The sequence below is a fragment of the Pseudoalteromonas sp. CO342X genome, assembly GCF_004208915.1.
Lineage (GTDB): Bacteria > Pseudomonadota > Gammaproteobacteria > Enterobacterales > Alteromonadaceae > Pseudoalteromonas > Pseudoalteromonas maricaloris.
Map to the genome: position 1 here is coordinate 57672 of NZ_SGPH01000016.1, position 115343 is coordinate 173014.

Below are 115343 nucleotides of genomic sequence, written 5' to 3' on the forward strand. Positions count from 1 at the left end.
AACTTTACGCATAACCAGACACCAACATGACAGCAATAAATCCTGTATCGACCCTCCTTAATCATCTGCAAACCCAAGCCGTACCAAACGAGCTAAGGCGTCTATTTCATGGACGTGGTCGTTGCTATGAAGGGCTTGAACAAATCACAGTAGATTGGTTACAAGGTCAGCTCTTAGTCTCTTTATTCAAGGAGCACGACGTTGACTTGATAGCGTCGTTAAAGCAGGCATTATTATCACTTGTGGAGACTGAAGCGTTTAACGGAAAACTCTCTGCTATTTTACTACAGCATCGTTATTTGCCTGACTCAGATCTCGAGGTTTTGTATGGTGAATTAACCGCTATGCCTATCGTTGAAGAAAATGGACTTAAATATGGCTTAAAGCTTGGCGTAAAGCAGAATATGGGACTGTTTTTAGATATGCGTTTGGGTCGTGAGTTTGTTAAAGCTCAGTCTACGGGGGCTCGGGTACTTAATCTGTTCTCTTATACTTGCGGGTTTTCCGTCGCGGCGATTGCGGGCGGTGCTGCCCATGTTGTGAATCTAGATATGGCAAAAGCGGCGCTCAAGCAAGGCCGAGTCAACCATCAACTCAATGAACACGACCTCAGTAAGGTGTCTTTTTTAGGCCATGATTTATTCAAATCTTGGGGAAAAGTGCGTAAATATGGGCCGTACGACCTTATCGTAATTGATCCGCCAAGCTTTCAAAAAGGCAGCTTTGCATTGACCAAAGACTATCAACGTATTTTAAGAAAGCTTCCTGAGTTACTTACGCCAAATGCCCAAGTGTTGGCGTGTGTGAATTCTCCCGATGTTTCAAGCCAATTTCTGATTGATGAAATGACCAGAGAGGCACCAACGCTCACATTTGTTGAACGTTTACAAAACCCACCTGAATTTAAAGACATTGATGAGCAAAGCAGCCTCAAGTGTTTAAGATTTAAAGCAAGTTAATCTATTTTTTAGCACTTTAACTTGGATGTAAAAGTATGGACTAATACAGATAACCATTTAGCATTGAAAAGCGACCATTCAGCAATATTCAGAGTGCTTTTCGACGCTAAATGCGTACCATGAACGTATTCAGTCACTATTTGTATTGATTATGGTCAATCTCACATTGCAGCGAAATGAACAATTCGCAATTTTAGCCATCGTTGCCGCAATAAGTTTTGCTATCAGTCTTACCGATTGGGTGCAGCGGGGCATGTTGTTGTCGGCAAATATCGCGCTTTCTTCTATTTTGGCGGTTGTGTTCCTCTACTGGTTACCTATGGTGATAAGTTACGTACTCATTATCCGTTTCAAGATAGGCAATTGGCCGCTGCAATATATCGGCTTTTATGGACTGATGGTAATGGGCTGTTTATGTTGGGGTGTACTCAGAAGTGGAATGTTAAATACCCATGCATTTTCACTGTTTGAGGCGCTAACCATCGCACTGCCTTGGTCTAGCGGTATTTTTGTGGTGATTAAGTTCTACCTTTCCCAAAAGTTGTTAAAACAAGAAAAACAGCTTCGCCAACTTGCTGAAATTAAGTTATTACACAGTCAGTTAAACCCGCATTTTATGTTCAACAGCCTCAACACAATTGCAGCCTTTGTACCAAATCAACCAGAAGCAGCACGGTCTTTGGTTCATAATCTCGCTGCGGTATTAAGATATTCATTAACGCATTCTGTGACAAGCGGAAAAATACCGAGCAAAGTGTCCGTTGCTGATGAGCTAATTGCACTAAATCAATGGTGCGAGATAGAGCAAAGCCGGTTTGGGGATGCGCTTATCATCGACTTTGATATCGACGATGCATTATTGAGCGAAGTAATACCGCCAATGATTTTACAGCCGCTTTTGGAAAATGCAGTAAAACATGGCAACAGTAGGCCGCTTCACATTGATGTATTAATCAAAAAGTTAGCGAACCAGTTAGTGTTTAAAATCAGTGACAACGGGGTGGGCTTTAAGGAGCGGGACATATTGAGTTCGTCAGATGCGGGACTCGGTCTTTCGATCACGCGCTCACGGTTAAAGTTAGAAGAAAATGCTGAACTTAGGCTTGGTAACGACATGCACACAGGTGGTGCGGTTGTCAGCTTTTCACTCACACGAGGAGCAAAGGAATGTTGAACATTGCTATTGTGGAAGATGAGCAACCAGCCATTGATAAATTAACGGAACAACTTAGCCAGATCACCAAGTACAATCTGGTACTGACTTGTAACACGCCATTAGTATTTCTTGATACATATCGAGAACTTGCGATAGATATTGTCTTTGTCGATATTAACTTGCCAGAATGCAATGGTGTTACTCTGGTCGAGAAACTTCAAGGGGCGGGGTTTTCAGGTGCGATAATTTTTACCACGGCCTACAGTGAGTTTGCGGTTGAGGCTTTTACGCTCGGCGCGGTTGATTACTTGCTCAAACCGTATAGTACTGAACGCTTAGCCCTGGCGTTATCAAGAGTTAATCGTGTTATCGCTACAGGATTCGCCGCTACTTTAACGAGTAAGGTGGCGGGGAAAACATCACTAATTGATGTCAGCAGTATCGAACTTATAAAGCTAGAATACGGTCAAGCCATTGCGTTTAGTAATGGACAGCAATATCCCATTGATGGCTCCCTTGAGGAGATCCAACAGCAATTGCCAACACATTTCTTAAGAGTTCACCGTAATGCCATTGTAAACCAAAGCGCGATAACTGCGTTTGAACGCTGGGTTACTGGGGGTTACCTTGTCAAGTTGCGAGATAGCAATTTACAAGTTGTGACTAGCCGAGGTGGTGCAAAACTACTCAAACAACAACTGAGCAACATAGGGCTCAGCTAACTCAAAAAGGTAATAAAATGATGAAAACTATAATGCCATTTTCTTTGGTAGGGCTTCTTGCGGCCTGTTCAAACACGACTATACCAGATGTTAAACGTCAGTTTATCGATGATGGTCAGACTCATCCATTGGTTGTGGTGTTAGGTGGCAGCGAAGGGGGGAATACACTCGCTAATCCTCAGTGGAAACCATTTTTAGATGGATTTAATGATATTGGTGTCTCAGTAGCGGCACTTGGTTATTATGGCACTGAAAATACATCGAGCAGTGCAGCTGAATTATCTTTGAATGATATAGCCAAACGGATAAAAGCATTGAGTGCAGACCCAAAGATAAACCCAAATTGCGTAGCGGTGTATGGTTTTTCTAAAGGAGCGGAGCTTGCGTTATTACTCGGGGCGCACTTTGATGAGATAAACCATGTAGTGTCCGTTATGCCTAGTCACGTAAGCTGGAATGCTGTTAAGACCTTGTCTTCTCGCTCGAGTTGGACGCTTAGCGGCAATGCTCTGGACTACATTGATGCCCCCCTGTTGTCATGGAAAATGCAAAAGGGGAACGTAACGGGAGAGTTTACACCTGCCTTTGAGGCTGCATTGGCAGAGGCAACGCCTGAAGCAATTGCAGCCGCTCGCATCCCGGTTGAAAACACCAATGGGCCAGTGCTGCTGGTCTCTGCCAAACACGATGAAATTTGGCCATCGTACAAAATGGCCGGATATATTGAAGCTGATTTACGCGAAGCTAGTTTTTCTCATCCATTTAAACATATCGCACTTAACTCGGGTCACTACAGCTTTAACAAAAAAGTGCAAACTGAGGTAAATCAATTTTTAAGCGAAACCTTGGTAGCACGTTGCACGAATAAATAGTAATAAATTCACCTTGCTTTTGTATTGCTGGTCGTTGAAAAATTTACCGAGCTGCAGGTAACGTTGTGTCTGCAGCTTTTAGTCGCTTTGTGTATTTCGCCGGTGTGATCTGAAAGATAGTTTTAAACTCGCGAATAAGATGAGATTGATCAGCGTAGCCGCAATCTAGCGCGAGTTGAGCGATGTTAATGTCAGGCGTTTCTCTCAGTTTTTGTTTAGCCAATCGAACTCTATAAATGCGAGCTAAATGTTTAGGGGTGATCCCACAATGTGTTTTAACTTGTCTCTCTAATTGCCGTTTTCCGATCGGAGTTTGAGCATATGCTTGCTCTAAAGGGGTCATTGAAACAATATGCTCAAGGAGTATTTGGGTATGTAGAATAGAATTCTGTCGAGGAATTGGCATATTCAATATCGGCTCTAGAAGTCGAAGTAATGCTGTCAGGTTGGCACTAGTTTGCAGCGTGTTCAACAAGGGCAATATATTATTGGGATTTGCTATAGGGTGTTGCAGCGTTTTCAGAAATGCCAGTCCCGCGGGTTTAAAGCGGATCCCGAAAAAACATGCCTGTTCAGAATAGTTGACTTTGCTAGACTGAATGGCAATTGGTTGCAGATAAAAGGGGGCTGTGAGCGGATTGTCATTGAAGCTAACGAGTCCACGAAGAGGGAAAATAAATCCAGTTGCCCCGTCGCTTGGAAGCCAAGTTTCTCCGCGCTTATGTGATTGTGCAAACCAGATAGCTTGCACATAGTTAGCGATTTCACCTGTTGGATTTATTAATTCAAGCGTTAGATCTGTGCTCATTGAACTCTACATTCGGCTTAAACATTTTCACGATCCGATTCCAGCTGTTGATGGCATTAATAGCGATAGTTAACGTGGTCAATTCTTTATCATCAAATTCTACATTAAGTGTTTGATAAAAAGCATCATCAATCACTTGTGCGTTTGTCAGCTTTTCACAAAGCGCTAATGCCAGTTTTTCTTTATTGGTGTATAACGGCATGTCTTGCCATGCACTTAATCCAATAATTCGATTAGTGGTTTCACCATACTCTAGTGCCTGTTTAGTGTGCATTGCAATACAAAAAGCGCATTGATTGATTTGTGATGCTCTAAGTTTAACGAGCTCCCAGATTGTGATCCCAAAAGTTGCGTGGGCTTGCTGTTTTAATAATTCCTCTTGTCCCAATAAGTGCTGAATAAGTTCAGGTGCCTGATTGAAGTAGTCTGCTCTTTTCATTTCTGGATCCTCATGTTTAGTGATACGTATAGTGTAATGAGGTGTAAGCGGTAAAAATTGAAAAAAAACGTCTTTGTAATAAAATTTTAAGGAGGAAACACACAACTTTAATTTAAAGGATGGTTGTAAAATAATGTGCGATGTAAACGTTGCTCTAGCGCTTTATCATTTATCCACACTCAAAAAAATCTGGCTTCAGGCCAACGGCACTTTTACAAATAAACAGCAGCAGGTAGAGCCAGTTAGTTTCGAATTATATAAAGCGACTTTTGACATACTGGGCCTAAGTTTATCTCAAGCACATCAATTACAGTTTCAATATGCTCATGATTACGATAGCTTTATTGATGCAATTGTAACAATTGCTCAGCCGAGTGGTGAAAAAATAGCATTGTTAAAACATGTCACCTGCCACTTACCTTGCCCCGACAGTTATCAAGAAAAAATAGCTGCTGTTCAGAATATGCCGGATGTACTCACTGAGGACGACCTGAAATGCTGGCAGGACAACGGCTATGTCATCGTTAAGAATGCAGTGAGTGCTGAAGGCTGTGCCAATGCGAGAAATGCCATCCAAGACTATTTGGAGATTGAGTTAGCAGACCCAAAGACTTGGTATAAGGTTAACCAAGAAAAAATGAGTCGCAGTATGGTGCATTTAGTACAACATAAAGCACTGGAAGACAATCGGAATTCAATGAGAATTCATAAGGCCTTTAGCCAGTTATGGCAAAGCGAACAACTGATAGTTTCAGCCGATCAGTGTGGGTTCAACCCGCCTGAAACTGCGCAATCTAGTTTTCAAGGTCCTGATCTACATTGGGATTTAGATTTCTCTAAGCAACTCAAGTTTGGCACGCAAGGGATTTTGTATCTATCAGACACTGAAGAAAAACAGGGTGCAACAACGGTTGTGCCAGGATTTCATACAAAGCTAGAGTCATGGCTTGTAACAGCTCAATGGGATCCATGTGTTCCAAACACAGAATACTTACATCAACTGGGTTCCAAAGCAATTGCAGCCAATGCCGGAGATATGGTGATTTGGCACCAGTTTTTACCTCATGGTGGTAGCGCGAATACAGCAAACGCACCTCGTATAGTGCAATACATTAATATGCATCCATTCCCCGAAATGTAGAAGGTGAAAAAATCTCTATTTGGTTAAATTTTGTCTTAACTTGGCGGCGAGTAAACAGTAGTATGATTGTGAAGTTTGGGAGAATGTAGCAACTCACCACAAGGAAAAGCCGTCGATGCAATTAGCACAACTCAATATAGCCACCGCTAAATACCAAATGGATGCGCCAGAAATTCAATACTTTGTCGAAAGTCTAGACCGCATTAATTTACTCGCAGAGCAAAGCCCTGGCTTTATTTGGCGCTTAAAAGATGAAACCGGTAATGCAACAGAGATTAAGGCGTTTGATGATCCAAATATTATCGTGAATATGTCTGTATGGCAGTCGGAGCAAGCGCTCAAAGATTTTATGTTTAAAACCGCGCATAAGGAATTTTTGGCGCGTAAAAAGGAATGGTTTCACCGCGCTGAACAGGAAACCTACGTGTTATGGTGGGTTGAAGAGGGCCATATTCCGACGCTAGATGAGGCCAAAGAAAGACTCGATTACCTGCGTCGTTTTGGAGATTCGGCTTATGCCTTTACGTTTAGGAATAGTTTCACCGAACTAGACCTAAGGGAGAGGGAAGCTTGTGAAGAAGATTAATCTTGTGCACCGATGAAATGATAATCAACCCTAAGGGGGGAAAGCCGCGTGGAGTGGTGAATACTGATGATGTTGGTGGTACACTTATCGCAGACATGATGTATGGATTTAACGAAAAATGCGCTCAGCACTAAGAAGCAAGATAATAGAAGTATGTGATAAAAAAATCGCACAAAAAGGGGATAACGTTGGCGTATCATTTTACGCTTTTTTTGCCAATAAAAACACAGACTCTGCACTACTTATGGAAGCGGCAACTTGGTGGATACAAACTCACGAACTAGACCACTTCGAAAAGGCGTTAAAGATAAAAGCAATGGTTGAAAGTGGGAAATAGGCCTTAAAGGGCATGCTCTTGGGCAATCAATCGAGATGACCCAACTGGCAGTTACAGCGTGTAAAACGAGACAAAAAATACTGCAACAGATGCAAGTGCAAACATAGTGTACTCGGTGATGGTTTGTTTGCGTTTCTCATCATCAGTTTTAGGGGCTGTCGCTATCATTAGCAGGCTGGTGACAAACATTGCTAATGAATATAAGCATAAGATTGATAAAGTAGCATCTGTAAACATATAAGCCTCGACTTGGTTCTACTCATTTTAACTACGTGCATCATGGTCATACAGATTAACCTCTATACACGTTTATTTAAGTTGTATTCGCTTCTAATTACAGTAAATTATACTGTGTTTTTAGGTGTTTCTGAAAGGAGTAAAAGATGCAAGTTGAGTATTTTGTGGTTGACGCATTTACGCGTAAACGTTTTGGTGGTAACAACGCTGCAATCGTTGAGGTTGAAAACTGGCTTAGCGACGCCCTAATGCAGCAGATAGCCATCGAAAATAACCTTTCCGAAACCGCCTTTTTGAAGCCAATTGATAACAATCATTATGAGATCCGGTGGTTTTCTCCAATTACTGAAATTGACTTTTGTGGTCATGCCACGCTCGCCGCGGCGTATGTGCTTTTTAATCACAAGGGAAAATCAGGTGAGATAAAATTTCAAACCCAAGAAGTCGGGACACTCACTGTTAAACAAGTGGCTGATGGTCGCATTGTGATGGAATTTCCGAACTTAGCCCCTGAGTTAACTAAAGCCCCCGACGCATTGCTGGAAGGGCTGAACGTAACACCGACGCGGGTACTTAAAAATCGCCAAGCGTACTTTGTGATTGTTGAGACTGAGCAGCAAGTACGCAGCTGTGAGTACGACAGCGATAAACTGAAAACCCTTGCGCCTTTTGATGTTGTGGTGACAGCAAAAGGCGATGACGTTGATTTTGTGTCGCGCTACTTTTGGCCTGCAAATGGGGGCGATGAAGATCCGGTTACCGGCTCAATTCATGCCGGGTTAGCGCCATATTGGGCAAAGGCGCTAAACAAACAAAAACTTCATGCACATCAGGCTTCAAAACGTGGCGGTGAGCTATTTTGTGAAGTGACTGATACGAATGTCATCGTATCTGGGTTTGGTGTACTTTACGCAAAAGGAATATTCGAAATTGAGGACGAATAAGATTCACTTCATAGAATATGAGTTTCATTTTAGGCGTGAACCTAATCCCCAAATTTAGTATTCTCTAGCCAATTTAAATTTAAAAGAGTTGTTATGGCAAAACAAATATGGGTAGATGCCGATGCCTGTCCCGTGGTGATAAAAGAAATGCTGTTTCGCGCTGCAGTGCGTACTTCTACCACGGTTACATTGGTTGCAAATCAATATCTAAAAACGCCTCCGTCTCCTTTTATTCAAAAGCTTCAAGTCCCAAAGGGATTTGATATTGCGGATAACGAAATCGTGAAGCGCGTTAATGAAGGTGATTTGGTTATTACCGGCGATATTCCACTCGCAGACGAAGTTATTGAGAAAAAGTGCACCGCACTTAATACGCGCGGTGAATTGCTGACAAAAGAAAACATAAAATCTCGCTTAAATATTCGTGACTTTATGGACACGATGCGTGCCAGCGGCGTACAAACTCAAGGGCCACCACCTTTGTCTCAAGCTGATAAGCAAAATTTCGCCAATCAATTGGATACTTGGATCACCAGAAACACAAAGGGGTAGGTATGGCTTACAAGGCGAGTTGTTTGTGTAAAGCGGTTCAAGTTGAGATCCGTGGACCAATCAGTGATATCATTCACTGTCATTGCTCCTTGTGTCGTAAGTCTACAGGCACAGCTTATGCAACTAATGGCTTTGTGCTGTGGAGTGATTTTGTGATTCTATGTGGCGAAGAGGCACTAAACATCTTCGAGTTTAAACCTGGAAGAAAGCGCCATTTTTGCAAATATTGTGCAAGTCCAATTTTTAGTTCGAACGAAAGTGAGCCAAAGCGGGTGAGGTTAAGACTTGGCATTTTGGACTCGGATATCAAAGAGCGGCCGATATCACATAACTTTGTCTCTTCAAAAGCCAATTGGGAGGACTTGGACGTGCCGCTTCCTCGTTATGATGCATTTGAACCTAGCCGCGATTTATCAACAACATCGGGAGGTAACTTGTGACGGGTATTAGCGATTTATCTCAATTATTAAAAGACATTTCCCCGACGCTTGATGAAACACCTTTTGTATTTTGTACAGCGCAAAAAAGCCTCGCTGAGTGCGTGATTTTCAATCCAATTGCGACCTTTATGGAGCGCGAGGGGTTAACGCTGGTAGTCACCAAGCAAATGGCAGACGAGCATGGATTGGATTACAGCTGTGTGATGAATAAAATTACCTTGCAAGTGCATTCGAGCCTAGAAGCCGTGGGATTAACGGCTGCATTTTCCAATGCGCTAAAAGATGTTGATATTAGCGCGAATGTAATTGCGGGCTTCTATCATGATCATATTTTCGTACCTGTAAATGATGCTAAGCGGGCGGTACTCGCGATACAAACGTTGGCAAAATGACATTGATAAATCTCGAAGGTTATTAGGTAGCATGAAAGTTTACTTTAAAAGAATGGCCTCCAAAGGTGTGTGTCCTCCGAGAAAACCGCTTAAGAAAATCCTTTGGTCATGGGTTGGTGCAATGGTGGGGATCTTGTTGATTACGGTGATTTCTAACCTCGCTTTACCATATGGTGTTGGCAGCGCATTGCTCATAGGCTCTTTTGGTGCAACTGCTGTTTTACTCTATGGCGCTCCTATGGCAGAGTTCTCTCAACCGAGAAATTTACTGGGCGGGCATTTCTTTTCAGCTTTACTCGGTGTCAGCATTTTTATTTTGCTTGGAGAAGAGAGTCTGTTTGCAGCACCGCTTGCGGTATCGCTCTCAATTGTTGTAATGCACTTTACTCGAACCTTGCATCCACCCGGTGGAGCGACCGCGCTAATCGCCATTATTGGTGGTGAGTCTGTTCATAACTTGGGATATATGTATGCATTTTATCCTGTGTTGATGGGGGCTCTGCTGATGTTATTGGTCGCGCTGTCTGTGAACAATATGTCGCGCAACCCCAAGCGGCATTACCCAGTTTATTGGTTCTAACTATTTTATATAAAAATTTAAAAGGACAGGCATGTCAAAAATTGAATTCGTCCCTTACCAATTAGTCCCAGCTAGCTTTAATCCATGGCGTGAAATATTTGTTGAAGTGGCAGAAGAAGTGATGGTGGCATTAGCACACCCTGAACTTGAATTTCTACACTTTGGTTCTAGCTCTTTTAAGGTTGCTGGCAAAGGGATCGTCGATATCTCTGTGTTATACAAACCCGGGCAATTAACGCAAGCAGTTGAACATCTTAAAAATTTAGGCTTTAAAGATCAGCACAGCGATAATCCATTTCCTGATACTCGTCCTAGAAAAGACATCGCGGTGATGTATCAAGGTGAGTTGTTTCAAGTGCATGCTCATGCTATTGAAAAAGGGAGTGAAGAACATATCAAGCAAGAAAAGTTTAAAGCTTATATGCTCAGTAATCCTGACGCGCGTGCGGAGTATGAAACTCAGAAGCAATTAGTAATAGCGCAAGGTATAGCCTCCCAAGATGAGTATGGAAAAGCTAAAGCGCCATTTGTAAAGCGCACTTTAAAGGACATCCACTTTAATTAACTAAAGCCTGATTAATCATATCTTTATAGCTGTTAGTGTTAGGACAACGACTAAGACCTAACGCTAACAGCTTGCCATTTACTTTATTTAGATACCGTAGTCATTGCAGGATGCGAAATTGGTGTTTATCTAGTTATAAGTTTTAAGGGACAGGGACTTAAGCTTAATCTATGTCGTTTTAGATAATTGCATAATCTTTCGTCGTTTGATTCTAGATATCTGTTTTTATATACAGTGTTATTTTGTTTTGCTTGTACACCAACATTAAACCGTAAAATAAAGGAATAGCAGATATGATCCCAACGATTGAAACGAATCGATTAAGATTGGTCGCACCCAATAAAGACGCTTTTGAAACCTATAAAAAATTTTATACAGACGGATCTGCTTCGAAAATGTATGGTGGTCCAATAGGCATAGAGCAAACTTGGGCTAGGCTTAAAGCTGATGTAGGCTCTTGGTATTTACTTGGTTTTGGTGTGTGGGTAATTCAACTAAAGTCGAATGATAGCTATGTTGGTACATGTGGTTTTTGGCAAGGCAAAGAATGGCCAAAAGAATTAACATGGTGGGTGCTACCCGAGGCGAGAGGCCAAGGAGTTGCAACGGAAGCTTTGCTCGCTGTATTAAAACATGCTTACAATGTATTTAATTGGGAAACTGTCGAGACTTACATGAATGATGATAATGGCGCTGCTCGAGCTTTGGTTGAAAAGCTAGGTGGCGTTAAGGTAAGACGGCAACAATTTAACGATGACCTGAGCCGAGATATTTATTTTCTTCCAAAACCTTAGCGGTAAATCGTGGTGTTGAGCACAGCTCTGAAAGTTGCAGGTTTAGTCCACTTTTCGGAATAGGAGGTAAATAATGGTGTGTGACAAAGGACAGGCACATTTATGTTGATGTTTACAAATTTAAGGCATGTGTCTAAGCTTTAATTTCTTCAATTAGCATTTGCATGTTCAAGGAGTGAACAATGGGATTAGCAAGGAAGTATCAAATCAACTTGTCAAATACACATTATTATCATTGTGTGTCACGTTGCGTCCGCCGCGCCTTTTTGTGCGGTGAAGACATGCTGACTGGCAAATCTTATGAGCATCGACGAGCCTGGGTTGAAATGCGATTGCTTTTTCTATCCAAAATATTTTGCTTGGATGTTTGCGCTTACGCGGTAATGCCTAATCACACCCATGTGGTGTTGTATATCGATGATAAAAAAGCACAAAAGCTCAATGATAAAGCTATTTTGCTACGCTGGAGCAAGCTTTATAAGATATCTTCGCACGCTCATCAGTTCCTCCAAGGTAAATGCTTAAATGAGGGGCAAAAAGGTGTGTTGAGCAAAGAAATAAATGAATATAGAAGCCGCTTAGCGAGTATTAGCTGGTTTATGAGAGGGCTCAATGAGCACATCGCTCGACGTGCTAATCAAGAGGATGAATGTACCGGACACTTTTGGGAAGGGAGATTTAAATCTCAGGCCTTGCTTGATGCTTCAGCCTTGTTGGCATGTATGGCTTACGTAGACTTAAACCCCATTCGTGCAAAATTAGCTAGTAACCCCGAAGATTCAGAACACACTAGTATAAAACTTAGGTGTGAGTTTGCAAAAAGATGCAAACAGCCAAAGTATCTAGCGCGGTTTTTAGGAAATACCAAAAAACATATGCACAAAGGTATACCCTTTGAATTACGTTCATATCTAGACTTAGTTGATTCTACAGGAAGATGCATTCGTGCTGATAAACCCGGGCTTATCGATCCGCGTCAAGAACCTATTTTGGAGCAATTAGGTCTAGAAGCACGTAATTGGTTTAAACTTACTACCCAGCTTGAGCAAACTTTTCACGGTGCGATTGGTAGCGCAGATTCGATAGAGGCTTATTGTGAGCATCGCAATTTAAGGCGACGAAGTAATATTTCGCAAAGCCAACGACTTTTTACGTAATATGAACTTACGTAGACGGCCAATTTAATCCGGTTGTAAGTGTTTAACTGCTCGCTCAGGTTGAGGGAGCAGTTAGTCGTGCACGTTGTATGAAACACTCAATCTTATTTGCACAAAACCATCGGTCTTACTTTATTTGGCTTTTCAGACTTCCAATTAATTGTTTCTACAAATTGATTATTTTAACCAGCCTAATCGGTTCACCATCAACGTCAAACTCACTCGTGATCTCAAGTAATCCATTTTTCAATCCTTGTAACTTATCTACTTCAATTACTTGTGTTTGATAAGGTAAGAAAGTAACAGGCTGCCGCCAAAGTGAATCTTCATTTTGAAATGATTGAAATGGGGTAAAATCGACGCGTAATATACCACTCGATGCACCTGAATAGGGACCGGTTAGCGTAATGGTTATATTGTCTCGAATAGTTACTTCCATTTTTACCCCATCAAAAGGTTTCTCTGGCGTTCGAAGAGGCTTTTGTTGTGTTAATCCGTGCCAACTAATCACTAAGTTCTGAAAGGTATGTTTTGGCAATAGAACACGGTGTTCACCTGAAGCTAGAATTTTTTTGTAGTTACCGTAAGTTAGCGCAATATCATGGATACTGGGATTGTTGACGTAAAGATAGTGCAATCCATCAGAAAAGTAGTTCTGGATGTTGATACCACTTAGCGTAAAGAGCGCATCGTCGCCAAGGGTTGATTGCCATTGCTGCATCAAGCGCTTGAGGGTTTTATTCTCAGTTTGAGTGACTGTCCTTGATTTCTGTTTGCTAAATATTTCGCGAAGTGGGGTCATACAGTCACTTAACTGAGCGCTATATTCCACACAGGTATTAAAGGCTCTGCGCAGTAGCGATGCATCTTTAAAGTGCCAGGGATTAGTGGTTTGTTCATTCGTGATCAAGTAATCATGGGCGGCAAAGTAGGGCGCTATTCTATGATTATTATTTCGGCCAAGAAGACTGATTTTTTGCAAGCTAAGCGCTGAAATGTCGATTTGGCTCAATTGTAACCTAGCCAGTTGCTCATGATGTTGTGTTTTCATTTTAATAACTAGCGCATCGTCCTGCTTTGAAAACGTGAGCGCAAGTTGATGATATTGCTTGATATCCATGCGTAATTGCGGCAGCAATGCGATAGATTTTGCGGAAAACAATGCTTGATTGCTTGAGACCGTTAACTTTACTCCTTCTTGAAGGGTAAATTGCAGTAAGTTGTCTTTACTAAAATCAACTTCTTCAACTTCAGAGCGTCCAAGACGCGCATCTAAGCTTTGGTTTGTTAAATCAGCGATTAACGCAAAGCCAATTTCCCCACGTCTGATCTGCTCCGGCTCGAAGTCGATTAGTGCTGCAACACTATTCTCATCAAGTGAGTTGATTAGAGGTGTTTTATCTGGTGTAGGAAAATCCATCACGGCATGTGTAGAAGAGAAGTTTGGATGAATGTCGAGACGATTAAGTGTTTTGCTTTCGGTATTTCTGAGCCAATATGTGGCACCGTTTTGCTCCCAAGGCCCATCAACAATATAAAAACTTGGCGTGGCAGAGCGCACAAACGCTGCAAACTGCTGTTCAAGCTGGGGCCAATTGGGGAAGGTCCGTTTTAAGAGAGCATTTGCAGTTGGCAAGGTGTTTTCAGAGTGAGGGTTTGCGTCCATTAATTTGCCGATAAAGCGTTTAAAATATTGATATCGCTCAGGGTCGCTCAATAAAAAATGTACGATAAAAAAGTTGAGCCCGCGTTTGAGTGATGGATCATCATTGATTGCTTCGAAAGATGGCTGTCCATTTTGGTGATACTGCTGTAAACCTAAGTGCAGATAATTCATTGGAGCACGGTCGAAAACCATCACAGTTAACTGCTTTTTATTTGGATCATATACGTGGCTTGCAATGGCATCTGCCATCCCCTCAGTGATCCAATTGGGTGCCCAAGTTGAGTGACCGTTCAGTGCCATATGAAACGCATGCATGGTTTCATGGATCACGATGTAGCGCTGGTGATGCTGGCGATGACTCGGAAAGTTGTACCCTGCGCGGTTATAAAACATGGTTTCGCCACCAGCCGTTTTATGTACGCCTCGCAAAAAACCGTCGTCCAGCATGGCTTCTTTTGTACGTTGGCGTGAACTGCCATAGACGACAGCAATTCTCTTTTTATCAATCGCTGCAGGCGCCATACCAAACAATTCAACATAGTGAGGGTAAGACATTTCTAGTAATTCTAAATAGAGTTTTACTTTGTCCTCAGGAAAATCACTTTTTAGCGCAAAATGTTTACTCACCCACCAGTCATAGTCCCGCGAGTTGGCTATTTTTCCATCGCTATAAGTCAGCGGAATTTGTTTACCAACATGTTGGATATCAATGTGTCTCAACGTGCTGACTCGACCATTAACGCTTATTTCAGAGCGCATATCAGCGGGGCTTGGAATAGCGGCAATATCGCTTCTCGTAGTTTTACATCCGCTGAGTAAAGCAAGTATTGCAATTAGAGGAGCAAATACTAGCCGGGGCTTTTGGATAGAGGGTATTCGCCAATAAAAGGTATGGAATAGATAAAATAAAGACATGATACTTTTCTCTCGTTATTATTTGTGTATATTGTATGCAATATAAAATAACAAAGATAACAGGTATTGTCATTATGCAAAATCAGCAGCAGTGGTGTGAACCAGATCTCAATGAGGCAAATCGGTCAACGTCGCCGTCTGGGTTTGGTCGAACTTTTTACATTGCGAATATCATGGAAATATTTGAGCGGCTCGCTTGGTATGGCTTCTTCGCCGTGTCATCAATTTACATGACAACACCGAAGTCGCAAGGTGGTATTGGCTTTACTGATATAGAGCGTGGCGCGGTACAGGGGATTATTCCCTTCTTTTTATATCTTTTGCCTGTTGTAACTGGTGCGCTAGGAGATCGCGTTGGGTATAAAAAGATGTTCTTTTTTGCATTTTTGATCATGACGCCAAGCTATTATTTATTGGGACAGGCACAGAGTTTTTGGCCGTTTTTTGCTGCGCTGAGCTTTGTTGCCCTGGGTGCCGCTTGCTTTAAACCTGTGGTCGTTGGCACCGTAAGCCACAGTACAAACGATGGTAATCGTGGCCTTGGATTTGGGATCTTTTATACCATGGTGAATATTGGTGGGTTTTTAGGCCCATTGGTTGCGGGATATATGCGCGCCATAAGCTGGGATGCGGTATTTATGATGTCGGCGATTTGGATTGCCATAAACTTTATTCCCTTGATGTTATTTTACAAAGATCCGCAAACATTACCTAAAACCAAGCAATCTTTTACTCAAGTATTAAAAACCGCGCAGTCGGTGCTGGGTAATACACGTTTAGCACTTACGCTGTTTGTCGCACTGGCGCTATTGATGTCAGCAGGAGTTGGGTTTTCTAACTACAGTCAGGCGTTTACTTGGATTGCAATATGGTTAGTAGCTAACTGGGTGTGGGACAGGGTGCTCATAAATCGAGCACCGACTAAAGCATGGTGGCAACAACCGATGAAGGTGAGTAACCTGCCGTTTGCGTTATATTTGCTGATCCTTGCAGGCTTTTGGACTGTTTATAATCAGCTTTTTTATACTTTACCTGTGTATATCCGTGATTATGCAGATACCCGAGATATATTGGCGTGGTTTGGCGATTCTGGCGTCGCGTTTTTAGCACATGTTGATATTGATAAGTTAACTGCTGCCATTTTTGCGCTGTTCAACGAGCTTAAGGAAAGCGGCGCAGTATCCATTGAAACCATTAGGCTTGAATGGGTTCATCTCAAAGTGAATGTCCCGCATGAGCAAATACAGTTGATACTACAAACGCTAAATGCGCTTCACGATAATGGACAGGCACTTTCACAGCACCAAGCGCAAGCCCTTGCTGAACAACTCGTACAATATCGTCAAATCAACCCTGAGTATCTCATTAATTTAGACTTTGCAGCGATCGTAGTCGCACAAATTTTGGTGAGCTTTCTCTGTCAGCGATTTAGACCATTTTATGTGTTAGTTACAGGCTTACTGGTGATGGCGGCTGCGTTTATCGCATTACTTAGCGATAGCGACTGGTTAAGCGGTCAGCTCATTGTCACTGTTATATTGCTTATCGCGCTTGGTGAAATGCTTGCCTCTCCTAAAAGCCAAGAGTATGTCGCGAGTATCGCGCCCCAATCTCAAGCTGCGTTGTATATGGGGTACTACTTTGTTTCTATGGCGCTGGGCTTCTTATTTGCTGGATTTTTATCTGGTTGGAGCTATAAAGTGTTGGTGCAAGACATGTCGGCACCAGAGTTAATGTGGGGGCTATTTGCCGCTATCGCAGCTATAACCGCCATTGCATTATTCTGGTTTAACAAAGTGATAATAGACAGAAAAACATAGTTTTTTTGAAATAGGAACAGTTATTGGTCGCGATCGGTTTGTTTGCAAGCCATATTCTTTCTACACTCAAGCAAAAAATGAGGAAGTAACATGAATAAAAAAATATGGATGAGCACGGCACTCTTTGTTTCAAGCAGTGTGTACGCGCAAACGTATGTTTTAAATGCTGACTCTGCGATTGATGTGGTGTCAGGCAAGCTTATCTCACCTGCAACTGTGGTCGTTGAAGACAATAAGATTATCTCAGTCGGAAAATCAAATCGTAAAGCCTATCCAAAAGGTGCTGAGGTGATAGACCTAAGTGGCCACACATTATTACCCGGTCTATTTGATATGCATGTCCACTTAACTTCAGACGCACATGTTCATGGCTACAAAAGGTTGCAACGCACTGCACCTCGTGCGGCAATTACTGGTGTTAGAAACGCCAAGCGCACACTAGATGCGGGCTTTACGTCAGTTCGTAACCTTGGTGCTGCTGGCTATGCTGACATCGCGCTGCGCGATGCCATTATTGATGGTGACGTATCAGGCCCACGTGTAAACGCAGCAGGTCCTTCACTTGGGATCACTGGCGGCCATTGTGACAACAACCTCCTAACCCATGAGCATAAAGTATTTTCAGAAGGGGTGGCTGATGGACCTTGGGCAGTAAGGCAAAAGGTACGTGAAAATATTAAATATGGCGCTAACTTAATCAAGTTCTGTGCAACGGGTGGCGTACTATCTAAAGGCACTAAAGTGGGTGCTCAGCAATATTCCCAAGAGGAAATGACGGCGATTGTGACCGAAGCACACTTACGCGGTTTAACGGTTGCTGCCCACGCGCACGGTACGGATGGTATCAAGTCTGCAATTAAAGCAGGTGTGAATTCAGTAGAGCATGTAAGTTTTGTTGATGATGAAGCCATTCAGCTAGCCAAAGACAAAGGCACGTACTTTTCTATGGACATCTACAATACGGAATATATCCTTGGCGAGGGCGAAAAGGCAGGTATTTTGCCTGAAAGCTTGGATAAAGAACGTAAGGTGGGTGCAACTCAGCGTGCTAGTTTTACAAAAGCGGTAAAAGCAGGCGTGAATATGGTGTTTGGCTCTGACGCTGGTGTTTATCCTCACGGTGACAATGGTAAGCAGTTTAGCCGCATGGTGAAATTTGGCATGACTGAGCTACAAGCCATACAGGCTGCCACTATTAACTCGGCGATGTTACTCAAGCAAAACACACAATTAGGCTCACTTGAGGCGGGGAAACTTGCTGATATAATCGCGGTTAAAGGCAACCCACTAAAAGACATTAGTGTGATGGAAAACGTCATCTTTGTGATGAAAGATGGCCGAGTAGAAAAGCAATAATTTAGCGTCTACGCAGAACTTGTTCTAAGTTCTGCGTAGACGCTATGAGAAGCTGGTTGGAATTCTTTTTTAGCCTCACTCTTGCTTGCTAGGCTGCCTTAGAGGTTATGAGGAAGCTTTCCTGCACTGCCCATAGTTTTACCTTACATTGACTCGGGGAATAGGGGGAGGGGGTCTTACTATCTATAAATTTTCATAACAACCATTGATGCTGCGGTATCCACATTCATTAGGGTATTCACTCCCTGTGTCAAAGCCGCTTGAGCAGTGACATTGTTATTTTGTTGCGCATTGATAGCGTTATATGCAGCGTTTGACAATGCTTGGCTCACGGCAAGCATGAGCTTACTTGTTGCTAATGCAGGTGAGTCTCCAAGCACTTTAGCGTTTGTTTGAGACACTGAATCGGTAACTTGACTATTTACTGCAGTTGGAAATGCCATGTTTATCTCCTTTAAATAGCTAATACAAAAAGACACATAACCCTGTGGAATGCAGAGGTACTATTCTCGGCTCAGAGTATGCTTACATTCAGTCTAGTCTCTATATTAGAAAGTGCATTCAACCTTAAAGGTTAGTACAACAATTATCTAGAACTGAATGTAAAATTGACCGGCTGGGGGGTGACCTTAGCCGTTATACGAACCGCATTTGTTGGCTCTGAGCGTCCTTGGACTTGGGAAAACTGTTGAATAATTTTGACGTTATCCGCTGACAAATGAACTAAAAAGGCGCACAATAGTAGGCGTTGCCAGACAAGGTATTTCATGATGGATTTGAAATACCTAAGTGCTTTTCTAAGACCCTAGAGTACTTAAGTATTATACTTTTAAGGGCAACATGATGAATACGCAACTTCCTAAAATCGTGATAGTCGGTGGTGGTGCTGGTGGCTTAGAGTTGGCAACACAGTTAGGACATAAACTCGGGAAAAAACGCCAAGCAGAAATCTTATTAATTGATAAAAATCGCAGTCATATTTGGAAACCGCTGCTTCATGAAGTCGCGACAGGGTCTATTGACGCAGACTTAGATGGAGTGGTTTATTCTGCTCATGCAGCAAAGCATTATTATCAGTTTCAACTCGGCAGTTTTAGCCACGTAGATTCAACCAATAACACCATCACGCTGAGCGAGCTAAAAGACGAACTCGGTCATCGTATTCTCCCAAAGCGACAAGTCAGCTATGACTATTTAGTGCTTGCCATTGGTAGTATTAGCAATGATTTTAATACGCCGGGGGTCAAGGATCATTGCTTCTTTCTCGATTCAAATCAGCAAGCTGAGCGATTTCAGCATGCACTCCTCGATAACTTTACACGCTTACACCAAGACGATGACCCGAAGCACTCGTTAACCATTGGCATTGTTGGTGGTGGCGCTACTGGCGTTGAGCTTTCTGCTGAGCTGTATCATGTATCAGACATGTTGAAAATGTACGGGCTGAGTAAAATGACAGCCAAACGCCTTCGTATTGATTTAATAGAAGCTGGTCCTCGAATATTACCTGCATTACCAGAGCGTATTGCTAATTCAGCTAAACGGGAGCTTGTGAAGCTCGGTGTCACGGTGCGAGAAGGCACCCAGGTAAAGCAGGCAACTGAAGACAGCTTTATTACTAAAGAAGATGAACAGCTAAAGGCAGACATCAAGGTGTGGGCTGCGGGGGTAAAAGCACCTGACTTTATTAAAGAGATTGGGCTGTTCGAGCTTACTCGCAATAATCAAATTAAGGTAAATCAATACTTACAAAGCAGTGTAGATGAGCATATTTATGTCATTGGTGATTGCTGCGCGTTTACCCAAGCAGATGGCACTCAAGTGCCGCCGCGTGCTCAGTCGGCCCATCAAATGGCGCAATGTGTAGAGAAAAATCTAATCGCGACACTAAAAAATCTACCTTTACAAGAGTTTACCTATAGTGACCACGGCTCTTTAGTGAATTTATCTCGTTATAGCACCGTTGGTAGTTTAATGGGAAACCTAACCAGCAATAGCTTTTTTATTGAAGGCAAGATAGCGCGATTCATGTACATCTCATTGTATAGAATGCATCAGCGCGCAATTCATGGTATCGCAAAAACCTTTGCACTATGGATAAGCGAAAAGGTGCTAAGAGTGGTGCGGCCAAAAATGAAACTGCACTAAGTTAACCTGAACTTCAGATAATTAATGCCTTTCTAGCAGCTAGCTATAGCGCTAGCTGCGTTGGATTCACGTCCAATAACCAGCTATTGGTGCGTAAATGCGCCTTGCCTAAAGGATGTAGGTACCAGCGTGATAACAGGGCGCGAGAGCAGAGTTATCCCCAAAACTCTCTGGCTAAGTGAAGCAATTTTTAGCATTTTAAAAGCCGATGAAATTCGGCTTTTTGCTTTGTTGGCTTTGCTGTTTGAATATCAACTATTAAGTGACTGTCCACGATAACGGCCATGTAATCACGTCATAACTTACTCAATTTGTGTGCCTGTCCACGAAAAGGCCAGATAACCAATGAAAGCTTGATGTAGATTAGTGATTAATCATTTCCTCTTTTTTGATTAACGAAAGCTGTCGTGAAGCTTGCACATTTATCCTAGTATATTAATCAAGTGATTAATGGAGTTGAAACATGACAAATAAGCTAACGGAAGCCGCTGTTACCCCGAGAGAAAAGCTCATCACCGCTGGTAAATGTTTGTTTATTAACCGCGGATATAATCGAGTCACGACTAGAGCAATTGCGGATCTTGCAGAGGTCAACATTGCTTTGATTAAGTACTACTTCGGCGATAAAGCGGGGCTGTTTGAAGCGGTATTTCGCGAAGTTGCAGCACCTCTACTGAGCTTGCTTGAAGGGATTAAAAAATCACAGTTACGCGAACTCTCACCGCTCATTTTAACTCAGTTTATAGAGCGCTACTTTCAGGTGATGAGCCAATACCCAACGCTACCTAAGATCATTTTTATGGCACTACATGATACGCACTCTAAAGAGCATGAAATCATAAAAAAGATTTTCTTTGAGCATGTAGAGAACGGTGTCAGTACTTTAAATTCGACCTTTCAAACGCTTTCGCCTGCAGAGCCCATTCGAGCTGAATGGTTACTTTTAACCTGTCTTGGCTTGTCGGCATTTCCTTTTTTGGTGCCACCTGTGATGCAGCCGCTACTTGGTATCGAAAACTCGGATACTGAGCAGTGGCGCTCCCTTGGCAAACATCAGCAAGCTATTTTTAACGTGTTTCTATCCCAGCATATTGAACGGAAAACATTATGAAAACACCGTTTTACATCATTAGTTTTGTGTTATTGACGCTTTTGGTTGGTTGCTCTAAACCCGAGCGTAAAATCTTCGGCATTATCGAACGACCGCAGGTGCAGATCAGCAGCCCAACCGGAGAGTTATTAGTTGAGTTGCTGGTCGAGCGCGGCGATAAAGTAGTAAAAGGACAGCCACTGGCGAAGATCGATGACGTGGTGCAGCAACAACAGGTTAATGCTATTGAACAACAAATCGCGCGCTTGCAAGCGCAATATAGATTGTTACTCTCAGGCACCCGAGTTGAGCAAGTTAAACAAGCCAAAGCAAGGGTGCATGCAGCACAGGCCGCTTGGGAAGAAGCTCAACGGCAACTTGTTCGGCAGAGGCAGTTAATCAAAGACAAGTTGACCTCTCAAGATAGGGTCGATGCCGCCTCAGCCAATGTCGAGTCGACACTTGGTATTTTGCAAGAGGCCCAAGCGCGTTTGAAAGAGCTTGAAAATGGCACGAGAGAGGAGACAATCGAACAAGCAAAAATCGCAATTACAGAAGCACAAACACAGTTAATTATCGCCAACAAACAGCTCGCTGATCTTACCCTTAAAGCACCGACTTCCGGCATTGTCGAAGATTTACCTTGGCTTGTTGGTGAGCGTCCCATTAAAGGCGCACCGATTATTTTGCTGGCTGCTGACGACAAAACATTCGCACGGCTTTATCTGCCGCAAACCCAGCTTGCTAAAGTCTCTTTGGGAAGTGTGCTAAATGTGCATTTCGATGGCAGTGATACAAGTCTACAAGGCACCGTCAACTACATTAGCCAAAGCGCGAGCTTCACACCTTATTTTGCACTTTCACAAGAGGAAAGAGCACGTTTAATGTATGTGGTGGAAGTGCTGCTCACTGATAAAGTGACTGTCCCGTCAGGCACGCCGGTATGGGTGGAGCTGCAAGAATGACCAAGGAAATCGTGATCCAAAGTGAAGGGTTGGGTAAGCAGTTTAACGACTATTGGGCGGTTTCAGACTTAGACCTTACCGTAAAGCAAGGCGAAATTTACGGTTTTCTGGGGCCAAATGGCTGCGGAAAATCAACCACAATCCGGATGTTGACTGGACTGTTAACGCCAACCACAGGTCATGTCAGTATTATGGGAAAGGATGTGCAGGCACATGGTGAAAGCTTACGTAATCGATTAGGCTACATGACGCAAAAATTCTCCCTATACGAGTCGCTAAGCGTGCTGGAGAATCTCGAGTTTGTGGCGAAAATTTATGGTTTATCACGCAATGATGTTAAGCGTAGAGTGGCTGAGCTGCTACAGGAATACCAATTAGAAGATAAAAAATCGGTGCAGTCCGGTGCATTGAGTGGTGGACAAAAACAACGCCTAGCGCTTGCCGCCGCTGTTATTCATAAACCAGAGTTGCTCTTTTTAGATGAGCCGACGTCAGCGGTTGACCCGGAAAATCGTCGTGCATTTTGGGAGCAGTTATTTAGTTTAAGTGCGCAGGGCACGACCATTTTAGTGTCTACCCATTATATGGACGAGGCAGAGCGTTGTCACCGGCTTGCTATCTTAGAGCAAGGTGTAAAGCGTGCGGATGATAGTCCCATCGCACTGATGGAACAGTTAAAGGTTTCGGTGTGCGAAGTTGTGGGTGACGACGTTGCGGCATTAAAAACACGTTTAGCTTCATTACCGAGTGTGATTTCCGTCTCCCAAATAGGTGCTCGCCTAAGGGTGTTGATAAACAAAAAAGAATCACAACCTCTGGCATTATTGCGAGCTGAATCTGGAGGTGGTTACGAAGTGGATTTCACTCGCGCTAACCTCGAGGATGTGTTTGTAACGAGTACAGGGAGGGGCTATGCTGAGCTTGCGTAGGTTAAATGCCATCGTCAGTAAAGAGTTTATGCAGCTGGCACGTGACCGTATTACCTTTGCGATGATTGTGATGTTGCCATTGGCGCAGCTGTTGCTATTTGGTTATGCAATTAATACTGATGTCAGACATGTTTCCGCAGGTATTGTTGATTTTAGTCAGACTTATCAATCCAGACAGTTGATCCAAACCGCAGCCAACACTCAAGTGGTTGACTTTATCGGCTATTACGATTCAATTGCGGCGGCTGAGCAGGCCATTACCAGAGGAAAGGTGAATACCGTGTTGGTTATTCCTGCTGATTTTGTGCGTCGGCAGCTCAATCGTGATTATCAACTAAGTGGCTATAAAGTGGGTAATAGTACAGCGCAACATAGCGTTGCGCAGTGGTTGATTGATGGTTCCGATCCGTTATTAAGTGGTGCCGTGGCAGGGCTCAGTAAGTTGCCTATTAGCATCAAAAGGTTACTTATGCCTGCACTGCCAGATCCAGCTTTTGCGCTGCAAAATTACTTTAATCCAGAGAAACGTTCGTCGGTTAATATTATTCCCGGTTTGATTGCTATTATATTAACGATGACGATGATCCTATTTACCTCATCAGCGCTGGTTAGAGAGCGTGAGCAGGGTAATATGGAATTTCTTATCACCACACCGGTTCGGCCAACCGAACTAATGTTAGGTAAAATTCTACCTTACATTCTTGTTGGCTTTATTCAAATGGCGATAATACTATTTTTAGGACATTGGCTATTTGATGTACCGCTCAATTTTGATATGCCAAGTCTACTTATCGTGACGTTGTTGTTTATCACCGCGAGCCTTACCTTAGGGCTGCTTATCTCCACTAAAGCCAAAAACCAATTGCAGGCAATGCAAATGACGGTTTTTGTGTTACTGCCTGCAATATTGCTATCTGGGTTTATGTTCCCATTTGCCGCGATGCCAAGAGCGGCGCAATACCTTGCAGAGATCTTACCTGCCACACATTACGTAAGGTCGATCCGAGCTGTAGTGCTTCGCGGCGCGCACTTTAGCGATTTGTATTTTGATTTACTCTGTTTGGTCGCCTTTAGTGTGATTGGCTTTATGATTGCGACGATGCGCTTTAAAAAGCGATTAGATTAGTTGTGTAAATATGTAGGTACTGATAACTTACAGCGAAGTGTTGTTTTAAAAGGAAAATTTTGATGGACTTGCAATCTCTCGCCGTGTTTGCGGTAGCGTGTCTCGCGATTAACCTCATCCCTGGTCCCGATGTGATCTATATTGTGTCCAACACAATGAAAGGCAAAATGTCAGCAGGGCTAAAGGCTGCGCTGGGTTTAGGCACCGGTTATTTCGTTCATACTATTGCCGCTTGTTTAGGATTATCAGCGATTATTTTGAGCTCAGCTTTCGCGTTTAGTGTGGTGAAATGGCTCGGCGCTGCTTACCTAGTTTATTTGGGTGTTCAGTCGTTATTATCAATGTGGCGTGGCGATAGCCAACTGCAGGTAAAGCAAACCGAGGTTGCAGCAGGCAACGTCTTTATGCAGGGGGTATTAGTGAGTGTTTTAAACCCTAAAGTGGCGCTGTTTTTCCTATCTTTTTTACCACAATTTGTTGACCTTTCAGCACAGTCCACCTCGCTGCAAATTTTAATGCTCGGCATGTTGTTTAGTGCCTTGGCGACAGTTTGTAACTTGATCTACGCGGTAGCCGGAAGCTGGCTATTCAATCGTCCTAATGCTAAGCGGTACTCTCGTGCACTTGAAGGTGTCTCGGGCGTATTGCTGCTGGGATTGGCTGGAAAAGTTATCGCGAGCGAGAAGTAGAGTAGTCAAGGGTGACCAAACAAGGTAAAGCAATGTAGTAGAGTTACACGTGGAAAAGTCTAAAATCTGGAAAGACAAGTCTGTTGAGGGTGTCGAGCTTTTATCAGCGCAATATACTAAGTTTGAGTTTGCCAAACATTGGCATGATGAATTGGCTATTGGCGTGATAGAAGAAGGTGCGGAAGGTATTCTCTATGGCGGGCAAAAGTTGATTGTGCCTAAACATCATGTTGTTGCTATCAACCCCTCTGAAGTGCACACCGGATTCCCGGGTGTGCCAAGTGGCTGGCGCTATCGAATGTTTTATTTTGATCTCGCATTTCTACAGCGACTTTTTGATAATATGAGTGTGCACTTAGCGCCCGTTGTTAATCGCACCATCATTGATGATAATCGTCTATTTTTAGGTTTATTGCAGCTTCATCAAGCCATGGAGCAAGCCAGTTTCACACTGACAAAAGAGTCATTGTTGCTGATGACTTTAGAAAAGGTGTTTACTCAGTATGGCTCAGTGACAAACCCTGAAAACACTGCTTTTATTGATACTCACAGCGTGTTTCGTGCAAGAGATTATCTTTTTGATAACTGGCAAGAAAATATTTCACTCGATGAGTTAGAGTGTTTAACGGACAGCACTCGGTTTCAATTAATTAAAGGTTTCAATTCTGCATTTGGCCTGACTCCACACCAATTCCTCCTGCAAATTAAAATCCAAAAGGCCAAGCTGCTGCTTGCTAAGGGCATGACGTGTGTGGACACGGCGCTAACCTGTGGCTTTTATGATCAAAGCCATTTTAGTCGCAACTTTAAGCGGGCATATGGGGTATCACCGTCTAATTACAGGTGCTGATATCTAGGCCTTTGGCTTATTTCAATTTTGTACAAGAACATGCCTTGCGATTTCTGTACTTTGTGTGCTTTCACATAAGGAGAAGTTTCAACCATGAGTTTGTTTATCATTTGGTTTAGTGCCATGTTCCCGTTAGTTTTTAGTCCAGGACCTGCAAATATCGTATTTGCTGCATCAGGTGCCAATGTCGGAGTGAGGCGATCATTAGGACTCTTGGCCGGAGTTGACGTTGTGTATATTCTAAAGTCGCTGCTGGTGGGGTATGGTCTTGGCAAAGTCGTTGAGTCTCACCCCATGGCTTTGAATATTATGCAATTAATAGGTGCAATTTACCTGATATATCTGGCAACGAAGTTTTTTGCCGCGACTAAGAACATCTCAGCAAATGATAGTAAAAAGTTAGGCTTTATAGATGGGGCGTTGCTGCAAATATTGAATAGCAAAGGATGGGTATTAGTCTTTATTATGTTTACGCTTTTTAGTGAGCAAGCAAATGATACCTTCGGCGCGTTGGGCAATTTAATTCTGGTGTTATGGCTTGCGATACTCAACATTTTGGTGCATTTGGTGTGGATTAAAGCTGGCGATTTGTTGGCACGAGTGTCGAATAACCCAAATTATAATAAATGGTTGAATCGGTTTTACGGCGGCTGTTTGTATCTGGTCGCGGCTTGGTTAATTTTCGATAATGAAATTTGGCGCGAAGGTTTGATCTGAGCAAAACTAAAGGCTTCTAAATCGAAGCCTTTATTTGTATACAAGTAATAGGATGATTACATCACTCGCATGCCAGGCTGTGAACCTTCGTCTGGGTTCAAGATGTAAATTTCTTTACCACCAGGGCCTGCAGCCAAGACCATGCCTTCTGACATACCAAAACGCATCTTGCGAGGTTTTAGGTTTGCAACCATTACTGTTAACTTGCCAATAAGATCTTCAGGTGAATAAGCAGACTTAATGCCAGCAAACACCTGGCGCGTTTCACCACCTAAATCAAGCGTAAGTTTAAGAAGTTTATCTGCACCTTCAACATGCTCTGCGTTGGCAATTTTTGCGACACGCAGATCTACTTTGGCAAAATCATCGAATTCGATTTCCGCAGCGATTGGTTCCTTGGCAAGCGGGCTATTCGGATCTGCTGCTACAGATTGACCACCTACTTTCTTTTCAAGGCTTTCTTTAGACGACTCGATCATCGCATTCACTTTATCAAGTTCAACACGCTGCATAAGTGCCTTAAACTTATTGATTTCATGATCAACAAGGGCGTTGTCAACGCTTTCCCAACTTAGCTCAGTGTTTAAGAAAGCTTCTACATTTTTCGCCATACCTGGAAGGATAGGCTTTAAATAAGTCAGTAGTACGCGGAATAGGTTAAGACCCATAGAGCACACTTGATGTGCACGCTCAAGTGTCTCTTCATTCTTTGCAAGCACCCAAGGCGCTTCGGCATCAATAAACTGGTTTGCTTTGTCAGCAAGGGTCATGATCTCACGTACTGCGCGGCTGTATTCGCGGTTTTCAAAATGTGTCGCGATTGAATCCTTTGCAGCAACAAAGCTAGTTAGTAGCGCTTCGTCCATAACAGAGCCGCTTAGCTTGCCGTCAAATTTCTTAGTAATAAAGCCCGCGCAGCGACTCGCGATGTTTACCACTTTGCCCACTAAGTCTGAGTTTACGCGTGCCGCAAAATCTTCTAGGTTGAGGTCTAAATCCGTAACGCCGCTGTTTAGTTTAGCTGCGTAGTAATAACGTAAATATTCAGGATCTAAGTGTTCAAGGTAGGTACGAGCCTTTACAAAAGTGCCTTTTGACTTAGACATCTTAGCGCCATTCACGGTGACAAAACCGTGAGCGAATACGTTATTTGGTTTACGGAAATTAGCACCATCAAGCATTGCAGGCCAGAATAGGCTGTGGAAGTAGATGATGTCTTTACCGATAAAGTGATAAAGCTCGGCATCAGAGCCTTCACCCCAAAACTCGTCAAAGTTTAGGCCTTGTTTCTCGCAAAGGTTTTTGAAGCTTGCCATGTAACCGATTGGTGCATCCAACCAAACATAGAAATATTTGCCAGGCGCGCCTGGGATTTCAAAACCAAAATAGGGGGCGTCACGGCTGATATCCCACTGCTGCAAGCCGTCTGCAAACCATTCGTCTAGCTTGTTCGCCATTTCAGATTGCAGACTACCTGAGCGTAGCCATGTTTTTAGCATGTCTTCGAATGCAGGTAAGTCAAAGAAGTAATGCTCTGAATCTTTCAAGATGGGTGTCGCACCAGACATCACTGATTTTGGCTCAATCAACTCTGTTGGGCTGTAGGTTGCACCGCAGGCATCACAGCTATCGCCATTTTGATCTTCAGACTTACAAGTCGGGCAAGTACCAGTAACAAAACGATCTGGTAGGAAAATGCCTTTCTCTGGATCAAATAACTGTGAAATCGTGCGCTTTTTGATATAGCCTTTTTCGTCTAAACGAGTGTAGATAAGCTCGCTTAGTTCACGGTTTTCGTCACTGTGTGTGCTGTGATAGTTATCAAACTCGATATTGAAGTCTGCAAAGTCACGCTGACGCTCAATACTCACCTGCTTAACCATTTCTTCAGGCGTGATACCTTGCTTCTGTGCATTTAGCATGATTGGCGTGCCGTGCGCATCGTCCGCACATACATAATAGGCTTCATGGCCTTGTAGCTTTTGGAAGCGAGCCCAAATATCGGTTTGAATATATTCCAGCAAGTGGCCTAAGTGTGTGGGGCCATTTGCGTATGGTAATGCACTGGTAATGAGAATTTTTCTCTTCGTCATAACGATTCCATGAATTTAGCGCGATCTTTCTAATTGATGGTGTTGAATTGGTTGATTATTCACCGAGTTAACACTTGAATGGACAAGTGTGCTTAGTGACTCACCTTCGTTCAGACCATGAACCGCGAATTGACTGGTTTTAATGAGTTGAATGTTACATAATTCCGTGGCTATTTTCATCACCCAGAGGAGTTTAATTTGTATGTTTGGACTGGAAAAATGGTTTGCCAAGGGAAAAAACACCAAACAGGCAATCATTGAGCTTTTAAATGGCTATCGTAGTGCCGCATTACCAGTGGGCATTGATGCAAATTGGGTGATCAAAACACAAGAGTCAAAGGCGCAAATTCAAGTACAAATTAATTTTCCATTTGCCATCCAATGCGACCGAGATGTTGCTAATTATCTACAGCAACACTTAGGCAAGCCTGTTGAGGTGACATCGAAAGTCGTCGTTGTCGGCAGACCAAAATTTAAAGCCATTAAACATATTATTCTTGTTGCCTCAGGTAAGGGCGGGGTGGGTAAGTCTACCACTGCGATTAATCTGGCGTATGCGCTACGTGCTCAAGGCGCGAAAGTCGGTGTGCTAGACGCTGATATTTATGGCCCTTCACTACCTAGCTTATTGGCTCTTGAGGATGAAAAGCCTCAGGCGAAAGATGATAAAACCCTACTACCAATTGAAAAGTCGGGCATTAAAGCCATGTCTATCGGCTTTTTGGTCCCAGCAGAGGACGCCACTGTTTGGCGAGGACCAATGGCTTCTCAAGCGCTTACTCAATTGTTAAATGAAACGGATTGGGGTGAGCTGGATTATCTGATTGTTGATATGCCACCAGGCACAGGAGATATCCAACTGACCATGACGCAAAAAGTGCCAGCCAGTGGTGCGGTGATTGTCACTACACCGCAGACCTTGGCGCTAGCAGATGCACAGAAGGGCATCGCGATGTTTGAAAAAGTGCAGCTCCCCATTTTAGGTTTGGTCGAAAACATGAGTTACTTCAATTGTGAGCAATGTGGTAGCCGCAACCATATTTTTGGTCACTCTGGCGGCACCACGTTGGCGAGTCGCTATGGTGTGCCTCTGCTCGCGGAAGTACCGCTTAACGAACAGATCAGAGCAGCAACGGAGCTGGGCGAAGATATCATTGCCACAGACCGTGAGCCTAATTCAGAAAGTAAGACTGACAATCATGGTATAGCAGATCACTATGTTGATTGTGCCCAACTGGTTGCCAGTATGTTATATTACCAATCAGACTCAACATCGGGTGTTGAGATTGTGATGACGGAAGACTAAGAATGAGATTATCGGATACCCATATTCGAGAAGCGATTGAACAACAACGCATAATCATCGAACCTACACCTAAGCCAGATATGATTTCAGGCGTTACCGTGGATTTAAGACTGGGTAACAAGTTTAGAGTGTTTCAGGACCATGCCGCGCCTTACGTTGATCTCAGTGGTCCTAAAGATCAGATCAATGCCGCGATGGAATCCATCATGAGTGACGAAATTGTGTTAGAAGATGGCCAAGCGTTTTTCTTGCACCCCGGAGAGCTGGCGCTGGCAATGACGTATGAAAAGGTAACGCTACCTGCCGACCTTGTTGGTTGGTTAGATGGCCGCTCGTCGCTGGCGAGGTTAGGTTTAATGGTTCATGTTACTGCGCATCGTATCGATCCCGGTTGGTCTGGAAACATCGTATTAGAGTTCTATAACTCAGGTAAGTTGCCTTTGGCACTTAGGCCGAATATGAAAATAGGTGCGATGAGCTTTGAAACGATGACAAGTGCTGCGCAATTCCCTTATAACGAGCGTAAAGACGCTAAATATAAGGATCAAAATAGTGCGGTTGCTTCGCGTATTAGTGACGACAGTTAATTGAATAGGTAGGCGAGAGGATTTGTGTGTAAATGGTTGGCCTATTACAAACAAATCTGACGCTTAGCTTGGGAATAACAGCGTCTAGAGAACAAGTTGTTATTCCGAGTCTAGACTAGTCCCTCAACTTACCTAAACGGCATGCCATCTTTACATTTTTGCTCCCCCATCAAATAGCCATAACGATTTAAATTCAATAATATTTTTGCATTTGCTTTGATCCAAACCATACTTATTGTAATGCGTTTTTTATGTTGTCGGCGAAAGCGTCATGCGAATGACTGCAGTAGACAAAGTGAAATAGGTGTTATACCAATTGAATTAATTCTCTAATCAATTTGAAGGGTGAAATAGCATATTAGCTTGGTTAAAAATTTCTCATTTAGATCAACTGAATAGCAAAATTTTTGCCTTGCTACTAAAGCTATTTCCCTGCTTCAAAATAGATCATTTACTTAATACAACTGGTAATAGTGCGCGAATGACGTTGCTTCCTGATTTGCAAAGAGAAGCTCATAGCCAATGTATTCGAGTTGGTGTTTTTCTTGAACGTTAACGCTTGGTTCTTTGCATAATGAATAGGCTGATAAATCACCGTCAAAGTGACTCAAGGAGAACGGGTATGTGGCTTAGCGCTGCTAGGTATGCCACGCTGGTGTTTACGATAATTGTGTGTTGCATCTTTGCGATGTGGGCTACTGCTGAAACGCAGCTGGCCGCAGAAACTGTAGAAGCAAGACCTTTAATTTCAGTAGGCTATGGTGACTTTTCTGAGGCCCAGTTTAGTGTATCGCAAGAAACGGTAATTATTCCAAAGGGCGTTGCGGTTTGGCTTCGAATCACAAGCCTCGTTCGCGATGATCTGTCAGACCAAGTGCTAACAGTCGCACGTCCATCCATGGGTAGTGTGGAGTTTTTTACCACAGACCCTATTGGAAAATTAACTCAAATCCCCGCAAGTAACAATCATACATCGTTATCTCATTTTTCACCCCATCTGGTGATTGATGCAAATAGCCATATTGAGCCGATCATTGTTAAAGTTCAATCACCCTATGTTTCCTTGTCCAGAGTGAGTATTGATCCTTATGAAGTTTATATAGAAGATACCAATGCTCATCTGTTTTTAACTGGGTTGTTTCTGGGGGTAATGTTTTTATTGAGTATTTTCATGCTCAGTACCGGTATTATTTCGAAACGCGCAAGCCTGCTTTCGGTTGGTGGTTATTTGCTGTCATTAGCCTGCCTTTACGTCACCCATAAAGGACTCGCTGATATCTTTTTCAGCTACCAAAATAGCATTCATTTTTTACATTACAGTGGCAGCTTTGTGTGTTTTGCACTCGGCTTCAGCCTTTTGTTTTTTCATCATTTCCTTACTAAAAATAGGCTTGATAGAAAGATAAAGCTAACCATCAAGACGACCGCATATATCTACTTACTAATCGGTGTCGTTGTGGCGTTTGCGAAAGTGGATTTACCGTTTGCACTTCAGTCCATAATGGTTATTGGTGCAATTGTATTAAGTACGATGATTTTGGTAAGCCAAGATAAAGACAGTCGTAAAGAAGTCTATTTTTGCTGCGCAATTTGGTCTCCTATGGTGGCGGTACTAATTGGCTTTGCTGGGAGTCAATTAATACAGCCAAGTGAGCAGATATCAATTGTAAACCATGTGTTGATCAGCCTACATTTAATGCTCTTACTACTGTTTGTGGTTTGGCATGATGCGGAAAAGCGGCGTATGTATATTCATTATGCTGAGTTTGATAAAGAGACAGCACTGCCCAATAAATTCGCCCTGTTTGGTTCGCTCGCTAAGCTTGAGGAGCAAAATAAAGCGCATACATTGTTGCTTTTTAAACCACTGATCCTGCCATCAATAAGACTGAGTTTTGGCTTAACCTTTGCAAATCAGCACATCAATAAGTTATTCAAAGAGGTCTCTGAGCAAATCAATACTTATGGTAGCGCTGCCGTTGCAAATAAAGGAAACACACCTATTTACCGCCTAGAAGACCAAGTGTTTGCCATCGTGCTTGATGGTAAAATAGAGGTCAGTCAAGTTGAGCAATATGTATGTATTTTATCAGCTGTATTCGAAGAAGGGGTTGGCTATAAAGACACGCAGATTGTCGATAGTCTAGAGGTTGGGGTTGCGAATTATCCAATGCATGCAAAATCCACAGAGAAGCTTATCCAGCGTGCGCTGCAGGCTCTTAATACTAAGTCACACAATGGTCAACGTTGGCATCTATTTGATGTTGAAAGCTCTATTTCGACTGAGCGACAATTAAAGCTCACCTCGTTTCTTAAAAGTGCGATAGAACATGAACAGTTCAGTTTATTCTTTCAGCCGCAGGTAGATCTCAGGACTGGCAGGGTATTTGGCTCGGAAGTGCTACTGCGCTGGCTTCACCCTGAACTAGGTTACATACCACCTGATGAATTTATTCCGATTGCGGAGTCTTCAGGGCAAATTTACGAGATCACCGAATGGGTGATTGAACATGCGCTTCATTATCAAGCCGAGATAACTAAGTTATTGCCTGAGCACGTTATTTCAATCAACGTATCTGGTCGTGACTTGAGTAGAAGAGAGTTGTCGGTACAGCTCATTACGCTTATCAATGAATTATCACTCGCACCTTCTCAAATAATGATAGAGATCACGGAATCTGTAACGATAGGAAAAGAAGCAGAGCTTAAAGGGGTGTTAGATGATTATCGTTCAATCGGCGTAAAAGTGGCGATTGATGATTTTGGTACTGGATATTCGTCGCTTGCATATTTGAGTAAACTTGGATTTGATGAACTTAAAATTGATAAAAGTTTTGTGATGGATATTGAGACATCTAAGAGCAACCAAACAATATGTAAAGCGACGTGTGATATGGCGCACAGTTTAGGCTCAAGGGTGGTGGCTGAAGGGGTTGAGGATATCAATAGCTACATTCGTTTGCAGGCCTATGGCTGCGACTTTGCACAGGGCTATTTTATTTCACGTCCGTTGCCGTTCACGGAGTTTAAGAGTTGGCTTGGTAAAGTCACTTATGCCGGCGATATAAAATCTTTCCTAGTTCGCTGAAGTAGTGAAAAATGGGCTCAGCGCATCGTTCTCTCTGTTTGCACTTTGGGTAAATCCCCAGTTTTTCTTGCTCTGAACCTTTAATTCCCGCGGCCAAAAATGAATTTGATATATCGCTGTGGTAGGCAATAATGGCCTCGAACATCCGAGCTGTGAGTTCCTCGGGCAGTGCGTAATAAATCTGTTTGTTTGCGCTATCAGCAATCTTGGCGGTATGAAAATACCGATTTGGTTGTTGATGTTCTTCATCTAAAAAGGTATGCGCAAAAAACGTTGCTAAAGCATTGTTCAGAGGGTGTGATACGGTTTCGGTAGAAAGTAACCAAGCTGATGATGCAAAAGACTTTTTTGGCTGAGTTATTAAATGCTGGCAAATATAGTGATCAAATGCATGCCACCATTCGTGGGCAAGTGCGCCACCACCGGCATTTTTTGCCAAGGCGAGTGTTCTTGTATTTGCTGCGTAATGCGCTTGAACACCTTGTTGACCGCCTGTGCCAAAATCAAAATTAAGTGTTCCCCGAAGGCCAATGACCTGTGGCGGTACTTGTAGTATTTGGGCTAGATCTGCGAGGGCATCATAAATTAAATTGGCGGATAAACGGGTTTCTTCGGGCGTAACCCAATGACCAATGGTCATGGTTTTAAAGCCAAAGGTCTGTTTAATTTCACTGAAATCAACTTGATCGCCGAATCGATAATCGGGTCCTCGGCGAGTGTATCCGCGCTGTAGTCTCGAGCTTGGCATTTTCTTCCTTTAATACCGAGCCTTAACATCATCAGGCATTCGCTTCATCTGTTCTTTCACCATGCCTGCTTGAAGTTTATAGAGATCCGCAGTTTCGCATTGATCTACAATCTCGAGAAATTGAGCTGCCGCTTCAAGTGTTGATAAACTGTATTCATGTTTAGATTTACGAATAGTATATTCACTCGCATTTACCGAATCGAACTGGAAACTGGGCAACTTGCTTAGCCACGGATTGAGGTTATAAAGCTTAGTGGCTTTCTTCCAAGTCCCGTCCAATAAGATGATGGCATCAAGCTTTTGAGCGTGATTATACTCTGTAGTTAAGGCCTTAGCGTGGCTGTTTGGGTAGAGCAGTGCAACATGGTTTTCGTTGCAGAAGTTAATCAACTCTTCAAAGTCAGTGGTATTTTCTCCAACATACAGCGCAAAACTGCCTAACTGCAAGGCGAGGAGCTTTGCGGTATTCTTGGCGACTTTTACTTCGCTTGGGTGTTGCATGATAATAACTTGAGTCGCATTTGGTATCACGTTACCAATATAGGAGCATACGCAAGTTTTTGTGGGAAACTGACAGACTGGACAGGTATTACGTTTCATGTTTGATGAGGTGTTTATCAATATAAGTCATATTTTATCATATCTTGCCCGCATTTACTTTGCACAAGAAACCAGATTTGGCTAGCATAAGTAATAGAATATTAAATTTAAGGAAAATTATGAGCATCGTAATAGATGAAGGTGCCCTAGAAAACATGCAAATGTTACTGGGCGAGCAATTCGAAGATACGGTTCATTTTTGTTGTTCTGAATTCGAGCGGTTAGAATCGGAGTTGATGCTGAATTTGAATCAGGATCAAGAAGCTGCCATTCGTCATGCTCACAGTTTGAAATCTAATGCTGCTCAGTTTGGGGCTGCTAGTTTGAGCGATTTAGCAAAGATGATAGAGCATGCCCTTATTCAAGGGGAGCAGGATATTGTTGATGATTCTATTGAGAAGCTGGCAGCACAAGTTGCAGGTTCAAAAGCGAAACTGCAGCAGTGGGTGAGTGCACAGTCTTAAATCCAGCATAAGCCAAAGAGCGGAAATGAGGTCGTTTATACGGCCTTTTTTATTTTCTGAAACCTAATATTGCGCTTATTTATCCCACCCTAATCACTTCATTTTGTAAGTTGCTTTTTTGAAGCATAAAAAGTTATCACAAGCATAGAATTTAGACGGCATTGTGATATATGCTTGAGCAAAATGAGGGGGTTATAGATGCTACAAATAACAAAAAGTAATAAGCTCAACGGGGTGAGTTACGATATTCGTGGTCCGGTATTGGATCAAGCAAGAAAAATGGAAGACGAGGGCATGAAAGTCCTCAAATTAAATATTGGCAATCCGGCGGCATTTGGCTTTGATATGCCAGAAGATATGCACCGAGATATCATAAAAAACTTATATTCTGCACAGGGGTATTGCGACTCCAAAGGATTGTATTCTGCCAGAGTTGCCGTGTATCAATATTATCAGCAAAAAAGTTTTCCTAATATTAGTGTCGATAACATCTTCATTGGCAATGGCGTCAGTGAATTGATCCAAATGACCGCACAAGCCTTACTCAATGATGGTGACGAAGTGTTGATCCCCGCACCGGATTATCCGCTATGGACTGCCGCTGTTAAATTATCAGGCGGTAATCCAGTGCATTATCTTTGTGATGAAGAGCAAGACTGGTTTCCAGATATCGAAGATATCAAGCGTAAAATCACGAGTCGCACAAAGGCATTGGTGCTGATCAACCCAAATAATCCGACCGGTGCTGTATATGACAAAGCATTGCTCGAAGCATTAATTAACGTTGCCAGAGAACACAAGCTATTAATACTGAGTGATGAGATCTACGAAAAGATTTTATATGACGATGCGGAGCATTTTTCAATTGCGAGTCTTTGTGATGATATCCCGGTTATTACTTTTAATGGTTTAGCGAAAACCTATCGTGCGGCCGGGATCCGCATGGGCTGGATGGTGATCAGTGGTAAGCATTCAGTGATGCGGGATTTGATCACAGGCTTAGAAATGCTTGCGTCTATGCGATTATGCGCCAATGTTCCTGCACAGTTTGCCATTCAACAAGCGCTTGGAGGTATACAATCCATCGACCAACTCATTGAACCGGGTGGGCGTTTGTATGAGCAGCGTGATATTGCGTTTAAAGGTTTAAACGATATCGAAGGGATAAGCTGTGTAAAGCCAAAGGGTGCGCTTTATGCGTTTCCAAAAGTCGACGTAAAGCGGTTTAATATTAAGAATGATGAGCGCATGGTGCTGGATTTGCTCAAAGAAGAAAAAATTCTACTTGTCCACGGACGTGCTTTTAATTGGCCCAGTGCGGATCATTTTAGATTAGTGTTTTTACCACATAAAGATGATTTACAGCCTGCAATGGATAGAGTAAAGCGCTTTTTTGCGCATTACAGTCAGTAACATCTGTATTAAAAAATAAAAAAGCTCGGAAGTTTCCGAGCTTTTTTGTGGGCTAGTAATTTGTTACTTAGTGAGTATTAGAATTTAGCTCCGGTGTCGTTTGTTGGCTATCAGCTGAGCCTTTACCTTTAAACCATTTGCGGCCAACGCGTTTAACATCTTCAAGTGCCACATATTGACAAGGGATAAGTACTAGGGTGATCACCGTGGCAAACAACACACCAAACGCAAGCGATACCGCCATTGGAATGACAATTTTAGCTTGCAGGCTGGTTTCCATAATGATTGGTACAAGTCCGATAAAGGTGGTCAACGAAGTAAGCAAGATTGCTCTAAAGCGTTTACATCCTGCCTCGACGGCCGCGGCTTTTAAATCGATACCTTCTTCGCGTGCTTTATTGACAAAATCAACCATAACCAAAGAGTCGTTCACTACAACCCCTGCCACGGCAATAATACCAAAGAACGACAAACTACTCATTGTCATTCCCAATATCATATGACCGAATACCGCGCCGACCACACCAAATGGGATCACAGACATAATGATGACAGGCTGAGAATAAGAGCGTAGTGGAATTGCCAGTAGTGCGAAGATAATCATTAATGACAGGGCAAAGTCACGAATTTGCTCAGCAACACTGTCCATTTCTTCTTGTACGCGACCCGCCACTGCACTCTGAACGCTAGGGTAGTTCTTTAATAGACTAGGAAGATATTCGTCACGAACCTGTTTTGCTATCTCAAATGGTTGTGCGATTTCTGTATCAACTGATGCCCAAACATTAATCGTGCGTTTGGCGTTTTCGCGGCGAATTCGGTTCACACCATCAACCAATTTTACATCAGCCACTTCTACCAACGGCACTTCTGCACCTTGAGGCGTTAAAATACGCACGTCCTGAATGTCACTAATGGCATCACGGTGTTCTTTAGGATAACGGATCATCACTTTGATCTCTTCACCATCACGTAAAATACGCTGTGCTTCAAGGCCGTAATAACTGAAGTTTACTTGGGATGCAACATCCGCCAACGTCAGTCCAAGGCTATACGCTAATGGTTTAAGCTCAAGCTGCACTTCATCGGTTGCTGATTGCATAGAGTCATTGATATCACCAACACCTTCAATAGTTGCTAGCTTGTCTTTTAGTTTCTGTGCGACTTCGCGGAGCTCTTCTTTGTGTTTACCTTCTAATCTAAAGCTAATGTCTCCGTCATCACGACCACCATTCATGATGCTATCTTGAATGTTCAGCGATTTAACACCAGGCAGTGCAGGCATTGCATCACGCCAGCGGGCGCTGAGTGCAAAGGTATCGATTGGGCGTGCATCTGGTTCAACCAAGATCACCATAATATTTGCGCTTGTGCGGCCATTCATATTCACCATGTAATCACGGATCATTTTCTTGCCATACTCAGCCTCAATTTCTTTGTCGACATTCAGTACCATTTGCTCAATTTTTTGAATTGACTCAAGCGTCGCGTTTTCTGACGAAGATAAGTTCATATCAATCGAGATACGTGGAAAATCATGTGGGATTTTTGGGTTAGCAACAAACTTCACTAAGCCACCAGCAAACATCCCCGCGCTGACAATTAAAATGGTTAAAAAGCCAACGATCACGGTATAGCGGTAGTGAATACAGCGCACAATGAATGGGCGGTACGTGTTTTCAATGAAAGATTGAAGGCCGCTATCCATTTTTTCCCTGAGGCGGTGGAACGGATTTTTAGGGTTGCTTGGTTTATCTTTCATCGCTGCTAAATGCGCAGGTAAAACCAGCTTAGATTCAACCAAAGAGAATAGTAAGCAAAGAATTATTACGCCACCAATTGCTTTAGAAAATGCTGCCGTTGGGCCGGTTGCTAATGTTTGCGGCAAGAAAGCAGCAACAGTAGTAAGCACACCAAAAGTGGCTGGGATAGCAACACGTTTTACGCCACGAACGACATTATCTAGGCTATGACCATGTTTTTCTATTTCAGCATGGGCGGATTCACCGACGACTATCGCGTCATCAACGACAATCCCCAACACCAAAATAAAGGCAAACAGTGAGGCTAAGTTAATCGTTACGTCTAAATAGCCCATTGGCATCATTAAAAATGCACCTAAGAAGCTAACTGGCAACCCCATCATTACCCAAAATGCTAAACGCACACGTAAAAATAGAGCAAGCATTAGCATAACTAATACCCCACCTAACGCCATATTTTCTAGCATCATGTTAAGGCGGCCATTGAGGTAATAGGTCAAGTCAATAAAAGGTTCAAGTTCTACGCCTTGTGGCAGTGAGCCTTTCTTTGCCTCAAGATAGTTCTTAATGATATCAGCAACTTTGGTGATGTCTTGGTCTTTTGACGCGCTAACTTCATACACCAGTGAGTTCTTACCATTGTATTTAGAGTATTGCAGTCCTTCTTCAAAGCCATCGTTAATGGTGGCGACATCGCCTAAGCTAACCTGTGCGCCGTCTGGTAGTGTTAGTAAGGGGAGTTTTCTAAACTCGTCACCGCGATAGGCTTGGTTTTCAACTCGCATTGAAATATAGCCATTTTCGGAGCGAATTTGGCCAGCAGACATGTTCGCTGAGAAGCTCTTTACTGCATCCGAAATTGCTCTAAAACTTAGGCCGTATTCGCGCATTTTATCAGGGCTTATCTCAATAGAGATTTCGTAGTTCAGGCCACCATCAAAGCGTACAAGGTTAACGCCAGGTAACGACAGCATTTCTTCATGAATGCGATTACCAAGCTCTTTAAGATCATGGGGACTCAAGTCGCCATTGAGCGACAACCACATCACTTCTTGGGTTGCCTTGTCGTGACGTACAATAGGGCGTTCCATTCCTGATGGGAAAGTTGAGACGGAGTCTACTTGCATCTTGACTTCGTCGAGTACCTCTTTGGTGTTGTACTGCTCGTCTACTTCTATCCAAGTTTGCGAGTAACCGCGATTAGAGTAGGTGATCAAGCGTTTGATCCCTTCGAGACCTTCCATGGATTCCTCGATCTTAATCGTGATCCCTTCCTCGACCTCTTGAGGTGCCGCGCCCGGATACACAGCTTGAACACTTATCCAGTTACTATCGTATTGTGGAAACATTTGCTTGCGGATCGAAAACGCTGTAAGCAATCCGCCCACAATAATAAATATCATCAATAAGTTTGCTGCGACTGGGTTACGTGCAAACCAAGCAATTAAGCCTTTTTCTGTGCTTTGACTCTGCATAAACCTTACTCCTCTTTGAGCGCCAATTGGGTGTTAGCACTTTGCGAAGGAGTATCGTCTGTACGTAGTTGCATCCCTTCAGAAGGGTAGTCCAGTGCTGAAGTAATGAGCTGTTGGCCTGACTCAACGCCGTTATCAACGACGACCATGCCATTGTACTCTCTAATAATATTGACCTTTTTGTAGCTCAGCTTGTTATCATCATCCAATGTTGCAACACGACCTTCTTTCACTAAGTGATGAGGAAGCATAGTGGCATTTTGCACTAACAAACCTTGAATATCAGCATTGATATAAGCGCCAAAACGTAGTGGTTTTGCGTTGTTGTAATAAGGCTGTTCGACTTGAGCAACAAGGTAGGTCATGCGACTTTTGTTATCGATAACACCTTCACTGCGGACGATCTCGCCTTTCCAACTCATCGGTTGACCAGCGACTTCTGCTGTGATCACGACATCGGTGCCAACACCTTGTTGCGGTAAGTATTTCAATTCATTATCGGCAACAGGGAGGCGTACTTCCGCAACAGATGTCGCATTGAGTTTACCAAAGCCATTACCGGGATTGACTACACTACCAAGGCTTACCGTACGAGACTCTATAATCGCATCGTAGGGCGCTTTGATGTAAGTACGCTCCAAATTTCGGTTCGCTCTTTTCACTGCAGCCTGCGCCGCTTTAAAGCTTGCTAACTTTTCAGCGAGCTGAGGTTTTCTTAAATAGAGCTCGGAAGGTATTTTTTCGTTAGCGTTTGCTTTAATCCTTTGCCATTCTGCTTTTGCTACTTGCACCTGAGCTTGTTCTATTTCTAGCGCTGAGCTGGCTTGTGCTAAAGCCGCTTCAGCTTCAATCAGCGACGCTTCATAGTCATTCGGGTCGATGCGAGCAAGCACGTCGCCTTCTTTGACAAAGCCACCTTTGACAAACTTGTCAGACAATGAAATAACTTGACCACTGACCTGAGCAACAAGCTCAGTACTGTATTTTGGCATCACGATACCGTATGACGATACGTTAAGCTTAACTTGGTCAATATGAATAGGTTGAACCTGTACGAGAGGATGTACTATTTCTTCTTTCTTCTCTTCTGGAGGTTGTTTCATTGCAGACATGGCAACAGCCGCTGCAATTCCCACCGCAAGAACGGCAATTGGTAGAATTATTTGTTTTTTACTAGCCACGTTAAAATCCTTCCTGTTGAATGATTTTTAATGACCCAGATTAACGGCTCTAGATCATCGATAAGCTTAAGAATACGCGAATAATTATGTCGAGGTGTTTAAATCCAGACTGAATATGTAACAAAGCTTTGCGTACCTAAATTTATCGTTACATTCTTAAAAGCGATTGATGCTTTTACGTGTAGTCGATTTTTCGATAAAATGCACCACTTATTGTCAAAATTGCGAGAAACAGAATGGATTGTAGGCTTGGTTGTGGCGCTTGTTGTATAGCACCAAGTATTTCAACACCCATTCCCGGTATGCCAAATGGTAAAGCTGCGGGGGAGCGGTGTATTCAACTAGATGAAAATAATCTGTGTAAACTGTTTAACCAGCCAGAGCGCCCACAAGTGTGTTTGCAATTTAAGGCCATGGAAGATGTGTGCGGTGACAGTAATGAAGCAGCGATGCAGATCATCACAGAACTCGAAATGTTGACCTAATTAGCCTCTGGTTAACTGATAAAAAAACGCCCAGAAACTTACCTGCTAAGTTCTGGGCCTAGGGAAAGGCTCAAGATTGAGCCGTGCGCTAACTAAAAACACCTTCTAAGACTGTAGGGAGAAGTAGAAAGTACTGTTAAGTTTAGTTAACCTTTCATTCTTTTTACAAATAAATGAATGATTTATTAAGTTTATATAAAACAAAGAGTTGTTCTTTATATTCATAATTGGTCTTAAAAATATCAAAAGGGTATATTCAGGTTATACCCAAGTTATCAACAGGCCGTCTTTAATTAAATCCCGAGGCAAACTGTTTTTAACTTTATTCTTTTGCCATTTTCCTAACCCGATGGCACTGCCACATAGTGTGAGGATCACCTCTCCCGTTAGTTTGGTAACTTCATCTAGGCGTATATCCTTGCCATTAAAGTAATCTTTTGCTTGCTCTTTTGTTAGTGCTAAAGTGTTTTTAGACGCTAAGTGACCGAAAGTAGTGGCAAACTCATGCTCTAATCTTACCCCGTTTTTATGGGTAGTACCGATTAAAATCCCTATACGAGAATATTTGATCTTATCTTGGATTGCTTCAAAGTTGTCAGGAAATAGCCACACCTCTTTATCGCGCTGCATCAACTTACCGTCAAGTTGGGCAATACCAAACTGTTTTTTTAGGGCGGATAACAATAGTTGAGTGGTTTTCTTGTCTAGTTCTTCAAAAGGGAAAGCCCCTTTTTTCTGTTTTGGGTTTTTAACGGCAACAGAGTGTAACTTCTTAAATCGAGCAATGAAAAACCCTTCGCTATCATATAGCTGAGGCCACACATGCAAGTATCCTTCGGACGTTGTTGCTTTTTCAGCACCTTCAAATAAGGTCGACAGGTTTTCGACTGCTACTGCTTGAGGATAATTATCAATGAGGTGTTGGCATACTTGCTGATTTTCCAACGGTGTTAATGTGCAAGTTGAATACACTAAGGTACCACCTGGCTTTAAGGCTTGAAATGCGCTGTCTATCAGTTGCTTCTGCACTTGTGCAATTTCAACATTAGACTCAATTGACCAGTTTTTAAGGGCGTTTGGGTCCTTTCTAACAGTGCCTTCTCCAGAGCATGGCGCATCAAGCAAGATGTTATCAAAACATTCATGCATATAATCGCCAAAGATACAGCCGTCAAAGTGAGACAACGCAACATTCCGTATGCCCATACGTTTCATATTTGCTGCAAGCGCTTTGAGTCGAGATGACGATAGCTCATTAGCGATTAGTACGCCGCGTCCATCCATATAAGCTGCGAGTTGCGAAGTTTTCGAACCCGGTGCTGACGCCATATCCAAATTAATATCATCACTGCAGATAGTCGATTTCAGTGCTGTTGGCGGCAACATAGAACTTGCTTCTTGGACATAGATGCAGCCACTTAAATGGATATCTGTGTTGCCGATAGCAAGATTAGTTTCTTCTTGTTCACTTCTTGATATCCAAAACCCTTCCTCACACCAAGGGATCGGCTCTGCCTGCCAATCACTTTTTTCGCAGTAGGTTAAAAATTCCGTGATGGACATTTTTAGGGTATTGACTCTGACTGCTCGGCGTAAAGGAGACTGGCACTTATCTATAAAGTCTTCGATGCTAAGGTGATCTGGTAAGTAGGTTTTTATGTCGTCCAGAAACGCGCTGGGAATATAAGTTGATTTGTCCACGCAGTTACTCAAGTTATAAGCTTTCTCTCATTTTACACTTTCATGGGTGAAAAATGCATGTTTGTTGTGACGATGCTGATTATTAAGCAAAACTCATGGCTGACAATAAAAAGCTATGGTTATATAATGCTCGCGAAATATCGCGAGGATTGCTATGTCTATTATCAAACACTTTTTGGCGGACCCTAAATTATTATTGAATGCGGTTGGAGAGGGGATCTATGGTTTTGACCTTTCTGGTAACGCTGTTTTTGTAAACCCGGCCGCAGAGCGTATGACTGGGTGGCAAAGTGATGAGCTTTTGGGGAAAAAAATACATCAGTACCATCATCATAGTCATGCAGATGGGAGTGATTATCCAGCCGATGAATGTAACATCTACAAAACAATGTTTGATGGTAAAACACGACAGGTAACCAATGAGGTGTTCTGGCGTAAAGATGGAAGTTGCTTTCCCGTAGAATATACCTCAACCCCAATCTTTAAAGATCAGCAAATTATCGGTGCAGTCGCGATATTTCGCGATGTATCGCAACAGCACAAAACTGAAAATGCCCTAAGAGAGGCGCTAAATAAAGTTCAAGTACTTACTGAGCAACTTAAAGATGAAAATGCCTACCTTCTAGAAACATTAAATGAAAATTGGCAAGACTCGGGTTTGGTGGGCAGTAGCGCAATATTTCAGGCTATGTTGGCGCAGCTAGAGCTGGTTAGTCAGACCGACAGTACGGTATTGGTTTTAGGGGAAAATGGCACGGGTAAAGAGCTTGTTGCCAGAAATCTGCACCGCCTTAGTGAGCGTTCATCGCAACCTTTCGTTAAAGTAAATTGCGCTGCTTTTTCACCAACCTTGATTGAATCTGAATTGTTTGGACATGAAAAAGGTGCATTCACTGGAGCGAATGAAAAACGTAAAGGACGTTTTGAGTTGGCGGATAAAGGGACAATATTTTTAGATGAAATTGGTGAGTTACCGCTAGAAGCGCAAAGCAAGTTATTACGTGTATTACAAGAGCGAGAGTTTGAGCGTGTAGGGGGAAGTAAGTCGATTCAAGTAGATATACGGATAGTCGCGGCGACCAACAGAGATTTATGGAAAATGGTCGAAGAAGGAGGGTTTAGAATGGATTTATATTATCGTTTAAACGTTTTTCCTATTCGAGTGCCTGCACTGCGAGAGCGTATAGAGGATATACCAGTATTGGCCAACAACCTCATCGTGCAGCTCAACAAAAAGCTGGGTAAGCAACTACGCGGGATCTCAAAAAAGGCTATTCATGCGTTACAGCGTTATGATTGGCCAGGCAATATTCGAGAACTCCAAAACGTGTTGGAGCGCGAAGCGATATTATCTAAAGGTCGTTTACTTGATTTATCTCAAGCACTTAACGCTACTGAACAGCATAAATCTGAAGATGGTGAGCTGACTTTAGCGCAAGCGGAAGCTGAGCACATATTAAGAGTGCTAGAAATAAGTAACTGGAAGATCGCTGGCAGCAACGGGGCGGCTGATAAGTTAGGGCTACCCGAAAGTACGCTAAGGTCGAAAATGAAAAAACTAAAAATTGCTAAACTTTCGTGATATTTCGCGTCTATCCGTGATATTTCGCGATATTGAAAATGCCATAAAAACAAATGCAATAAAAATCAATGCGTTATAAACTTTCAGATTGGTCTGAAAGTTGCAATATCAAACTCGTGTATTACCAATGTAGCAAATAACATGAAGTTTGATATCAAAGAAGAAGACATGATCATTAAGCCCTATAAACAAGAAGGGCCTATTTACGTCAGAGAGCAAAAAGGTTTTTTCCAAAAAATAAGAAGAAACCTTGGCTGGTTTTTAATGTTAACTTTCGTTCTCATTCCTTGGATCCCGTACAACGAGCAGCAGGCCATCTTGCTTGATTTTGGTAAGCAGCAATTTAGGATATTTGGTGCCACCTTTCTCCCTCAAGACTTTATGATTCTAGCCTGGATTTTTATGGTGGGTGCCTTTGCTTTATTCTTTGTCACGACTTGGCTGGGTCGCGTGTGGTGTGGTTATACTTGCCCACAAACAATTTGGATGCTGATGTTCACTTGGGTTGAGCACCGAGTGGAGGGGACTCGCAACCAAAGAATAAAGTTGGACAAATCAAACTGGGATAGCAAAAAAGTCGCTAAGAAAACGGCCAAACACGCTATTTGGTTGATAATTTCGGTGTTTACTGCCACTTCATTTATGGCCTATTTTATACCTGCAAAAGAGCTGTATCTAGACATGTTTACGCTTGAGTGGACTGGCCTTACTTCCTTCTGGGTATTTTTGTTCGCACTTTGTACCTATGGAAACGCAGGCTTTCTACGAGAAAAAATGTGTACTGTGGCGTGTCCATATTCTCGTTTCCAATCGGTTATGTTTGACAAAGATACGTTAGTCGTCACCTATGATAGTGAACGAGGTGAAAATAGGGGTCGTCGTAAACGCAAAGAAGACCCAAAACAGCTGGGACTCGGCGACTGTGTAGACTGTAATTTATGTGTTGAAGTTTGCCCTGCTGGTATTGATATTCGTAATGGCTTGCAATACGAATGCATTAACTGTGGTTTATGTATCGATGCGTGTAACGAAACGATGAATAAATTCGGCTATCAGCCAGATTTGATTAAGTATCAAAGTGAGCATCAACAAGCGGGTAAAAAGTCGAATCCATTTAGGTTAAAAATAGTGGGTTATGGTGCTATCACTGTAATGATAGTAGTCACTATGGTGATTTGGGCATTTAATCGTACACCAATAGAAGCTTCTGTCATTCGCGACCGTAATGCGCTTTATCGTGTTAATTATGAGGGATTAGTCGAGAACCCATACACCTTAAGTGTCATAAACAAAACACAGCATGATTTAACTTACACCGTGAGCTTAAAGGGGCTACCAGATGCGAAATTAACAGCCCCAATGACAACGCATATTGCTGGCGGTGACATGGCATTAATCCCTGTAACGGTCACCGCTGATGGCTATGAGCTAAAAGGTAAACGGACTCCAATCCAATTCACGATAGAGTCGCAGCAAGATGCCAAGATTAGCATTACCAAGGACAGCTACTTCTATAAAAATTAGTTTACACTCCCCCCGACTCAAGGCGCTTGTATTATGAAGCGCCTTTTTTGTGTGCATATATGCACAATCTGACGCTAAATTTATGGCTTTCTCTCTGAACTTTTAGCGTATAAGCTTACTCTTATTGAGAATGAGTTTTATTAGCTGAATATTATGTTTAAAAATACATCACAAAACTATGGTTTGTTAGCCATCATCTTTCATTGGCTCAGTGCGCTTGTGGTATTTGGCATGTTTGGTCTTGGGTTGTACATGGTTGAACTCAGTTATTACGATCCTTTCTACCGTGACGGCTTACACATTCACAAAAGCATCGGGATACTGCTAGCAGCTTTGATAGTACTTAGGCTGGTTTGGAAGTTCACTAACTCTAAAGTGAAGCCCGAAAGCGAAGCCACTCCCATGGACAAATTGCAAAACATAATAGCGCATGTCGTTCACATCGTTTTGTATCTTGGCTTGTTTGGGCTGTTTGTCACAGGTTACTTAATCTCTACCTCGGATGGCAGAGCAATCGAGGTATTTAACTGGTTTTCTGTTCCGGGTATTGGAGAGCTGTTTGAAGAACAAAGTGATATTGCAGGCACTGTGCATTTTTACATTGCTTGGGGGCTCATTGGATTAGTAGCGCTACACATTGTGGGAGCGCTAAAACACCACTTTATTAATAGAGATCGTACCTTAGTTCGCATGCTCAAGGTACCAAACGCTACAAAAGTTGAGGATTAAAACATGAAAAAAACAATCATTGCATTAAGCATGGCGGCTATGACCTTATCGGCCGGAGTAAATGCTGCGGATTATGTAATTGATACTAAAGGTGCACATGCCTTTGTAAACTTTAAAATTAAACATTTAGGATACAGCTGGTTGCATGGTCGATTTAATAGCTTCGAAGGCGACTTCAGCTATGATGCAAAAAATCCAAATGCATCAAAAATCAATGTAGTGATCGATACTGCTTCTGTTGATTCGAACCATGCAGAGCGTGATAAGCATTTGCGCGGTAATGATTTCTTAAACGTTAAAGCAAATCCTAAGGCGACTTTTAAGAGTAACTCGATTACTTTTAGCGATGATACAAATGCGAAGGTAAAAGGAAGCTTTACACTCAATGGGGTAACAAAGAATATCGAGTTTGATATTCAAAAAGTGGGCGAAGGTAAAGATCCTTGGGGTGGATACCGAGTTGGCTTTGAAGGCGAAACCCAGTTAAAACTTGCTGATTATGACATTGATTATGATCTAGGTCCGGCATCAACGCACGTTACCATCGGTTTGCACTTGGAAGGTATTCGTAAGTAATCTCTACTAGCACCACGTGTTTCTACATACGTGGTGCTGCGCTTTATATTCTAGGTGGAGTCCACTTTTAAAACGCAATATCAGTTTCAGAAAGTTAGTTTTTAAAAATACTAGCTAGCTGTGGCTGAAATTGCTCTGGTAACCAACGAGACATAGCCAGTCTAAACTGCTCGTTTTTATGGGCTTGTTTTAACGCTTCGCTAATTGCAGCGATCTGTTCCTTACCAATCGCATTGTTATTACAGCCTGCATATCCAGCAGTTATTTGCGAGGCGATACTCAATCTGACTTGTGTCAATTCATCTTGCTTATCAACATGCAATTTGTGGTAGTGGTGTTCGCTTGGGTATCCGAGTATCACGTCGACTCTTTTTTTGAGCAGCATGATAGTCAAACTCTCTAATGTATCTCTTCCTGGTCTTACAAGCACTTGCTTGGTAGGCAAACTCGCCAATAACGCATCAATTTCATGACCAAACGACCGGTTTGCCGCCACACCTACGGTTAGCCCGTGCTCAGTTACGAGCTTTTCCAAATCAATTGCGCTGTTGGTAATGCCAAGCGACTGTGCGACATCTTTCCTTAGTGCGGCAGAGGTTGACAATCCAATGGTGGAATACTCATCACTAAAAGCGATATGTCTTTGCCGCTCGGGTGTTTTATAGAGGGAGATCATACAATATTGGTTGTTGAAATTAGAGAGCTCATGTATCGCCCTCGATGCGGGGAACACTTTATAATTGAAGGTGTAGTCGGGCATCTGTTGTTGGATGAGTTTTATCAATAACTCGTCCCGTCCTTGTCCCTCCAAATCATCAGAAAGGATATAATAAGGCGCGAAGTCTATCGCAATCCAAGTTATTTGTTTTGCAAATACGAAACTGGATTGGAAGGCAATGAAGAGGAGTAAGATGATTTTGATCAAATTGGGTCACTCTTGCTGAACTTACAATAAGCTTAGCATTGTTTGCGATATTGATGATTAAATTAATGTTTATTTAATTTGTATTTAATGTTTACAGAGGTTGGCGGTATGCTAGCTTTAAAAGAGGTTTTAGTTTTGGGTAAAAACGTGCTAGTTAAAGCTTTGTCAAGCGATTGAATATAGAGTTTGATTGCAGCGCGTTAATCCAATATAAGTAGATAAGGCCGTATGGCAAGGAAAGTCATACAAGTCAATAACTATAAATTATTAATAAGGAAAACCGATGGCTATATTAATCGTTACCGATATTTTCGGTTATACGGATCATATTGATCGTTTTGCTAAATCACTTGGAAGTGGCGTGCAGGTGCTTTCACCATTTATAGAAGAACCAAACAGTGTCTCTGAGTCGGATTGTTATGAGCTGTTTTTGGCGCAGTGTGGTCATCGTTTATATGCTGACAAAGTATCAGCAGCGATTTCTGAATACAAACCAAAACTTATTATTGGCTTTAGTGCAGGCGGAGCTGCAGCGTGGATTGCATTGTCTGAACAAGGTGCATCTCACTCTGTTGAGCAGCTTATCGCATTTTATCCCAGCCAAATACGTAATCATCTAAATATTAAGCCTAGTTGCGATGTGTCTATCTTCTTTGCTCAAGTTGAATCTCATTTTGACGTTGAGCCCGTTATAGAACAGTTAAAAGATAAAAAAGGGCTGGATTGTATCCGAACGCGATATTTACACGGTTTTATGAACAAGCTCTCGGGTAACTATGATGAGTACGCATACTCGCATTATCAGTATTTTTGCCAGCGAGAGGCACGCAACTATATCGAGGTTGTGCAACGAGAGGCGGAGTTTTCGTAACAACATACGCAAAAGCGGCTTGAGCGAACTACACTAAACACTAACTTATCATACTTTAAGGAGTGAAAGATGTATCCCGAGTTGCCTGATTATCAACATTTTTATAGTAATCCGATCGCCAAACCTCCATGTAGAATGCTAAATGCACAAATGTATGGCTTCTTTGTCAAAGGAAAGAAATCAACAATCCAAGCCTATGTTGATAAAACGCTGAATTCGGTTTCTAGTAGTGAATTTGTATTCAGGGCTTTAACGGATTGGTGCTTATTGACCTTTACGGATATTGAAAATATCGCATCAAAAGTGCCGCCATTTAGTAATTATGGATATATGCAAGAAACCGATGTCATTGTCTGGTTACCAATTCTGCAAGTCAATCTCGAAACGTTAAAAGCAGAGCATCTGTATTGGTATCCTGCGTTTATCTCTGTCAACAACATTAACGCGCTGATAAATGGTCGAGAAATATGGGGCTACAACAAATATTTATGTCGCTACGAAATGCCTGATAACTTTGGCGACCCACTGAGCTTTTCCCTCTCTCTGGAGACCTTTAAGGAATTTGATCCCAACGTCAAAATGGCATGGCATGAATTGTTATCCATTGAACCTGAGGATGACGGGGAGTCATGGCTAAAAGAAGTGTTGGAAGTGGGTGAAGAAATTGCTGAGCTTTTCAAAGATTCAGTGTCTGATTTAAACGTCGATAGCCAATTTCTTAAACAGTTCTTATCGGGTTTTACCCACCCACAAATGGATCAAATATTATTTAAGCAGTTCCCAGATGGCTATGCCGAGAAGTCTGTATATTCGGCAGTGGTACATTCCCCTTCTGAGGTGAAGAAAATCCACAAAATTGGTTTTATCAAAGATGACTTAAGCCTGAATCTACAACGAATAGATGCGTTTCCACTCGATAAAATGTTTGGCATTCCATTAGGCAAAAGCGAGGTCAAACTACCTTACTTTGTGAAAATGGACTTCGATCAGGCAGGTGTGGAAGAAATTGTTTCCAGTGCTCAGAGTATGGCTAATCTCCATCGTTAGTGTATTTGTGGCATAAAAAAACACGATTTTTACTAAAGCGATATTTGCATGTTTAGTTGTCTTCCTATGTGGCTTTAGGTGTTGCTCGTCAACACGTTTGAAAAAGGAAGGCTTATGAGTAAACAAAAAGTAGCAATACTTGGCGGCGGCGTTTCGGCGATGACAGCTGCGGTATACATGACTGAACAAGAAGATTGGCAAGAGCGCTATGATATTACCGTTTATCAGCAAGGTTGGCGTTTGGGAGGCAAAGGGGCGAGTGGTCGGAATGCTGAATACGGCAACCGTATTGAAGAGCATGGTCTTCACGTTTGGTTTGGTGCCTATGTCAATTCTTTTAGGGCTATTGAGACAGTTTATAATAAGCTTGAGCGCTCAAGTGATATCCCCATTCACACTTGGCAACAAGCACTAAAACCGCATAGTTTGGTCGTGTTGCAAGAATATATCGACCAGCAATGGCAAACTTGGTCAGTAGATTTCCCTGAGATCCCAGGTAATCCAGCAAATGGCACTCTCGATTTACATTTTTGGCAGATTTTAAAATTACTTGCGGCTTGGCTACACAAGTGGGTTGATGATTTGGAGTGTGAAGTTGAGAAAACCCACAAATCCACGCAACTCAAAACTAAAAAAGAAAGAGATAAAACGCTGCTTGCTCACTTGGGACAGGAAGTTAAAAGCTTTTTTGATAGTGTCGAAGATAAAGCCAAGACCTTATTTGATGACGCAGAAAACCATGTTCAAGAGGTTGTATCCACACCAAAGCTGTTAATAACGCAACTCAGTAATTTTTTGACGGTGCGTGAAGCTGATCATCGTTTAGAGAATAAGAAAGATCACTTAGTTGTTTGGTATATGGTTCGAAAAATTAGGCGTTGGTTGCAGTCTGAAGTAAACGACTTAATTGATGACAACCCTGTCATTAGACGTCTGTATATATGTATAGATTTAGGTGTTGCGATGACCATAGGCATGCTCCGTGACAAAGTCTATTCACGAGGGTTTGGTTATCTTGATCGATACGATTTTAAACAGTGGCTCAAGCGCAATGGCGCAAATGAATCGCTGTCTGTGGAGTCTGCGCCTGTCCGCGGCTTTTATGACCTCGTTTTTGGCTATGAGGACGGTGATTTTAAAAAGCCGAATGTCGAAGCGGGAGTTGCGGCTTTGGCTATGCTTCGGATTATGCTGTGTTATCGCGGTGGTGTGATGTGGAAAATGCAAGCCGGGATGGGAGATATTATTTTCTCTCCTATCTATGAGCTGCTCAAACATCGAGGCGTTAAGTTTGCGTTTTTTCATCAGGTTGAATCGTTACACTGTGCACAGGATGATGATGGCCATTATGTTGATAGTATTCAATTAATTCAACAGGTTAAACTAAAAGAGACGCAAAATTACGAGCCTCTAGAATTAGTCAAAGACTTGCCATGTTGGCCAAGCTCTCCATTGTGGCAACAAATTGACCCGCAGCAAGTAGCACTACTTAAAGAACATGAGATTAACCTAGAGTCTTACTGGTCTAATTGGGAGACGGTTTACCAACAAGCATTTGGACAGAGGTTGCCGAGAAAAACACTAAATAAAGGTACTGATTTCGATTTAGTGATTTTTGGGATCTCAGTGGCAGGTCTTGAGCCACTTTGTCAGCAATTATTGGCTAAAGATAACAACTTAAAGTTGCAAGCCGAAAAGGTCAAAACTGTTGCGACTCAAGCTTTACAGTTGTGGCTCACTAAAACTGACAATGAACTGGGTTTTCACGACCCTTCTGGCAGTAATGAGCCACCAATATTAAGCGCATTTTCTCAACCCTTTGATACTTGGGCTGCGATGTCTAATTTACTTGAGGTTGAAGATTGGCCAAATACTCAGCCTAAGAACATTGCCTACTTTTGTAGTGCTTTTACCTGCGCAGATTATCCACCTCCGAGCGATCATGAGTTTCCTGAACGCATGAAAGCTCAGGTAAAAGAAAACGCATTGCAAAAGCTTAGATTACAGATGCAGCCACTGTGGCCAGAGGCTTATCATGGTGACGACTTCGATTGGAACGTATTGTTTGATGTTGATAATAAGGAAGGCGAAGTTAGGTTCAATACTCAGTATTGGAGGGTGAATGTCGACCCCAGTGAGCGTTATGTGTTAAGTGTTGTTGATAGCAGTCAATTTCGACTGCCTACGGATGGCAGCATCTTCGAAAACCTCTACATTACCGGAGATTGGATTAAAACCGGTGTCAATGCAGGTTGTGTTGAAGCTGCTGTGATGGCTGGCATGCAAACGAGTAGAGCTATCACCGGATATCCTCAAAGCATTAGTGGAGAATCAGGATTTGAGCCGTTTAACGTTTGAGTAGTCATACTGACGGAGTAGCCCAACTACATTTCAAGCCTTGCAATTTGCAGGGCTTAAATCCCATCTGGGTATAATTTGTATGCGTTATGAACGATAACTTGAACCTTAAAAAGGTAATCGGGTTCATTTGTTTGGGGGTCTTTTTAATTCAGCTATACTGATAGTGCAATTGCATGATATAGCTCGGGATTCAAACTATGCCACATCCAAATGTGCTGTTAAATACGATAACACTAACATTACTCTCAGTAGTTTCGATGGAAACGTCAGCACAAGTCGAAGAAGAAATCGAAGTCATTGAGGTATACGCCCAAAAAAGAAAGCAATCTATCAATGATGTTGCTATCGCTGTTAAACCCATATCCGGACAAGTCATCACTGACGCGGCACTGAAAGATACGACCGAACTGGGTAGTTTAGTTGCGAATGTAAAAATCAGTCAAAATGCAGCTGAGGGCACGCCTCCAGCGGTCAGCATTCGAGGTGTCGGACTTGTCGATTACAATACGGCCAACACTTCTCCGGTTGGGGTGTATTTAGATGGTATATCTGTTGGGTCTGCGAATAATCAAATCATTAACTTGTTTGATGTTGAGCAAGTAGAAGTATTGAAAGGTCCACAAGGTACACTTTTTGGTAGAAATACCACTGGGGGGGCAATTTTAGTGCGCACGGCGCGCCCAACAGATGGTAATTTTGCTTCTGTCAGTGTGGGGGTCGGTTCGGATTCTTTAACAAGAGCACGTACGATGCTCAACTATAGCCTAGATCAAAATAGCGCGGTGCGACTTGCCGCAAGCCACAATAACTATGAGTACACAACTTATAACCTCCAGCCTGACGCTCCTGAGGCGTATATGGAACAAAATGATGTTCGACTAAGTTATTTTGGCGAGTTTGATAAGTTCAGTGTTTTTGTGAAATTAGATTATGGTCATTGGAATGGACTGGTTCAGCCGGTCGGGAATATCGGATTATTCTCAAACCCTTTGGATGGTTCATTATGTTCTCCAGCGCAAGCGGGCACTAGCAACTGCGTTGATGCGCTTGGTTTTAATATTGGCAGCGACGATTTTTGGGCTGTGCGGGTCAATAATTATCAAAAACATCACAGTATAAGCAAAGGTGTTACAACAGAGATCGCGTATGCACTGGATGACCGGTCTCAACTTATTTATCTTGGGGCTTTCAATCGCTTAGATAGGATACATGGATTTAATTGTGATGGAAGTCCATTTTCATTATGTGAAGGTGAGTTAGGGCTTAAAAATGAAAAGCTGGTGAATGAGCTTAGGTTTGAGCAAAGTATGGAAACCGGATTTCTGACGGTAGGCTTATTTCAACTAGAAGAGCGTATTTACCAAGATAATTTCAATGACCTATTACGTGATTTTAGGGGAACCCCTAATGGTGCAAGTGCGGCAACCTTTTTCTATGACAATGATATCAAAGTAAAATCAATGGCTTTGTTTGGCCAATATGAATATGAAATCAGTGAACATACAGATGTACTTGTAGGAGTAAGGTACAGTGATGAAAAGGTAAATTATGACTCTTTCTCATACCTCAATGTACCGTTTGGAGATAACCTCGCTGGCATTTTAGTCCCTGCCTACGACATTGAGGGAAAAGAGTCCGATAGTAATTTGTCTGGAAAGTTGTCAGTTATCCATAAAGTTAAACCAGATAAAAGTGTTTATTATAGTTTATCTAATGGTGCAAAAAGCGGCGGCTATAACGGTGGCTTCCTTATTTCGAAGGATGCCGCGATACAGGCAAGTTATGGCCCCGAAGAACTAATCGCCCATGAAATAGGAGCAAAGCTGTTATTTAATGAGCTTAAACTTCGTACAAATTTGGCCGCTTTTTACTATGATTATAAAGACCAACAGGTATTTATGAATCAGGCTTCAGAAGTACCTGGAGCACCGCCTTATCAGTTACTTGAAAACATAGGTAAGTCAAAAATCTATGGTGCTGAAATAGAAAACACTTGGTATCTATCGGAGCAAACTCAGATAGGCTTGGATATAGGGTATATACCTGAAGCTAACTTTGAGGAATTTATTGATCCAGTTGGCGTTGTATTGACCGACAATCGCTTACCGTTTACATCCGAATGGAATATCTCTGGACAAATAAATTATGCATTTAATTGGGATGAAGTTAGTATAAAAAGTAGAATAGCATTTGATTATCAAAGCGAATATTACTTTGACCAAAACGAATCTCCCTATGCTAAGCAGCCCAGTTATATGCTTTGGAATGCCAATCTACAGGTGGAGTATAGAGACTGGCAGTTAGGTATTTGGGGTAAAAATCTTCTAGATAAAGAGTATAGCCATCTTAAATTTGACCTAAGTAGCTTTTTGGGAATGTTGGAAGACTTTAAAGGTGAGGGGAGAAGGATAGGCATGGATGTAACATATCGCTTTTGATTTTTTTGAGCACTATATAGAGATAAGTCACCTGACTTGGGGGTAGAAAACTTGCAGATCAAATACCGAACCACAGGTAACTTTACTAAGGTAACTGGCTAGAATGCGTTTACTACTGATCATTTTCAGCATAATTCTGTTTTCTAGTTTCGCCTATGCAGATCAGGCTGTGTTGAAATTGACGCAGCCTTGGCAATATCAAAATTTACATCATGTTGGAAAGGCTTATGAGGCAAGTTCTAGTACAAGGTTTCCTCAAAGCTGGGATGAGTTGAGTGCATGGGAATCTATTCATGAGCCACTAAAGAAGAGAGCACTGTTTTCTGGTCGTTATTTCTTGGTGACTAAAGTCAGAAATGAAACGCCATTGAATGAATTTGTGCTCTATCCATACAATACGGTATTGAGCAAAATTGAGTCGAGGATATATACACCAGAAACGGTCTTGCGAGTTTTTTCTGGGGGCAAGGTCGAAAATGAATTTGCATTTCATTATGGTAATCAAGTCACGTTAGAACCGAACCAAGATTATTATATCGTTACGCTCTTCGAGAGTGATTTCTTTTACACTCCTGTAAAATTGACCATTGAGCCTCTGAGAGATTTTCAGCAGGAAGTGGTCTATGAAAACCTTATCATGACGCTTTGTTTTGGTGTCGGCATTGTTCTTGGGCTATATAACTTATTAATCTACATCGGCTCGAAAGATATCACTCATTTTTATTACGCATTATTCACTTGTGTGTGGGTATTTGCATGGAGCCATTTCTTTCATATTCCCGACGAGCTATTTGGATTTTACTCTGCAAACTTGCATTGGTTAGGTTTTGCGCTTGCGCCATTAACCAACGCGTTATTTTATATCCATCTTTTAAAACTCAAGGATGTTCATCCAAACTATGTGTCGATTTCTATCTGGCTTGGAGTGATAGCTGCTCTTGGACTACCGTTTTGTATTCTTTTCCCAGGTTTTGGCTTTATTTGGGCAACATTGGTAACGGGATTAGCACTCTGTTTCGGACTATTTGTCGGCATTAAGCGCTGGGTTGAGGGCTTTAAACCAGCTCGTTATTTTGTGATGGCATATATCGCAATGGCGATCCCCAATATGGTGGGCAATTTAACTAACTTAAGTTTGCTGCCTGAATCGTCGAGTAACTTATATCTTTATGGTTTACTAGGTACTGCGCTTGATGCATTACTGTTGGCTTTTGCGGTTGCGGACAAATTTAGAATAACCAGTGAAGAAAATATAGAGCTCAATAAAAACCTTGAAGCAAAGGTGTTAAAACGTACTTATGAGTTAGAGCAGGTGGCCTCAGAGCTTAGAGATGCTAGTGAGGCAAAAAGTCGATTTTTGGCGAACATGAGCCATGAAATAAGAACACCAATGACGTCAATTATTGGTTATGCCGATGGCATTATGCTCGGAGATATCAAGCCGCATGAGCGTAATCACGCAATCTCTGTTATTTTACAAAACTCGCGTCATGTACTTGGACTAATTAATGACATTTTGGATATGTCTAAAATTGAGGCTAATAAACTAGAAGTTGAGTTGGTGGAGTCAAACCTTTTTCAAGCAATTGCGCATGTCGATTCGTTATTGGGTAAGCAAATTAGAGATAAAGGGCTTGAGTTTGCATTGAATTATCACTTTCCACTGCCTGATTTTGTGGTTATTGATCCCACTCGATTGCGGCAGATATTACTAAATCTCACATCTAACGCAATGAAGTTTACGACGGTTGGTAAAATCTCGATTGATGTGGCGTGTCAAAACGAGCGCCTTATGATCACGGTACGAGATACCGGGATAGGAATGACAGCGGATGAGCAAAAAGAATTATTTAGTGCGTTTTATCAAGCCGATTCTTCCACATCAAGGAAATATGGTGGGACAGGGCTTGGACTAAATATTTCCAAAAGCTTAGCGAGAAAGTTAGATGGTGATATTTCGGTAGAAAGTGAGGTAGGTTCAGGTACTGCCTTTACTCTTACTGTTGGCCTATATACCACCGAGAAAACAAAGTGGGTGCAAAGTCTCGCTCAAATTGGCGATGTTCGTGAACAAGGCACAATACCAGATGAAATAAATCAAGAGCTTAAAGGTGAAGTGTTATTAGCTGAAGATAACACAGACAATAGTAAGCTTATTAAGCGTATTTTAGAGCGTATGGGCTTATCTGTGACGGCGGTTGAAAATGGTCAGCTAGCGGTACAGGCGGTACTAGATAGTGATTTCGATTTGATATTAATGGATATTCAAATGCCGGTAATGGATGGTGAGCAGGCGTTTAGCTTTATTCAGGCTACGGGGTGTAGCACGCCTGTGATTGCATTAACTGCCAACACCATGCAGCATGAAATTGAGCGTTATTTAAAACTTGGATTTAGTGATCATCTCGCAAAACCTATCGATAGAGTCGTGTTCAGTCAAAAAATAGCCTATTATTTGGATATCCAAGTCGATGAGGAAGTTGATCTGCCCGAAGCTGAATTTTATCAGTTAAAGCAACAGTATATTTCTGGGCTGCATGAGCAAATCATTCAGATCAAGAATCAAGCTAAGTATCAGGATTACGATGCGTTAGCAAAAACAGTTCACGCGATTAAAGGCACTGCTGCGATGTTTGATTGTATTGATATTCATAAAATCGCAAACGAGTTGGATGTTAAGCTGAAGAATAAACAACTCGAGTGTGTAGAAGTACAGCTAACTGAATTACTTGGCGCAATGACAGCCGCTATTGAGTCAGAAAAGCAGCAAACCAAACAAGCTTAGTTTTCTACGCCTTATAAATATTTACAGCGGATAGAGTGACCGTTCAAGGATGCCATAAAACACTTTATCTTAATGGCTGCAGACTGTAGATTTGAGTTTTACTTAAGTTAGGGAAATCCTCCCGCTGCTTATAGTTAGCATATAGATTGGAAAATATGGTGGTTTTGGATAGTTTATCTAGGCTCGCAATAAATAAACGTCCACTGTTTTTGTCTCCCGATATTACACTGTTTTTACAGCACTGCTGAAATAAGGAAATAAGCGTTCTGATAGTATTCTTGTTGCCCATATCCTGTAGTGCAATTTCTGCTTCTATAAAGAATGCAACTCCACTCCAATAGACTCTTTGTTGCGCGTTTAATGACCACATATGTTCGCTCACTCTTTTAAGTGACCCTTTATTCATTAGCGTATTTTTTGCGCCTCGGCTGAGCCCTGAAATTAATCTTGTATGAAACTCCCCAACATTAAAAATATTGTTCTCTAGCATAATGACATTTTGTAAATAGGTAGCAAGTCCCTCTGCAAGCCAGAAATCTGAGTGGTCAAGCAAAGGATGATAAAGGTGAGCAATTTCATGGTACAAGGTCCAATCTTTAATCAGCACTAGGCTTGAGGTAAATCGTTTGATTTGGAGTAGAATAGCATCGGGTTCGCCACGTTGAACCGTACCCCATGGCACTGGCTCAGATGCGAATAAGTTCGGTTCAATAATAAATGGAAGCGTCTGCTGTTGTAGTGCTCCCAAGGTATGCTCTGTTGTTTCAACACCGCGCTTTGGCCAAGTTTCCACATGTTGTTTATCGCTGCTACTTATCCAGCCCTTATATTCGATTTCAATTTCGGCTGCCTGTGTAGATACAATTAAATTGAACGACAGTATTAGCATTAATAATTTCATTATTTTCTCTACAAGGGTTACTTCGTAAGTAGACCTGAGAACGCATTATTTCATTCTTGATGTTGAGATTATCTCAACTGACCTGGTTGGGTGATTATGTAAAACTGAGTAAAACAACGTTAAAAGGTAATAAGATGAAAGTCACCGCACTTAGTTTATTGTTATTGAGTCCTGTTGCTTTGGCAAACCCACTTTTAGGTACTTGGGAGTTTGTTGAGGGAAAATATGCCACCCCAGATGGCATTGTATCAGCGCAAGCGCCGAGCTTGACGTCGATAAAGTTAATTACTGAGGCTCACCACAGCTACATTACGCAAAGCGAAGGAAAGTTTAAATACGCTGGTGGGGGGAGTTACAAAATAGAGGGAGATAGATTTATTGAAACCTATGAATATGGAAATGTTACTACCTTACTCGGTCGAACGATGTCATTCAGCTACAAGATTGATGGTAATTTATGGCATCATGAACTGTATGAAGATGGTAAGTTCGTCGAGAAGGAAGTATGGAAAAAAGTTCAGTGATCCCAAAGAAGATGCGTTATATCAGTCACGCATCTTCTCAGCTTCAAATCCAGTACACCGAAACACCAACATTGAGTGCAAAGCAAGTGCTAATCAAAGTGCATGCGTTTGGGGTTAATAGAGCTGACATTTTGCAAAAACAAGGGAGATACCCTGCACCTGAAGGCGATAGTGAGATATTGGGTCTGGAAGTGTCTGGAACGATAGTTCAAGTGGCGTCTCCTGAGTTTGAACATTTACTTGGTGATCAAGTGTTCTGTTTAACCTCTGGAGGCGGCTATGCTGAGTACGTGGTTGCACAAAGTGAATTACTCATGCCGTTAACCGAAGGCTTGTCATTGAGCTATGCGGCAGGCTTAGCAGAAGTATATCTTACGGCCTATGATGCGATTGTGCGAACTGGGCAGCTAAATTCTAATGGGGTTTTACTATGCCATGGCGGAGCTTCGGGTGTTGGCAGTGCTGCCATAAGGATTGCAAAAAGGCTAGGTGCAACGGTCATTACGACCCAAAGTAGCAAGGAAAAGGCCGAGTACGCAAAGTCTCTGGGTGCAGATCACACTATTAATTATTTAGACTGTGATTTTGCTGAAGAAATGAAAAAACTTGGTTTGAAAGCAAATATCATTGTTGATCCAGTCGGTGGTGAATACCTCAGAGCGAACCTAAGAGTTGCAGCAATGGATTGTCACTGTGTGATGCTCGCTATGCTAGGTGGAAGATATACAGAACTAGACTTTGCCAAGTTACTCGCGAAAAGGTTTAACTTGCACGGAAGTACGTTAAGAAATCGCTCTTTGGACTATAAAAGGGAATTAGTGAAAGATTTTCTGAATGAGTTTGGCTCGGACCTGTCGGATAAGACGATGAAGATACCAATATATAAGGAGTTATATTGGGATGAAATTGAGCAAGCCCACGATATTCTCGAACACAACCAGAACCTCGGGAAGGTGATAGTTAGAGTTAGTTGACTGTTTATTTATACAGTTGTTGTTCTATCACTCTTAGTGATTAGAGGAGTGAATATTTTGACGTTCAAAATTGAAGAGAAAGTACCTTGCCCTGAGGAATATTGTGATTTGCGAATAGCCTCTGGATTATCTGCAAAATCTCTAGAAGCAGCCACAAGGGGACTACCTAACTCATTATACGGGGTTGCAATTCGACATAACGAACAACTTGTGGCGATGGGCCGGGTGGTTGGAGACGGAGGTTGTAATTTTGAGGTTGTCGATGTTGCTGTCAATCCGCTTTATCAAGGGCAGGGATTAGGGCGTACAGTAATGGAATATGTTGATGGTTACTTAGCAACAAATGTTTTGCCGGGCTCTTATGTTTCAATGATTGCGGACGAGCCTGCTTTTTATAAAAAACTGGGTTACCGCCTTGTATCTCCAGCGAGTCAAGGAATGACAAAGAAGTTCACAGTGGATAAAGACTGAATCTTCCCAAACACTACGCATTTACGCTGCCTTGCTCTGTACTCCAAGTTGGTTTCTTCGATTGCTGGAACGCCATATTTGGTCAAGTCTTGCAGGTATCGCAAGTAACCCAATGAAAAATATGCAGATGAGTAAATCCCAATACCAAGTTTGCGTTGTGTAAGTCTGGCTCCAAGGCTGCAGAAAATAAATGACTACGGTATGGAAAGCAAATACGGGTAACGCATGTTGCCCTAAAAATACGGGATACTTCAGCGTAAAGAGCCTCGGTATACGTCGGTTTAATAACATAAACAGGTAAACGGCTAATAATAAACTCAATTGATAAACTACCGAGGCGTTACCACTTCCTAAGAGATACGGCTCCATCAGTGCTGGAAACCAATATTTAGTAATAAACAGAGCGGTGATACATGTGAGCAAGCATATCCGTACGGCAATGGGAAAATCAAAAGAATAGCCTTTATGGTGTTTTAGGTAGCTTAGAATAAAACCCATATAAAAGTATATTTGCCACGCTAAAGGGTCAAAGTAGCTCACATTGATTGTGATATCGGAAAATATAACGTTAAATGGACCAGCTAAAGGCTGAATTGTGACGTGTTGCGATAAAAGCCATATAAGGACAGAAGATGTTGCGACTAACCAAAGTTGGCCACGATTTATAGCAAGTATTGCAAAAGGCAGAAATATCATTGGCACAAGATATAAGATAAGTATGTCATGATAACCTGGGTGTTCAAGCAATAAAATAGCCGAAATATAACTTTGAAAGGGGTTGTTGAACCAATTTTCTGCATTAAAAAAACCTGTCCACTGTTGGATATAAAACGGAAATATCCAAACGAATATGAAACTGATGGTAATGGCTGTAATATGAAATCCATATATGGTTAAACAGCGCTGCCATGCTTTGCGTTGAAGCTGTGTTTTATTACTGCTTAGCCTTCCGTAGACAAGATATGCGACAAATCCAGACAAGAATACGAAACCCTCAGCCGCTGTTACAAAACCTAAGGGTGCTCTAGTGAGTTGAGGGACGAAGTGACCATATAAATGGTTACAGGCAATAATAATTAGCAGCCAGCCACGTAGGCCATCGTATGCTAAATTCCTTTTCACTGTTCCTACCCCAAAGCCTGAAGGTTAATCTACTACTCTGTACCTTTTTTACTTATCATGCTAATGAAATAATTTAATATAGACCTGATTATAGTGGAGAAAGTGCTATCTTTTTCGACTTTAGTTGAATTATAAAGATTTAAAATTGGTACAACCGAGTGGATCCGAATTATCGACTCTTTGCGCGGGTTATAACGAGTAGGCAATGCTTTTTCTTTTTGGATTTAACTAGATAGTAAATATTGTAGAGTGGTACAACCGAGTGGATTCGAACCACCGACCCCTACCATGTCAAGGTAGTGCTCTAACCAACTGAGCTACGGTTGTATTATAAGATTTGGTACGACCGAGTGGATTCGAACCACCGACCCCTACCATGTCAAGGTAGTGCTCTAACCAACTGAGCTACGGTCGTACAATAACATTTTCGTATTAATTGTTTTCAGGTCTGTGCCTGTCAACGCGTTGTAATATATAGTGACTCAGCTAACGGATCAAGCGGCTTTCAGTAATTTTTTGATTGTTTGCCTTTTTTTTGTTCATACTGGAGGGATTTCACACAGCTCGTAAAATTTTTGCCACCATTTTACGTGTGCTTTCGCAGAATCTTTAAGGTTATCCAAGTGTTGTTGAAGCGTGAGCGGGTCGACAACGTTATTATTTTGATACAATAGGTGGATAGGTTGCCAGGCTGAGATCAACTCTTCCATAGAAAGAGAGAGCATCGCCTGATAAGGCTGAAGAATGGATAAATAATATTTGTTGAAGATATTGTTTATGATCTCTGCCTGCTTTTTATTTCCGCCACTTTTGCAAAGGCCATCTCTCAGCCTAAGTTGTTGTAATTGGCTTGTAGTCGCATTATTCAGCTGAGTCTGTTTACGAACGCTCGTCACCAAAGATGAGATAAATCGCTGAGAAAGCACTTTTATAGCGGGTGTGAGTGTAGTTGGACTGAGATTTTCTGGCGTATCCATGTTTATTACTAGCTCTGCAAGCTCGTTAACGGCCTCTAGCATGTTGCTGTGGGCTGCTGGCAGCTCTAGCGGCACCTCTTCAGCGAGTAACAAACTCAAACTTGCCAATTCTCTTTCAAATGTCATCATATGAAGAAAGTAACGTGGAAGCTGTTGTTTCTTTTCCTGAACTGCTTGAGTTAATGTTTGTTGCAGCTCGTCGCTTGTGTTTGGGTGCTGAATGCAGTGAGGCGCTTGTTGGATAAATAAGATGTTGTATTTCAAGCGTTCGCTTGGGTAACTAACTTTCCCTAATTGATTATTGTGCGCAGCGACGAGATTTGTGACTTTGCAGTGTCCAGCGGTCACGATGTCTAACATAGAGATAGTTAGCTCACTTGTCGGCAATGGTACTTTTTGTACCTCCGGATTGTAAAGTGGTGCTGTGTGTACCACCTCTATGTCAGTCGCGCTCGCCAAACGTTGTTGATATTCAACAGCAATATCGCTCGGCTGCTTGCTGCAGCCGACCAAAGTAGAAAGTATTAGCGTACTAGCTATTCGCTTGATTAATCTCAAATTTCACCCGTTTGTTTACGCATGTCACCAATAATACTGCCGCCGTACTCAAGCCAATAATGATACCAATCCAAAAGCCTTGAGGACCCATCGCAGGCGTTATTAAATCGGTCTTTGCTAATACATAGCCTAACGAAAACCCAATTAGCCAATATGATACAAAGGTAACCCAAGATATTGGTTTAGTATATTTGAGCCCCCTTAACACACCATTTGCTGAGACTTGTAATGCATCGGGTAATTGATATAAACAAGCCAGTACCATAATGCTGGTTGCAAGAGCGGCTACTTCAGTATTGTTGGTATAGAGCCAAACAATCCGATCTCTTCCTATATACGTAATGAGTGCGACAAATAGTGCAATTAAGGTGGCCAAAAGAAACGCGGTATTCACTGAAAGTTTGAGTTGGTTTAAGGCTCCTTGTCCAGTTAGATTACCGATCCGTATTGCAATAGCCATCGACAAACTTAAAGGCATCATAAACAGCATAGTAGTGACGCTGGCAGCAATTTGGTGACCAGATACGGAAATAGGACCTAGATCTGCAATAAATAAAGGAATGCACGCGAATAGCGTAACTTCAAAGAAGGTTGCCAATGCAATTGGAAAGCCAAGTGCTGCAACATATTTCATCATAGATAGACTTGGTTTAGTAAAACCGCTGATTAGGGCCTTTCCATCTATGTGTTTACTCTTCAAGCTATATACCCACTGTGCAATTGCCATTGACCAAAGCACGATAGATGTAGCGAGGCCACAGCCCGCACTACCAAGCGCTGGCGCACCAAATTTACCATAGATAAAAATATAGTTAGCAACGACATTGATACAAAGACCAACAATGCTGATGTAAAAAGCAGGCTTTGTTTGCCCAACCCCTTCGGTGACATTGCGGTATACCGTGAAGATCAAAAAGCCCAATAGACCCCATTTCACAAAATCAATATAGCCTTGAGCGAGGGTCTGAACATTCTCACTTGCTCCTATATTTGAAAAAACCATAGAAGTAAAGTTCGCTAAAACCAAACCAACGGTAAAAAGCGCTAAAGCAAGATACAAGCTTTGCTGGAAAAATCGTTTGATCCCTGCGGTGTCATTAGCACCATGGCAATGCGCAACAATACTCGTAAGTGCAAGTAAGATCCCTTGTAAACTAAAAATCAAAGGGTTCCAAACACCCGTAGCAATAGAAAGAGCAGCTAAGTCTTCAGCACTGACTTGACCTGCCATCATCGTATCAACGACGGTCATTAAGACTAAAGTAACTTGAGCGAGAAAAACGGGGATCGCAAGTTGAAGCAAGCGTCTGGCTTCCCAAGTTGAAAAATTCATGGTGAGATACTACTTAAGGCGTAAAAACGTTAGTTTATTTTAGTGCTTTGTTTTAAGCAAAATTTTGCGGCTAGCAGTCGCAACTATTTTTATCTAGTTGGATATTCAATATAAATTAAGTACATCTCTTATTGCGATTTCGCTACAATCTCAAGGATAAACTAAGAGGGTAGATATGTTTACAGGAATTGTTCAAACAAAAGCGACGGTGGTGTCGGCAAAGCAGGTCGATAATATTTTAAAATTAGTTATTTCTGTTGGTGCTGAATACCTCGATAAGCTGACCTTGGGTGCGAGTATCGCAATTAACGGATGTTGCCTAACTGTGGTGCACTTCGAACAGCCAGAAAATGACGTGGTAGGACAAGTTTGCTTTGATGTGATTGATGAAACATTGAGACTCACTAATCTAGGTGAGGTACAAAGAGGGTCGCAGGTAAATTTTGAACGCTCGATGACATTTGGTACAGAACTCGGCGGACATATAATTTCAGGTCATATTCAAACAAGCGCGAATATCAGTGAAATACATCACAACGAAGGTAATTGTAGGATGCATGTAGCCTTGCCAGAAGTGTGGCATAAGTATGTTATGTACAAAGGCTTTATCGCGGTAAACGGTGCGAGCTTGACTGTGGGGGAGCTTGATCATACCGGCTTTTGGTTACACCTAATACCTGAAACGCTGACGCTTACCAATTTGGGTATAATGCGTGTGGGAGATACTGTGAATATTGAGATTGACCAACAAACCTATACGATTATTAATACCGTTGAAAACTACATGAAAAAGCAAACTCTATTGAAGCACAACTAGTACCTTGCCCGAGTAATACCCTTTACGTCTATCTGTAGGCACCAAAAGTACAGGCTGATGTTGTGCCAACCTGATAAGCAGCTCGCAAATGAGCTGCCCTTTATCTATAGCACTTCTGCTTTGGTTAAAACACTTGCTCGTCGTCGCTATCAACCCTAAGCTCAAGCTTATTGTGCAGTTGGTCTAAGTGCATATTTAGGTGTATTGGATTGCAACAAGCAGCACAGTCTTCGTAGTAGTCCTGATCGCCTTCACTCGCATCAAGATTGACAAAAATATGATGTCCACAATGCGGACATTCAATACGTTGTTGATATAGGTTTTTCATTGGCCCTCCACCTGAATTGGCCAAACTAAATACCTTTTAACTATAGCGCATTGTGACGAAAATATGGCAGTTATTTGAGCAGGGCTTGTACTTGTTCAGCCGCGTCCCGTATGTACTTGCCAGCAAACAAGTTTGCTTGCACTAAAAGAGGATATAAGCGATAAATGTCTAATCGCTCATGTGCATTTTCTGCGAGTGGATAGATAGACTCGTAACCACGATAGAAGTCATCTGGCAGCGGAGCGAATAACGAAGCCATAGCAATATCAACTTCTCTATCACCGTAATAGCAAGCTGGGGAAAATAGCACGGGTTTTTGATGGCTAAAGCCAATGTTACCATGCCAAAAATTACCATGAACCAGAGACGGTTGAACTTGGTGCGGAAGGAGTGGCTTAAGCTGCTCCACAAACGTATCAATATCAGTGAGGGTAATCCCTTTTTCAGCAAGCAATTGCAGTTGCCAACCAATTCTTTCCTCAGCAAAAAAAACTTCCCATTTTTTGTGCCATTGATTTGGTTGCGGAAGCTCATGAATATAATTATCTTCTTCTAGGCCGTACATTTCCTGTTCATGACGTTGGTGCATTTTAGCAAGGCTTTGACCGCACTCAAGCCAGTTTTCATTGCGATGATCAAGTTCTAACCATTCCAGCACAATAAAGCAGAACTCAACACTCGTACCTAGGGTAATTGTATCGGCCACAAGGAAATCAGAGTCGCGAATAAGCTTTTCACGATTAGATGCTTCACATTCAAATCGCTCTAAAGCCTGAATTGGAGCAACTTTGACCAAAAATTGATGGGTATCGTCTGCAATCTTATAAAGTTTTTTAGACCCATAACTTTTTAAGGTTTGCTTTGAAGTAAACTCAAAAGTGTCATGGAGAGATTCAGAGATTTGTTGGTTGACTTTGTTCCACATAAGTTAGATCCAACATATTCACTTACTCTAAAATATGGTTGAAATTCTCAAGATCACAAATACTTGAGGCCTTTTTCTAAAAAAAATAAAATATCGCGTCTGTCATTTTATCCAAGGGAAGTACATTGAATAAAAATATCATCACCAATTTACTCGCGATACTGCTAACAGGTACTGGCTTCGCACTAGAAAACGACGTGTTGTTTTCGGTTGGATTGTTTGCTCTATCTGGTGCTCTGACGAATTGGTTAGCAGTACATATGTTATTTGAGAAAGTGCCTTTCCTCTATGGTTCAGGGATTATTACGCTTAAGTTCGAATCGTTTAAAGAATCGATTCGAGAGCTCATTTTGAGCGAGTTTTTTAGTAAAGAAAAACTAGAAAAATTTCTCGGCAAGGAGCATCCAAAGTTTGACTTGGCGCCGATAGCCAATAAAGTCGATTTAAATCCAGCGTTTGACCGTTTGTTAAGTGTCATTGATGCGTCGCAATTTGGTGCGATGCTGCAGATGTTTGGTGGGACTGAAGCTGTACAACCGCTGCGAGAGCCATTTATTGAGAAAATGCGATTAGCAATAGTTGAGCTCGGTGAACAGCCTGAGTTTGATGCTGCAATTAGTGAGTCGCTTAGTAACGGTCTACTCGGTGATGATTTACATCAAACCATTGAAAAAGCGGTAGATGAGCGACTTAATGAGCTAACGCCGAAAATGGTAAAGGAGATTGTACAAAACATGATTAAGACTCACTTAGGTTGGTTAGTTGTATGGGGAGGCGTCTTTGGGGGTCTATTTGGGTTATTGGCTGCAGTTGTATAGCTGAACAAAGAAAAAGGCGCAGTCAGGGATTGCTACGCCTTGCTTTTTTGTTTACAAACATGTCGACATGGCTACTTTGAACCTGAGACAAAAATGGTCTTTTTATCAAGTTTAGCGATGTCTTTAATACTGGTTTCTACATTACTGTCTACACCAAGGAAGTCCGCAGCCTTATTAAATCCGTAGGTTGCTGCAAATTTGCCGACTGGCATATCATTACAGTGTAGTTTTTCTTCTACAACACGTCTTTTTAGGTGGTTCTCTTTAATGGTGTGGAACAAGTGAATCTTATTGTCTTTGACTACCGACATACAAACTTTAGTCGCTTTACTATTATCCGCAGCAACAAAGTCTGCCGCAGATGCGGTACCTGCGATCAAAAGCGAGGTTGCACATACTAAATTGAACAGTTTCATGGTTAGCTCCTTGGCTATCTCTAGGACACGTTCTTAGTATTACTAAAGTTGCTGCAGAATGCTGTAAATCAAGTAATTCCGAATGTAATAGAGTATGTCAAATGTGTGCAGGCTTTCTATCTATCTGTAAAGTAATAAATTATTTTGTTTCTAAGGATACAAATAGCAAAAACTTTTTTCACTATAAAATACCATTATCGATAATTTAACACTTCATTCTTAGATTTACTTCCTCTTTGTTACTTATGCCACTTGATGTGTCAAAACGTGTCAATATTGACGCTAATTTACATTCAGTTATGGCAACTAAGGCTTTTCTAAATTACTCACTGATGACAACATGCGTTATAATGTTCGGACGTTCGTCGTAATTACTTGTCACTAAAACTCATAATTGCGTAAAGTGCGATGGCATGAGTTAAAGTCACAAAAAAACAATAGAGATGACAAAAATGTATAAATTTGCTCCCTCCCTAGTCGTAGCTGGCATTGCCGCAGCTTTGATGGGCTGTCAGGATAACGGCCCACAAAAAGAAAAAGTTACCATAGAGAAAAACCCATACCCAAGTACCTACAAGCCTGTACCTTCTCAGTCCACCCTAATCACTAATGCTACCGTTTTAACCGGAACGGGTGAAAAAATAGAACAAGGTGATGTATTTATTGTTGACGGTAAAATCAAGCAAGTTGGTAAAGACCTATCTGTCACGGCAGATATTACCATTGATGCTGAAGGCAAATGGGTAACACCTGGCATTATCGATGTGCACTCTCATTTAGGAGCTTACCCCAGCCCAAGTGTAGAATCGCACAGTGATGGCAATGAAATGATTAACCCTAATACTTCTCAAGTATGGGTTGAGCATTCTGTATGGCCGCAAGATCCAGGCTTTAACCGAGCTAGAGAAGGTGGGATCACCACGCTACAAATCTTACCTGGCTCTGCAAACCTATTTGGTGGTCGTGGTGTTACCTTAAAGAATGTGCCGGCACCAACAATGCAGGCAATGAAATTCCCAGATGCGCCATATGGGTTAAAGATGGCATGTGGTGAGAATCCAAAGCGTGTATACGGCTCCAAAGGTGTTGCCCCTTATACTCGTATGGGTAACATGGCAGGATATCGTGAAGCTTGGGTTGAAGCTGGTGAATATAAGCGCGCTTGGGAACAGTACGAAGCCGAATATGCTGCTGGATTGAATCCGGATGCACCAAAACGTGATATCAAGTTCGATACGCTTCGTGGTGTGCTAGATGGTGAAATCTTGATCCATAACCATTGTTATAAAGCAGAAGAAATGGCAATGATGATCGACTTGTCTAAAGAGTTTGGTTATCACGCAGGGACGTTCCACCACGGTATTGAAGCATACAAGATTGCAGATCTGTTAGGTGAAAACGGTAATTGTGCTGCACTGTGGCCAGATTGGTGGGGCTTTAAGATGGAAGCCTATGATATGGTTCAGGAAAATGTAGCAATTGTAGATGCAGTGAAAAACTCATGTGCGATAGTTCATTCTGATTCAGATACCACAATCCAACGCTTGAATCATGAAGCCGCAAAAGTGATGAACACAGCTAACCAGTCTGGCTTTAACATCAACGAGCAGCATGCAATTAAGTGGATCACCTCGAACGCAGCTAAATCGTTAGGCATTCAGGATAAAACTGGATCGCTTGAGCAAGGCAAACAAGCCGATGTAGTAATTTGGAACACCAATCCGTTTAGCGTGTACTCTCGTGCAGAGCAGGTCTTTGTAGATGGCGGTAAAGTCTATGATCGTCACGATGAAAAATATCAAGCGGTTAGTGATTTTATGTTAGGTCAAAAGTAAGGAGTTGATGAGATGAAAACCATGAAACTAACCATGATCACTAGCGCATTGCTAGCTCACTCTGTAGCTTTTGCCAATGTTACCGCAATTACTAATGCAACGATCCATACCGCGACAGATGCGGGCGTACTTGAAGGTGCGACTTTAGTTATCGAGAACGGTAAAATAAAAGCGATTAACCCAGATAACGTGACTGCTGATGTAACGATTGACGCCAGCGGTAAGGTTGTCACTCCAGGCTTTATCGGCTCAATGAACCAGCTTGGTTTAGTTGAAGTCGGTGCTGTTGCTGCTTCTCGTGATGCTGGTGATGACGATGCCGGCGTAGACTTTGACGCAAGCACCGCATTTAATCCACGTAGTAGCTTAATTGCCTATGCAAGAAAAGGCGGTGTAACGCAAAACTTTGTCGCACCTTGGGGTGGTAAAAGTGAGTTTGCAGGGCTTGGTTTTGTTGTTGACTTATCTGGTGAATTTAACAGTGTGACTGACAAGCAAACAGCGTTAATTATTCATCTGGGTGCCAAAAGCAAAGGGTCTCGTGCAAAAGCGTTAGATAACGTTGTTAAAAAGCTTGAGGCACAGCAAGAAAAGCTTGCTAAGAAAGACAAAAAAGACGAGGGAAAACCGAGTTCAGAAGAACAAGTGTTAACTCAAGTGCTTGCGGGTGATATGCCTGTGATTGCAACGCTTTCAAGAGCGTCGGATATTCTTGAAGCGATTAAGCTAAAAGAAAAGTTTGGTTTAGATCTGATTATTCAGGGTGCAGATGATGCGGTAGTGGTCGCTGAGCAATTAGCTGAGGCGAAAGTACCTGTTATTTTGAGTGCGGTATCAAATCTACCAGCTAGCTTTGACTCAATGCATGCAAGTCTAGATAACGCAGGTAAGCTTGAGAAAGCGGGTGTCAATGTCATCCTGTCAATTGGTGGTGACGGTAGTCATAACGTCTACCAGCTACGCTTTGATGCGGGTATTGCTGTAGCAAATGGCATGAGTCATGAAGGCGCACTTAAGGCGGTTACCGCTAACCCCGCGAAAGCACTGGGCATTGATGGCGGTGTGATTGAAGCTGGTAAACGTGCAGACATCGTAATGTGGAGTGCGGATCCTTTCGAATTTAGCACCACAATCGATAAAATCTGGATCAATGGTGAGGAAGTGTCTACTGAGTCACGCCACGATAAACTAAGAGACAGATATACAACAGATTCTGATATGCCTAGAGCGTATACGAAGTAACGTTTTTATACAGGGCCTCATTTGAGGCCTTTTTTAATTCGGTTTGTCCCGTCCTAAATACACTTGGCGGGTTTTGGCAATCCTGCTATTTTTGTTGCTTGTTTAGCTGGGCCTTTTGGAAATAACTTATATAAATAGATGCTATTACCTTTATCCTCACCTAGTGCTTTAGCCATTGCCTTTACCAGCATACGGATCGCGGGGCTGGTGTTGTATTCGAGATAAAAACTTCTCACAAACTCAATGACTTCCCAGTGAGCATCTGAAAGCTCAATGTTTTCCTCTGCGGCTAGAAGCGGTGCTAAGTCTTTAGACCATTGAGTATGGTCTAGCAAATAGCCTTGTTTATCAGTCTCGATAGTTTGGTTGTTAAATTCTAGCATGATGATTACCAAGTAATTGAATTGTTCATCGTAATGGTCAGCTCAACCCAATCTTTGTCAGAGATAAGCTCTACTCCGGCCTCTGGGACAATGCCTCTGGCACTGGCGCAAGTTTGCAGCATCACCACATTTGCATCTCCAGCTGAGATACGCGTTTGCCCAAAGCAGCCATCATTACATAATAAAATTGTGTCGTGATGGGATACAAACTGCAGCTGATCGCATGCTTCGATACTAGAAATAATATGTAGCGTACTCATAGTGTCACCACAAAGTCATGTTGTTTGATTAACGCAAGGATTTCATGTTGATTTTTGATTTCAGTATCAACAGCAAGGGAGTGTGGCGATATGTTAAACTCCTCCATCGCTGACTGACAGGCATAAACCCGCTCGACATCATAAATTTCCAGAGTTTTTAATTGCTTAAACATGTCTTTTAAACCCAGTAGTGGAGCATTGAGGGTTTTCTGGAGCGATAGCACAGCAGAACCGGTAAAAAGCCAACTTACTTGTTGATCAATCGCTGCATAGATTAGTGCGACATCGAGCGCTTCTTTCAGACTATTTTGGTCAAATGGACTGGTTTGAGAAATAATTAACACGTTTTTACTCATTTAAACTGCATCCACTTATCAGACTTACTCGAGATCATGGCAAACTCCGCAAGGCCTGCAACGGTGAAAGGGCTAACGTCTTCGATGCTAACGCCGCGTTTTTCTGCTGCTGTGACACACAACAACAGGGGGATCCCTTTATCTTTGATGCGTTGCCAAATCGCGTTGACTTGCAATTCGTCGGATGCGTGTATGATATTTTGACTGGCGTGATAAACACCATCTTGGTATAGAAAGATACACGCGATTTGATGGTCACTTTTAATAGCGGCATCGACATACCGTTCTAGTAAAGTTAACTTTGACTGTGCAGCTACGCCAAAGTGCACTGATATGGCTATTTGACTCAAATTTTACTCATAAAAAAGCCCCGTAATGGGGCTTATTTTATCAGAAATTCTGAGTTAGTCATCCGACGCGCCTAAAAGGGCAAGGATACTGGTGAATAAGTTATAAATACTTAAATACAAGCTCACAGTCGCAAGCACGTAGTTTGTCTCGCCGCCGTTGATGATGCGGCTTGTATCGTAAAGGATAAAGCCAGACATTAATAAAACGACTGCCGCGTTAATTGCCATGAACGCGATGCTTGATCCAATGAACAAGTTTACTAGGCTTGAGATAATAACCACGATTAAACCAACCGTTAAAAAGCCACCCATAAACGAGAAGTCTTTTTTCGTAGTTAGTGCATAAGCTGATAAACCGAAGAAAATTAGCGCTGTTGTGCCAAGTGCTTGTGCTATCAACATGCCACCATTTGGTAGTGCAGCATAGTGATTAAGCATAGGCCCAAGGCCGAAACCTAAAATACCAGTAAATAAGAATACAAGACCGATAGCAGAAGATGAGTTTGCTTTTTTACCGATAACAAATAGCAAACCAAATGCAACTAATGAACAAACAATACCGGTAAACGCTGGTAATGCCATTGTCATTGAAATTGCGGCTGTTACTGCACTGAACGCTAATGTCATTGCCAATAGGAAGTAAGTGTTTTTCAACACTTTGTTTGTTTCCATTGTCGACATGACAGGTTTTGCAGTGTTGTATGAATGATTGAATGCCATGATTCAAGCTCCTTAATAAAACATGCTGATCCCAAAAATAACTGAGATAAGAGTATCAATTGTTATATGTTGGGGCAATGATTTCTGGATCAATATCTGTCGTTAATTGGGTCTCTACGGTAATAGTTACTCAATACGTAAGACTTTGAATATTTTCAAAAGTTCGCTGAAATATCAAAAATACGCATAATTTTGACTGGTTCTTAGACGATTGAGCCAAATTTTACGCAAACGATCAAATAATTGAAAAAAAAGCTTCACAAGCGCATAGGGATTCTCTATTATTCGCCCCGCTGCGGAGAGATGGCTGAGTGGTTGAAAGCACCGGTCTTGAAAACCGGCATACGTTAATAGCGTATCTAGGGTTCAAATCCCTATCTCTCCGCCACTTATTTTAGATTCATGCTCGTAAGCGTGGATTGTAGGTTTTGGAGAGATGGCTGAGTGGTTGAAAGCACCGGTCTTGAAAACCGGCATACGTTAATAGCGTATCTAGGGTTCAAATCCCTATCTCTCCGCCACATTTAAAGCCCTCAAATTTGAGGGCTTTTTTGTTTCTGATATCAAAAATCTCCCGCCTTGCGATTTCACCAGTATTCTCTTGATAAAAATACTTATTAGACCAAAGTCGGCTAGTGCAGAGGCACTGCTTGCACAATACTCAGTAGTGTTGAATGAATAATCAGTGTAGAGAGTGTTGAATATGAAACAAGTTGGCAAAGGAGTAGGGTTCTCTTTACTATCACCGTTAATCGTGGGTGGCGTGCTTGGAATTTACTACAGTTTTACACTCGGTCGCAGTGAAATGTTCTTTAACTTACTACTTAGCGCAATTTCTAACGCATACATCGTTGGTCTTGCAATGTGCCTTTTCGTTGTTCCCGGATATATCCTTATGTTTAGGTACAACAAGGTGCAATATGGTGGTCTGTTAACACTGGGCTTACTTGGTGGTGCGGTATTTAGCTATCTTTTCGCTGCACAATCGGGTGTCGGTTTTATTGTTAACGCCTTAATGTCAATGCTCGCCGCGGGGCTATTCTTGTTTGGTTTACGGGCAGGTTATCGTAAAACTGAGTGATAATTAACCGAGCAGTGTCAGTTTTACAGATAATTAATACTTTTTCAGTCGAAAAGGTTTTAATTATTTCTCCGAAAGAGTACCTTTAGCTTTTGTCGTTCAATTCGTGAATTTGATGGTAATGCAAAAGCAAGACTTTTATCAGACTTTAGTTAAACAAGCTCAAGGGCTAATTAGTGGTGAACACAATGTGATTGCCAATATGGCAAACTTGAGTGCGCTTTTATTTACAACTCTTGAAGATATCAACTGGGCAGGCTTTTATCTTATGGATAGCGCTGAAGAGTTGGTTCTTGGGCCATTCCAAGGCAACCCAGCCTGCATTCGAATTCCTGTTGGTAAAGGGGTGTGTGGTACAGCCGCTGCAACTTGTGAAACGCAATTGGTTGAGGATGTTCATGCGTTTGCTGGCCACATCGCTTGCGATGCAGCATCAAATTCAGAAATTGTGATCCCTGTTTTTAAAGATAATAAAGTGATTGCCGTGCTAGACATTGACAGTCCTAGTCTGGCAAGATTTGACGAGCAGGATAAGATCGGATTAGAAGCGTTAGTTAAAGCGTTTGAGGAAACGCTTTAATGAAAGATATGCTTCAGGTACAAGATTATTTGTTTTCCTACGCCGATGTTGGTGATTGGGAAGGCGAAGAAGAAGTTGTTGCAGAACGCTTAAATGAACTTATTCATCACGCATGGGATTTGCTTCCCGAAGATTTAGACTGTGACACAATAGATAGGCTCATAGAAGGTATTTGGGAACATCTTCGCGGTGATTTAGCGCTTCTTGAAGCAGATATAGAAGAGCTAATTGACTGGGTTACACACTATATAAACTCGTCGCTCGATGAGCAGATGTAATTAATAGGTTTAAAAATGGAAACCACAAACAAGCTAAAAGACACAAATGAAGTATTAGACTTCTTATTTTCAGAATTTCCTAACTGCTTCAAGCAAAAGGAAGGGATTAAGCCATTAAAGGTTGGTATTTTCAAAGATATCGCTGAGCGTATTGAGGGGTCTGACAAAGTCAGTAAAACTCAAGTTCGTCAAGCACTTCGTAAATACACTTCAAACTGGCGTTATCTCGAAGCAGTCACTAAGAACGAGTTTCGTGTAGACCTAGACGGCAATCAAGCTGAGAAGGTTGAACAAGAGCACGTTGAACACGCAGAAAAAGCATTGGCCGAGAGCCGTGCAAAAATGGCTAAGCGTAAAAAGCCACAGCGTCCAAACAATCGCGATGGCGAAACAAAATCTTACAAAAAGAAACCTCACTCTAGGGATCGTCAAGACCAAAAACGCCCTAAAATGAGTAGTAAACCTGCTGAAGTCAAACCAAAGCGTAGTGGTAAAGTTGAACCTTTACCGGCTGAACAGGTCAAGGTTAATAACAAAGTTAAAGTTAAACTTGGTCAAGCGCTTGTTAACGCTACTATCACTGAAGTCAAAAATGATGAAGTGCACGTAGAGCTTGTGACAGGAATGCAAGTTAAAACTAAAGCAGATAGCCTATATATCCAGTAAGGAGTTGTATATGAGTAAAAAGTTACCACTCATTTCCCTAGTCGCCGCGTTCGTATCGAGTGTTACTTTAGCCTCAACAAGCACAGTCACTATTAAGGACTTGCCGGTTCTTAAACCTGAAGCGCAACACACAACGGCTAGTAAACGAGTGACTAACCTATTTACTCGACAACACTACAAACGCTTCAGCTTTGATGACAGCTTATCGGATAAAATTTTCGATCGTTACGTAGAAGCCATCGACTTTAATAAGTCTTTGCTTCTACAGTCGGATATCGATAGTTTTCAACAATATCGTAAGCAATTTGATGATGCATTGATCTCAGGAAAACTGGGCTTTGCTTATGATATGTTTAATCTAAGCATGAAGCGTCGCTTTGAGCGCTATGATTTTGCCATTGGCTTACTCGACAAAGAAATGAACTTTGACAAAAAAGATGAGTTCATTTTTGATAGAGAAGAGCAAAGTTATGCAACCGCGACAAGCGAACTTGACGAATATTGGCGCCAGCGTGTTAAATCTGATGCGCTGCGCTTAAAGTTGACTGGCAAAAATTGGGAAGAGATCAAAGAAGTTCTTACCAAGCGCTATAAAAACGCGCAAAAACGCCTAGTCCAAACGAACAGTGAAGATGCATTTCAAGTAATCATGAATGCGTTTGCACGCAGTATTGAAGCGCACACTTCTTATCTCTCGCCACGCCGAGCCGAACAGTTCAAAATGGATATGGACTTAGAGCTGGAAGGGATTGGTGCGGTATTAAGTTACGATGAAGATTACACCGTGATCCGGAGTTTAGTTCCTGGCGGCCCTGCGGACAAAACCGAAAAGCTTAAGCCGGACGACAAAATCATCGGCGTAGCACAAGATGATAAAGAATTTGTAGATGTTATCGGCTGGCGTTTAGATGATGTGGTCGATCTCATCAAAGGCCCTAAGGGGACCAAGGTTCGACTTCAATACCTTAAAGGTACTGATAGTCACGGTACGCCTAAAATCGTTGAAATTGTTCGTGACAAAGTAAAATTGGAAGACCGCGCAGTTAAGTCTTCTGTCTTTGAAGCCAAATATTCTGAGCTACAAAGCAAAATAGGTGTGATAGAAATCCCGAGTTTCTACAATAATCTTTCTCAAGATGTAAAAACTGAAATCGCGAAACTTAAAGAAGCCAAAGTAGATGGTGTTATCATTGATCTTCGCCAAAATGGTGGTGGCTCACTTTACGAAGCGACCCAGCTATCCGGTCTATTCTTTGACCAAGGCCCAGTTGTTCAGATCCATACCGCTTATAACCGGGTTGAAAGCCAACAAGATAGAGATGGCATTACCTTCTACGATGGACCTTTGACTGTTTTGGTTGACCGCTACAGTGCATCGGCATCCGAGATTTTTGCTGCGGCGATGCAAGATTATGGCCGAGCAGTGGTGATTGGTGAGCAAACCTTTGGTAAAGGCACTGTGCAACAACATCGTGGTCTCGGTAAAAATTACGATTTATTCGAAAACCCTTTGGGGAGTGTAACTTACACTATTGCGAAGTTTTACCGTATCGACGGTGGCAGTACGCAACATAAAGGCGTGATCCCTGATATCTTGCTACCTTCGGCAATCAACCCGGAAGAGTGGGGAGAGAGCCAAGAAGATAATGCACTGCCTTGGGATAGTATTGTTCGTGCAAAATATGCGAGTCTAGATAACTTGTCGCCAACTATTCAATACTTGAGTAAGCGCCATGATGAGCGAGTAAAAGCAGAGCCTGAATTCGAATATATTTATAAAGATATTGAAGAATACAAAGCGCGCAAAGATGATAAGGCGATTTCATTAGTTGAAGCCGAACGTATCAAGGAGCGTGAAGAACGCGATGATCTGGTATTGAAACGTACTAATGAAAGGTTGAAACGTCTCGGTTTAGAACCGGTTAAAGATTTGGATGATGCACCAGAGATTATTTCGGAGTTAGACCCTTACCTTGAAGAGGCTGCGCTTATCACGCAGGACCTAATTTCATACGGGCGGATAGCCAAAAACGAAGTTAATAAGTAATAAAAGGCGCTTCAAGCGCCTTTTATTATGCCTTTTACACTTACTTTTACTTTACAAATTTTGTTATCATCTGCCAGATTTTCTAAGCTGATACTCTTTTGAGGCTTTTTGAGAATGGTGCGTGGCTCGACCACTGGCAACCTAGCTACTCAAAACGGCTCAAAACGGTATACTGCAAATAAAATAATTATAAGCATGGGTCGTCGTGCGTAGGAGTATTCCTTTTGAAACAACAAAAACAGCCGTCATTTATTGACGCTCTTATTCCGATCACTTTGTTGGTCGCTTTGCTCGGTGCTGCGGTGTACCTCTATGGTGACAGTTCATCATCAGGTCCAAACCAAATAGCCTTGCTTTTTGCAACATTCACTGCGGCGCTCGTCGGCCTAAAAAATGGTTTTACGTGGAAGACGCTTGAAGAAGCGATGATAAAGGGGATCACTATCTCTCTTGGTGCCATTATCATTTTATTGATGGTAGGTGCCCTAATAGGTACTTGGCTGCTGTCTGGTACCGTTCCCACACTGATTTATTACGGACTACAAATTATCAATCCAAGTTGGTTTTATGCCGCGAGTTGTTTGATTTGTGGGATTGTTGCGATGAGTATAGGTAGCTCATGGACGACGGCCGCAACCATAGGTGTCGCTCTACTAGGTGTGGCTACAGGGCTTGGCTTAGATCAAGTCGTAACCGCAGGTGCAGTCATTTCAGGTGCCTATTTTGGCGATAAGTTAAGTCCATTATCTGAAACCACAAACTTAGCGCCTGCAGTTGCCGGTAGTGATTTATTTGATCATATTCAACATATGCTTTGGACCACAGTACCTAGCTTTGTAATCGCACTTATTATATTTATTGTCATGGGCTTCAATGCTGAAGCGTCAAGTGAAGCGGGGCGAATAGATGAAATTGTTTCGATACTACAAACTAATTTCAACATTAACCTGTTAATGCTAGTTCCTTTGTTGGTGCTGCTTGGGCTTGCTATCAAGAAAATGCCTGCTTTTCCGGCGATTTCAATCGGCGCGGTGATAGGGGCGATATGGGCAGTGCTGTTCCAAGGTGATCTTATTGCAAGTCAAATTGATGCTAGCCAAGGCGAGTTAGTGGGCTATGTGAAATTGGTGTGGGCGACTTTCTTTGATGGTTTTGCATTGCAAACAGGCGATGCAAAAATGGACGACTTGTTAAGTGGCGGTGGCATGTCATCAATGCTAACGACAACTTGGCTGGTGATGACGGCATTGATGTTTGGTGCCATTATGGAAAAAACTGGCTTACTTGATGTCTTTGTACGCAGCATTCTTAAAATTGCAAAAAGCACGGGCTCACTAATTGCCTCGACTATTGCAACTTGTATTGGTACAAATCTAGTTGCCGCGGATCAGTACATCGCGATTGTTGTTCCTGGTCGTATGTTCAAAGAAGAATACAAAAAGCGCGGTTTGAAGAGTGTAAACCTCTCTCGTACGCTGGAAGACGGTGGCACAATCACTAGTCCACTGATCCCTTGGAACACCTGCGGCGCATATATGCAGAGCGTACTACTGATCAATCCGTTTGATTATGCCATGTACGCATTCTTTAACTTGATCAATCCTGTGCTGGCGGTCATCTACGCGTATCTTGGTATCAAGATCCTTAAGATTACGCCACCTACGGTAAACGCAGAAGAACCAAATGAGACAGCAGGCCGTGCATAAAATAGTGCATTTGCAATCTTGCTCAGGCCTTTTCCAACAGGTCAAATAGAAATTAAACGCCTATCCTTAGAATTGGCGATATCAAATTTGTTTTATCACTCGCCCCTTTTTGGGGCGTTTTTGTAAGGAATATATATGACTCAAAAACCACAAGCCAAATTTCTTAAAGATTACCTTGCACCAAGCCATACTGTTGATACGCTGTGCTTGACCTTTGAGTTAAGCCCAAGAAATACCATAGTGACTGCCGTCAGTCAGTTTGTCGCGGTGGGCAATGCGACACAATTAATATTAGATGGTGTCGACTTAGAGTTAGTATCTTGTCAGGTAAATGGTGAAGAGTGGCAAAGCCTTGAAAAATCTGACTCTGAATTGATTCTTTCTAACTTGCCAAAGGCCTTTGAGCTCAAAATTGTCACTAAAATTTCGCCGCAAACAAACACCTCACTTGAAGGTTTATACCTCTCTGATGGTGCTTACTGTACGCAATGTGAAGCGGAAGGTTTTAGAAAAATCACCTACTTTATGGATAGACCTGATGTACTGACAACTTATACGGTGACGATCATCGGTGAGTCAAAGTATCGTTACTTATTATCAAATGGCAATAAAGTTGAAGAAGGGAGCTTAAGTGACGGCAGACATTTTGCAAAATGGCACGATCCGCACAAAAAACCAAGCTATTTGTTTGCCTTAGTTGCCGGCGATTTTGACGTATTAGAAGATAATTACAGCACTAAATCGGGTAGAGAAGTGAAGTTGGCGTTATTTGTTGATAAAGGCAATTTACATAAAGCTCCCCATGCTATGACGTCATTAAAAAAGGCCATGGAGTGGGATGAGTCAAGGTTCGATTTGGAATACGATCTCGATATATACATGATTGTCGCGGTTGATTTTTTCAATATGGGGGCAATGGAAAACAAGGGACTAAATGTTTTTAATAGTGCCTGTGTGTTGGCAAGCCAAGAGACTGCGACAGACCGAGACTTTCACACCATTGAGTCGATAGTTGGACATGAATACTTCCATAACTGGACTGGAAACCGGGTTACTTGCCGTGATTGGTTTCAGCTTAGTTTAAAAGAAGGCCTAACTGTATTTAGAGATCAGGAGTTTAGCAGCGATCTAGGTTCTCGAGGCCTCAACCGAATCGACGCAGTAATGGCGATGCGTACACATCAGTTTGCAGAAGACGCGGGGCCAATGGCACATCCGATAAGGCCTCAGCAAGTTATTGAAATGAATAACTTCTATACCGTAACTGTTTATAACAAAGGCGCTGAAGTGATCCGCATGATGCATACCTTATTGGGGGAAGCAAACTTCCAAAAAGGGATGAAACTCTACTTTGAGCGTCATGACGGACAAGCAGTGACGTGCGATGATTTCGTTAATGCAATGATGGATGCTTCTGGTGTTGATTTAACGCAATTTAAACTATGGTACGAGCAATTCGGCACGCCAAGAGTAAAAGTGGCTACCGAGTATGACAAACGGGCGCAAACATATGCAATTACGGTGAGCCAAAGCCATGCTGATTGCGACCCCGTAAAAGCGCCACTGCATATTCCTTTTAAGCTAGAGCTTTTGGATGAGCAAGGTGAAAGCATTCCGTTGCTAACAAAGCACGGAGAAATACAACGAGCGTTAGATATTACTGAATTTGAACAGCGGTTTGAGTTTGAGCAAGTTGTAAGTAAACCCGTTCCTGTATTACTAGAAGATTTCTCAGCGCCTGTGCTTATGGAGTACAGCTATACCATTGATGAGTTACTACACATATTGCGTTTTGCGCGTAGTGATTACGCTCGTTGGGAAGCAGTGCAGCAAATCTTTATGATCGAAGTTAAACGAGCGGTTACGTCAGGCGATTTCAAACTGGATCCAAAAGTCCTCGATGCGTTGTCCGCATTGGTGGAAACATTAGATGGAGACCTTGCGCTATTGGCCGAGTTATTGACTTTACCAACGTTTGATACGCTAGCTAGTCAATTTGAAATTATCCCAGTAGACAAACTCGTTTCAATTTCCGATGCATTTGAAATGCAAATTGCGCAATCACTGCAATCGGTGTTTGAACACGCTTATTTGTCTTTGCAAGACTCAGGCTCATTAGAAGCAAAGGATGTCGCGATCAGAGCCTTTAAAAATAAAGCGCTTTATTACTTAGCGAAAACAGATTCCGATAGTGTTGAGAGCGCGCTAGATAATCAATTTTCTTCAAGCAATATGACTACTAAGTTGGCATCATTAAAAGCAGCCGTCGCCGCGCAGCACACAAAGATGGAAAGCTTGTTCAGTCAATTCGATAGTCAATGGCGTCACGATAGTCTAGTCATGGATAAATGGTTTGCATTAAGTGCAAGCTTATCTAATGATGAGGTGATATCGAATATAAATGCGCTTTATGCGCACCCTTGTTTTGACAAAGGCAATCCTAACCGTGTTCGCGCATTGATAGGAAGCTTCGCAAGAAGTAACCCCGCGCAATTCCATCGTACAGATGGCAAGGGCTATGCGCTATTGGGAGACTTATTAGTGGAGCTAAACAACATCAATCCACAAAATGCGTCACGTATGATCACGCCGTTCATGTCATGGAAGCGTTATGATGAAACGCGCCAACAGCTGATGCGTGCGCAGTTGAGCCGTTTGGCAAACTTAGAAGGCTTGAGCGACGACTTATATGAGAAGGTAGAGAAGGCGCTAGCGCAGTAGATGAAAGAGTACTTCTTTTACATGAATTTGAGCTATGACAAGTGCCTCGGTTACTACTACGGGCACTATACTTCAGTGCAAGTGATTGAAGATGGGGGGAAGAGTATTCGCTTCCCCGCAGAGCGTATTCGCCCCTTTATTTCATCAATTGGGATCAGGGGGAGATTTCGTCTCATCTTGGATGATAGCAATAAGTTTCTATCGTTAGAAAAAGTCACTTAATCGAAGTGTAACTGCAAAACATATTTTATTTTTGTTAAATGAGTTTGTTATAAGCTTGAAATACGTGTTATAAATTATCTGGTAGGACGTCTTACCAAGAGTAAAATACGCCCCTAGAGGCGAAAAAGCGTTGATTTAGTGGAGCAGTATTTGTATTTTCGCGGTTTCGCTTCTATCGTTTAGACAACAAAAAACAATAACTCTAAGAGCTTAAGCTCTAGACATGACCCGCCAAAAGGGGGAGAAATAATGATAAAAAGATCGCTCTTTGTGAAAAACAAAATCATGCTCGGTCTTAGTGCGGCAGTAATGGGAGCTGCCGCCACGTCAGTACACGCGGCCAGTTTTGAGGTTGGTGATTTCGAAATTACCTTCGATTCGACTTTTTCTTATGGTCAAAGCATTCGCGTTGAAGATCGTAACTTTGATTTCATCGGTAAAAGTAATCATCCACAGTTTAACTGGGATGGTTATAAAGCAACCACTGGCAATACCATCTATTCTTCGTCACAAATCTGGTCACAACAGGGTGCCTATTCAAATAATGGTGATGCTGGTAACCTAAATTTTGACTCTGGAGATACTTTCTCTCAGTTGTTAAAAGGTACCCATGATTTAGCAATTACCAAAGATAACTATGGTTTGTTCACTCGTTTCATGTATTTCTACGACTTTGCAATGGAAGATGGGGATTTTGCGTATAGCAACCCTGTTTCAGGCAAAAAAGTTGACCCGTGTGAAGACGACGATACCAGAAAACAAGTCTGTTCGGATTTACGCTTGCTAGATGCATTTGTTTGGGCGGATTTTGACCTCAATGATGGTAAAAACCCGCTCTCCGTGCGTTTAGGTCAGCAAGTCGTTAACTGGGGTGAAAGTACGCTTATTTCCCATGGCATTAACGTCAACCCGGTGGATATTGACCGTTTGAAAGCACCAGGCTCTGAAGTAAAAGAAGCCTTTATCCCTGTCGGTATGCTTTGGGCGTCGATTGGTTTGTCTGAAAACGTTAACCTTGAAGGCTTTTATCAGTATCAATGGCATGAAACCAGATTGCCAGCAACAGGTAGTTACTTCTCAACCAATGATTTTGCATCTGAAAACGGTTATATGCAAAACGTTCAGCTTGGTTTTACCTCAAACCCTGATATTGATCTGTATCACCTAACGGATGCATTAAACAGCTTATATGCTGATGCAACGGCTGCATTGGTTGCTCAAGGTGTAGTACCAACAGCACAAGCAGTTGGCAGCGCTGCAGCGTCCATGTATATGGCTTATCCGACTAAAGTGGCGCTTAAAGGAAAAGGGAATAACGGTAAGAGCGAACCTGATGATGGTGGTCAGTACGGTTTACGCTTAGGTATTTTCTCTCCAGAGCTAAACGACACTGAATTTGGTTTGTATTACATTAATTACCACAGCCGTAGACCTCTGATTTCTGGTAAAGCTTCTAACTTTACAGAGCAAGCGATCATGGCTGATTTAGCTTACATCGCACAAAATCAAATTACCGCAGACAATGTCACTAACTTAAATGCCTTTACTCAAGCGCAAATTACCTACCCAGAAGACATCAAACTGTATGGTTTGAGTTTTAATACCGCGATCGGTGAAACCGCATTTGCTGGTGAAGTGGCATATAGACAAGATGAGCCACTACAGATAGATGACGTTGAGCTACTTTACGCAGGTATGGTTGAGCAGTTAGCCGCTGCGGGTCTGCGTGATGATTTGGCTGGTTTATCTCAGCTTAGTCAAGGGGACGATATCGCTTTTGTGGGTCCTGGTGAAGTGGCGCAAGGTTATATCTTGCGAGACACTATTCAAGCACAGTTTACAGCAACACATTTGTTCGGCCCATCGCTCGGTGCAGATAGTTGGGCTGTGGTTGGTGAAGTAGGCGCAGTTACTATTAAAGACATGCCAGAGTACGATGAGCTTCGTTTGAATGTTTCAGGTACTGGCCGAAGTGGCACGATTGAGGGGCTTTCTGGCCGAGATTACAATCTTATCCACCAAGCGGTTTCAAATGGTCCAGAAACCAACCCATTCCCATCGGCTTCTGCATGGGGCTATCGCCTTATTGCAAAGGGTGAGTATAACAACCTATTCAGTGGTGTGAATTTTTCTCCACGCGTAGTGTTCTCACATGATGTTAACGGTATCACCCCGGATCCTATGTTCTTATTCATTGAGGATCGTAAATCGCTAGGCATTAATCTTAACTTTAACTACCTAAATTCGTGGTCATTTGATTTTGGCTATAACACGTTTTGGGGTGGTGGTAAGACGAATACCTTTGCGGACCGTGATTTCATCTCATTCAACATTAAGTATTCAATTTAAGGGCTTTCGATATGTTTAGAAAACCTACATTTATCGCAGCAACAATAATTACAATGCTGTCTGCCAGCAGCGCTATGGCTAAGATGAGCGCTGACGAAGTTGCACGTTTAGGTAAAGATTTGACGCCTATCGGTGCAGAGAAAGCGGGTAATGCTGATGGCAGTATTCCGGCTTGGAATGGTGGGATCACCGCGCCTCCAGCTGGTTATGAAGTGGGCATGCACCATCCAGATCCGTTTGCTGATGACAAAGTATTGTTCACAATTGATAAATCGAATTTAGATAAATACAAGTCATTGTTAAGCCCTGGTCAAATTGCGCTATTTGAAACGTATCCTGAAACGTTCAAAATGAACATTTACCCAACTAGACGCAGCGCGTCTTATCCGCAGTTTGTGTATGATGCAACAAAGAAATACGCATCTACAGCAGAGCTGATCGAAGGTGGTAACGGCATTAAAAATACCGCTATCGGTATTCCGTTTCCGGTGCCGAAAGATGGCTTAGAAGCTATCTGGAACCACCTATTGCGTTTCCGTGGCTTGTCGATTGCACGTTACGGCGGTCAAGCGATGCCCACGGAGTCAGGTGCTTACAACATTATCGGTTTCGATGAGCAATTACTGGTTAAGTACTCTGCAACAGATGCAACGCCTGAAGCGTTGCAAGAGTCAAATATCTTGTTTAAGTTTAAGCAGCAAGTGACAGAACCTGCACGTCTTGCTGGAACTGCATTGCTTGTACATGAAACCATGGACCAAATTTTGACACCTCGTCAGGCTTGGACCTATAACGCAGGCCAGCGTCGTGTAAGACGTGCGCCAAACGTTGCATATGATGCACCAGGAACTGCGTCAGATAGCTTACGTACAACAGATGACTTTGATATGTTTAACGGCTCTCCAAACCGGTATGATTGGAAACTTGTTGGCAAAAAAGAGATGTATATCCCTTACAACAGTTACAAGCTACATAGCGACAAGCTGAAGTATGATGACATCTTGATGGCCGGTCATATCAACCCAGAGCATGTACGATATGAAAAGCACCGCGTATGGGTAGTTGAAGCTAACCTGAAAGAAGGTACTCGTCATATTTACAAAAAGCGTGTGTTCTATATTGATGAAGATAGCTGGCAAATCCACGTAACGGATATCTATGATAACCGTGATCAGATGTATCGCGTCGCGATGGCACATGGTCTTAATTACTACGAAGTGCCGACGCATTGGAGTACGTTGGATGTCTATCATGATCTAAACTCTCGTCGCTACCTTGCGATTGGGTTAGATAACGAAGAAGACATGTATGACTTCAGTCAGTCTTTCAACGATAACGAGTTTACTCAGGGTGCGCTGCGCCGTGAGGGTCGCCGTTAATCAAATATTATCAGGCTGAAGCAACCTCGCTTCAGCCTTCTTCCTCCTTTCCTCTCACAACTCGAGTGTTTTCTCATGATGAAGAAGTTAGTAGCAGCCTCGATTTTAACTATGGCGCATGTAGCAGTAGCCGAAAGTAGTGATCAGATTTCAGCACAATCAGCCCTGATGGTCGCTCACCCAGAACAAACGCTTTTCACGGATATTACAGATAACGGTGATGCGTTAATTGCGGTAGGTAAACACGGCACAATAATTATTAAACAAGAAGGGCAAAACTGGACGCAGGCAGAGGTGCCAATTCAATCACTGTTGACCTCTGTGACATTCAAAGGCAAAGATATTGGTTGGGCTTGTGGCCACGACGCTAGCATAATCAAAACCACAGACGGTGGTAAAACATGGGCGCTAAAACAATATCTACCAACATTGGAAAAGCCTTGTCTTGATATTGAGTTTATTGACCAACAACACGGCTTTGCTGTGGGCGCTTATGGCATGTTTTTTGAAACCACTGATGGTGGTGAGTCTTGGACAAAACGTTTTATCAGTGAATTTGTTCACCCCGATGATGTCGACTACTTAGCCGATTTAAAAGAGCAAGACCCCGCGGCATACGAACAAGAAACGGCGTTTATTCTTCCCCATTTTAATCGCCTGTTGATCGCCGAAGGCATGATGTACCTTGCCGGTGAAATGGGACTTGTGGCACAAAGCGATGACTTAGGAAAAACATGGCAAAAATTTGAGCCTTTTTATCGCGGTTCATTTTTTGCTGTTGATCAAACCTCAGATAAGCAACTTATTGTTGCGGGCCTTAGGGGTAACGCATTTATTGGTAATGCTCAGCAAGTAGTTCAACTTGATACTCAAAAAACGGCGACAATAAATAGTATTGCCCACAAAGATAATGTGACCTATATGTTTGCTAACAGCGGCGTAATATTCACGTTGAAAGCAGGTAAGCTAACCTCAAAACAACTAAAAACCGGCCACTCTATTTTAGCAGGTGTGGTTAAAAAGAATCAGCTAATTCTAGCTACGGAGCAGGGGATTGCTGAGGTAGAGGTGAACAACTAATGCAAGCGTTTTTAAATCAATTGGTATACGCCATCTTTAGGCATCGTCTTACCGTCGTATCTTTTTTCGTACTGACGACGATATTTTTGGGCTTCAAAGCCACGCAAATTCAGCTCGATGCTTCATTTAACAAAAATATTCCACTAAATCATGAATACATGAAAGTTTACTTGAAGCACGAAAAACAGTTTGGTGGTGCAAATAGTATTCTTATTTCTGTTTGTGATAAAGATGGTGACATCTTTAATGAGCCATTTTTCACTCAGCTAAAAGCGGTGCATGATCAGCTCTATTTTATCCCAGGTGTTAATCGTCCACTGGTGAATTCAATCTTTGCACCCAGTGCGAGATTCGTTGAGGTGGTAGAGGACGGCTTTGCCGGTGGACCTATTATTCCCGCTAATTTTCAACCTACTGAACAAGGCCTAGCGGTTGTAAAGCAGAACATTGAAAAAGCAAAAGTTGTGGGTCGTATGGTTGCAAGCGATTATTCTTGTGCCATGGTAACCGCTCAGCTAATGGAAACCGATCCGCAAACTCAAGAAAAGCTTGATACCTTAGCCTTTGCGCAAAAATTAGAGTCTGAGATCCGAGCGCCTCTTAGCACTGACAAAGTGAGCATACATATTATTGGCTTTGCGAAAATGGCCGGTGACATTGCTGATGGTGCGAAAGGTGTAGTGCTTTTCTTTGCGTTAGCAATTGCTTTTACCTTTATTATGGTCTGGATGTTCTGTAAGAGCTTTAAGCTTACGCTGCTTCCGATTGTTTGTTCATTTATTGCTGTGATTTGGCAGATGGGCTTACTCAGTACTTTGGGTTTTGGTGTTGATCCCATGTCTATTTTGGTGCCTTTCTTAGTCTTCGCCATTGGCGTGAGTCACGGTGTGCAAATGATCAACGCGATAGGTAAAAAAGTAGCGGAAGGGGTAAGCTGCAAAGTGGCTGCTGAAGCGAGCTTTAAAGCATTACTTATCCCAGGTGGCATTGCTCTACTTTCGGACACCGTTGGCTTCTTAACTTTACTGGCAATCGACATCGGCATTATTCGTGAACTTGCTATTACTGCCAGTTTAGGGGTTGCAGTTATTATCTTTACCAACTTGGTACTGCTTCCTGTAATGGCATCGTTCTTTGAGTCTGCAAATATTAAGCGACTTGGTGATGGTAAAAACGCCAGCCATGGTATGTTTGAGGCAATGCGAGAGGCCTTGGTGAAAACCACAGACAAAAAAGTGGCCAGAGTGATTTTACTTATCAGTGCAGTATTGTTCGCATTTGGCTACTGGCAATCTGAAAAAATGCGTATTGGTGATTTACATGCTGGTGCACCGGCGCTACATGAAGATGCCAGATACAACCAAGACACTTTCCTTATCTCAGACCGTTATGCCATTTCTTCTGATATCTTAAAGGTCATTGTCGAAGCGACACCTGCGGCTTGTACCGAGCACGATACAATGGAGCGTATTAGTCGTTTCCAATGGCGAGTAGAAAACTTACCGAGTGTACAATCGGCTGTTTCTTTAAGCTCCGTTGCACAAGCGGTTAATGCTGGGTACAACGAAGGTAACTTAAAGTGGCAGACGTTACCAAGAAATACCGCTTCTCTAGTTCAAGCTACCTCTCGAGTAGAGACCAGCTCAGGGTTACTTAACGGTGATTGTTCGGTGATGCCTATTATCATCTTTATGGCAGATCATAAGGCCGAATCTATCGACCATGTGATTGCAAAAATCAAAGCGTTCTCAGAAGAAGAGGGAACTGATGACGTTGCCTTTAAATTAGCATCAGGTCCAATCGGTGTGATGGCGGCAACAAATGAATCCGTTTCCGAGGCGCAGGTTCCTATGATGATCTACGTGTACGGCGCGGTGCTCCTGCTGTGCCTCGCGAGCTTTAGGAGCGTGCGAGCGACTATCGCAGTGGTACTACCTTTATATGTGGTATCAACGCTGGCTCAGGCGCTTATGGTACAGCTTGAAATCGGTTTAACGGTATCGACGCTACCGGTAATTGCTTTGGGTGTGGGAATAGGTGTCGATTACGGCATTTATATTCTATCCTCTATGATGGGACAGCTTAAGCAAGGTATGCCGTTGTCGGTTGCCTATCGAAATGCGCTTGCTGAACGAGGCAGTGCGGTACTGTTTACTGGTATCACATTGGCGATTGGCGTAAGCACATGGATTTTCTCTGCGCTTAAGTTCCAGGTTGATATGGGTATCCTTTTAACCTTCATGTTCTTGGTAAATATGCTGGGTGCTGTGCTGCTTTTACCGGCAATTGGAACGCTTATCTGGTCTGACCAGAAAAAATAATGTGAATAATTGTGCTCCTTTTTATTTGGTATTGGCGATTTATATCTATTTTTTGTGAATAGATGAGCAAACAGCTGAAAAGCTTGAAATGTTTTCGTCAAAAAGGCTGTTTATTAGCGTCAGAAAGGTTAGAATTTACCTGACTCCACGCTAATAAATGGCTGTACAAATAATCTACCGTTCAAAGGTGGTATAGATTAAGGAACACATAATGACACAAAATGAAGGCACAGCTTCTGTTATCCTAGATAACGTCTGCAAGCTTATCCATAAAAAAGTCCATGCTGACAAAGTGTCACTTGTCGAAACGTTTGCCAAAACCTTGTACAGCAATATGTCTAAAGAGGATTTGGCACATCGTAACGACAGTGACTTATACGGCGCAGCATTGAGCCTTTGGAATGCCCTTGATAAAAACAAGTCTGACGATGCCGTCATTCGCGTTTTTAATCCTGAGGTTGCAAAGGATGGATGGCAATCATCGCATACAATTGTCGAGATAATCGCTAAAGATATGCCGTTTTTGGTTGATTCAGTGCGCATGGCGATGAATCGCAAAAACATAGTCTCTCACCTATTACTTCATTCTCCACTTAAGTTACAAAGAAACGATGCCGGTGCAATCACCGCGGTTTCTAACTTAAAAGCAGAACAAGAATCTACGTCTACTAAGACCGTATTTTTTATCGAAATCGACAGGCAAACAGATGATTCGGTGATCGCTGATTTTACAGCTGAGCTTGAATCTGTCTTAAATGATGTTTCTGTTGCGGTTGCTGATTGGCTACCAATTCGCGATAAATTGGTGAGCGTAAGTAAAGAGCTGCCGACCCGTCATTATAGTTGTTCAAAAGAAGAAGTTGCTGAAGCCGTCGAGTTTTTAGACTGGCTGGTTAGCGACAACTTTACCTTTATGGGCTACCGCCAATATGATTTGACTCCAGTTCAAGGTGACTATGAACTGAAGCCAGTTGAAGGCACAAGTCTCGGCCTGATGAAAAACTCAGGTGATGACCACAGTCGTTTATTGTCTGAATTGCCTGAAGTTGCGCGCAAAGAAGCACGTAGTAACAACTTGTTGATCTTAACCAAGACAAATTCACTTTCACGCGTTCATAGACCCGCGTATATCGACTATGTTGGTATCAAGCGTTTTGATGATGAAGGTAACGTGATTGGTGAAGACCGTTTCATTGGCTTGTTCTCTTCTAGCTTCTACAACAACAGTGCGGTAGATGTTCCGGTACTTAAGAGTAAAATTAACCGCATCATGGAGCAATGTGACTTTGCTAAAGGCACACATGCATACAAGGCGGTTCTCAATATTCTTGAAACCTATCCTCGTGATGAGTTAGTACAGGCACGCGAAAGCGAGCTACTTGAAGTGGCAATGGGCGTTCTACAAACTCAAGAGCGTGACATGTGTCGCTTATTTGTGCGTAAGGATGTGTATGGCCGTTTCTTCTCTTGTATGGTTTATGTGCCGAGAGAGCGATACAACACTGCGTTACGCCGTGAAACTCAACAACTGCTAGGCCGTGCATTTAAGTCTAGCGACAAAGTAGAGTTCACCACCTTTTTCTCTGAATCAACACTGGCGCGTACGCATTACATCGTGCGTGTTGATGACAACAACATAGATTACAACGTGAAAGAAATTGAAAATAACTTGGTAGAAGCCGCTCGTACTTGGGAAGACAAGCTACAATCTGCACTTCTTGAAAGAACGGGTGAGTCTCGTGGTAACGAGTTAAACCGTAAATACACGAATGCCTTCCAGTCTGCTTATAAAGACCAAGTATTGCCAAGCGCAGCAGTCGTAGACATCGAAAAGCTAGAGCAACTAAATGATGACAACAAACTTGAGATGCTGTTCTACAGACCTCAGGAAGAAGCAACGTCACAACTTGTTCGTTTGAGCCTGTTCCATAAAGCAGAGCCTATTCACTTATCAGACGTGATGCCAATGCTTGAGAACTTTGGCCTACGTGTTATTGGTGAAACACCATACGCGGTGAAGACGACTGATGGTCAAGTAAACTGGATCATGGATTTCTCTATGCTTATCGACAGCAAAGGGATCACTGATTTTGACAAAGTATCAGCACGTTTCCGTGCGGCATTGACCAATGTGTGGAATAACCGCCTAGAAAACGATGGTTTCAACCGTTTAGTGTTATTAGGTGGTCTAACTGGTCGTGAAGCATCTATCCTGCGTGCATATGCTAAATACATGCGCCAAATTGGTGTGACGTTCTCGCAGTCTTACATCGAGAATACATTTGACCGTTACCCGCACATTGCAGCGATGATCGTTGATCTATTCGTGAAGAAGTTTGCACCGAAGAAAGTTGCCACTGAAAAGGCACTTCAGAAGGTTGTTGATGCTATCTATCTAGAGCTTGAAAACGTAGCGAATCTAGATGATGACCGTATCATTCGTTTGTACGTTGATATGATCAATGCAACGCTGCGTACTAACTTCTATCAAAAAGAAGCTGATGGCACGAATAAGTCGTACACGTCATTCAAGATCCAGCCAAGCGCAGTGCCAGATATGCCATTGCCATTACCAGCGTTTGAAATCTTCGTATACTCTCCACGCGTAGAAGGTGTTCACCTACGTGGCGGTAAAGTGGCTCGTGGTGGTCTACGTTGGTCAGACCGTCGTGAAGATTTCCGCACAGAAGTACTTGGCCTAGTTAAAGCACAGCAGGTTAAGAATACGGTTATCGTACCTGTGGGTTCTAAAGGCGGTTTTGTTTGTAAACAACTTCCAACTGAACGTGAAGCGTTCTTCAAAGAAGGCCAAGAGTGTTACAAGATCTTCATCCGTGGTCTATTAGACATCACAGATAACATCGTACATGGTGACATTGTGCCACCAGTGGATGTTGTACGTCACGACGAAGACGACCCATACCTAGTTGTTGCAGCGGACAAAGGGACTGCGACTTTCTCTGATATCGCAAATGGTATCGCTGAGTCTTATAACTTCTGGCTTGGTGACGCTTTCGCGTCAGGTGGTTCGGTTGGTTACGACCACAAGAAGATGGGTATTACTGCTAAAGGCGGTTGGGAATCGGTTAAGCGTCACTTCCGTGAAATGGACGTTGACTGTCAAACAACTGATTTCACAGCGGTTGGTATCGGTGACATGGGTGGTGACGTATTTGGTAACGGGATGCTGCTATCTAAGCACATTCGTTTACAAGCGGCATTCAACCACATGCACATCTTTATCGATCCAAACCCAGATGCGGCAAGCTCGTATGTAGAGCGTGAGCGTCTATTTAATCTGCCACGTTCAAGCTGGGAAGATTATAATAAGGATCTAATTTCTGAGGGCGGTGGTATTTTCTCTCGTGCAGCGAAAGCAATTACGCTAAGCGCTGAAATGAAGAAGATGATAGGCACTAAGAAATCGAGCATGACACCAAACGAGTTGATCAAAGCATTGTTGAAGATGCCAGTTGATTTACTGTGGAATGGTGGTATCGGTACTTACATCAAGTCTAAATCTGAAACTGACGCTGAAGTAGGCGACCGTGCAAACGACGCGCTACGTATCAACGGTGGTGAGCTTGGTGCGAAGATCTTTGGTGAAGGTGGTAACTTAGGTGCTACTCAGCTGGGTCGTATTGAGTTTGCTTCAAACGGCGGTCGTATCAACACTGACTTTATCGACAACGTAGGTGGTGTTGCCTGTTCGGATAATGAAGTTAATATCAAGATCCTACTTAATGGCCTAGTTGCTGAAGGTGAATTGACGAATAAGCAGCGTAACGAATTACTGTATTCAATGACTGATGAAGTATCAGAATTGGTACTGAAAGATTGTTACCGTCAAACGCACACGCTGTCGGTTACTAAGTCTAAAGGTCCAGCGACGCTGAAAGAGAAAGTACGCTTTATCCATGCACTTGAAAAAGACGGCAAGCTAAATCGTGCAATCGAATTCTTACCAACTGATGAAGAGCTAGCAGAGCGTGCGGCGGCAGGTAAAGACCTAACGCGTCCTGAGCTATCTGTATTGGTTTCTTACTCTAAAATGGTATTAAAAGAGACATTAGTTGTTGATGAGATCTCAGAAAATCCATACTACCGTCAGTTGCTAGTGAACTCATTCCCAGCACCGCTGCGCGAGCGCTTCAATGCTGCGATGGATAATCACCCGCTCCGTAAAGAGATCATTGCAACGAAACTTGCAAACAATATCGTTAACGACATGGGTCTAAACTTCATGGTTCGTATGCACGAAGAGACAGGTGCAACGGATGCAGAAATTGCGGTTTGCTACTCAATTGCAAGTGCAATTTTTGAAATGAAGGAAACGTGGTCAGCGATTTCTGCGCTAGATAATAAGATCCCAGCGGCAGTTCAAACGGAAATGCTATATCAATTACGTCGTACGGTTCGCCGTGCAACGCGTTGGTTCTTGCGTCACCGTGACAAGTCTCAAACTATCGAGCAAACCATCGCGTTCTTTGCACCAACATTTAAAGATTTAAGTGCAAATCTACACAACTACATGGTTGCAAATGAAAGCGAGCAGATCGTTGATAAAGCACGTGACCTTGAATCTCAAGGTGTGCCAGCTGAAATTGCACTGCGTATCGTATCGCTTTCAAGCTTGTTCTCTGTCATGGACTTAGCGGAAGTTGCACATAGCTCAGGTCGTAAGATCGGTGTTGTGTCTAATACCTACTTCACGCTCGGTGCAAACATGGGCCTACATTGGTTCCTTGACCAAATTACGGCTCAACCTGTTGCAAACCATTGGCAGGCGCTTGCTCGTGCTTCATATCGTGAAGAGCTGGATTGGCAACAGCGTTCGTTGTCAGAGGTTGTGTTAAACAGCTTTGCTGGTGATGACAGTGATATCAATGAACAGATTGAACAGTGGATGGATAAGCAAGCAGGCTTACTACATCGTTGGCAGCAAATGCTAACTGAGTTTAAGACGTCGCAAAGTCATGACTTTGCTAAGTTCTCAGTTGCACTTCGTGAGCTAATGTTACTAAGCCATAACTGCGATACTTCCAAATAATCTAGAAATCGCTACAATACCCCAGCTTTGACTGGGGTATTTTTTTGTCTAATGCCATTGGCATAATCCATTTAGCTAAAGTTACGCTTGGGTAATTTTAGCTAAGTCGATTACGTTATCAATACTGAGGAGCTACCATGTTTTACGATCTTGCGCGTCGTTTTATGTTTAATAAAGATGCGGAGTGGGCACACGATTTTGCCCTAAACAACCTGCGCCGCTTTGCGAATACGCCAATGAGCCTTGCATGGTCTCAATCAGTTCAAGACAAACCAGTTAATTTTCTAGGGTTAGAATTTAAAAATCCAGTCGGGTTGGCCGCCGGTCTTGATAAAAATGCTGAGTGTATCGAAGCATTTGCACAAATGGGTTTTGGTTTTATTGAAGTAGGGACTGTCACGCCAAGACCACAAGCGGGTAACGACAAGCCTCGGATCTTTCGTCTACCTGAAGCAAATGCGATTATTAATCGCATGGGATTCAATAACAAGGGCGTTGATTACCTAGTCAACAACGTAAAAGCAGCAAAATACGATGGGATCCTTGGGATCAACATTGGTAAAAATAAAGATACACCGAATGAGCAAGGTAAAGATGACTACATTCACTGTATGAGAAAAGTATTTGAGCATGCCTCATATATCACCGTGAATATCTCTTCACCAAATACACCGGGTCTGAGAGATCTACAATATGGCGAAGCGCTAGATGATCTTTTGCAAAGCCTAAAAAATGAACAGATGGATCTTATCGCCAAGCATAACAAGTCAGTGCCTATGTTGGTAAAGATCGCACCAGATGTCGATGGCGTTCAGTTAACCCAGATCGCAGAATCATTAGTTAATAATCGTATCGATGGTGTTATTGCAACTAACACAACATTAGCCCGAGATGCGGTAGAAAACCTAGAGTACGGTAATGAAGCAGGTGGTTTGTCTGGTAGACCTGTTCGTGAAAAATCGACGCATGTTGTCAGCGAATTGAAGCGTATTACCGACGGTAAGCTACCAATCATCGGTGTAGGTGGTATTGACAGTGCGGAATCTGCAAAAGAGAAATTTTCAGCTGGTGCTGATTTAGTACAAGTCTACACAGGCTTTATTTATGAAGGGCCAGCGCTTGTTAAAAAGATCGTTTCGTCCTTATAAGGATCGGTCATATAACCAAATGATCCAAAACAAAACGTTATTATAAAAAATTTCATCATTGCGTTTTTCGCGTTATACTCCCACTTACTAGTTGAGCTAATTGGTTGGTGGGAGAGAAGTTTTGCAAGCTTCAAAAGAGTGGCAATGGATCCGCTGCACAGAAAGGAACAGGTTGTTAATTGATTTGGGTGACGAGCTTCAGCTTTGCACGCCTTTTCGTTTGCGCCACCTTACTGAAGACTCAACCGCTAATCCCAATTTTAGTCTCAGCGAAGCTGAATTTTATCAGAGTGTATTTTCCTACCTTTGCGGTTTTGGTGTTTGGAATGAGCCCAGATGCTGCCAAATCGCTTTAAATGCAACTGCGGCAAAATTTCACTTACAACCGATGCAAGCAAAGAGCTGGTTTTTTAAGCCATACTTTGGTGGTGAACCTGTGAGTGAGGCGGTTGTGTGTTTAAATTCCAAGCTAAGCCGCGGCGAGTTTCTAATTATCGAGCATGATGGTCAGTCAAGTCTTTGTTTAAGCCTGAACGAGCAATTTATTCTTGATGAGGGAATAGAGCTTGAACAATTTCAAGCGATAAAAGTACTGAACGATCGGTTAGCGCCTCTTGTGTTAACGCACCGCGTTCATCAAAGCGCATAGCCAAGTTCTTCCCATCGTTTTATTGACCAGCAATTATTCCCTGTATTAATCTGTACCTACTTTGAGTTGTTTGCTGATCTAGGGAACAGAATGCGCTGCCTCTGCGATAAAACATTAAAACTAACTTATGCCGACGCTGAAGGACATTGCGGTTATCAATGTCAGTCATGCGGTGCCATTTGGCTGCCGCGCAAATTTATTGATTCCATTAAACATACTTATCATTTTAGTTATACCGATTTTATTGCAAAGCGGTCGTTGGTTGAGCGTGACGTTTTACAATTATGCCCTGATGATGGTCATACGCTTAAAGACTATACGCTCTTTGAAGCTAGTTTTAGTGAGTGCGGGTGCTGTGGTGGCGTGTGGTTTGAAAAAGGGGAGCTCCATAACTTACTACAAAATTACCAAAGCAAGAGCTCGGACATAAGCGCGCTAGATAAGTTAGATTTTCTGAGCTTGCTAAATTTTTAACGTAATTTATCCCCATACAACCAAGCTCAACTAATAACTAACGATAACTTGTGTGTTATACTGCGCCCAGTTGAAATTTAAGGGTATTCAAATTGCAATTTATCGCATTGACATCTATTGGTGTAGAGCAGTTACTGGTTGAAGAATTAACCGAGTTTGGTTTTGAAATAAACAAGCAAACCGTTGGTTCAGTTAAGTTCACAGGCGCTAATCTAGACGTACAAAAGTTCTGTATGATGACACGATTTGCAACGCGCGTGATGTTGCTTATCGATGACAAACCAGAAGTGAATGACAAAGATTCTCTCTACAAGTTTGTTCGTTTTCAGGCATGGCAAGATTGGTTTAGCCCAAAGCAGACCTTTGCAGTAGAGTTTAATGGTACGAATAATGCGCTTAAAAATACGCAATTCTCTGGTCTGGTGGTTAAGGATGGGATCGTTGACTACTTCAATGACCTGTTTGAACAACGTCCAGATGTTGACAAACAGACACCTGATATTCGCATCATAGCGAAATTATCTAAGCAAGGCTGTGCGCTATATATCGACTTCTCGGGACCTCGCTTATCTGATAGAGGTTATCGTGACAAACAAGGTAAAGCGCCAATTCGTGAACATCTAGCGGCAGCGCTGGTTAAACGTAGCGGCTGGCTTGAAGATACTAATAAGCCGCTTTTTGATCCCTGCTGTGGTTCTGGCACGTTATTGATAGAAGCGGCTTCTATGGCACTTGGTTTACCTACTAACCTCAATAAAGACTTTGCCTTTAAACGCCTGCCGAGTTTTCGTGAAAGTAAGTTCACCGAGCTTAAAGCACAATTAAATGTACAACCAGAGCAAAAGAGCTTATGGCTGATCGGTAGTGATATCGATGAACGTGTGCTGTCAATTGCTGAGCGTAATGCCAAGCGCGCAGGCGTTGAGTCACATATAAAGTTTAAGTTTGAAGATGCCAATCAGCTTAGCCTTGCTGCTAAACGCCCCGGCACTGTGCTGAGTAACTTACCTTATGGTGAACGTCTAGGTGGTATGGCTGAAATTATTACGCTATATCGCAATATGGGTATCGCCTTTAAAAAGCACTATAAAGACTGGAATTTGGCGTTACTTGCGAGTGAAGAAAGCCTATTAAAAGTGCTAAAACTAGCGCGTAAAAAGTCTTATAAATTCAAAAATGGCCCGCTCGACGTGCTGCTTAACTTGTATGAAATGAATGAAATGCAGGTACAGCAAAATAAACAGAGCAGTGGGCTTAATTTTGAAGGCTCGACTGCGTTTGGCAACCGCTTGAAGAAAAATCTACAAGGCTTAAAATCTTGGCTGAAAAAAGAAGACATTAATGCGTATCGTGTTTATGACGCGGATATCCCTGAATACAATGTTGCAGTTGATATTTATAACGATAACGCAGTCATCTTTGAATACAAAGCGCCAAAAGAAATTGACGATAGTGTTGCGCAAAAACGTTTGCAAGACGTGATCACACTTACCGCCGAGCAGCTGAATATCGACCCGTTAAACATCGCGGTAAAAGTAAGAAAGCGCCAAAAAGGTCAAGAACAATACAAAGCCCTGGACAAGCAAAACCGCACTGAGGTAGTAGAAGAGTACGGTGCTAAGTTCAAGGTTAACCTATTTGATTATCTTGATACGGGTCTATTCCTTGACCACCGCTTAGCTCGCAAGTTTATTCAGCAACATTCGAAAGATAAACGCGTGTTGAATCTATTTGCATACACAGGTAGTGCTTCTGTGCACGCCGCAGTTGGCGGCGCTAAGTCTGTTACCACAGTAGATATGTCAAAGACCTATCTAAAATGGGCTGAAGAAAACTTTGAGCTAAATGGTTTGAAGAACCCACGTTTCAGATTTGAGCAAGCGGATTGCTTAAAATGGCTTGAAAGAGCCGTTGGTCAATATGATCTCATTTTCTTAGACCCACCAACATTCTCTAACTCTAAACGTATGTCTGACGCATTTGACGTGCAAAGAGATCATTTAAAACTATTTGGTTGGGTAAAGAAAATATTAGCACCGAATGGTGTACTGCTGTTTTCTAACAACAAACGCGGATTTAAAATCGATGAAATGGGACTTGCGGCACTTGGCCTAACTGCTGAGGAATACTCATCGCAAACCTTGTCTTTGGATTTTAAACGTAACAAGCAAATTCACAACAGCTGGTTGATCCGTCATGATTAAATGTACTTTATTCCACACCGATGGTTGTCATCTTTGTGAAGAAGCATTGACGATGTTAATTCAATTTTTGCCTGAAGCCGAAATTGAACTCGTCGATATCGTCGATAGTGAAGAGACGATGACGGAATATCAATATAGAATTCCAGTGATTAAAAAAGGCGAGACAGGTCAGGAACTTGGCTGGCCTTTTACTCAACAACAACTACAAGAATTTATAGACTAATATGGATCTCATTCGAATTGCTAAAGCCCAACTGGCTTTTGGCTCACACCCTATACTTGACCAAGCTGATGCCGTTATTGAATCAGGCGAGCGCGTTTGTATTGTGGGCCGAAACGGTGCCGGTAAATCAACGTTACTGAAAGTGCTTGATGATCAAGTGCAACTTGATGATGGTGAAATCAACCGTGTTGGTGGATTAAAAGTTTCAAGGCTAGAACAAGACCCACCAAAGGGCGCAAATGGCTCGGTCTTTGATTATGTTGCGAACGGTTTACCTGATGTTGCTGAGCTGCTCATTGAATTTCATGAAGTCAGTGAAAAACTACAAACCAGCCAGTCAGATAAACTGATGACCTCGCTTGAGCGCTTAACTCAGCGATTGGAAAGCGAAGATGCGTGGCGTTTTGAGTCACGGATCAAGCAAGTGCTTAGCCAGTTGCAATTAGATGCGAATATGCGCCTAGAAGAGCTCTCAGGTGGCTGGCTACGCAAAGTCGCGCTGGCCAAAGCGTTGGTGAGCGATCCAGACTTGCTGCTACTCGACGAGCCGACTAACCACCTTGATATGCAAAGTGTTATCTGGCTTGAGCAATTCCTGAAAGAGTTTAAAGGGGGGATCGTGTTTATCTCTCACGACCGTGCCTTTATTCGCGCAATGGCGACTCGAATTTTAGATTTAGACCGTGGCAAGTTGGTTTCATACCCTGGAGATTATGCGCAATATCTAGAACAAAAAGCCCATGATTTAAAAGTGGAAGAGCAACAGAATGCCTTGTTTGATAAAAAGCTTGCCGAAGAAGAAACCTGGATAAGACAAGGGATCAAGGCCCGGCGAACCCGTAACGAAGGGCGTGTGCGAGCACTAAAAGCGCTCCGTGTTGAGCGCAAGCAACGCATCGAGCAGCAAGGTAAGACAGACTTCAACATCGAGACGGCGGATCGTTCCGGTAAGCTGGTCTTTGAAGCGAAACATTTAGACAAAGCATTCCAAGAAAAATGCATTGTGAAGGACTTTTCAACGCTGGTGATGCGTGGCGACCGTATTGGCTTGGTCGGTCCTAATGGAGCAGGTAAAACTACGCTGTTAAAAATGCTTTTTGGTGATATTAAACCTGACGCAGGCAGTGTAAAACAAGGCGTGAATCTGGAAGTTGCGTACTTCGACCAATACCGTGAAAAATTGGATGAAGAAGCAACCGTGCAGGATAATGTCGCAGAAGGTAAGCAAGAAGTAATGATGGGCGGCCGCTCACGTCATGTGCTTGGCTATCTGCAGGACTTTTTATTTCCGCCTGCGCGAGCTCGAACTCCTGTAAAGGCATTATCAGGCGGTGAAAAAAACCGCTTATTGCTTGCAAAGCTCTTCCTTAAGCCTTCAAATATTATTGTGCTGGACGAGCCGACCAACGACTTGGATATTGAGACGCTTGAGTTACTTGAAGAAATCTTAAACCAATACCAAGGCACGGTGCTGGTCGTCAGCCACGACCGAGAGTTTATCGATAATACCTGTGGCAGTGTGTGGGCATTCGAAGGCGAAGGCCTAGTGACGGAAATTGTTGGCGGCTATAGTGACTTTGAGCTGTATCAGCAAAGACGAGAGCAGCAAAAGAAAGAAGCACAAAAGGTTCATCAAGAAAAACAGCAACAAGTCGAGACTAAAAAGGCAGCTGCGCCTGCTCGTTCAAATAAGTTGAGTTACAAATTAAAACTTGAATTAGAGTCGTTGCCCAGTAAAGTAGAGGAACTTGAAGAGGCAGTGAACAAACAACAAACACTGGTCAGCGATCCAGACTTCTTTAAACAAGATCAAGAAACGACCCACAAGGCATTGAACCATTTGACTGAGCTAGAGTCGAAGCTGGAAGCCGCGTTTGAACGCTGGGAAGAACTAGAAGCATTACAGAATCAGCAGTAAGGATTAAAATGAAATTTAAACTTTTAGCCGCGAGTGTCGCCGTAGCCCTTTCACAACAGGCGGCCGCTGCCACCTATCAGTTAACTGAATTACCAAGACATGATAATAGCAAATATAGCTACGTGTCAGATGCCAATGAAGCTGGAGACGTGATTGGTCACGCTTCCAATTTATTTGGTGTAAAGATTGATGTGTCGTATATCGACTTCGATGATTCAACACTCAAAAATTATTACGACAGTACAAAAAAGCAGTACGAGCTGATCGAAGAAGAAATCACCTTCACATTAGAAGATATTCAAAACAATGATGCAGCTAATACGAATGCTCAAGCTCATGCATTTATGCTGTCTTATGTTATGAATTCAAGCAGAGTAGTTAGCCAAGAATATCAAAGAATTGAAAGAGCAATTTCTTTGACATATAACAATAATACCGCAGAAGAGTTTGTGGTATTTGATGAACAATCTCCGGATTATGAAGGACTCACTCGCTCGGTCACTAACTATCTTACAAGCATCGCAGAAGACGGTACAATAGTGGGCTGGGGTTCTGCACCTTTTAAAAAGATAACTTTTACTCCTGAGGGTGAAACAGAAGAAGAAACTTATTTTGTACGTGATTGGCGAAATAAAGGTATTTTAGTTACACCAGCTGGAGAGAAAATTAGGTTAGAGCCTGCCTTTACAGAATACGGCGGCCTTTCTCTTGCCACTGATATTAAACAAACCGCTGATGGCGGCTATATTATTGTGGGACAAAGTTCAACTTCGTTATCGCAAAGAACAACAGAAAATATAGAAGACAGTTGTGATGGTGTGGATGAACCAGTCGATGTGTGTATTCAAAGATTGACCTCGCCATATCATACTCGAGCCTACAAGTGGACGTTTGATAACGATTTTAACTTAGTCAGTTCAACCGATCTTGGACTTGGTTTTACACCAGATGAAGATGATGAACGAGCCTATTCAAGCATGGCTGTGGCAACTAATGGGACGGGATTAACGGTTGGTTATTCTCGTGCACGTCGTCAAAGTAACGATGATCTTCTACCTTACGAACAAGCCGTTTACTTTACTAACAATGAAATTAAGCGCATTAAAGAAGTTGAGAGCTTTATCGAATATAGTCAAGCGGTTGATGTAAATGATAATGGCACGATTGTTGGTGTGTTTGGACGTTTTACTGGTGGCTCAAGAGATTATGACTCAACAGGTTTTTACTTTAATACGAATACCGCTGAGTTCAAAGAAATGCCTGCATACTTTGAGGGTTCGGCGACAGCAATCACAGATATCAACAATAATGGCTTTGTTGTAGGCCAAGGTGTTACAGAAAAGAGTGGTTCTAACCGTCGTCGTGAAGCGTTTCTATATGAAATTGGTGCAGAAAAACTAGTGAATATAAACTCACTTCTTCCTTGTAAGAACGATTCTTTCCCTTACACCATTGCAGAAGCTGTGAAGATCACTGATGACAACAAGATATATGCGATTGCGACCAAAACGGTTGAAAGACGCAATACGTTGGGTGAAATTGAGAAGGACAGTAAGGGCGAGACTGAGTATGAGTCGGTAAGTTTACCTGTTCTACTTACCCCAATTTCTGGTGAACCAGAAAACTGTACACCACCTGAGGCAGAAACATATGAGCGTCAATCTGCAAGCTGGTCTTGGCTTAGTTTACTCGCGTTACCACTAGTGGCGCTGAGAAGACGTCGTAAAGCCTAAAGTACAATTTAGACGATAAAAAAGCCCGGAAGGGCTTTTTTTGTGTTTGAAAAGAAATATTAGCAAATTCAATTCGATATTTTGTTCAACCAGTACAAATCTTAACTATACTGGTATTAGCCTTGGCCGCGACTTTGCCACGCTTTATTCACAGAACGTCGCCACAGGTAATCGATACCGAAAAAGCCGATAATAGCGGCAAGTGTTGCGCAGATCAAAGAGCCGACGATAAATGCAGGCCCAATCGTTGTTAGGCTTTGTGCAAGCCATTCCCAACTCGCCTCAAAATGGAATGGCTGTTGTTCTTGGCCAAGGGCAAATACACCGACTAAGTAAGAGCAATAAAATATCGGCGGCATCGTGAGTGGATTAGTGATCCAAACGAGAGCAATAGACAAAGGCAAGTTGACGCGAAATGGAATCGCAAGTGCTGCTGCCAGTACCATTTGAAAAGGAACAGGGATGAATGCGAAAAATAGCCCCACCGAGAATGCGCCACGTGCTGAACGCCGGTTTAAATGCCAGAGGTTGGCATCATGCAGTAACTTACCAAAGATTTTTAATGATTTCTGTTGTTTGATTTTATTATGATCAGGTAAAAAGCGTTGAATCGTTTTTTTCGCCATTTGCAGCTGCCATCTACTTGGATTCTGATATGTTTTGGAATAATTCTAGGTTGCTTCAGTGCGGTATTTCTTCTCGACAATTGGCGATTAGCCGCAATAAGCATATTCCTCTACTTCATGGGCCGCTATTCTAAGCTTTTTTGTCCTATATTGGCAGGATTTATTTTAGGGATTTCCATTGTTCTTAGCCATTACTTTGTTTTTTATCAGCTAAAAATACCAGAAATGTGGCAATCGCAGCTTGTTACTGCTTCGGGTAAAGTTATTGAAGTTGATAATTCTGTGATTGGTGAAGCGTTAAAGGTAAAGCTAGAGCAAGTTGACGGCTACCAGTTTGCGCGTTGGCGTACGGTAAATGCAAAGCTTTATCGTAACTCGTCAACGCCTATATTGCGTGTCGGTGACCACATTGAGTTTACGGTAAAACTTAAACGTTATCGTAGCAGAGTTAATATCGGACTTTTTAACGCTGAATTGCATGCGTTTAGAAAGCATATGTATTTTAAGGGCAGTATCAAAACAATCAATTCGCTAGTGAAGGACACTACGTGGCGAGATAACTATCGCTTATTCATTGATAAAAAGCTCAATGGGCTCAGCTATGCTTGGCTGTATTATATTTTGTTAACCGGCGATACAAGCAGAGTCGACTTCGAAAACAAAACACAATTTAGAAGTCTTGGTTTGAGCCATCTGTTAGCGATTTCAGGGCTTCATATCGGAATGGTATTTGCCATCGCGTTTTTGCTAATAAAAGTCGTGCTGTATTGTACCCCGGTAATAATCTCCCAAGCAGCCAACTTACATCAATGGTGTTTGGTTTTTTCGTTACTCTTGTGTTTTGGGTACGTCATTCTCTGTGGCTACAGTGTATCGGCGACTAGAGCTGTGATCATGGCAATGGTATGGGTTGCCTGTTACCTCTTTGCAGTGCGCCTTAAAGCACTTCAGGTGTTAACGGCTGCGTTGACAATTGTCTTGGTGGTAGACCCGTTTTCATTACTCAATCCTGGTTTATATTATTCCTTTTTTGCGGTAGCTATTATCGTAACGTTAGCGACAAAAGTTGGCCGAGGTTTAGGTGTGAAACTGCTTGCGTTAATTAAGTTGCAGCTCGCGTTATTTATCTGTCTGTTGCCACTCAACCTCTATTTCTTTTCTGGTGCGAGCATCATTTCATTGGCTGCGAATATCATAGTGATCCCGTTGATTTCTGCCGTTGTATTTCCGCTACTACTGCTTCATGTTACTGCGTTGCACGCTATTGGTTGGCAACTTCCACTTCATCTAGTTGATAGTGGGTTAGTGGTTCTGTTTAAGCTGTTGCAAAACTCTCCGGTCAGTTGGGTAGATATACCCAGCGTTTCGTCCGTGTTTCTTATAACCAGCTACTTAAGTGCTTCGCTGCTGTTTTTATTCAGAAATTGTTTTGGTTTATTACCTATATTAATTTTCCTCGTTCAGTATCTATTTCGAGCCTCTCCGCTATGGCAAGTCGATGTTTTTGACGTCGGTCACGGAACCGCTGTGTTAGTTTCTCGTAATAACAAAGGGCTGCTCTATGATGTGGGGGCCAAGTATTTTGGCTATTTTTCGATGTTTGAGTTTGTGATCAAACCCTATCTTTTGAATAATCGAATTACGCTACAAGATACCATCATTAGTCATAACGATGGTGACCATAATGGTGGCGTTGACGACCTCATTGCCTTTGATGGCGGGAAATCGTTACAGCGTTTTCACCCCGCAAGTGCTGCTGATAGCTGTGTGCTTGGAACACATCAATTTCAAGGGCTAGACATATCCGTGATCTGGCCTCAAGAAATGTCGAACAATGACAACAATAACTCTTGTGTGGTTCGTATCTCTGATGGGCAGTTTACGCTTTTATTACCAGGAGATATCGAGAAAGTCACTGAAACTAAGTTACTTAACCTCGAAAAAGAAGCACTCAAAGCCGATATATTACTGATTCCACACCATGGTAGTGGCAGCTCTTCGAGCGAGCAGTTTATTCAAGCGGTTGACCCTGACATTGCGATATTTTCTCGTGCCTTTTATTCGCCTTGGAAAATTCCCAATGAGAAAGTGATTGAAAGATACCAAAGAGTAGGGAGTACACTATTGGATACCGCCTTAGATGGCCATATAAAGATCTCAATTTTTGCTCAAGAAATCACAGTTGAACGAGCTCGGGAAGTGGAAAATTACTGGTTTCTCAGATAATCCATTCAGTTTTAACGATTTGAAAGTTACAATAATGCCATATAGAAAAGTAGAGGCTGGCAATGCAACCAACCGACAAGCAGATTTACGCTAGATTATTTAGCTATGTAAAAGACTTTAAACTCGCTGCCATATTTTCAGTAATTGGCATGATAGGGTACGCTGCGATGGACGCTTCGTTCGTTGCGTTAATGGATCCGTTTATCGATGAGGGCCTCACTGCAGGCAATCGCGATGTACTAAAATTGGCGCCCTTTGTTGTTATCGCGTTAGTTATTGGACGCGGTATCTTTAACTATATGGCATCGTATTGCTTGTCTTATGTTGGATCTCAGGTTGTGCGTGCGTTGCGACAGCAACTTTTTGAACATATGTTGTATCTACCAGTGTCGTTTCATGATCAACATTCTAATGGTGAATTGATATCAAAAATCACTTTTGATACTGAGCAAGTACAGCAAGCCGTCACTAAGGCGCTTCAAGTGCTGATCCGTGAAGGCGCATTTGTATTTTTCTTACTTATCACGATGTTTTATGCAAGTTGGCAGCTATCACTCATTTTCTTAGTTGTGGTACCAATCGTGGCGGTGATAGTTACTGTGGTGTCTAAGCGTTTTAAGAAAATCTCCAAGAATATTCAAGATGCGATGGGAGAAGTGACGAAAAGCTCTGAGCAAATGATGGCGGGTCATAAAGTTATTCATGGCTTTGGTGGTCAAGATAAAACCATCTCTCACTTTGCTAAAGTTAATAATCATAACCGCCAGCAACGCGTAAAAATGGATGCGACTAAAGCGCTGAGCGTGTCTATCATCCAAATCATAGCGGCGAGCGCAATGGCGGTGATACTCGCGATTGTCGCGATGCCTTCTATGGTAGATAAAATTTCATCGGGCACCTTTGTCACTTTGATCACCTCTATGATGATGATGCTGCGTCCTTTAAAACAACTTGCCAATGTAAATAGTGACCTGCAACGCGGGATCTCTGCGGCGAAAAGTGTGTTTGCGGTAATTGATCTTGAAAAAGAAAAGGACACTGGCACTCAGTCTTTATCTCGTGCTCAAGGTAACCTACAAGTCAAAGACTTAACTTTTACTTATCCATCTAAAAGCGATCCGGTAATTGAGTCATTAAACCTTGAAATCAAAGCCGGGCAGAGTATCGCGTTGGTTGGTAGAAGTGGCTCAGGAAAATCAACGATTTCTAATCTTTTACCACGTTACTATGATATTGAAGCGGGCAGTATAGAGTTAGACGGAACGAATATAAATGATTATCAGCTTGCGGATTTACGCGCGCAATTTTCCATCGTGTCGCAGCAAGTGGTGTTGTTTAATGACACCATTGCAAACAATATTATGTACTCGTTAAAGCAACCCTTATCGCAAGAAGCCCTAGAAAAAGTCGTAAAACAAGCCCACGTCTGGGAATTTGTTAAAGATCTTCCTGAGGGCCTAAATACTGTTGTTGGTGAAAATGGCGTGATGCTTTCTGGCGGACAACGACAACGTATCGCCATCGCGCGTGCTATTGTAAAAGATGCACCTATCCTTATTTTAGATGAAGCCACATCAGCATTAGACACAGAATCTGAGCGTTTGATCCAACAAGCGTTGGAAGAGCTGATGGCTGATAAAACAACCATAGTAATTGCCCATCGGTTATCGACAATCGAGCGTTGTGACTGCATCTATGTGCTAGATAAAGGCAAGATCATCGAACAAGGCAAGCATGCTGAATTGGTCGCGCAGGAAGGGGTTTATCATGCACTTTGCAAAATGCAGTTTGGTGAGCAATAAATGGCATCAAAAATAGAGCAAAGTTGGTATAAAAAACCGGGACTACTAACACTATTATTGCTTCCGCTAAGCCTGTTATTTGGACTTATTAGCTTGGTGAGAAAGGGGCTTTATAAACTCGGTTTTTGCCCCGCGTACCGCTCGCCTGTTCCGGTTATTATTGTCGGTAACATTAGTGTGGGCGGTAATGGCAAAACGCCATTTGTGCTTTGGTTAGTCCCTTTTCTTGAAAAGCTTGGTTTTAAGGTTGGGGTGATCAGTCGAGGCTACGGTGCAAAACCTAGCTCAACCCCGTTTTTGGTCACTGAAGCGACCTCAACGGAAGAGGGCGGTGATGAACCTTGTTTACTCGCTAAACGATTGAAATGCCCCGTGATGATTGGTGCTGATAGACAAGCGAGTATTGAAAAATTATTAGGTAATAGCGATGTAAACATCATCGTCAGCGACGATGGGCTACAGCACTATAAATTGGCACGAGATATTGAGTTCTGTATTGTTGATGCTGTGCGGCGCTTTGGTAATGGCTTATGGATGCCGGCAGGGCCCCTTAGGGAATTACCTAAGCGTATTCAGAGTGTTGATCTTGCCGTATATAATGGTGGATGCGAAAGTTATTCCTACACGTTAGAGACTGTTGGTTTTTTTCGTGTTACAGATGATAGTCCAGCATCCAATATTGAAATGGCTGGCGCTTCAGTCTGTGCTATCGGCAATCCGGCGCGATTTGAAAATACGCTACGAGATAGGGGGATTGTTCTGAGTGAAAGCCTACATTTTGCGGACCATCATCCATATCAAGCGTCCGACTTCGCGCAAATCGATAACGGCGCTATTTTTATGACAGAGAAAGATGCGGTAAAGTGTCGCACTTTTGCAAAAGATAATTGGTATTACCTCAAAGTAGATGCCAAACCTACATCAGCGCTTGAAAAAGCGGTATTAAATTTACTTAAAAAGAAAGAGATTTATCATGGCCTTTGATACCAAATTACTAGAAATAATTGCCTGCCCAGTATGTAAAGGCAAATTAAGATATGACAAAGAAAACAAAGAGTTGATCAGCACAGCAGCTAAGCTTGCTTATCCAATTAAAGATGATATTCCTGTGTTATTGGAAAACGAAGCGCGCGAGCTGAGCAGCGATGAGGTTGAGCAGTGGAATTCGTAGTCGTTATTCCGGCACGTTATGCTTCAAGCAGGCTGCCTGGTAAACCACTTGCCGATATCAGCGGTAAACCAATGATCCAGCGTGTTTACGAACAGGCAATTCAATCTGGCGCGGCAGCGGTTTATATCGCAACCGATCACAGTGCGGTATTTGAGGCAGCGCAAAACTTCACTGATAATGTGCTCATGACGCGTGAAGATCACCAATCAGGTACTGAGCGACTCGCCGAAGTTGTTGAACAACTGGAGCTGAACGAACAAACCTTGGTGGTTAATGTGCAAGGAGATGAGCCACTGCTAGAGCCTGATAACATCGCACAAGTGGCAGCACTACTGCATCATTCTGATGCACCGATGGCGACTTTGTGCGTTGATGTGGAAGATGTAGAAGAGATGTTGAATCCGAATGCCGTAAAAGTGGTGTCTGATATTCAAGACAACGCACTGTATTTCTCTCGCTCGTCTATTCCGTTTCAGCGTGACAGTATGTTAACGCTCGACAAAAATAGCATTCCAGTGAGCCATTTTAAACGTCATGTTGGCATATATGCCTATCGTGCGGGCTTTATTCAAACCTATTTATCGCTAAGTGTTTCACCGCTAGAGGTGCAAGAGTCGCTAGAGCAGCTACGCGTGCTGTATCATGGATACAAAATTAAGGTCGCTAAAGCGGCTAAGCCGGTACATGCTGGAGTGGATACTCCTGAAGATTTGGCACGGGTTCAAGAGATACTGAATGGAAAAGTTTAAGCTCATTGCGGACGAGGTAGACTATGTGGTTGCATACAAACCACAAGGTATGAGCTTCCATAGTGAGGACGGTGCAGGTTTTGTTGCCTTACTGACGGATCAACTAGGCTATCCCTTATTTCCAGTTCACCGCCTTGATAAAGTCACATCGGGACTCATTCTTTTAGCGAAGTCTAGCGAGGCTGCAAAGCAGCTGACGAGCTTGTTTTCCGCTCGGAAAATAGACAAATTTTACCTAGCGTTAGTTAGTGCTAAACCGAAGAAAAAGCAGGGCTGGATAAAAGGTGATATGGCTAAGTCGCGTAGAGGCACCTATAAACTGGTTAAAACTAAGCAAAATCCTGCGGTGACTCGATTTTATTCATGCTCTGTTGCGACCAACCTACGCGCTTGTATCGTTAAGCCGTTTAGCGGTAAAACACACCAAATTCGGGTGGCACTAAAAAGCATCGGTGCGCCAATTTTAGGTGATTTAGCCTATAGTGGAGAGCCTGCAGATAGAACGTATCTTCACGCATTTTGCCTTGAATTTGAGTGGCAAGGTAACCATCAACACTATCAAGCGGCGCCTGAAGGTGATGGTGCATTTGGCCATTTATTGGCACATGAAATCTTTGCAAGTTGGCAAAATCCAAGTCAATTAGAGTGGTAACATGACTGATTCGAATAGAGAACTAAGATTTGGCGGCATTGGTCGGTTATACGGTAACGCCGAGTTAGAAGCATTAAGTAAAGCACACTTTTGTGTCATTGGTATTGGTGGCGTTGGCAGTTGGGCTGTAGAAGCGTTAGTGAGAACGGGTATAGGTAAAATAACGCTTATCGATATGGACGATATTTGTGTAACCAACATTAACCGTCAGTTACATGCTCATAGCGAAAGTATCGGGATGCAAAAGATTGAAGCAATGCGAGATCGCTGTCTTGCGATTAACCCAGATTGTGAAGTTACCCTGATCGATGATTTTCTGATGTTAGATAACATTAGAAACTACATTCAAGGCTTTGATTATGTTATTGACTGTATCGACGCGGTTAAAGAGAAAGCGGCGCTAATCGCGCATTGTAAGCGCAATAAAATACCGGTGATCACTACAGGTGGTGCAGGCGGTCAAACCGATCCGAGCCAGATCCAGTATGGGGATGTGGCAAAGACGACCCATGATCCGCTGCTGGCAAAAGTACGTTATATTCTCAGAAAACAATATAACTTTAGCGATAATCCAAAACGTAAATTTGGCGTGGATTGTGTGTATTCTACAGAGCAGCTCGTTTACCCAAGTACCGATGGCACTGTGTGCAAAGCAAAGCAACAAGCTGAAGGTGGGAAAAATATGGACTGCGCGACCGGGTTTGGCTCTGCTGCTATGGTAACTGGGAGTTTTGGTTTTTTTGCGGCGTCCAAAGCAATACGTAAGTACCTAGATAAACAAAGCAAAAGCAGCGAATAAGTGTGCTCGTTTGAGCACCTTATATCACGTTATTTTAATATCTCTGCTTGCACTTGGATCTGTTCAACAATCGCACGTATACCATTACCTCTAGATGGGCTTAGGTGAGCAATTAATCCAAGCGACTCAAACAGTTCATAAGCATTAAACTGGCTTGCTTGTTCTGGCGTTTTACCTGCGTACGCTGCAATGATGATTGCAAGTAATCCTTTGACAATACGCGTATCTGAGTCAGCAATAAGCACGAGCTGCTGCGCGCTTTCATCTAAGTCCAGATAGAGCCAAACTTTACTATCACAGCCTGACACTATCGCTGAGTCGACTTTCAGTGCATCAGGAAGAGTTGGAAGTTGTTTACCTAGCAGCATAATTTCACGATACTTGGCTTGCCAGCCATGACTTTCAGATAATTTTTTTGTGATATGTTCAATATTCATAAGTTCAATCTAATAATTCTATTGTGGCACTTAACGCATTAATAAAATGCTCAATATCGTCTTGGTTATTATAAAAAGCCAAACTTGCACGTACTGTTCCATTAACCTTGAGCATTTTCATTAGCGGCTGAGTACAATGGTGTCCGCTTCTGACTGCTACGCCGTATGTATTGAGTAGTGTGGCAAGATCGTAGTGGTGTTCGTTTTTATAGTTAAAACTGACGACGCCAACATTGTTTTGTGTATCGCCATAAACCGTGATGCCTTCAATCTGTTTTAGCTTTGCTAAAAGGGAGTGATAGAGCGCTTGCTCATAACGTTGAAGTGCACTGGGATCAATCTCGTTTACATAATCTATCGCTGCGGCAAATCCGATAACGCCAGAAATATTGGGAGTGCCGGGCTCAAACTTGCTAGGTGCCTCTCTATAACTGGATCGCTCGAAACTCACTTCTTTTATCATTTCGCCGCCGGTTTTGTATACCGGGAGCGCATTTAGTTGCTGGTATTTACCATAAAGTCCGCCGACACCTGTTGGTCCAAGCGCTTTATGAGCTGAAAAAACATAAAAGTCGCATTCCAGCGCCTTTAGATCAGGTCTCAAATGCAGTAAAGACTGTGCGCCGTCGATAACCGTGATGGTACCTAAGGCCTTGCAAACCGAAATGAGCGACTCAATTGGATGAATATTCCCAAGTGCGTTTGAAACATGGCCCATTGCTAACACATCAGGTTTATGCTGCTTTAACATCGCAATAGCGCCTTGCTCATCGAGGACGCCGTCTAACATAGGTAACACCAGCAAAGTTGCGCCTGTACGTTGACAAGCTTCTTGCCAAGGCACTATGTTAGCGTGATGTTCAAAGGGACTGATGGCAATGACGCTGTCTGAATTTAAGCTTGCACTCAGGCCATGAGCCACCAAGTTTAGTGATTCAGTTGCGCCGCTGGTCCATACGATTTCTCGTGTTTCAACATTTAAAAAATTGGCAATTGTTTCTCGGGCACTTTCGTAGCGAACAGTGGCGTTTTCACTAAGCGTGTGTAAACCTCTATGTACGTTTGAATTCTCATCTTGATAAAAAGTTTTTATGACATCAATGACTTTGTTCGGTTTTTGCGCAGTTGCAGCAGAGTCAAGATAGCAAAGCGGCTGTCCATCAAGTTGTTTGTTCAAAATTGGAAAGTCGTTGCGCAGAGATTGGATGTCAGTCATAACGTACCTGAGTTAATTGAGCAGCGCGATTCTAACGAATACGCGGCGATATTAAAACAAAAAAGGCCGCATTAAGCGGCCTTTTCAAACACAATAACGAGATTATCTGTCGTTTTGTGTTTTGTAGTCGCGAGACGTGTAGCCTTTGTAAAGCTGACGCGGACGACCAATTTTGTGTCCTGGTTGAGAAAGCATTTCGTTCCAGTGTGAAATCCAGCCCACAGTACGAGACATCGCGAAGATAACCGTAAACATGCTTGTTGGAATACCGATTGCTTTAAGAATGATACCAGAATAGAAGTCTACATTCGGGTATAGCTTCTTCTCAATGAAGTAAGGGTCTTCTAGGGCAATCTGTTCAAGTTTCATTGCTACGTCAAGCAGTGGATCTTGAATGTTTAGCTCTTTAAGTACTTCGTGGCACGTTTGACGCATTACTGTCGCACGTGGGTCAAAGTTTTTATAAACGCGGTGACCAAAGCCCATTAGACGGAACGGATCGTTCTTATCTTTTGCTTTTGCAACGTACTCGTCAATACGATCAACAGAACCAATTTCTTCAAGCATAGTTAAACATGCTTCGTTTGCGCCGCCGTGTGCAGGGCCCCAAAGTGATGCAATACCTGCCGCGATACACGCGTAAGGGTTTGCACCTGAAGAGCCAGCAAGACGAACTGTTGAAGTTGACGCGTTTTGCTCGTGATCTGCGTGAAGCATGAAAATACGATCCATTGCTTTAGCAAGTACAGGGCTGACGTTGTAGTCTTCAGCTGGCACAGAGAACATCATGTGAAGGAAGTTTTCTGCGTAGCTCAAGTCGTTACGTGGATATACGAACGGTTGGCCAACGTTATATTTGTACGCCATTGCAGCAATTGTTGGTAGCTTAGCTACTAACTTGATTGCACAACGCATACGTTGATCTTCGTCAGAAATATCCAAATCTGAGTGGTAGAACGAAGATAACGCACCAACTACACCACATAGCATTGCCATAGGGTGTGCATCTACACGGAAGCCTTGGAAAAACGCAGCAATCTTCTCGTGCATCATTGTGTTGCGAGTGATCTCATCTGAGAACTCAGCTAGTTGTTCTTCGCTTGGTAATTCACCGTTTAATAGTAGGTAGCAAAGTTCAATATAGTTAGAATTTTCAGCAAGTTGCTCAATTGGATAACCGCGATGAAGCAGTACACCTTTGGCACCGTCAATGTAAGTGATAGACGAGTCACAAGAGGCAGTCGACATAAATCCTGGGTCATACGTAAATAGGCCGTGAGCACCTAAAGAACGAACGTCAACTACGTCTTGACCAGCTGTACCTTCGTAAATTGGTAACTCAATCGGATCGTGACCATCAATATGGACTGTGGCTTTTTTATCTGCCATCTATTTGTCTCCTATTTAATAACAATATTCTGATTGTTATGTTGTGATACTAATGTTAAGCAAATTCAGATCATTCTAACTTATAACCTAGGTTAAAAGTCAATTTTTCTGTGATTTATGCATAAATGTATAATAAATATTCTACGGCGATTAAATATTAGACCATTCGCTAATTCGCAAGCGTCTCTATCTAAACAAGAATTGTAAAAGGGCGCATAGCCTTATATACTGTCAACGGTTTTATACCGTATCGTCTGTGGGTAAACCTATTTTTACATCAATTTTTACACTCGAGTGAACTTTTTGGTGTCCTAATTGGTTTATCTAGAGTGTGCCACCTACATTTGCAATATGTAGGTGGGTTTCATAAAAACAAGTAGATGAGCTCCTTTGTGGGCAAAGATGGGCAAGTAACTGTGAAAAAGCAAAGACCTGTAAATCTA

General features: G+C 42.5%; 103 protein-coding genes and 4 tRNA genes (1 of these 107 only partly in view). 77 read left to right on the forward strand and 30 right to left on the reverse strand.

Translation table 11 applies throughout. The features are described from left to right. The first annotated feature begins 26 nt into the window (after positions 1-26). The 4 genes from EXT47_RS07285 (at position 27) to EXT47_RS07300 (ending at position 3709) form a co-directional block, all read left to right on the forward strand. The gene (locus EXT47_RS07285; protein ID WP_130126202.1) at positions 27-959 is read left to right on the forward strand and encodes a class I SAM-dependent methyltransferase; all 933 of its coding nucleotides are present in this window, start codon (positions 27-29) and stop codon (positions 957-959) included. 151 nt (positions 960-1110) lie between these two features. Beyond that, on the forward strand, positions 1111-2133 hold the full coding sequence (locus EXT47_RS07290) for a sensor histidine kinase (protein ID WP_130126203.1): 1023 nt from the start codon (positions 1111-1113) through the stop codon (positions 2131-2133). Beyond that, entirely contained in the window at positions 2127-2837 is a 711-nt protein-coding gene (locus tag EXT47_RS07295; RefSeq protein WP_130126204.1) for a LytTR family DNA-binding domain-containing protein, read from the forward strand. Before EXT47_RS07290 ends, EXT47_RS07295 begins: the two co-directional genes overlap by 7 nt. 17 nt (positions 2838-2854) lie before the next feature. Continuing rightward, on the forward strand, positions 2855-3709 hold the full coding sequence (locus tag EXT47_RS07300; RefSeq protein ID WP_019647366.1) for an acyl-CoA thioester hydrolase/BAAT C-terminal domain-containing protein: 855 nt from the start codon (positions 2855-2857) through the stop codon (positions 3707-3709). Between the two features lie 43 nt (positions 3710-3752). Here the strand turns inward: EXT47_RS07300 and EXT47_RS07305 are convergent, their stop codons facing one another. Together EXT47_RS07305 and EXT47_RS07310 are read right to left on the reverse strand one after the other, a co-directional pair. Beyond that, a complete protein-coding gene (locus EXT47_RS07305; RefSeq protein WP_130126205.1) occupies positions 3753-4517 on the reverse strand; it encodes a helix-turn-helix domain-containing protein in 765 nt (254 codons plus the stop codon). Next, the gene (locus EXT47_RS07310; protein WP_130126206.1) at positions 4495-4956 is read right to left on the reverse strand and encodes a carboxymuconolactone decarboxylase family protein; all 462 of its coding nucleotides are present in this window, start codon (positions 4954-4956) and stop codon (positions 4495-4497) included. The genes EXT47_RS07305 and EXT47_RS07310 overlap by 23 nt, the downstream gene beginning before the upstream one ends. Before the next feature lie 133 nt (positions 4957-5089). Between EXT47_RS07310 and EXT47_RS07315 the strand changes: the two genes are divergently transcribed. The 3 genes from EXT47_RS07315 to EXT47_RS07325 all read left to right on the forward strand — a co-directional run bounded on the left by EXT47_RS07315 (position 5090) and on the right by EXT47_RS07325 (position 7020). Next, a complete protein-coding gene (locus EXT47_RS07315; protein ID WP_130126207.1) occupies positions 5090-6097 on the forward strand; it encodes a phytanoyl-CoA dioxygenase family protein in 1008 nt (335 codons plus the stop codon). Positions 6098-6212: 115 nt separating this feature from the next. Next, positions 6213-6683: a DUF3291 domain-containing protein gene (locus tag EXT47_RS07320; RefSeq protein ID WP_010371763.1), complete on the forward strand. Its 471-nt coding sequence runs from the start codon at positions 6213-6215 to the stop codon at positions 6681-6683. A gap of 118 nt (positions 6684-6801) precedes the next feature. Then, positions 6802-7020 carry a DUF6500 family protein gene (locus EXT47_RS07325; protein ID WP_130126208.1) on the forward strand — a complete coding sequence of 73 codons (219 nt, stop codon included), beginning with the start codon at positions 6802-6804 and terminating at the stop codon, positions 7018-7020. Between the two features lie 51 nt (positions 7021-7071). Here the strand turns inward: EXT47_RS07325 and EXT47_RS07330 are convergent, their stop codons facing one another. Beyond that, the gene (locus tag EXT47_RS07330) at positions 7072-7257 is read right to left on the reverse strand and encodes a hypothetical protein (protein ID WP_010604566.1); all 186 of its coding nucleotides are present in this window, start codon (positions 7255-7257) and stop codon (positions 7072-7074) included. A 146-nt stretch (positions 7258-7403) separates the two neighbouring features. Between EXT47_RS07330 and EXT47_RS07335 the strand changes: the two genes are divergently transcribed. The 8 genes from EXT47_RS07335 to EXT47_RS07370 all read left to right on the forward strand — a co-directional run bounded on the left by EXT47_RS07335 (position 7404) and on the right by EXT47_RS07370 (position 12681). Next, on the forward strand, positions 7404-8201 hold the full coding sequence (locus EXT47_RS07335) for a PhzF family phenazine biosynthesis protein (RefSeq protein ID WP_039495651.1): 798 nt from the start codon (positions 7404-7406) through the stop codon (positions 8199-8201). Between the two features lie 93 nt (positions 8202-8294). Next, complete coding sequence (locus EXT47_RS07340; protein ID WP_010371749.1) at positions 8295-8753, forward strand: YaiI/YqxD family protein; 459 nt, start codon at positions 8295-8297, stop codon at positions 8751-8753. A 2-nt stretch (positions 8754-8755) separates the two neighbouring features. Continuing rightward, entirely contained in the window at positions 8756-9193 is a 438-nt protein-coding gene (locus EXT47_RS07345) for a GFA family protein (RefSeq protein ID WP_039495652.1), read from the forward strand. Continuing rightward, a complete protein-coding gene (locus EXT47_RS07350; protein ID WP_010604570.1) occupies positions 9190-9585 on the forward strand; it encodes an ACT domain-containing protein in 396 nt (131 codons plus the stop codon). Before EXT47_RS07345 ends, EXT47_RS07350 begins: the two co-directional genes overlap by 4 nt. Before the next feature lie 31 nt (positions 9586-9616). After that, positions 9617-10165 carry an HPP family protein gene (locus tag EXT47_RS07355; RefSeq protein ID WP_039495654.1) on the forward strand — a complete coding sequence of 183 codons (549 nt, stop codon included), beginning with the start codon at positions 9617-9619 and terminating at the stop codon, positions 10163-10165. Between the two features lie 31 nt (positions 10166-10196). Then, positions 10197-10730, forward strand: coding sequence for a GrpB family protein (locus EXT47_RS07360; RefSeq protein ID WP_039495655.1), 534 nt, complete (start codon positions 10197-10199; stop codon positions 10728-10730). Positions 10731-11023: 293 nt separating this feature from the next. Continuing rightward, the gene (locus tag EXT47_RS07365) at positions 11024-11524 is read left to right on the forward strand and encodes a GNAT family N-acetyltransferase (RefSeq protein WP_130126209.1); all 501 of its coding nucleotides are present in this window, start codon (positions 11024-11026) and stop codon (positions 11522-11524) included. Positions 11525-11706: 182 nt separating this feature from the next. Continuing rightward, positions 11707-12681: a transposase gene (locus EXT47_RS07370; protein WP_039495658.1), complete on the forward strand. Its 975-nt coding sequence runs from the start codon at positions 11707-11709 to the stop codon at positions 12679-12681. Between the two features lie 166 nt (positions 12682-12847). Here the strand turns inward: EXT47_RS07370 and EXT47_RS07375 are convergent, their stop codons facing one another. Next, positions 12848-15262, reverse strand: a complete 2415-nt coding sequence (locus EXT47_RS07375; RefSeq protein WP_130126210.1) for a hypothetical protein — start codon at positions 15260-15262, stop codon at positions 12848-12850. A 74-nt stretch (positions 15263-15336) separates the two neighbouring features. Between EXT47_RS07375 and EXT47_RS07380 the strand changes: the two genes are divergently transcribed. Continuing rightward, complete coding sequence (locus EXT47_RS07380; protein ID WP_130126404.1) at positions 15337-17082, forward strand: MFS transporter; 1746 nt, start codon at positions 15337-15339, stop codon at positions 17080-17082. Between the two features lie 90 nt (positions 17083-17172). After that, positions 17173-18438: an amidohydrolase family protein gene (locus tag EXT47_RS07385; protein ID WP_039495662.1), complete on the forward strand. Its 1266-nt coding sequence runs from the start codon at positions 17173-17175 to the stop codon at positions 18436-18438. Positions 18439-18617: 179 nt separating this feature from the next. On the opposite strand, the gene EXT47_RS07390 is transcribed toward EXT47_RS07385, so the two are convergent. Then, positions 18618-18881 (reverse strand): RebB family R body protein, encoded by a 264-nt coding sequence (locus tag EXT47_RS07390; RefSeq protein WP_039495664.1) that lies wholly within the window; start codon positions 18879-18881, stop codon positions 18618-18620. Positions 18882-19281: 400 nt separating this feature from the next. Between EXT47_RS07390 and EXT47_RS07395 the strand changes: the two genes are divergently transcribed. The 8 genes from EXT47_RS07395 (at position 19282) to EXT47_RS07430 (ending at position 26952) form a co-directional block, all read left to right on the forward strand. Continuing rightward, positions 19282-20586, forward strand: a complete 1305-nt coding sequence (locus EXT47_RS07395) for an NAD(P)/FAD-dependent oxidoreductase (RefSeq protein WP_039495665.1) — start codon at positions 19282-19284, stop codon at positions 20584-20586. Positions 20587-21049: 463 nt separating this feature from the next. Then, positions 21050-21697 (forward strand): TetR/AcrR family transcriptional regulator, encoded by a 648-nt coding sequence (locus tag EXT47_RS07400; RefSeq protein ID WP_039495667.1) that lies wholly within the window; start codon positions 21050-21052, stop codon positions 21695-21697. Then, entirely contained in the window at positions 21694-22641 is a 948-nt protein-coding gene (locus EXT47_RS07405) for an HlyD family secretion protein (protein ID WP_039495668.1), read from the forward strand. The genes EXT47_RS07400 and EXT47_RS07405 overlap by 4 nt, the downstream gene beginning before the upstream one ends. Continuing rightward, complete coding sequence (locus EXT47_RS07410; RefSeq protein ID WP_039495669.1) at positions 22638-23570, forward strand: ABC transporter ATP-binding protein; 933 nt, start codon at positions 22638-22640, stop codon at positions 23568-23570. The genes EXT47_RS07405 and EXT47_RS07410 overlap by 4 nt, the downstream gene beginning before the upstream one ends. Beyond that, the gene (locus tag EXT47_RS07415; RefSeq protein WP_039495670.1) at positions 23554-24696 is read left to right on the forward strand and encodes an ABC transporter permease; all 1143 of its coding nucleotides are present in this window, start codon (positions 23554-23556) and stop codon (positions 24694-24696) included. The genes EXT47_RS07410 and EXT47_RS07415 overlap by 17 nt, the downstream gene beginning before the upstream one ends. A 62-nt stretch (positions 24697-24758) precedes the next feature. Further along, entirely contained in the window at positions 24759-25385 is a 627-nt protein-coding gene (locus EXT47_RS07420) for a LysE family translocator (protein ID WP_039495672.1), read from the forward strand. A gap of 49 nt (positions 25386-25434) precedes the next feature. Continuing rightward, entirely contained in the window at positions 25435-26235 is an 801-nt protein-coding gene (locus EXT47_RS07425) for an AraC family transcriptional regulator (RefSeq protein ID WP_045988217.1), read from the forward strand. Between the two features lie 93 nt (positions 26236-26328). After that, positions 26329-26952, forward strand: a complete 624-nt coding sequence (locus tag EXT47_RS07430) for a LysE family translocator (RefSeq protein ID WP_130126211.1) — start codon at positions 26329-26331, stop codon at positions 26950-26952. A 56-nt stretch (positions 26953-27008) separates the two neighbouring features. Here the strand turns inward: EXT47_RS07430 and metG are convergent, their stop codons facing one another. Then, positions 27009-29045 (reverse strand): methionine--tRNA ligase, encoded by a 2037-nt coding sequence (gene metG, locus EXT47_RS07435; RefSeq protein ID WP_045988215.1) that lies wholly within the window; start codon positions 29043-29045, stop codon positions 27009-27011. Positions 29046-29247: 202 nt separating this feature from the next. Between metG and apbC the strand changes: the two genes are divergently transcribed. From apbC to EXT47_RS07450, 3 genes are all read left to right on the forward strand, one after another. Continuing rightward, positions 29248-30351, forward strand: coding sequence for an iron-sulfur cluster carrier protein ApbC (apbC, locus tag EXT47_RS07440; protein ID WP_130126212.1), 1104 nt, complete (start codon positions 29248-29250; stop codon positions 30349-30351). A 2-nt stretch (positions 30352-30353) separates the two neighbouring features. Then, complete coding sequence (gene dcd / locus EXT47_RS07445; RefSeq protein ID WP_010371648.1) at positions 30354-30938, forward strand: dCTP deaminase; 585 nt, start codon at positions 30354-30356, stop codon at positions 30936-30938. 622 nt (positions 30939-31560) lie between these two features. Beyond that, positions 31561-34026: an EAL domain-containing protein gene (locus tag EXT47_RS07450; protein ID WP_130126213.1), complete on the forward strand. Its 2466-nt coding sequence runs from the start codon at positions 31561-31563 to the stop codon at positions 34024-34026. Here EXT47_RS07450 and EXT47_RS07455 read toward each other — a convergent pair. Together EXT47_RS07455 and EXT47_RS07460 are read right to left on the reverse strand one after the other, a co-directional pair. Continuing rightward, on the reverse strand, positions 33986-34774 hold the full coding sequence (locus tag EXT47_RS07455) for a CLCA_X family protein (RefSeq protein WP_130126214.1): 789 nt from the start codon (positions 34772-34774) through the stop codon (positions 33986-33988). The genes EXT47_RS07450 and EXT47_RS07455 overlap by 41 nt on opposite strands. A gap of 9 nt (positions 34775-34783) precedes the next feature. Next, positions 34784-35374: a tRNA-uridine aminocarboxypropyltransferase gene (locus EXT47_RS07460; RefSeq protein ID WP_130126215.1), complete on the reverse strand. Its 591-nt coding sequence runs from the start codon at positions 35372-35374 to the stop codon at positions 34784-34786. Between the two features lie 119 nt (positions 35375-35493). On the opposite strand from EXT47_RS07460, the gene EXT47_RS07465 reads away from it, so the two are divergent. Continuing rightward, positions 35494-35838 (forward strand): Hpt domain-containing protein, encoded by a 345-nt coding sequence (locus tag EXT47_RS07465; protein WP_010604592.1) that lies wholly within the window; start codon positions 35494-35496, stop codon positions 35836-35838. Positions 35839-36036: 198 nt separating this feature from the next. Then, a complete protein-coding gene (locus EXT47_RS07470) occupies positions 36037-37251 on the forward strand; it encodes a pyridoxal phosphate-dependent aminotransferase (RefSeq protein ID WP_069019047.1) in 1215 nt (404 codons plus the stop codon). Between the two features lie 67 nt (positions 37252-37318). On the opposite strand, the gene EXT47_RS07475 is transcribed toward EXT47_RS07470, so the two are convergent. Beyond that, positions 37319-40489, reverse strand: coding sequence for an efflux RND transporter permease subunit (locus EXT47_RS07475; RefSeq protein WP_130126216.1), 3171 nt, complete (start codon positions 40487-40489; stop codon positions 37319-37321). A 5-nt stretch (positions 40490-40494) separates the two neighbouring features. Next, positions 40495-41670, reverse strand: coding sequence for an efflux RND transporter periplasmic adaptor subunit (locus tag EXT47_RS07480; RefSeq protein WP_130126217.1), 1176 nt, complete (start codon positions 41668-41670; stop codon positions 40495-40497). A gap of 236 nt (positions 41671-41906) precedes the next feature. Between EXT47_RS07480 and EXT47_RS07485 the strand changes: the two genes are divergently transcribed. After that, positions 41907-42155: a YkgJ family cysteine cluster protein gene (locus tag EXT47_RS07485; protein ID WP_039495686.1), complete on the forward strand. Its 249-nt coding sequence runs from the start codon at positions 41907-41909 to the stop codon at positions 42153-42155. A 261-nt stretch (positions 42156-42416) separates the two neighbouring features. Here EXT47_RS07485 and rsmF read toward each other — a convergent pair whose 3' ends face one another. Continuing rightward, positions 42417-43856: a 16S rRNA (cytosine(1407)-C(5))-methyltransferase RsmF gene (gene rsmF / locus EXT47_RS07490; protein WP_039495687.1), complete on the reverse strand. Its 1440-nt coding sequence runs from the start codon at positions 43854-43856 to the stop codon at positions 42417-42419. Positions 43857-44010: 154 nt separating this feature from the next. On the opposite strand from rsmF, the gene EXT47_RS07495 reads away from it, so the two are divergent. The 4 genes from EXT47_RS07495 to EXT47_RS07510 all read left to right on the forward strand — a co-directional run bounded on the left by EXT47_RS07495 (position 44011) and on the right by EXT47_RS07510 (position 48267). Further along, entirely contained in the window at positions 44011-45438 is a 1428-nt protein-coding gene (locus EXT47_RS07495) for a sigma-54-dependent Fis family transcriptional regulator (protein ID WP_039495688.1), read from the forward strand. Positions 45439-45579: 141 nt separating this feature from the next. Beyond that, positions 45580-46962 (forward strand): cytochrome c oxidase accessory protein CcoG, encoded by a 1383-nt coding sequence (gene ccoG, locus EXT47_RS07500; RefSeq protein WP_039495689.1) that lies wholly within the window; start codon positions 45580-45582, stop codon positions 46960-46962. Between the two features lie 153 nt (positions 46963-47115). Further along, a complete protein-coding gene (locus EXT47_RS07505; protein ID WP_039495690.1) occupies positions 47116-47691 on the forward strand; it encodes a cytochrome b in 576 nt (191 codons plus the stop codon). Between the two features lie 3 nt (positions 47692-47694). After that, on the forward strand, positions 47695-48267 hold the full coding sequence (locus EXT47_RS07510) for a YceI family protein (RefSeq protein WP_017218664.1): 573 nt from the start codon (positions 47695-47697) through the stop codon (positions 48265-48267). A 94-nt stretch (positions 48268-48361) separates the two neighbouring features. Here the strand turns inward: EXT47_RS07510 and EXT47_RS07515 are convergent, their stop codons facing one another. Beyond that, entirely contained in the window at positions 48362-49192 is an 831-nt protein-coding gene (locus EXT47_RS07515) for a TIGR02285 family protein (RefSeq protein ID WP_017218665.1), read from the reverse strand. Between the two features lie 283 nt (positions 49193-49475). Here EXT47_RS07515 and EXT47_RS07520 point away from each other — a divergent pair, with 283 nt between their 5' ends. The 5 genes from EXT47_RS07520 (at position 49476) to EXT47_RS07540 (ending at position 58694) form a co-directional block, all read left to right on the forward strand. Continuing rightward, the gene (locus EXT47_RS07520) at positions 49476-50063 is read left to right on the forward strand and encodes a dienelactone hydrolase family protein (RefSeq protein WP_017218666.1); all 588 of its coding nucleotides are present in this window, start codon (positions 49476-49478) and stop codon (positions 50061-50063) included. A 69-nt stretch (positions 50064-50132) separates the two neighbouring features. After that, complete coding sequence (locus EXT47_RS07525; RefSeq protein ID WP_017218667.1) at positions 50133-51110, forward strand: hypothetical protein; 978 nt, start codon at positions 50133-50135, stop codon at positions 51108-51110. A gap of 114 nt (positions 51111-51224) precedes the next feature. Next, positions 51225-53468, forward strand: a complete 2244-nt coding sequence (locus tag EXT47_RS07530) for an NAD(P)-binding protein (protein ID WP_130126218.1) — start codon at positions 51225-51227, stop codon at positions 53466-53468. 200 nt (positions 53469-53668) lie between these two features. Next, the gene (locus EXT47_RS07535; protein WP_130126219.1) at positions 53669-55909 is read left to right on the forward strand and encodes a TonB-dependent receptor; all 2241 of its coding nucleotides are present in this window, start codon (positions 53669-53671) and stop codon (positions 55907-55909) included. Between the two features lie 103 nt (positions 55910-56012). Further along, complete coding sequence (locus tag EXT47_RS07540; protein ID WP_130126220.1) at positions 56013-58694, forward strand: ATP-binding protein; 2682 nt, start codon at positions 56013-56015, stop codon at positions 58692-58694. A 64-nt stretch (positions 58695-58758) separates the two neighbouring features. Here the strand turns inward: EXT47_RS07540 and EXT47_RS07545 are convergent, their stop codons facing one another. Continuing rightward, complete coding sequence (locus EXT47_RS07545; protein ID WP_130126221.1) at positions 58759-59595, reverse strand: hypothetical protein; 837 nt, start codon at positions 59593-59595, stop codon at positions 58759-58761. Between the two features lie 134 nt (positions 59596-59729). Between EXT47_RS07545 and EXT47_RS07550 the strand changes: the two genes are divergently transcribed. The 3 genes from EXT47_RS07550 to EXT47_RS07560 are packed head-to-tail and all read left to right on the forward strand — an operon-like array spanning position 59730 to position 61564. Then, positions 59730-60119, forward strand: a complete 390-nt coding sequence (locus tag EXT47_RS07550; protein WP_130126222.1) for a hypothetical protein — start codon at positions 59730-59732, stop codon at positions 60117-60119. Then, positions 60101-61093: an NAD(P)H-quinone oxidoreductase gene (locus tag EXT47_RS07555; RefSeq protein ID WP_130126223.1), complete on the forward strand. Its 993-nt coding sequence runs from the start codon at positions 60101-60103 to the stop codon at positions 61091-61093. The genes EXT47_RS07550 and EXT47_RS07555 overlap by 19 nt, the downstream gene beginning before the upstream one ends. Before the next feature lie 57 nt (positions 61094-61150). Beyond that, on the forward strand, positions 61151-61564 hold the full coding sequence (locus tag EXT47_RS07560; protein WP_130126224.1) for a GNAT family N-acetyltransferase: 414 nt from the start codon (positions 61151-61153) through the stop codon (positions 61562-61564). A gap of 21 nt (positions 61565-61585) precedes the next feature. On the opposite strand, the gene opgC is transcribed toward EXT47_RS07560, so the two are convergent. The 5 genes from opgC to EXT47_RS07585 all read right to left on the reverse strand — a co-directional run bounded on the left by opgC (position 61586) and on the right by EXT47_RS07585 (position 65554). Beyond that, a complete protein-coding gene (gene opgC, locus EXT47_RS07565) occupies positions 61586-62686 on the reverse strand; it encodes an OpgC domain-containing protein (protein WP_130126225.1) in 1101 nt (366 codons plus the stop codon). A gap of 250 nt (positions 62687-62936) precedes the next feature. Then, positions 62937-63013: transfer RNA gene (locus EXT47_RS07570), tRNA-Val, on the reverse strand. Between the two features lie 11 nt (positions 63014-63024). After that, positions 63025-63101 (reverse strand) — tRNA-Val (locus EXT47_RS07575). Positions 63102-63225: 124 nt separating this feature from the next. Beyond that, complete coding sequence (locus EXT47_RS07580; RefSeq protein WP_130126226.1) at positions 63226-64221, reverse strand: DUF3080 family protein; 996 nt, start codon at positions 64219-64221, stop codon at positions 63226-63228. Then, positions 64196-65554, reverse strand: a complete 1359-nt coding sequence (locus tag EXT47_RS07585; protein ID WP_130126227.1) for an MATE family efflux transporter — start codon at positions 65552-65554, stop codon at positions 64196-64198. Before EXT47_RS07585 ends, EXT47_RS07580 begins: the two co-directional genes overlap by 26 nt. 175 nt (positions 65555-65729) lie before the next feature. Between EXT47_RS07585 and EXT47_RS07590 the strand changes: the two genes are divergently transcribed. Beyond that, positions 65730-66371, forward strand: a complete 642-nt coding sequence (locus EXT47_RS07590; RefSeq protein ID WP_039495702.1) for a riboflavin synthase — start codon at positions 65730-65732, stop codon at positions 66369-66371. Between the two features lie 124 nt (positions 66372-66495). On the opposite strand, the gene EXT47_RS07595 is transcribed toward EXT47_RS07590, so the two are convergent. Beyond that, entirely contained in the window at positions 66496-66699 is a 204-nt protein-coding gene (locus EXT47_RS07595; protein ID WP_039495704.1) for a CPXCG motif-containing cysteine-rich protein, read from the reverse strand. Positions 66700-66769: 70 nt separating this feature from the next. After that, positions 66770-67624 carry a fructosamine kinase family protein gene (locus EXT47_RS07600; RefSeq protein ID WP_039495706.1) on the reverse strand — a complete coding sequence of 285 codons (855 nt, stop codon included), beginning with the start codon at positions 67622-67624 and terminating at the stop codon, positions 66770-66772. A gap of 125 nt (positions 67625-67749) precedes the next feature. Between EXT47_RS07600 and EXT47_RS07605 the strand changes: the two genes are divergently transcribed. Next, the gene (locus EXT47_RS07605; RefSeq protein WP_130126228.1) at positions 67750-68442 is read left to right on the forward strand and encodes a DUF445 domain-containing protein; all 693 of its coding nucleotides are present in this window, start codon (positions 67750-67752) and stop codon (positions 68440-68442) included. 71 nt (positions 68443-68513) lie between these two features. Here the strand turns inward: EXT47_RS07605 and EXT47_RS07610 are convergent, their stop codons facing one another. After that, on the reverse strand, positions 68514-68858 hold the full coding sequence (locus EXT47_RS07610; RefSeq protein WP_039495709.1) for a DUF3718 domain-containing protein: 345 nt from the start codon (positions 68856-68858) through the stop codon (positions 68514-68516). A 452-nt stretch (positions 68859-69310) separates the two neighbouring features. Here EXT47_RS07610 and EXT47_RS07615 point away from each other — a divergent pair, with 452 nt between their 5' ends. Together EXT47_RS07615 and EXT47_RS07620 are read left to right on the forward strand one after the other, a co-directional pair. Then, positions 69311-70693, forward strand: coding sequence for an amidohydrolase (locus EXT47_RS07615; RefSeq protein WP_039495710.1), 1383 nt, complete (start codon positions 69311-69313; stop codon positions 70691-70693). Positions 70694-70705: 12 nt separating this feature from the next. Beyond that, positions 70706-71935 (forward strand): amidohydrolase family protein, encoded by a 1230-nt coding sequence (locus EXT47_RS07620; protein WP_039495711.1) that lies wholly within the window; start codon positions 70706-70708, stop codon positions 71933-71935. A gap of 53 nt (positions 71936-71988) precedes the next feature. Here EXT47_RS07620 and EXT47_RS07625 read toward each other — a convergent pair whose 3' ends face one another. From EXT47_RS07625 to EXT47_RS07645, 5 genes are read right to left on the reverse strand one after another with little or no spacing between them, the layout of a single operon-like run. Continuing rightward, complete coding sequence (locus EXT47_RS07625; RefSeq protein ID WP_039495713.1) at positions 71989-72318, reverse strand: TusE/DsrC/DsvC family sulfur relay protein; 330 nt, start codon at positions 72316-72318, stop codon at positions 71989-71991. Between the two features lie 5 nt (positions 72319-72323). Next, positions 72324-72578 (reverse strand): DsrH/TusB family sulfur metabolism protein, encoded by a 255-nt coding sequence (locus tag EXT47_RS07630; RefSeq protein WP_039495714.1) that lies wholly within the window; start codon positions 72576-72578, stop codon positions 72324-72326. Continuing rightward, complete coding sequence (locus tag EXT47_RS07635) at positions 72575-72934, reverse strand: DsrE family protein (RefSeq protein ID WP_045989039.1); 360 nt, start codon at positions 72932-72934, stop codon at positions 72575-72577. Before EXT47_RS07635 ends, EXT47_RS07630 begins: the two co-directional genes overlap by 4 nt. Then, complete coding sequence (tusD, locus tag EXT47_RS07640) at positions 72931-73284, reverse strand: sulfurtransferase complex subunit TusD (protein WP_039495716.1); 354 nt, start codon at positions 73282-73284, stop codon at positions 72931-72933. Before tusD ends, EXT47_RS07635 begins: the two co-directional genes overlap by 4 nt. A 54-nt stretch (positions 73285-73338) precedes the next feature. Next, positions 73339-74004 (reverse strand): Bax inhibitor-1/YccA family protein, encoded by a 666-nt coding sequence (locus EXT47_RS07645; RefSeq protein ID WP_010604622.1) that lies wholly within the window; start codon positions 74002-74004, stop codon positions 73339-73341. Positions 74005-74301: 297 nt separating this feature from the next. Between EXT47_RS07645 and EXT47_RS07650 the strand changes: the two genes are divergently transcribed. The 22 genes from EXT47_RS07650 (at position 74302) to EXT47_RS07755 (ending at position 103833) form a co-directional block, all read left to right on the forward strand. Further along, a tRNA-Ser gene (locus EXT47_RS07650) sits at positions 74302-74392 on the forward strand. Between the two features lie 42 nt (positions 74393-74434). After that, a tRNA-Ser gene (locus EXT47_RS07655) sits at positions 74435-74525 on the forward strand. 182 nt (positions 74526-74707) lie between these two features. Next, entirely contained in the window at positions 74708-75085 is a 378-nt protein-coding gene (locus EXT47_RS07660) for a hypothetical protein (protein ID WP_039495717.1), read from the forward strand. 121 nt (positions 75086-75206) lie between these two features. Next, positions 75207-75665, forward strand: coding sequence for a GAF domain-containing protein (locus tag EXT47_RS07665; RefSeq protein WP_010371559.1), 459 nt, complete (start codon positions 75207-75209; stop codon positions 75663-75665). After that, complete coding sequence (locus EXT47_RS07670; RefSeq protein WP_010371557.1) at positions 75665-75943, forward strand: hypothetical protein; 279 nt, start codon at positions 75665-75667, stop codon at positions 75941-75943. The genes EXT47_RS07665 and EXT47_RS07670 overlap by 1 nt, the downstream gene beginning before the upstream one ends. A gap of 15 nt (positions 75944-75958) precedes the next feature. Then, positions 75959-76609 carry an RNA chaperone ProQ gene (proQ, locus tag EXT47_RS07675; RefSeq protein ID WP_039495719.1) on the forward strand — a complete coding sequence of 217 codons (651 nt, stop codon included), beginning with the start codon at positions 75959-75961 and terminating at the stop codon, positions 76607-76609. 10 nt (positions 76610-76619) lie between these two features. Continuing rightward, positions 76620-78656, forward strand: a complete 2037-nt coding sequence (gene prc / locus EXT47_RS07680) for a carboxy terminal-processing peptidase (RefSeq protein ID WP_130126229.1) — start codon at positions 76620-76622, stop codon at positions 78654-78656. 224 nt (positions 78657-78880) lie between these two features. Continuing rightward, entirely contained in the window at positions 78881-80362 is a 1482-nt protein-coding gene (gene nhaC / locus EXT47_RS07685) for a Na+/H+ antiporter NhaC (protein WP_039495721.1), read from the forward strand. A 135-nt stretch (positions 80363-80497) separates the two neighbouring features. Next, positions 80498-83083 carry an aminopeptidase N gene (gene pepN, locus EXT47_RS07690; RefSeq protein ID WP_130126230.1) on the forward strand — a complete coding sequence of 862 codons (2586 nt, stop codon included), beginning with the start codon at positions 80498-80500 and terminating at the stop codon, positions 83081-83083. Then, positions 83084-83305, forward strand: a complete 222-nt coding sequence (locus EXT47_RS07695) for a DUF2835 domain-containing protein (protein ID WP_130126231.1) — start codon at positions 83084-83086, stop codon at positions 83303-83305. 249 nt (positions 83306-83554) lie between these two features. Then, positions 83555-85654 carry a DUF1302 domain-containing protein gene (locus EXT47_RS07700; RefSeq protein ID WP_010604629.1) on the forward strand — a complete coding sequence of 700 codons (2100 nt, stop codon included), beginning with the start codon at positions 83555-83557 and terminating at the stop codon, positions 85652-85654. Positions 85655-85665: 11 nt separating this feature from the next. Further along, positions 85666-87033, forward strand: coding sequence for a DUF1329 domain-containing protein (locus EXT47_RS07705; protein WP_039495726.1), 1368 nt, complete (start codon positions 85666-85668; stop codon positions 87031-87033). 78 nt (positions 87034-87111) lie between these two features. After that, entirely contained in the window at positions 87112-88113 is a 1002-nt protein-coding gene (locus EXT47_RS07710; protein ID WP_233525248.1) for a YCF48-related protein, read from the forward strand. Then, entirely contained in the window at positions 88113-90434 is a 2322-nt protein-coding gene (locus EXT47_RS07715) for an RND family transporter (protein ID WP_039495728.1), read from the forward strand. The genes EXT47_RS07710 and EXT47_RS07715 overlap by 1 nt, the downstream gene beginning before the upstream one ends. A gap of 211 nt (positions 90435-90645) precedes the next feature. Further along, complete coding sequence (locus EXT47_RS07720; RefSeq protein WP_039495730.1) at positions 90646-95484, forward strand: NAD-glutamate dehydrogenase; 4839 nt, start codon at positions 90646-90648, stop codon at positions 95482-95484. Positions 95485-95621: 137 nt separating this feature from the next. Continuing rightward, on the forward strand, positions 95622-96632 hold the full coding sequence (pyrD, locus tag EXT47_RS07725; RefSeq protein WP_039495731.1) for a quinone-dependent dihydroorotate dehydrogenase: 1011 nt from the start codon (positions 95622-95624) through the stop codon (positions 96630-96632). 121 nt (positions 96633-96753) lie between these two features. Beyond that, positions 96754-97281 (forward strand): cell division protein ZapC domain-containing protein, encoded by a 528-nt coding sequence (locus EXT47_RS07730; RefSeq protein ID WP_081489945.1) that lies wholly within the window; start codon positions 96754-96756, stop codon positions 97279-97281. A gap of 90 nt (positions 97282-97371) precedes the next feature. Next, positions 97372-97755 carry a zf-TFIIB domain-containing protein gene (locus EXT47_RS07735; protein ID WP_130126232.1) on the forward strand — a complete coding sequence of 128 codons (384 nt, stop codon included), beginning with the start codon at positions 97372-97374 and terminating at the stop codon, positions 97753-97755. Positions 97756-97847: 92 nt separating this feature from the next. After that, on the forward strand, positions 97848-99959 hold the full coding sequence (gene rlmKL, locus EXT47_RS07740) for a bifunctional 23S rRNA (guanine(2069)-N(7))-methyltransferase RlmK/23S rRNA (guanine(2445)-N(2))-methyltransferase RlmL (protein WP_130126233.1): 2112 nt from the start codon (positions 97848-97850) through the stop codon (positions 99957-99959). After that, positions 99952-100182 (forward strand): glutaredoxin family protein, encoded by a 231-nt coding sequence (locus EXT47_RS07745; protein WP_039495734.1) that lies wholly within the window; start codon positions 99952-99954, stop codon positions 100180-100182. The genes rlmKL and EXT47_RS07745 overlap by 8 nt, the downstream gene beginning before the upstream one ends. Position 100183: 1 nt before the next feature. Then, on the forward strand, positions 100184-102100 hold the full coding sequence (locus EXT47_RS07750) for an ABC transporter ATP-binding protein (protein ID WP_130126234.1): 1917 nt from the start codon (positions 100184-100186) through the stop codon (positions 102098-102100). An 8-nt stretch (positions 102101-102108) separates the two neighbouring features. Then, positions 102109-103833: a DUF3466 family protein gene (locus EXT47_RS07755; protein ID WP_130126235.1), complete on the forward strand. Its 1725-nt coding sequence runs from the start codon at positions 102109-102111 to the stop codon at positions 103831-103833. Positions 103834-103949: 116 nt separating this feature from the next. Here EXT47_RS07755 and EXT47_RS07760 read toward each other — a convergent pair whose 3' ends face one another. Beyond that, positions 103950-104459 carry a DUF2062 domain-containing protein gene (locus EXT47_RS07760; RefSeq protein ID WP_010371507.1) on the reverse strand — a complete coding sequence of 170 codons (510 nt, stop codon included), beginning with the start codon at positions 104457-104459 and terminating at the stop codon, positions 103950-103952. Here EXT47_RS07760 and EXT47_RS07765 point away from each other — a divergent pair, their 5' ends adjacent. The 7 genes from EXT47_RS07765 (at position 104460) to tcdA (ending at position 111858) form a co-directional block, all read left to right on the forward strand. Beyond that, positions 104460-106685 carry a DNA internalization-related competence protein ComEC/Rec2 gene (locus EXT47_RS07765; protein ID WP_240701601.1) on the forward strand — a complete coding sequence of 742 codons (2226 nt, stop codon included), beginning with the start codon at positions 104460-104462 and terminating at the stop codon, positions 106683-106685. It begins immediately after the preceding gene. A 62-nt stretch (positions 106686-106747) separates the two neighbouring features. After that, positions 106748-108487, forward strand: a complete 1740-nt coding sequence (gene msbA / locus EXT47_RS07770; protein WP_039495738.1) for a lipid A export permease/ATP-binding protein MsbA — start codon at positions 106748-106750, stop codon at positions 108485-108487. Further along, positions 108488-109471: a tetraacyldisaccharide 4'-kinase gene (gene lpxK, locus EXT47_RS07775; RefSeq protein WP_039495739.1), complete on the forward strand. Its 984-nt coding sequence runs from the start codon at positions 108488-108490 to the stop codon at positions 109469-109471. Further along, positions 109461-109658, forward strand: a complete 198-nt coding sequence (locus EXT47_RS07780; protein ID WP_010371492.1) for a Trm112 family protein — start codon at positions 109461-109463, stop codon at positions 109656-109658. The genes lpxK and EXT47_RS07780 overlap by 11 nt, the downstream gene beginning before the upstream one ends. Beyond that, on the forward strand, positions 109646-110407 hold the full coding sequence (gene kdsB / locus EXT47_RS07785; RefSeq protein WP_130126236.1) for a 3-deoxy-manno-octulosonate cytidylyltransferase: 762 nt from the start codon (positions 109646-109648) through the stop codon (positions 110405-110407). Before EXT47_RS07780 ends, kdsB begins: the two co-directional genes overlap by 13 nt. Then, complete coding sequence (locus EXT47_RS07790) at positions 110394-111059, forward strand: TIGR01621 family pseudouridine synthase (RefSeq protein ID WP_039495741.1); 666 nt, start codon at positions 110394-110396, stop codon at positions 111057-111059. The genes kdsB and EXT47_RS07790 overlap by 14 nt, the downstream gene beginning before the upstream one ends. Before the next feature lies 1 nt (position 111060). Then, a complete protein-coding gene (gene tcdA, locus EXT47_RS07795; protein WP_039495743.1) occupies positions 111061-111858 on the forward strand; it encodes a tRNA cyclic N6-threonylcarbamoyladenosine(37) synthase TcdA in 798 nt (265 codons plus the stop codon). Between the two features lie 29 nt (positions 111859-111887). Here the strand turns inward: tcdA and EXT47_RS07800 are convergent, their stop codons facing one another. From EXT47_RS07800 to EXT47_RS07810, 3 genes are all read right to left on the reverse strand, one after another. Next, complete coding sequence (locus tag EXT47_RS07800) at positions 111888-112295, reverse strand: SufE family protein (protein WP_039495744.1); 408 nt, start codon at positions 112293-112295, stop codon at positions 111888-111890. 4 nt (positions 112296-112299) lie between these two features. Next, positions 112300-113511, reverse strand: coding sequence for an aminotransferase class V-fold PLP-dependent enzyme (locus EXT47_RS07805; RefSeq protein WP_130126237.1), 1212 nt, complete (start codon positions 113509-113511; stop codon positions 112300-112302). Between the two features lie 102 nt (positions 113512-113613). Continuing rightward, positions 113614-114900: a citrate synthase gene (locus EXT47_RS07810; protein WP_010371472.1), complete on the reverse strand. Its 1287-nt coding sequence runs from the start codon at positions 114898-114900 to the stop codon at positions 113614-113616. A gap of 416 nt (positions 114901-115316) precedes the next feature. On the opposite strand from EXT47_RS07810, the gene sdhC reads away from it, so the two are divergent. After that, positions 115317-115343, forward strand: the 5' end (the start) of a protein-coding gene (gene sdhC, locus EXT47_RS07815; protein WP_125252744.1) for a succinate dehydrogenase, cytochrome b556 subunit. It continues 351 nt past the right edge of the window; 27 of the gene's 378 nt are visible here — the first part of the coding sequence; it begins with the start codon at positions 115317-115319; its stop codon lies beyond the right edge, outside the window.

Coding starts and splice junctions, on each gene's coding strand:
- tcdA (WP_039495743.1), top strand. CDS start 111,061: ATGACTGATTCGAATAGAGAACTAAGATTTGGCGGCATTGGTCGGTTA.
- EXT47_RS07615 (WP_039495710.1), top strand. CDS start 69,311: ATGTATAAATTTGCTCCCTCCCTAGTCGTAGCTGGCATTGCCGCAGCT.
- EXT47_RS07705 (WP_039495726.1), top strand. CDS start 85,666: ATGTTTAGAAAACCTACATTTATCGCAGCAACAATAATTACAATGCTG.
- EXT47_RS07595 (WP_039495704.1), bottom strand. CDS start 66,699: ATGAAAAACCTATATCAACAACGTATTGAATGTCCGCATTGTGGACAT.
- EXT47_RS07555 (WP_130126223.1), top strand. CDS start 60,101: ATGGAAAAAAGTTCAGTGATCCCAAAGAAGATGCGTTATATCAGTCAC.
- EXT47_RS07590 (WP_039495702.1), top strand. CDS start 65,730: ATGTTTACAGGAATTGTTCAAACAAAAGCGACGGTGGTGTCGGCAAAG.
- EXT47_RS07395 (WP_039495665.1), top strand. CDS start 19,282: ATGAATACGCAACTTCCTAAAATCGTGATAGTCGGTGGTGGTGCTGGT.
- EXT47_RS07400 (WP_039495667.1), top strand. CDS start 21,050: ATGACAAATAAGCTAACGGAAGCCGCTGTTACCCCGAGAGAAAAGCTC.
- EXT47_RS07670 (WP_010371557.1), top strand. CDS start 75,665: ATGAAAGATATGCTTCAGGTACAAGATTATTTGTTTTCCTACGCCGAT.
- EXT47_RS07630 (WP_039495714.1), bottom strand. CDS start 72,578: ATGAGTACGCTACATATTATTTCTAGTATCGAAGCATGCGATCAGCTG.
- EXT47_RS07745 (WP_039495734.1), top strand. CDS start 99,952: ATGATTAAATGTACTTTATTCCACACCGATGGTTGTCATCTTTGTGAA.
- pepN (WP_130126230.1), top strand. CDS start 80,498: ATGACTCAAAAACCACAAGCCAAATTTCTTAAAGATTACCTTGCACCA.
- EXT47_RS07800 (WP_039495744.1), bottom strand. CDS start 112,295: ATGAATATTGAACATATCACAAAAAAATTATCTGAAAGTCATGGCTGG.
- EXT47_RS07535 (WP_130126219.1), top strand. CDS start 53,669: ATGCCACATCCAAATGTGCTGTTAAATACGATAACACTAACATTACTC.
- EXT47_RS07375 (WP_130126210.1), bottom strand. CDS start 15,262: ATGTCTTTATTTTATCTATTCCATACCTTTTATTGGCGAATACCCTCT.
- EXT47_RS07645 (WP_010604622.1), bottom strand. CDS start 74,004: ATGGCATTCAATCATTCATACAACACTGCAAAACCTGTCATGTCGACA.
- EXT47_RS07620 (WP_039495711.1), top strand. CDS start 70,706: ATGAAAACCATGAAACTAACCATGATCACTAGCGCATTGCTAGCTCAC.
- EXT47_RS07545 (WP_130126221.1), bottom strand. CDS start 59,595: ATGAAATTATTAATGCTAATACTGTCGTTCAATTTAATTGTATCTACA.
- ccoG (WP_039495689.1), top strand. CDS start 45,580: ATGAAGTTTGATATCAAAGAAGAAGACATGATCATTAAGCCCTATAAA.
- EXT47_RS07710 (WP_233525248.1), top strand. CDS start 87,112: ATGAAGAAGTTAGTAGCAGCCTCGATTTTAACTATGGCGCATGTAGCA.
- EXT47_RS07660 (WP_039495717.1), top strand. CDS start 74,708: ATGAAACAAGTTGGCAAAGGAGTAGGGTTCTCTTTACTATCACCGTTA.
- EXT47_RS07295 (WP_130126204.1), top strand. CDS start 2,127: ATGTTGAACATTGCTATTGTGGAAGATGAGCAACCAGCCATTGATAAA.
- EXT47_RS07410 (WP_039495669.1), top strand. CDS start 22,638: ATGACCAAGGAAATCGTGATCCAAAGTGAAGGGTTGGGTAAGCAGTTT.
- EXT47_RS07310 (WP_130126206.1), bottom strand. CDS start 4,956: ATGAAAAGAGCAGACTACTTCAATCAGGCACCTGAACTTATTCAGCAC.
- EXT47_RS07360 (WP_039495655.1), top strand. CDS start 10,197: ATGTCAAAAATTGAATTCGTCCCTTACCAATTAGTCCCAGCTAGCTTT.
- EXT47_RS07750 (WP_130126234.1), top strand. CDS start 100,184: ATGGATCTCATTCGAATTGCTAAAGCCCAACTGGCTTTTGGCTCACAC.
- EXT47_RS07460 (WP_130126215.1), bottom strand. CDS start 35,374: ATGAAACGTAATACCTGTCCAGTCTGTCAGTTTCCCACAAAAACTTGC.
- EXT47_RS07810 (WP_010371472.1), bottom strand. CDS start 114,900: ATGGCAGATAAAAAAGCCACAGTCCATATTGATGGTCACGATCCGATT.
- EXT47_RS07345 (WP_039495652.1), top strand. CDS start 8,756: ATGGCTTACAAGGCGAGTTGTTTGTGTAAAGCGGTTCAAGTTGAGATC.
- EXT47_RS07695 (WP_130126231.1), top strand. CDS start 83,084: ATGAAAGAGTACTTCTTTTACATGAATTTGAGCTATGACAAGTGCCTC.
- EXT47_RS07525 (WP_017218667.1), top strand. CDS start 50,133: ATGTATCCCGAGTTGCCTGATTATCAACATTTTTATAGTAATCCGATC.
- EXT47_RS07600 (WP_039495706.1), bottom strand. CDS start 67,624: ATGTGGAACAAAGTCAACCAACAAATCTCTGAATCTCTCCATGACACT.
- EXT47_RS07760 (WP_010371507.1), bottom strand. CDS start 104,459: ATGGCGAAAAAAACGATTCAACGCTTTTTACCTGATCATAATAAAATC.
- EXT47_RS07355 (WP_039495654.1), top strand. CDS start 9,617: ATGAAAGTTTACTTTAAAAGAATGGCCTCCAAAGGTGTGTGTCCTCCG.
- EXT47_RS07665 (WP_010371559.1), top strand. CDS start 75,207: ATGCAAAAGCAAGACTTTTATCAGACTTTAGTTAAACAAGCTCAAGGG.
- EXT47_RS07465 (WP_010604592.1), top strand. CDS start 35,494: ATGAGCATCGTAATAGATGAAGGTGCCCTAGAAAACATGCAAATGTTA.
- EXT47_RS07450 (WP_130126213.1), top strand. CDS start 31,561: ATGTGGCTTAGCGCTGCTAGGTATGCCACGCTGGTGTTTACGATAATT.
- EXT47_RS07510 (WP_017218664.1), top strand. CDS start 47,695: ATGAAAAAAACAATCATTGCATTAAGCATGGCGGCTATGACCTTATCG.
- EXT47_RS07415 (WP_039495670.1), top strand. CDS start 23,554: ATGCTGAGCTTGCGTAGGTTAAATGCCATCGTCAGTAAAGAGTTTATG.
- EXT47_RS07315 (WP_130126207.1), top strand. CDS start 5,090: ATGTGCGATGTAAACGTTGCTCTAGCGCTTTATCATTTATCCACACTC.
- EXT47_RS07405 (WP_039495668.1), top strand. CDS start 21,694: ATGAAAACACCGTTTTACATCATTAGTTTTGTGTTATTGACGCTTTTG.
- EXT47_RS07390 (WP_039495664.1), bottom strand. CDS start 18,881: ATGGCATTTCCAACTGCAGTAAATAGTCAAGTTACCGATTCAGTGTCT.
- lpxK (WP_039495739.1), top strand. CDS start 108,488: ATGGCATCAAAAATAGAGCAAAGTTGGTATAAAAAACCGGGACTACTA.
- metG (WP_045988215.1), bottom strand. CDS start 29,045: ATGACGAAGAGAAAAATTCTCATTACCAGTGCATTACCATACGCAAAT.
- apbC (WP_130126212.1), top strand. CDS start 29,248: ATGTTTGGACTGGAAAAATGGTTTGCCAAGGGAAAAAACACCAAACAG.
- EXT47_RS07495 (WP_039495688.1), top strand. CDS start 44,011: ATGTCTATTATCAAACACTTTTTGGCGGACCCTAAATTATTATTGAAT.
- EXT47_RS07335 (WP_039495651.1), top strand. CDS start 7,404: ATGCAAGTTGAGTATTTTGTGGTTGACGCATTTACGCGTAAACGTTTT.
- EXT47_RS07550 (WP_130126222.1), top strand. CDS start 59,730: ATGAAAGTCACCGCACTTAGTTTATTGTTATTGAGTCCTGTTGCTTTG.
- EXT47_RS07300 (WP_019647366.1), top strand. CDS start 2,855: ATGATGAAAACTATAATGCCATTTTCTTTGGTAGGGCTTCTTGCGGCC.
- EXT47_RS07520 (WP_017218666.1), top strand. CDS start 49,476: ATGGCTATATTAATCGTTACCGATATTTTCGGTTATACGGATCATATT.
- EXT47_RS07420 (WP_039495672.1), top strand. CDS start 24,759: ATGGACTTGCAATCTCTCGCCGTGTTTGCGGTAGCGTGTCTCGCGATT.
- EXT47_RS07470 (WP_069019047.1), top strand. CDS start 36,037: ATGCTACAAATAACAAAAAGTAATAAGCTCAACGGGGTGAGTTACGAT.
- EXT47_RS07610 (WP_039495709.1), bottom strand. CDS start 68,858: ATGAAACTGTTCAATTTAGTATGTGCAACCTCGCTTTTGATCGCAGGT.
- EXT47_RS07485 (WP_039495686.1), top strand. CDS start 41,907: ATGGATTGTAGGCTTGGTTGTGGCGCTTGTTGTATAGCACCAAGTATT.
- EXT47_RS07625 (WP_039495713.1), bottom strand. CDS start 72,318: ATGCTAGAATTTAACAACCAAACTATCGAGACTGATAAACAAGGCTAT.
- EXT47_RS07780 (WP_010371492.1), top strand. CDS start 109,461: ATGGCCTTTGATACCAAATTACTAGAAATAATTGCCTGCCCAGTATGT.
- EXT47_RS07365 (WP_130126209.1), top strand. CDS start 11,024: ATGATCCCAACGATTGAAACGAATCGATTAAGATTGGTCGCACCCAAT.
- prc (WP_130126229.1), top strand. CDS start 76,620: ATGAGTAAAAAGTTACCACTCATTTCCCTAGTCGCCGCGTTCGTATCG.
- EXT47_RS07735 (WP_130126232.1), top strand. CDS start 97,372: ATGCGCTGCCTCTGCGATAAAACATTAAAACTAACTTATGCCGACGCT.
- EXT47_RS07715 (WP_039495728.1), top strand. CDS start 88,113: ATGCAAGCGTTTTTAAATCAATTGGTATACGCCATCTTTAGGCATCGT.
- dcd (WP_010371648.1), top strand. CDS start 30,354: ATGAGATTATCGGATACCCATATTCGAGAAGCGATTGAACAACAACGC.
- EXT47_RS07380 (WP_130126404.1), top strand. CDS start 15,337: ATGCAAAATCAGCAGCAGTGGTGTGAACCAGATCTCAATGAGGCAAAT.
- EXT47_RS07455 (WP_130126214.1), bottom strand. CDS start 34,774: ATGCCAAGCTCGAGACTACAGCGCGGATACACTCGCCGAGGACCCGAT.
- EXT47_RS07720 (WP_039495730.1), top strand. CDS start 90,646: ATGACACAAAATGAAGGCACAGCTTCTGTTATCCTAGATAACGTCTGC.
- EXT47_RS07805 (WP_130126237.1), bottom strand. CDS start 113,511: ATGACTGACATCCAATCTCTGCGCAACGACTTTCCAATTTTGAACAAA.
- EXT47_RS07305 (WP_130126205.1), bottom strand. CDS start 4,517: ATGAGCACAGATCTAACGCTTGAATTAATAAATCCAACAGGTGAAATC.
- EXT47_RS07585 (WP_130126227.1), bottom strand. CDS start 65,554: ATGAATTTTTCAACTTGGGAAGCCAGACGCTTGCTTCAACTTGCGATC.
- EXT47_RS07475 (WP_130126216.1), bottom strand. CDS start 40,489: ATGCAGAGTCAAAGCACAGAAAAAGGCTTAATTGCTTGGTTTGCACGT.
- EXT47_RS07530 (WP_130126218.1), top strand. CDS start 51,225: ATGAGTAAACAAAAAGTAGCAATACTTGGCGGCGGCGTTTCGGCGATG.
- pyrD (WP_039495731.1), top strand. CDS start 95,622: ATGTTTTACGATCTTGCGCGTCGTTTTATGTTTAATAAAGATGCGGAG.
- EXT47_RS07320 (WP_010371763.1), top strand. CDS start 6,213: ATGCAATTAGCACAACTCAATATAGCCACCGCTAAATACCAAATGGAT.
- EXT47_RS07700 (WP_010604629.1), top strand. CDS start 83,555: ATGATAAAAAGATCGCTCTTTGTGAAAAACAAAATCATGCTCGGTCTT.
- EXT47_RS07340 (WP_010371749.1), top strand. CDS start 8,295: ATGGCAAAACAAATATGGGTAGATGCCGATGCCTGTCCCGTGGTGATA.
- proQ (WP_039495719.1), top strand. CDS start 75,959: ATGGAAACCACAAACAAGCTAAAAGACACAAATGAAGTATTAGACTTC.
- EXT47_RS07285 (WP_130126202.1), top strand. CDS start 27: ATGACAGCAATAAATCCTGTATCGACCCTCCTTAATCATCTGCAAACC.
- EXT47_RS07330 (WP_010604566.1), bottom strand. CDS start 7,257: ATGTTTACAGATGCTACTTTATCAATCTTATGCTTATATTCATTAGCA.
- EXT47_RS07790 (WP_039495741.1), top strand. CDS start 110,394: ATGGAAAAGTTTAAGCTCATTGCGGACGAGGTAGACTATGTGGTTGCA.
- EXT47_RS07505 (WP_039495690.1), top strand. CDS start 47,116: ATGTTTAAAAATACATCACAAAACTATGGTTTGTTAGCCATCATCTTT.
- EXT47_RS07430 (WP_130126211.1), top strand. CDS start 26,329: ATGAGTTTGTTTATCATTTGGTTTAGTGCCATGTTCCCGTTAGTTTTT.
- EXT47_RS07385 (WP_039495662.1), top strand. CDS start 17,173: ATGAATAAAAAAATATGGATGAGCACGGCACTCTTTGTTTCAAGCAGT.
- EXT47_RS07325 (WP_130126208.1), top strand. CDS start 6,802: ATGCGCTCAGCACTAAGAAGCAAGATAATAGAAGTATGTGATAAAAAA.
- EXT47_RS07635 (WP_045989039.1), bottom strand. CDS start 72,934: ATGAGTAAAAACGTGTTAATTATTTCTCAAACCAGTCCATTTGACCAA.
- msbA (WP_039495738.1), top strand. CDS start 106,748: ATGCAACCAACCGACAAGCAGATTTACGCTAGATTATTTAGCTATGTA.
- EXT47_RS07540 (WP_130126220.1), top strand. CDS start 56,013: ATGCGTTTACTACTGATCATTTTCAGCATAATTCTGTTTTCTAGTTTC.
- EXT47_RS07290 (WP_130126203.1), top strand. CDS start 1,111: ATGGTCAATCTCACATTGCAGCGAAATGAACAATTCGCAATTTTAGCC.
- EXT47_RS07370 (WP_039495658.1), top strand. CDS start 11,707: ATGGGATTAGCAAGGAAGTATCAAATCAACTTGTCAAATACACATTAT.
- EXT47_RS07755 (WP_130126235.1), top strand. CDS start 102,109: ATGAAATTTAAACTTTTAGCCGCGAGTGTCGCCGTAGCCCTTTCACAA.